Annotated in this window: 60 protein-coding genes, 2 rRNA genes, 1 other RNA gene and 1 pseudogene (1 of these 64 running past the window's edge); 44 read left to right on the top strand and 20 right to left on the bottom strand. The window is 71.4% G+C overall.

Annotated features, from left to right (window positions below):
• The 3 genes from Q5762_RS13705 to Q5762_RS13695 all read left to right on the top strand — a co-directional run.
• Nucleotides 1-76: ribosomal RNA gene (locus Q5762_RS13705) — 23S ribosomal RNA — on the top strand; the annotation flags it as partial.
• A 73-nt stretch (nt 77-149) separates the two neighbouring features.
• Nucleotides 150-266: ribosomal RNA gene (gene rrf, locus Q5762_RS13700) — 5S ribosomal RNA — on the top strand.
• A 196-nt stretch (nt 267-462) separates the two neighbouring features.
• Nucleotides 463-966: a hypothetical protein gene (locus Q5762_RS13695; RefSeq protein WP_315892318.1), complete on the top strand. Its 504-nt coding sequence runs from the start codon at nt 463-465 to the stop codon at nt 964-966.
• Between the two features lie 69 nt (nt 967-1,035).
• Here Q5762_RS13695 and Q5762_RS13690 read toward each other — a convergent pair whose 3' ends face one another.
• Genes Q5762_RS13690 through Q5762_RS13670 form a run of 5 tightly spaced genes read right to left on the bottom strand, consistent with a single transcriptional unit; the run spans nt 1,036 to nt 6,473 of the window.
• Nucleotides 1,036-2,346: a DUF58 domain-containing protein gene (locus Q5762_RS13690; RefSeq protein ID WP_315892317.1), complete on the bottom strand. Its 1,311-nt coding sequence runs from the start codon at nt 2,344-2,346 to the stop codon at nt 1,036-1,038.
• Nucleotides 2,347-2,358: 12 nt separating this feature from the next.
• Nucleotides 2,359-3,342 carry a MoxR family ATPase gene (locus Q5762_RS13685; protein WP_315892316.1) on the bottom strand — a complete coding sequence of 328 codons (984 nt, stop codon included), beginning with the start codon at nt 3,340-3,342 and terminating at the stop codon, nt 2,359-2,361.
• Nucleotides 3,339-4,550 (bottom strand): DUF4350 domain-containing protein, encoded by a 1,212-nt coding sequence (locus tag Q5762_RS13680; RefSeq protein ID WP_315892315.1) that lies wholly within the window; start codon nt 4,548-4,550, stop codon nt 3,339-3,341. The genes Q5762_RS13685 and Q5762_RS13680 overlap by 4 nt, the downstream gene beginning before the upstream one ends.
• Nucleotides 4,547-5,236 carry a DUF4129 domain-containing protein gene (locus Q5762_RS13675; protein WP_315892314.1) on the bottom strand — a complete coding sequence of 230 codons (690 nt, stop codon included), beginning with the start codon at nt 5,234-5,236 and terminating at the stop codon, nt 4,547-4,549. The genes Q5762_RS13680 and Q5762_RS13675 overlap by 4 nt, the downstream gene beginning before the upstream one ends.
• 4 nt (nt 5,237-5,240) lie before the next feature.
• On the bottom strand, nt 5,241-6,473 hold the full coding sequence (locus Q5762_RS13670) for a hypothetical protein (protein WP_315892313.1): 1,233 nt from the start codon (nt 6,471-6,473) through the stop codon (nt 5,241-5,243).
• Nucleotides 6,474-6,892: 419 nt separating this feature from the next.
• Here Q5762_RS13670 and mtrA point away from each other — a divergent pair, with 419 nt between their 5' ends.
• The 6 genes from mtrA (at nt 6,893) to Q5762_RS13640 (ending at nt 14,412) form a co-directional block, all read left to right on the top strand.
• Nucleotides 6,893-7,570 (top strand): two-component system response regulator MtrA, encoded by a 678-nt coding sequence (mtrA, locus tag Q5762_RS13665; protein WP_315892312.1) that lies wholly within the window; start codon nt 6,893-6,895, stop codon nt 7,568-7,570.
• Nucleotide 7,571: 1 nt separating this feature from the next.
• The gene (gene mtrB, locus Q5762_RS13660) at nt 7,572-9,593 is read left to right on the top strand and encodes an MtrAB system histidine kinase MtrB (protein ID WP_315892311.1); all 2,022 of its coding nucleotides are present in this window, start codon (nt 7,572-7,574) and stop codon (nt 9,591-9,593) included.
• A 202-nt stretch (nt 9,594-9,795) separates the two neighbouring features.
• Complete coding sequence (locus tag Q5762_RS13655) at nt 9,796-11,568, top strand: LpqB family beta-propeller domain-containing protein (protein ID WP_315892310.1); 1,773 nt, start codon at nt 9,796-9,798, stop codon at nt 11,566-11,568.
• Nucleotides 11,569-11,675: 107 nt separating this feature from the next.
• Entirely contained in the window at nt 11,676-12,431 is a 756-nt protein-coding gene (locus Q5762_RS13650; RefSeq protein WP_315892309.1) for a ComF family protein, read from the top strand.
• A 330-nt stretch (nt 12,432-12,761) separates the two neighbouring features.
• Complete coding sequence (gene hpf, locus Q5762_RS13645; RefSeq protein WP_315892308.1) at nt 12,762-13,442, top strand: ribosome hibernation-promoting factor, HPF/YfiA family; 681 nt, start codon at nt 12,762-12,764, stop codon at nt 13,440-13,442.
• 214 nt (nt 13,443-13,656) lie between these two features.
• Nucleotides 13,657-14,412, top strand: coding sequence for a response regulator transcription factor (locus tag Q5762_RS13640; RefSeq protein WP_315892307.1), 756 nt, complete (start codon nt 13,657-13,659; stop codon nt 14,410-14,412).
• On the opposite strand, the gene Q5762_RS13635 is transcribed toward Q5762_RS13640, so the two are convergent.
• Nucleotides 14,405-15,568: a DNA glycosylase AlkZ-like family protein gene (locus Q5762_RS13635; RefSeq protein WP_315892306.1), complete on the bottom strand. Its 1,164-nt coding sequence runs from the start codon at nt 15,566-15,568 to the stop codon at nt 14,405-14,407. The two genes, Q5762_RS13640 and Q5762_RS13635, sit on opposite strands and share 8 nt — an antisense overlap.
• A 30-nt stretch (nt 15,569-15,598) precedes the next feature.
• Entirely contained in the window at nt 15,599-16,180 is a 582-nt protein-coding gene (locus Q5762_RS13630) for a GNAT family N-acetyltransferase (protein ID WP_315892305.1), read from the bottom strand.
• A 294-nt stretch (nt 16,181-16,474) separates the two neighbouring features.
• Between Q5762_RS13630 and secA the strand changes: the two genes are divergently transcribed.
• A complete protein-coding gene (gene secA / locus Q5762_RS13625; RefSeq protein ID WP_315892304.1) occupies nt 16,475-19,285 on the top strand; it encodes a preprotein translocase subunit SecA in 2,811 nt (936 codons plus the stop codon).
• Between the two features lie 71 nt (nt 19,286-19,356).
• Here the strand turns inward: secA and Q5762_RS13620 are convergent, their stop codons facing one another.
• Nucleotides 19,357-19,929 carry an Rv3235 family protein gene (locus tag Q5762_RS13620; protein WP_315892303.1) on the bottom strand — a complete coding sequence of 191 codons (573 nt, stop codon included), beginning with the start codon at nt 19,927-19,929 and terminating at the stop codon, nt 19,357-19,359.
• Between the two features lie 276 nt (nt 19,930-20,205).
• On the opposite strand from Q5762_RS13620, the gene Q5762_RS13615 reads away from it, so the two are divergent.
• The 3 genes from Q5762_RS13615 to Q5762_RS13605 all read left to right on the top strand — a co-directional run bounded on the left by Q5762_RS13615 (nt 20,206) and on the right by Q5762_RS13605 (nt 22,031).
• Nucleotides 20,206-20,712, top strand: a complete 507-nt coding sequence (locus tag Q5762_RS13615) for a DUF6912 family protein (protein WP_315892302.1) — start codon at nt 20,206-20,208, stop codon at nt 20,710-20,712.
• A 49-nt stretch (nt 20,713-20,761) separates the two neighbouring features.
• Nucleotides 20,762-21,424 (top strand): HAD family hydrolase, encoded by a 663-nt coding sequence (locus Q5762_RS13610; RefSeq protein ID WP_315892301.1) that lies wholly within the window; start codon nt 20,762-20,764, stop codon nt 21,422-21,424.
• A gap of 400 nt (nt 21,425-21,824) precedes the next feature.
• Entirely contained in the window at nt 21,825-22,031 is a 207-nt protein-coding gene (locus tag Q5762_RS13605) for a hypothetical protein (RefSeq protein ID WP_315892300.1), read from the top strand.
• A 175-nt stretch (nt 22,032-22,206) separates the two neighbouring features.
• Here the strand turns inward: Q5762_RS13605 and Q5762_RS13600 are convergent, their stop codons facing one another.
• Nucleotides 22,207-22,761 (bottom strand): DJ-1/PfpI family protein, encoded by a 555-nt coding sequence (locus Q5762_RS13600; RefSeq protein WP_315892299.1) that lies wholly within the window; start codon nt 22,759-22,761, stop codon nt 22,207-22,209.
• A 384-nt stretch (nt 22,762-23,145) separates the two neighbouring features.
• On the opposite strand from Q5762_RS13600, the gene Q5762_RS13595 reads away from it, so the two are divergent.
• Nucleotides 23,146-28,137, top strand: a complete 4,992-nt coding sequence (locus tag Q5762_RS13595) for an NAD-glutamate dehydrogenase (protein WP_315892298.1) — start codon at nt 23,146-23,148, stop codon at nt 28,135-28,137.
• Between the two features lie 54 nt (nt 28,138-28,191).
• Here the strand turns inward: Q5762_RS13595 and Q5762_RS13590 are convergent, their stop codons facing one another.
• The 3 genes and pseudogenes from Q5762_RS13590 to Q5762_RS13580 all read right to left on the bottom strand — a co-directional run bounded on the left by Q5762_RS13590 (nt 28,192) and on the right by Q5762_RS13580 (nt 31,316).
• Nucleotides 28,192-29,550 (bottom strand): glycosyltransferase 87 family protein, encoded by a 1,359-nt coding sequence (locus tag Q5762_RS13590; protein ID WP_399495081.1) that lies wholly within the window; start codon nt 29,548-29,550, stop codon nt 28,192-28,194.
• Between the two features lie 45 nt (nt 29,551-29,595).
• Nucleotides 29,596-30,411 (bottom strand): ABC transporter ATP-binding protein, encoded by an 816-nt coding sequence (locus Q5762_RS13585; RefSeq protein ID WP_315892297.1) that lies wholly within the window; start codon nt 30,409-30,411, stop codon nt 29,596-29,598.
• Nucleotides 30,404-31,316 (bottom strand): annotated as a pseudogene (locus Q5762_RS13580) (ABC transporter permease). The gene Q5762_RS13585 and the pseudogene Q5762_RS13580 overlap by 8 nt, the downstream one beginning before the upstream one ends.
• A gap of 167 nt (nt 31,317-31,483) precedes the next feature.
• Here Q5762_RS13580 and Q5762_RS13575 point away from each other — a divergent pair.
• Nucleotides 31,484-32,089 (top strand): TetR/AcrR family transcriptional regulator, encoded by a 606-nt coding sequence (locus tag Q5762_RS13575; RefSeq protein WP_315892296.1) that lies wholly within the window; start codon nt 31,484-31,486, stop codon nt 32,087-32,089.
• Nucleotides 32,090-32,132: 43 nt separating this feature from the next.
• Here the strand turns inward: Q5762_RS13575 and Q5762_RS13570 are convergent, their stop codons facing one another.
• The 4 genes from Q5762_RS13570 to Q5762_RS13555 all read right to left on the bottom strand — a co-directional run bounded on the left by Q5762_RS13570 (nt 32,133) and on the right by Q5762_RS13555 (nt 39,611).
• Entirely contained in the window at nt 32,133-32,936 is an 804-nt protein-coding gene (locus Q5762_RS13570; protein WP_315892334.1) for a carbohydrate ABC transporter permease, read from the bottom strand.
• A gap of 179 nt (nt 32,937-33,115) precedes the next feature.
• A complete protein-coding gene (locus tag Q5762_RS13565; protein WP_315892295.1) occupies nt 33,116-34,450 on the bottom strand; it encodes a sugar ABC transporter permease in 1,335 nt (444 codons plus the stop codon).
• Between the two features lie 4 nt (nt 34,451-34,454).
• Nucleotides 34,455-35,825: an ABC transporter substrate-binding protein gene (locus tag Q5762_RS13560; RefSeq protein ID WP_315892294.1), complete on the bottom strand. Its 1,371-nt coding sequence runs from the start codon at nt 35,823-35,825 to the stop codon at nt 34,455-34,457.
• 144 nt (nt 35,826-35,969) lie between these two features.
• Nucleotides 35,970-39,611 (bottom strand): FHA domain-containing protein, encoded by a 3,642-nt coding sequence (locus tag Q5762_RS13555; RefSeq protein WP_315892293.1) that lies wholly within the window; start codon nt 39,609-39,611, stop codon nt 35,970-35,972.
• Between the two features lie 429 nt (nt 39,612-40,040).
• Between Q5762_RS13555 and Q5762_RS13550 the strand changes: the two genes are divergently transcribed.
• From Q5762_RS13550 to prfB, 3 genes are all read left to right on the top strand, one after another.
• A complete protein-coding gene (locus tag Q5762_RS13550; RefSeq protein WP_315892292.1) occupies nt 40,041-41,711 on the top strand; it encodes a serine/threonine-protein kinase in 1,671 nt (556 codons plus the stop codon).
• A gap of 106 nt (nt 41,712-41,817) precedes the next feature.
• A complete protein-coding gene (locus tag Q5762_RS13545) occupies nt 41,818-43,080 on the top strand; it encodes a serine/threonine-protein kinase (RefSeq protein ID WP_315892291.1) in 1,263 nt (420 codons plus the stop codon).
• 78 nt (nt 43,081-43,158) lie between these two features.
• Complete coding sequence (gene prfB / locus Q5762_RS13540) at nt 43,159-44,262, top strand: peptide chain release factor 2 (RefSeq protein WP_315892290.1); 1,104 nt, start codon at nt 43,159-43,161, stop codon at nt 44,260-44,262.
• A gap of 104 nt (nt 44,263-44,366) precedes the next feature.
• On the opposite strand, the gene Q5762_RS13535 is transcribed toward prfB, so the two are convergent.
• Both Q5762_RS13535 and Q5762_RS13530 read right to left on the bottom strand, forming a co-directional pair.
• Nucleotides 44,367-44,936: a hypothetical protein gene (locus Q5762_RS13535; protein ID WP_315892289.1), complete on the bottom strand. Its 570-nt coding sequence runs from the start codon at nt 44,934-44,936 to the stop codon at nt 44,367-44,369.
• 115 nt (nt 44,937-45,051) lie between these two features.
• On the bottom strand, nt 45,052-51,321 hold the full coding sequence (locus Q5762_RS13530; RefSeq protein WP_315892288.1) for a DNRLRE domain-containing protein: 6,270 nt from the start codon (nt 51,319-51,321) through the stop codon (nt 45,052-45,054).
• Nucleotides 51,322-52,037: 716 nt separating this feature from the next.
• Here Q5762_RS13530 and Q5762_RS13525 point away from each other — a divergent pair.
• Nucleotides 52,038-52,733 (top strand): LPXTG cell wall anchor domain-containing protein, encoded by a 696-nt coding sequence (locus Q5762_RS13525; RefSeq protein WP_315892287.1) that lies wholly within the window; start codon nt 52,038-52,040, stop codon nt 52,731-52,733.
• Between the two features lie 125 nt (nt 52,734-52,858).
• Here Q5762_RS13525 and Q5762_RS13520 read toward each other — a convergent pair whose 3' ends face one another.
• A complete protein-coding gene (locus Q5762_RS13520; protein ID WP_315892286.1) occupies nt 52,859-53,044 on the bottom strand; it encodes a hypothetical protein in 186 nt (61 codons plus the stop codon).
• Between the two features lie 258 nt (nt 53,045-53,302).
• Here Q5762_RS13520 and ftsE point away from each other — a divergent pair, with 258 nt between their 5' ends.
• The 14 genes from ftsE (at nt 53,303) to Q5762_RS13450 (ending at nt 67,770) form a co-directional block, all read left to right on the top strand.
• Nucleotides 53,303-53,992, top strand: a complete 690-nt coding sequence (gene ftsE, locus Q5762_RS13515; RefSeq protein ID WP_315892285.1) for a cell division ATP-binding protein FtsE — start codon at nt 53,303-53,305, stop codon at nt 53,990-53,992.
• 21 nt (nt 53,993-54,013) lie between these two features.
• The gene (gene ftsX, locus Q5762_RS13510) at nt 54,014-54,931 is read left to right on the top strand and encodes a permease-like cell division protein FtsX (protein WP_315892284.1); all 918 of its coding nucleotides are present in this window, start codon (nt 54,014-54,016) and stop codon (nt 54,929-54,931) included.
• A 78-nt stretch (nt 54,932-55,009) separates the two neighbouring features.
• Complete coding sequence (locus Q5762_RS13505) at nt 55,010-56,200, top strand: S41 family peptidase (protein ID WP_315892283.1); 1,191 nt, start codon at nt 55,010-55,012, stop codon at nt 56,198-56,200.
• Between the two features lie 18 nt (nt 56,201-56,218).
• A complete protein-coding gene (gene smpB / locus Q5762_RS13500; protein WP_315892282.1) occupies nt 56,219-56,761 on the top strand; it encodes an SsrA-binding protein SmpB in 543 nt (180 codons plus the stop codon).
• Between the two features lie 115 nt (nt 56,762-56,876).
• Nucleotides 56,877-57,246: a transfer-messenger RNA gene (ssrA, locus tag Q5762_RS13495) on the top strand.
• A 211-nt stretch (nt 57,247-57,457) separates the two neighbouring features.
• Nucleotides 57,458-58,822: a nitrate/nitrite transporter gene (locus Q5762_RS13490; RefSeq protein WP_315892281.1), complete on the top strand. Its 1,365-nt coding sequence runs from the start codon at nt 57,458-57,460 to the stop codon at nt 58,820-58,822.
• A gap of 75 nt (nt 58,823-58,897) precedes the next feature.
• Nucleotides 58,898-60,037, top strand: coding sequence for a uroporphyrinogen-III synthase (locus tag Q5762_RS13485; RefSeq protein WP_315892280.1), 1,140 nt, complete (start codon nt 58,898-58,900; stop codon nt 60,035-60,037).
• A gap of 98 nt (nt 60,038-60,135) precedes the next feature.
• The gene (locus Q5762_RS13480; protein WP_315892279.1) at nt 60,136-60,645 is read left to right on the top strand and encodes a GNAT family protein; all 510 of its coding nucleotides are present in this window, start codon (nt 60,136-60,138) and stop codon (nt 60,643-60,645) included.
• Between the two features lie 68 nt (nt 60,646-60,713).
• Nucleotides 60,714-61,265 carry a CGNR zinc finger domain-containing protein gene (locus tag Q5762_RS13475; RefSeq protein ID WP_315892278.1) on the top strand — a complete coding sequence of 184 codons (552 nt, stop codon included), beginning with the start codon at nt 60,714-60,716 and terminating at the stop codon, nt 61,263-61,265.
• 92 nt (nt 61,266-61,357) lie between these two features.
• Nucleotides 61,358-61,954: a sigma-70 family RNA polymerase sigma factor gene (locus Q5762_RS13470; protein ID WP_315892277.1), complete on the top strand. Its 597-nt coding sequence runs from the start codon at nt 61,358-61,360 to the stop codon at nt 61,952-61,954.
• A complete protein-coding gene (locus Q5762_RS13465) occupies nt 61,951-62,862 on the top strand; it encodes an RNA polymerase subunit sigma (protein ID WP_315892276.1) in 912 nt (303 codons plus the stop codon). The genes Q5762_RS13470 and Q5762_RS13465 overlap by 4 nt, the downstream gene beginning before the upstream one ends.
• Before the next feature lie 101 nt (nt 62,863-62,963).
• Complete coding sequence (locus tag Q5762_RS13460) at nt 62,964-65,312, top strand: HelD family protein (protein WP_399495099.1); 2,349 nt, start codon at nt 62,964-62,966, stop codon at nt 65,310-65,312.
• 365 nt (nt 65,313-65,677) lie between these two features.
• Nucleotides 65,678-67,114, top strand: coding sequence for an NAD-dependent malic enzyme (locus Q5762_RS13455; protein ID WP_315892275.1), 1,437 nt, complete (start codon nt 65,678-65,680; stop codon nt 67,112-67,114).
• Between the two features lie 374 nt (nt 67,115-67,488).
• Nucleotides 67,489-67,770: an HU family DNA-binding protein gene (locus Q5762_RS13450; RefSeq protein WP_003968811.1), complete on the top strand. Its 282-nt coding sequence runs from the start codon at nt 67,489-67,491 to the stop codon at nt 67,768-67,770.
• A 189-nt stretch (nt 67,771-67,959) separates the two neighbouring features.
• On the opposite strand, the gene murA is transcribed toward Q5762_RS13450, so the two are convergent.
• Nucleotides 67,960-69,300 (bottom strand): UDP-N-acetylglucosamine 1-carboxyvinyltransferase, encoded by a 1,341-nt coding sequence (gene murA / locus Q5762_RS13445; RefSeq protein WP_315892274.1) that lies wholly within the window; start codon nt 69,298-69,300, stop codon nt 67,960-67,962.
• 264 nt (nt 69,301-69,564) lie between these two features.
• Between murA and Q5762_RS13440 the strand changes: the two genes are divergently transcribed.
• The 11 genes from Q5762_RS13440 to Q5762_RS13390 form a co-directional block, all read left to right on the top strand.
• The gene (locus Q5762_RS13440) at nt 69,565-70,125 is read left to right on the top strand and encodes a YqgE/AlgH family protein (protein ID WP_315892273.1); all 561 of its coding nucleotides are present in this window, start codon (nt 69,565-69,567) and stop codon (nt 70,123-70,125) included.
• Nucleotides 70,126-70,155: 30 nt separating this feature from the next.
• Nucleotides 70,156-70,452: a DUF3039 domain-containing protein gene (locus Q5762_RS13435; RefSeq protein WP_315892272.1), complete on the top strand. Its 297-nt coding sequence runs from the start codon at nt 70,156-70,158 to the stop codon at nt 70,450-70,452.
• A gap of 218 nt (nt 70,453-70,670) precedes the next feature.
• Entirely contained in the window at nt 70,671-72,014 is a 1,344-nt protein-coding gene (locus Q5762_RS13430) for an extracellular solute-binding protein (RefSeq protein ID WP_315892271.1), read from the top strand.
• A 5-nt stretch (nt 72,015-72,019) separates the two neighbouring features.
• A complete protein-coding gene (locus Q5762_RS13425) occupies nt 72,020-72,979 on the top strand; it encodes a sugar ABC transporter permease (protein WP_315892270.1) in 960 nt (319 codons plus the stop codon).
• A complete protein-coding gene (locus Q5762_RS13420) occupies nt 72,976-73,827 on the top strand; it encodes a carbohydrate ABC transporter permease (RefSeq protein WP_315892269.1) in 852 nt (283 codons plus the stop codon). The genes Q5762_RS13425 and Q5762_RS13420 overlap by 4 nt, the downstream gene beginning before the upstream one ends.
• Nucleotides 73,828-73,831: 4 nt before the next feature.
• Nucleotides 73,832-75,478 carry a beta-N-acetylhexosaminidase gene (locus Q5762_RS13415; RefSeq protein ID WP_399495070.1) on the top strand — a complete coding sequence of 549 codons (1,647 nt, stop codon included), beginning with the start codon at nt 73,832-73,834 and terminating at the stop codon, nt 75,476-75,478.
• Nucleotides 75,479-75,714: 236 nt separating this feature from the next.
• Nucleotides 75,715-76,590 (top strand): FAD binding domain-containing protein, encoded by an 876-nt coding sequence (locus tag Q5762_RS13410; RefSeq protein WP_315892268.1) that lies wholly within the window; start codon nt 75,715-75,717, stop codon nt 76,588-76,590.
• A complete protein-coding gene (locus Q5762_RS13405; protein WP_315892267.1) occupies nt 76,587-77,921 on the top strand; it encodes a 2Fe-2S iron-sulfur cluster-binding protein in 1,335 nt (444 codons plus the stop codon). Before Q5762_RS13410 ends, Q5762_RS13405 begins: the two co-directional genes overlap by 4 nt.
• Nucleotides 77,918-80,236, top strand: a complete 2,319-nt coding sequence (locus Q5762_RS13400; protein WP_315892266.1) for a molybdopterin cofactor-binding domain-containing protein — start codon at nt 77,918-77,920, stop codon at nt 80,234-80,236. The genes Q5762_RS13405 and Q5762_RS13400 overlap by 4 nt, the downstream gene beginning before the upstream one ends.
• A 209-nt stretch (nt 80,237-80,445) precedes the next feature.
• Nucleotides 80,446-80,910, top strand: coding sequence for a hypothetical protein (locus tag Q5762_RS13395; protein ID WP_315892265.1), 465 nt, complete (start codon nt 80,446-80,448; stop codon nt 80,908-80,910).
• Between the two features lie 24 nt (nt 80,911-80,934).
• On the top strand, nt 80,935-82,524 hold the 5' portion of the coding sequence (locus Q5762_RS13390) for a DUF6571 family protein (RefSeq protein ID WP_315892264.1). Its footprint extends 753 nt past the window's final position; only the first 1,590 of its 2,343 coding nucleotides appear in the window; its start codon is at nt 80,935-80,937; the stop codon falls past the right edge of the window.

The raw sequence follows: 82,524 nt of genomic DNA, 5'->3' as shown, positions 1-82,524 counted from the left end.
TGGGTTGATAGGCCGGATGTGGAAGCCCAGTAATGGGTGGAGCTGACCGGTACTAATAGGCCGAGGGCTTGTCCTCAGTTGCTCGCGTCCACTGTGTTAGTTCTGAAGTAACGACCGTGTTGTCATCCGGTTGGTCAACTTCATAGTGTTTCGGTGGTCATAGCGTTAGGGAAACGCCCGGTTACATTCCGAACCCGGAAGCTAAGCCTTTCAGCGCCGATGGTACTGCAGGGGGGACCCTGTGGGAGAGTAGGACGCCGCCGAACAATCTTTAGCCTCAACCCCTGGACCATGTCCGGGGGTTGAGGCATTTTTGCGTTCGGCTACTTTCAGCCAAAAATTGAAGTGGGCATGACATGTCAAGCTGGTTGTGACACCCTTCGTGCGCACTCCGAATCCGGGCGGCCCCGCCAAGCGGCTTGGATTCCCCCCACCCACAACGCTGTGGCAAGGAGGAGCGACATGAAGTACACCCCCACACTGACTGGATTGATCGCGCTGGTGATCGCGGCCGGCATCGGTGTCCCCACGTCGGCTTATGCGGCCGACACCGCCGCCGAGGGCAAGGTCGACGGCGTGATCGTCGTTTCGGGGAACACCTGTAGCTGGACCAATGCCAGCGCCAGTGCCAATCCGCCGAGCGCGCTCACCGTGGACCGGGCCACGATCAACAAGCCCGGTGGCAATCTCACCTGCGGCGGGGGCATCACGGCCTCGCTCAACAACAACCCGGCCTTCACCTTCGACGACGCCGCCGGTACCGCGACGACCGATGCCATCGACATCACCGGGCAGCAGTCGTTCGTCTCCTGCCGCTACAAGGTGACGAACATCGTCTGGAATCGCGATGGGGAGACCAGGAAGTATCTGAACAGGCCGTTCACGGCGAACAAGGTCTCGGGCTCGTTCCTGTGCCCGGGTTCCTTCAGTGCGGCGGCCGGGGAGGCCTCCGTCGTGTTCCGTTGATCGGGTGAGAAGCATGGTCGGTGGCCGGTGCGGGCTGTTCTCCGCGCCGGCCACCGGTCGCTGTGGGGGCTACAGGCGGCCGGCGGCCTTCAGGGCGAGGTAGGCGTCGGCCAGCGCCGGGGCGAGGTTCTCCGGGGTGGCGTCGACAACCGTGACGCCGTGGCGGCGGAGCTGGTCCGCTGTGCGGTGGCGTTGGGTCTGGGCCTGAGTGGCGGCGGCGGCCTCGTAGACGGCGTCGATCGTGGAGCGGCGGGCTGCCATGTCGTCGGTGTGCGGGTCCGCGACCGAGGCCAGGAGGACGGTGTGGCGCTGCGTCAGCTGGGGGAGGACCGGGAGGAGGCCCTCTTCGATGGGGGCGGCGTCGAGGCTGGTCAGGAGGACCAGGAGTGAGCGGCGGGGGGCTCGGGACAGGGCGGTGGCGGCGAGGCCGCGGGCGTCCGTCTCGACGAGTTCCGGTTCCAGCGGGGCCAGGGCGTTCACGACCGCGGGCAGGACGTCGCCGGCTGAGCGGCCCTGGACCTGGGCGCGGAGGCGGCGGTCGTAGGCCAGGAGGTCGACGCGGTCGCCGGCGCGGGAGGCGAGGGCGGTCAGCAGGAGGGCCGCGTCCATCGAGGCGTCGAGGCGGGGGACGTCTCCGACACGGCCGGCCGAGGTGCGGCCGCTGTCGAGGACGATCAGGATGTGGCGGTCGCGCTCGGGGCGCCAGGTGCGGACGGCGACGGTGGTCTGGCGTGCCGTGGCCCGCCAGTCGATGGAGCGGGTGTCGTCGCCTGGGACGTACTCGCGCAGGCTGTCGAACTCGGTTCCCTCGCCGCGGGTGAGGACGCTGGTGCGGCCGTCGAGCTCGCGGAGGCGGGCCAGCCGGGACGGCAGGTGCTTGCGGCTGGTGAACGGCGGCAGGACGCGGAGCGTCCACGGCACGGTGTGGTTGCCCTGACGGGCGGCCAGGCCGAGGGGGCCGTAGGAGCGGACGGTGACGCGGGCGGCGTGGCGGTCGCCTCGGCGGGTGGAGCGGAGGGATGTCGTGATGCGGCGGCGTTCGCCCGCCGGGACCGTCAGTTTCTGGCGGGAGGCGGTCTGTTCGGTGCCGGGGAGCCAGCTGCTGGGCGGCCAGGCGTCGCGGAGCTGGGCGCGGAGGCGGCGGCCTGTGGGGTTGGTGACGGTGAGCTGGACCGCTGCCTCGTCACCCAGTCGAACTGTTGTGTCACCACTTCGGGTGAACCGGAGCGTTCGCACTGGCGCGGCCATCATGTAGTCGCACAGAATTGCGAGTGAGAGGGGCGCGTTCACGGCGAGCATCCCCGTCCAACTGGGGGCGAGGATGCCGACGGGGAGCGATCCGAGGGCGGCGAGCAGCGCGGTTCGTCCGGTGAGGGCCATGGGGCGCCGTTCTCAGCGGGGTACGGGGACGTGGGCGAGGATCGAGTTGATGACGGAGTCGGCGGTGACGCCCTCCATCTCGGCCTCGGGCCGCAGTTGGACGCGGTGGCGGAGGGTGGGCAGTGCCAGGGCCTTCACATCGTCCGGGGTGACGTAGTCCCGGCCGGTGAGCCAGGCCCAGGCGCGGGCGGTGGAGAGCAGGGCGGTGGCGCCTCGTGGGGAGGCGCCGAGGGTGAGTGAGGGGGATTCACGCGTGGCACGACAGATATCGACGACATAGCCGGCGATCTCGGGGGAGACCGAGGTCTTGGCGACGGCATCGCGGGCGGCTTCGAGTTCGGCGGGGCCGGCGACGGGGCGGAGTCCGGCGGCCTGGAGGTCGCGGGGGTCGAAGCCGTTCGCGTGTCGGGTCAGGACGTTGATCTCGTCCTCGCGGGAGGGCAGCGGGACCGTCAGCTTCAGTAGGAAGCGGTCGAGTTGGGCCTCGGGGAGGGGGTACGTGCCCTCGTACTCGACCGGGTTCTGGGTCGCGGCGACGAGGAACGGGTCGGGGAGCGGACGGGGGGTTCCGTCGACGGTGACCTGACGTTCCTCCATGGCCTCAAGGAGGGAGGACTGGGTCTTGGGAGGCGTGCGGTTGATCTCGTCGGCGAGCAGCAGATTGGTGAAGACCGGGCCGGGCTGGAAGGAGAACTCCGCGGTGCGGGCGTCGTAGACGAGTGAGCCCGTGACGTCGCTCGGCATCAGGTCTGGGGTGAACTGGACGCGCTTGGTGTCGAGTTCGAGGGTGGCCGCGAGCGCGCGGACCAGGAGCGTCTTGGCGACGCCGGGGACTCCTTCGAGGAGGACGTGGCCCCGGCAGAGGAGGGCGACGACGAGTCCGGTGACGGCGGGGTCCTGTCCGACCACGGCCTTCGCGATCTCGGTGCGCAGGGCCTCCAGGGAGGAGCGGGCGCTGTCCGAGTTCGTAGCGGTCTCGGGGGTCGGGGCGCTCATGAGGTGCGTACCTCTCTTTCGAGGGCGTCGAGTTGGTCCGCCAGGCGGATGAGTGCGGCGTCGTCGGCGGGAGCCGGGCCGAAGAGAAGGTCCCGTGGGTCCGCGGCGGTCCCGGGGAGACGGGCGGAGAGTGCGGGGAGGAGGGTTTCGGGGGAGTGGGCGTCCTGGGCGGCGACGCCGAGTAGCGGGGCGATCCGGGTGCGGGTCGCGGTGCGCAGGACGGTGGCGGCGCGGTCGCGGGCGTCGACCTTGCGGTAGAGGCGGGCGCGGCCCTCGGTGGCTTCGGAGGCGCGGATGGCTACCGGGAGGGGTTCGGTCACCAGCGGGCCGAGGCGGCGGGCTCGCCAGACGGCGGCGAGGACGGCGGCGAGGGCGAGTTGGAGCGTGCCCCACAGCCAGCCCGAGGGGACGAGCGAGAGGAAGCTGTCGGTGGTGCCGTCGGGGGTCTCGCCCTCTGGGGTGCCCTCGGCGACGGATGTATCGGTGAGGGAGGGGAGGTACCAGACGAGATGGGGGCGGGAGCCGAGGAGTTGCAGGGCGAGCGAGGCGTTGCCCTGCTGGTCGAGGTGTTCGTTCGTCAGGAGGTCGGCGGAGCCGAGGAGGACGGTGTCGCCGCCGGCGGAGGTGGGGAGGGCGACGAGGGTCGGCTGCCCGTCGGCGGGGTAGCAGGTGGCCGCGCCGTCGAGGGTGGTGGTGTAGCGCTTGCCGCCGAGGTCGGCGCTGCCGGCGCGGACGGCGGCCGGGAGGGAGCACTTCGGTTCGCGGGCCTTCACCGGGGTGCTGGTGGCCGTGGTGACGCCCGGGGTCAGGGTGCTGACCGAGGCGGCGCCGGCGCCGAGGAGGACGGTGCGGCCGTCGGACGCGGCCATGGTCCGGCGGAGGGTGGACTGTTGATGGCCGGTCAGCAGATCAGGGGTCGTGACCAGGAGGGTGGTGTCGGCTCCGGCGGCGGTGGTGACCTCGTCGAGGGTGGTGGCCATCTGGACGGTGACGCCCTGGGCCTTGAGGATCTCGGCGACGGCGCGGCTGCCGTCGGGGTCGGCGGAGCGGGGGTCGAGACGGCCGTGGTGGTCGGTGGAGCGCACGGCAGCCAGGGCGACGCCGCCGATGATGATCAGGGCGAGGACGAGGAGCACGCCTCGGGCCCGGGTCCAGAGCCGGCGCGGGGGGAGCGAGGTCGAGGTGGCGCTGGTGCGCGGCCGGCTCACTCGGGCGCCCCCGCGGTGACGGTGTCCAGGCTCGGCCTGGTGCGTTCCAGGGACGTGTCCAGGTCCTCGATGCGGCGGTACGCGGGCTCGTCGGCGGTGCGGCCGCCGTATGTGACGTCGTCGAAGGAGCGGGCGGCGGCGCGGAGTTCGTCTCTGTGCGCGGGCAGGGTGCGGGCGGCCTCGGCGGCCGCCTCGTCGGCGGTGCGGCCCGGGCGGGGGTCGAGCAGGGTGCGCTCCTCCAGGGAGCGGACGATGGCGCGCATCCGTTCCTGGACGGCCTGGTTCCAGTGGCCGGCGGCCGCGTGCCGGGCGGCGGCGGCCCGGTGTGCGTCGGCGGTGCGGGGGCCGTCCTCGAAGAGGGAGTCCCCGGTGGCGGGGGTGCGCGTGGGGGTGCCGAGCCGCCACCAGAGCACGCCGACGAGGGCGAGCACGACCACGACGATCACGAGAAGTCCGAGCAGCCCGCCGGGGGTTGCCCCGGACGCGGCCTGGAAGAGGTCGCCGACCCATTCCCAGAAGCGGTCGAGGCCGCGTTCGAGCAGGCTGGGCTCGCTCTCCTGGTACATCGGCTTGGACAGTTCCCGCTCCGCCGCCTCCCGGGCGGCGACGCGGGGAACGTCCACCGGTACGTCGTCGGCGCCCAGGATCGGCCGCCGCGCCGTGACCGTGCCCCCCGTGTCGATCACCCCATCAGCTCCCGGCGGCCGGGTCGTCCGGAGCGGGGCCGTAGCCGGGGACACCGGCGGCGCGGGCCAGTTCGAGGTCGAGGGCCTCGCGGCGGATGCGCTGGTCGATGTAGAGGAGCACGGTCACGCCGGCCGAGATCGGGTACGTGATCGCGTTGGCGATGACTCCGCCGATACCGGTGATGATCAGGAACGACCAGCCGAACTCCGGGGTGGAGCCGGAGAGGAGCCCGCTGAAGCCGTCGCCGTCGACGGCGATCGCGATGATCGCGAACGGGAGGGTGATGATCACCGCGACGAACAAGAGGATCAGCTGGGTGAGCAGCGTGATGCCGAAGATCCGCCACCAGGCGCCCTGGACGAGCTTGGCGGAGCGCTTCAGCGACGGGACGATGCCCTGTCGCTCCAGCATCAGGGCGGGGGAGGCGAGGCTGAAGCGGACCATCAGCCAGATGACGACCAGCAGGCCGCCGAGGGCGCCGAGGCCGACGAGCGCGCCGCCGGCCGCGGAGCCGACGAGGAGGCCGGGCAGCAGGGCGACCAGCATGATGCCCGCGCTCATCAGCGGCAGCAGGAGGGTCAGCCCGACGAGCCGGGGCAGCCGGGGGCGGGCCTCCTGCCAGGCGGCGCCGAGCGACACCGGGCGGCCGAGGACGGCGCGGCTGATGACGACGGTGAGCAGGGCCGCGCTGACCAGCGTGGCCATGATGAGGATGAGGATCGCCGGGATCGAGGCGACGAGACTCGTCTGCAGGGAGTCGCCGAGCTGGGCCAGGGCCTCTTCGGGCGTCGGGTCCGGGTTGAGCTTGGGCGGCGTCGGCATGAGGAAGCGCTGGACGAGGATGTCGGCGATCTGGGAGACCACCGCGACGGTGACCGTGATCGGGAGGACGGTGCGCCAGTAGGTACGCATCGTCGACACCGCGCCGTCGAGGATCTCGCCCATGCCCAGGGGGCGCAGCGGGATCACGCCGGGCTTGGCGGCCGGGGGCCTGCCCCAGTTCCCGTACCCCTGCGGCGGCGGGCCGCCCCAGCCGGGGCCGGGCTGGGGGCCGGGCGCCTGGCCGGGGACCGGGGCGGTCGGCGGGGACCACTGTCCGGCGGGCGGCTGGTCCTTGGACCACTGGGGGGCGGAGCCGTTCACGTCACCGGGCGTCGAGGGCCGGGGGACCCCGGAACCGTCCTGGCCGTCGGAGGGAGCAGATCCGGGCGAGGTCCAGCCCGGAGTGTCGTTCACGGTGGTCCACCTCGTGGAATGGTCGCGGGGCCGGCTCGGCGAGCCGGCGCGGTCACAGTGGCCGATCCCCTGTCGGGGCGGCGGGCCGGGAGCCATCGTGCCACGAGGGGCCCGCCATTGGGCCGGGGCCGGGAACTCCTTCGCGCCTTCCTGGCGGGAGCTTCGGGGGGCGGAGTGGGGCGGATGCCCCATCAGGGCGCGTAAACCGTGGCGAGGCGTTCCGATCCGTGGGCCGTGGGAGGGCGCTCGGGGTACGGTTCAGGGCGGCCGACGGGGGCCAACGGGGGTGACATCCATGCCTGGCATCGGCACCCACAGAAACCGACAGGTAACGGCGGGCGATCACGGACGTCACCGCAGGTCAGTGAGGTATCTCACCAGCCGCCTTGAGACTGATACGGAAATGGGATGATGTCGATATGAAGGGACGCGTTCTTGTCGTCGACGACGACACCGCACTGGCCGAGATGCTCGGCATCGTGCTGCGGGGTGAAGGGTTCGAGCCGTCGTTCGTCGCGGACGGCGACAAGGCGCTCGCGGTATTCCGCGAGGTAAAGCCGGACCTGGTGCTGCTGGACCTGATGCTGCCCGGAAGGGACGGCATCGAGGTGTGCCGGCTCATCAGGGCCGAGTCCGGTGTGCCCATCGTCATGCTCACGGCCAAGAGCGACACCGTCGACGTCGTGGTGGGTCTGGAGTCCGGGGCCGACGACTACATCGTCAAGCCGTTCAAGCCGAAGGAGCTCGTCGCCCGCATCCGGGCGCGGCTGCGGAGGTCGGAGGAACCCGCGCCGGAACAGCTCGCCATCGGCGATCTCGTCATCGACGTGGCCGGTCACTCGGTGAAGCGGGAGGGGCAGTCCATCGCCCTGACGCCGCTCGAGTTCGACCTGCTCGTGGCGCTGGCCCGCAAGCCGTGGCAGGTGTTCACCCGTGAGGTCCTGCTGGAGCAGGTCTGGGGCTACCGGCACGCGGCCGACACCCGGCTGGTGAACGTGCACGTCCAGCGGCTGCGTTCGAAGGTCGAGAAGGACCCCGAGCGCCCGGAGATCGTGGTGACCGTCCGCGGTGTCGGCTACAAGGCGGGGCCGAGCTGACATGAGTGTGGGCAGTGCTGCTCCGAAGGCCGGGGACCACGGAGTCCGGTCGGGGCGGGCTGCCGGACCGGGGCGGGGGGGCTCGCGATTCGGCCGTCTGCTCCAGGACGGGGCGCCGGGTGGATCGGCGCTCCGGCTTCTCGCGCGCTGGGTGCGTCGTCCGCTGCTTCCCGGCGTACGGCTGTGGCGGCGGAACATCCAGCTGCGGGTGGTCGCCGGCACGCTGCTGATGTCGCTCGGTGTGGTGCTGCTGCTCGGTCTGGTCGTCATCGGCCAGGTCCGCAACGGTCTCCTCGACGCCAAGGAGAAGGCCGCCCAGAGCCAGGCCGCCGGTGGGTTCTCCGCCGCACAGGACAAGGCGGCGACCACGCCGTCGGGCCCGGGCGGGCAGGACGGCGGGCGGGCCGGTTCCTCGCTCACCTGGCGATCCACGCTGGTCGAGCAGCTCGCCAGTGGTGGCCAGAGCGCGTTCAACGTGGTCGCGCTCTCCCTGGAGGACTCCGACGGGCCGGCCAGCCGCGGCGCCCGCGCCTCCGGTGAGGTCGATCCCGCCACGAGCATCCCCGAGGGGCTGCGGCACTCCGTCGGCCAGGGCGCCGGCACCTTCCAGACGTACACCCGGATCCACTACACCAACGGCAAGGACGCCGAGCCGGGCCTCGTGGTCGGTAAGCGGCTCAACGACGCCGAGGGCACCCAGTACGTTCTGTACTACCTCTTTCCGCTGACGCAGGAGGAGGACTCCCTCACCCTGGTCAAGGGCACGCTGGCGACCGCCGGGCTGTTCGTGGTCGTCCTGCTCGGCGCCATCGCCTGGCTCGTGGTGCGCCAGATCGTCACCCCCGTGCGGATGGCCGCCGGAGTGGCCGAGCGGCTGTCGGCGGGGCGCCTGCAGGAGCGGATGAAGGTCACCGGCGAGGACGACATCGCCCGGCTCGGTGAGGCCTTCAACAAGATGGCGCAGAACCTCCAGCTCAAGATCCAGCAGCTGGAGGAGCTCTCGCGGATGCAGCGGCGGTTCGTCTCGGACGTGTCGCACGAGCTGCGCACCCCGCTGACGACGGTACGGATGGCGGCCGACGTCATCCACGAGGCGCGCGTCGACTTCGATCCGGTGACGGCGCGCTCCGCCGAGCTGCTCGGGGACCAGCTCGACCGCTTCGAGTCGCTGCTCTCCGACCTGCTGGAGATCAGCCGCTTCGACGCGGGCGCGGCGGCCCTGGAGGCCGAGCCGATAGACCTGCGCCAGGTCGTACGGCGGGTGATCGGCGGTGCCGAGCCGCTCGCCGAGCGCAAAGGCGGCCGGATCGTCGTCGTCGGCGACGAGCAGCCGGTCGTGGCCGAGGCGGACGCCCGCCGGGTCGAGCGGGTGCTGCGGAACCTGGTGGTCAACGCGGTCGAGCACGGCGAGGGCCGGGACGTGGTCGTCAAGCTGGCCGCCGCCGGCGGGGCCGTCGCGATCGCCGTACGGGACTACGGAGTGGGCCTCAAGCCGGGCGAGGCGACCCGGGTCTTCAACCGGTTCTGGCGGGCCGACCCGGCACGCGCGCGTACCACCGGCGGGACGGGCCTGGGCCTGTCCATCGCGGTCGAGGACGCGCGGCTGCACGGCGGCTGGCTGCAGGCCTGGGGCGAGCCCGGCGGCGGTTCGCAGTTCCGGCTCACCCTGCCGCGCACCGCCGACGAGCCGCTGCGCGGATCCCCGATCCCGCTGGAGCCCGAGGACTCGCGGTGCAACCGGGAGCAGGCCAAGAGCCCCGCGGCCGTGGGCCAGGGGCGGACGTCCGGGGAGACGCGGGAGCACGGGGTGAGCCAGGTGTCCCTGCCGGCGCAGCCGGTGGGAGACCGGCCGGCCCTGTCCGTACCGCCGCGGATGCCGCCCATGCCGCGGGCCACGGTGGACCCGACGGCGCTGCCGGGCAGTGGCGCACGGGTGGTCGCGCGGGCGGCGAGCGAGTCGGACGGCGGCGGAGCGATGGCGTCGACGCACGCCGAGGGGGAGGACGGGACACGTGGGCGCTGACTTCCGAGGAGAGCGGAAGGCGGCCGGCGGCGACGGGGGATCAGCCCCGGTCGCGCGCTCGTCGGCACGCGGCGGCGTCGAGGATGGAGCGGCTGCGGTCACGCGCACCCCCGCCGGTACGTCCGGCAGGTCGTCGGCGCGCACTGTGCGGTCGAGCGTCGTGCTCGCGTGTGGCGGGCTGCTGGTGGCCGGGTGCGCGACGATGCCGGACAGCGGGGACGTACGGCAGGTGAAGGCGTCCAACCCGGGCGACTCGCAGGTCCGGGTCTACGCCGTGCAGCCGCGGCAGAACGCGGAGCCCGACGAGATCGTCGACGGCTTCCTGGAGGCCATGACCAGTGACGATCCCGGTTTCGCGACGGCCAAGAAGTACCTGACGAATCAGGCCGCGCGGTCCTGGAAGCCGGAGCAGAGCATCACCGTGCTCACCACGGCCCCGGACCGGGAGCAGGCCGACCGGCTGCCCGACCCCGAGACCCAGGGACGGTCCTATCCGATCCGCGGCCGCCAGATCGCGACCGTGGACGCCCGGCACGCCTACCAGCCGGGGAAGCCGGCCGACTACGGGGACTCCATCCACGTCGTGCAGCAGCCGGCCGCGGACGGCAAGGGCAAGGAGTGGCGCATCGACCACCTGCCGCCCGGGCTCGTGCTCAGCGAGGCCGACTTCCAGCGCAACTACCGCTCCGTCAACACCTACTACTTCGCCTCGGGCGAGGACTGGGTCGTCGCCGATCCGGTCTACATCCGGCAGCGGCAGGACCCGGTGACGAAGATGGATCCGGTGACGCAGACCGTCCGGGCGCTCCTGGACGGGCCGACGAACTGGCTGAAGCCGGCCGTCGATTCACGTTTCCCGTCCGGTACGCAGCTGAAGGAGGGCGTCACCACGCTCGCGACGGACGACCAGTCCACGCTGAAGGTGCCGCTCAACGCCAAGGCCGACCGGGTGGGCGGGGACGTGTGCCGGCGGATGGCGGCTCAGCTGCTGTTCACGCTGGGCGATCTGACGTCCGTACGGGTCGAGCAGGTCGAGCTCCAGCGGGGTTCCGACGGCGGACGGCTGTGCGCGCTGTCCAAGGCGCAGGCCGAGGAGTTCGCCCCGGTGCGCGACTCGGGCCGGGCGGAGAACCCGTTCTTCGTCGACGAGCACGGCACGTTGAAGACGCTGCCGGTCGGCGGCAAGGAGGACGCGCAGGCGGACGCGACGCTGGGGCCGTTCGGCAAGGGCGCGACGCCGCTGCGGTCGGTCGCGATCGACCGGGACGAGAGCCGCGCGGCCGGGGTCAGCAAGGACGGGCGGGAGCTGCGCGTGGCGTCGATCCTCTCCGACCACGAGCTGCGCCCCGCGCTGCTGACGAGCACCGCGGCGCGGCCCGAGGACCGGTTGTCCACGCCCAGCTGGGACGGCCGCGGGGATCTGTGGGTCGCCGACCGCAACCCGGCCGAGCCGCGGCTGTGGACCGTTCCGGACGGCGAGGGCACGCCCGTGGAGGTACGGGCGCCCTGGCTGACGGACGGCGCGCGCGTCGAGTCGCTGCGGGTCTCCGCGGACGGTGTACGGATCGCCCTGCTGCTGAAGGAGAAGGACGGCCGCACGACCCTGAAGATCGGGCGCGTGCAGCGCGACGGTGACGCGGCGCGGCCGACGGTGTCGGTCGAGGCCCTGCAGCCCGTGGCACCGCGGATGGAGACCGTCACGGCCGTGTCCTGGGCGGGTCCGAGCCGGCTCGTGGTGGTCGGCAAGGAGGCCGGGGGCGTGCAGCAGGTCCGGTACGTCCAGACCGACGGCGCGACGTCCGCGAGCTCGGTGCTGCCGGGCCTCAACGGGGTGACGGCGGTGGCCGCGCCCAACGACGACAAGGCGCCGGTGGTCGCCGACTCCGGCAACGACGGGATCGTGCGGCTGGTGCCCGGCACGAACTGGCAGCGGCTGGTCAAGATCGCGGGCACCTCTCCCGTCTATCCGGGATAGCCGCCGCGTCCGTCCCGCCCTGCCCCGGCTGCCTGTCCTGCTGTCCTGCCGTCCGGGCGTTGTCCACAGGGGTGGCCGGGGCTGTCGGGCAGGAGGACAGTGGAGCCATGCGGGGGTGGTGGCGCGAGATCGCCGGGCTGGTGCTGCCGGTCGCCTGCGGAGGCTGCGGCAGGCCTCGTACGGAGTTGTGCCCGCCGTGCCGGGCCCAGCTGACGGGCCCGGAGCCGCGCCGGGTCAGGCCGTTCCCCGAGCCGGCCGGGCTGCCGGTGGTCCATGCCGCCGCGCCCTACGCCGACGCGGTGCGCTCGGTGCTGCTCGCCCACAAGGAACGCGGTGCGCTCTGGCTGGCCCGACCCCTCGGGTCCGCGCTCGCGGGCGCCGTGGAGGCGGCTGCCGGTCGCTCTGACGGCCCGGGGGCCGGCCCCCTTCTCCTTGTACCCGTCCCCTCGTCCCGGCGCTCGGTGCGGGCACGTGGCCACGATCCGACCCGGCGCGTCGCACTGGCCGCCGCGGGCCGGTTGCGCCGTCGGGGGCGGGCCGCACGGGTGATTCCGGTGCTGCGGCAGCGCCGTGCGGTCGCGGACCAGTCGGGGCTCGGCGCCTCCGGGCGGTTCGCCAACGTGGCCGGGGCGCTGGAGATCGTGGCCGGCGGGGCACGGCTCCTGGAGCGCGGCCGGGTGGTGCTCGTGGACGACCTGATGACCACGGGCGCCTCTCTGACCGAGGCGGCGCGGGCACTGAGTGCCGTACACCCGACGTTCACTCCGGGGTTGATCGGAGGCGCTGCGGAAAGAGGATTCGTACGGCCGACGGCGGCGGTGGTCGCCTGTTCTCCGTCGTCGTTCGACATAAACCGGAACTGACCGGCGACTTGCATCGTTGCAGGTGGTGAGAGGTGAAAACACCCGTCCGGAGGTATGTGACCGCAGCGGGTGCCGACACCCGACCGAACGAGCTATGTTCGGTTGTGAGGAATGGCGAAGGCCACGCCTCACCGAATGCACGGGTGCGCCTACAGGACAGGAGTTCAGGGCGAATTAACCTCAGGTTGGTGGGGTGGGGATCTTGCCGACTGGGGAGGAGGAGGTGAAAGTCGCCAAGTCCGAGGCTCCGGCATTCACCGGAGTCTGGTGCAAAGGGAGATGCTCAGTGGCGTAGGAGCCGATCTGAGCGATCCGGGAACGGAGTTCTGCGTGGACATCGTCGTCAAGGGCCGCAAGACCGAGGTGCCCGAGCGGTTCCGCAAGCACGTGGCCGAGAAGCTGAAGCTGGAGAAGATCCAGAAGCTCGACGGCAAGGTGATCAGCCTCGACGTCGAGGTGTCCAAGGAGCCCAACCCGAGGCAGGCCGACCGGTCCGACCGGGTTGAGATCACCGTCCATTCCCGAGGCCCGGTGATCCGGGCGGAGGCGGCAGCAGGCGACCCGTACGCAGCGCTCGACCTCGCGCACGGCAAGCTCGAGGCCCGACTGCGCAAGCAGCACGACAAGAGGTACACCCGCCGTGGCAACGGCCGTCTTTCGGCCGCAGAGGTCGCCGACGTTGTGCCGGGTGTCGCCCAGCTCAACGGAAACGGCGAACTCATCGCCGACGAGTCCGCTGCCGTGCCCACCACGATGATGGGCTCGATCGAAGTCCAGGGCGAAGGCCCCCTGGTGGTCCGCGAGAAGACGCACAGGGCTGCCCCGATGACCCTCGACCAGGCGCTCTACGAGATGGAGCTCGTCGGTCACGACTTCTATCTCTTCGTCGACTCCGACACGAAGCAGCCGAGTGTCGTCTACCGGCGACACGCCTATGACTACGGCGTCATCCACCTGGAGAGCGACCCGCTCGCCGAGGGCGGCGGCGCCGGCGGTGCCCTCGGCGGCTGACCCGCGGCCCCAGGCACCCCCACACACCCACAACCGTCCGTTTCGGTGCCCCTGGAGCGCCCCTTGCGCCCCCAGGGGCACCCCCGTGCGACCACGGGAACACCGCGTTGTCGTCCGGGCATGAAATCATGGCGTGCACGCCAACCGGTGCTCCAAGAGCAGCGGTTGGAGGACCGAACACGAATTCAGGCCACGGCCTTCAGGGGGAGGAACGATGGCGGACAGCTTCGGGCCGGTGCACAGCGGGCGTGAGTCCCTTGGCGCGGCCATCCCCGAGGGATCGGATTCGGACAGCGGGGACTCCCGCAAAGAGCCGATCCGGGTCCTTGTGGTGGACGATCACGCCCTCTTTCGCCGGGGACTGGAGATCGTTCTCGCCCAGGAAGAGGACATCCAGGTCGTCGGAGAGGCGGGTGACGGGGCCGAGGCGGTCGACAAGGCGGCGGATTTGTTGCCCGACATCGTCCTGATGGATGTGCGCATGCCGAAACGGGGCGGCATCGAGGCGTGTACCTCCATCAAGGAGGTGGCCCCGAGCGCGAAGATCATCATGCTCACGATCAGCGACGAGGAAGCCGATCTCTACGACGCGATCAAGGCGGGCGCGACCGGCTATCTCCTGAAGGAGATCTCCACCGACGAGGTCGCCACCGCGATTCGCGCGGTGGCCGACGGGCAGTCGCAGATCAGCCCTTCCATGGCGTCCAAGCTGCTCACCGAGTTCAAGTCGATGATCCAGCGGACGGACGAGCGCCGGCTCGTCCCGGCGCCCCGGCTGACCGACCGCGAGCTGGAGGTGCTGAAGCTCGTCGCGACCGGGATGAACAACCGGGACATCGCCAAGGAACTCTTCATCTCCGAGAACACGGTGAAGAACCACGTCCGGAACATCCTGGAGAAGCTGCAGCTGCACTCCAGGATGGAGGCCGTCGTCTACGCGATGCGGGAGAAGATCCTCGAGATCAGGTGAGGGCCGATGTCAGGGCCTCGGTCAGGGACGGGGTGTCCGTGCGCTCGATGCGTACCGTGTCGCAGCCCACCCACTCCGCGGCCTCGCGCAGCGCCTGGGCCATCGGGGCCACCGCCTTGGCGGAGTCCAGGGACACCTGCCGGGCCACCAGCGTGCGGCCCTCGCGGGCCGGGTCGACCCGGCCAAGGAGTTTTCCGCCCGCGAGCAGCGGCATCGCGAAGTAGCCGTGGACGCGCTTCTGCTTCGGCACGTACGCCTCCAGGCGGTGCGTGAAGCCGAAGATCCGCTCCGTCCGGGGCCGCTCCCAGATCAGCGAGTCGAACGGCGACAGCAGCGTCGTACGGTGCCGGCCGCGCGGTTCGCTCGCCAGCGCCGCCGGGTCCGCCCAGGCCGGCTTGGACCAGCCCGCCACCGTGACCGGGACCAGGCCCGAGGCCTCCACGACCGCGTCGAACTGCTCGTTCTTCAGCCGGTGGTAGTCGGCGATGTCCGTGCGCGTGCCCACCCCCAGCGCCTCGCCCGCCTGCCGTACCAGTCGGCGGAGGCACTCGGTGTCGTCCAGGTCGTCATGGAGCAGGGCGTCCGGGATGGCCCGCTCGGCCAGGTCGTAGACCCGCTTCCAGCCGCGCCGCTCGGTGCACACCACCTCGCCGTACATCAGCGCCCGCTCGACGGCGATCTTCGACTCGGACCAGTCCCACCACTCGCCCTTGTTCTTCGCGCCGCCGAGCTCGGTCGCCGTCTGCGGACCCTCGGCCCGCAGCTGCTTGATCACCGCGTCGTACGCGCCGTCCGGGAGGTTGTGGTGCCACTGCGGACGGGAGCGGTAGGCACGGCGGCGGAACGCGAAGTGCGGCCACTCCTCGACGGGCAGGATGCAGGCCGCGTGCGACCAGTACTCGAAGGCGTGGCCATCGGTCCAGTACGCCTCCTCGACCGTCGTACGGCCCACGGCGCCCAGGCGCGCGTACGGGATCAGCTCGTGCGAGCGGGCCAGGACGGAGATCGTGTCCAGCTGGACGGCCCCGAGCCGGCGCAGCGTGCCCCGGACGCCCGCGCGGCGGTCGGGCGCGCCCAGGAATCCCTGGGCGCGCAGGGCGATCCGGCGGGCTTCGTCCGCGGACAGTTCGGCGACGGGCGGCGGCACAGTGGTCATGGTCCGCACCCTAAGCGGCGGCACTGACACTCAGGCGGGGGTCTGTGGAGCCGGGAGGTACGGGAGCGGGCCGGGCAGGCCCAGGTCCGACGGGAGCAGCGCGCCCACCCAGGAGTCCCGCAGGACGCCCTTGTTCGGCAGCGCGGCCCGCAGCACGCCCTCCAGCCGGAATCCGGCTTTCTCCGCCGTCGCCAGCGAGCCCACGTTGCCGACCTCGGCCCGCCACTCCAGGCGCGCACAGGCCAGGTCGGTGAAGGCCCAGCGGGCCAGGCCGAGGACGGTCTCCGTCATGTAGCCGCGGCCGCGGTGCTCCTTGGCCGTCCAGAAGCCGACCTCCCAGCTGCCCGAGCGGGGGTGGTGGAGCGCGGCGGCGGCGAGGATCGGGCCGCCCGCCCGGGGCCGTACCGCGAAGGAGTACTCGGTGTCGGTCCGCCAGCCGTCCGGGACGACGCGGTTCAGGAAGAACTCGGCGTCCTGCCGCCCGTAGGGCGAGGGCACCGTCGTCCAGCGCTGGATGTCGGGGTCCTGGCAGTGGGCGAGGACCTCGTCGACGTCCTCGGGCCTGAACGTGCCGAGGGTCAGTCGTTCCGTGGTCAGTGTCGTCGGTTCCATGACGGAATTCTGGTCAGCGGACCGACGGGAGGCGAACACTTTTCGCTGTGCGGGTCCGAATTCCGGCGATCGGTCCGGTCACGGAAGCGAACACTTTTCGGGTGCCGCGGCACCTTCCGCGCGTCTCGAGCGTTCTCATTCCGGGCAGCGGTGACGCTCCCACCCCTCGGGCCTCCCGGCGCGGCGGCGGTCTCGCTTACGATGGCCGTTGCGGTGGGGACCACCTGCCGTGCCCGCGCCCGAGTCCATCACACGACCCAGTGCCAGGCCCGACCGGCAAGGAGACCAGCCTCAGTGTCCGTCTTCAACAAGCTCATGCGTGCAGGCGAAGGCAAGATCCTGCGCAAACTGCACCGCATCGCGGACCAGGTCAACTCCATCGAAGAGGACTTCGTCAACCTCTCCGACGCCGAGTTGCGGGCGCTCACCGATGAGTACAAGCAGCGGTACGCCGACGGTGAGAGCCTCGACGACCTGCTCCCGGAAGCCTTCGCGACCGTCCGCGAGGGCGCCAAGCGCGTCCTCGGCCAGCGTCACTACGACGTGCAGCTGATGGGCGGCGCCGCCCTCCACCTCGGCTATGTCGCCGAGATGAAGACCGGTGAGGGCAAGACCCTCGTCGGTACGCTCCCCGCGTATCTGAACGCGCTGTCCGGCAAGGGCGTGCACCTGATCACGGTGAACGACTACCTGGCCGAGCGTGACTCCGAGATGATGGGGCGCGTCCACAAGTTCCTGGGCCTCGAGGTCGGCTGCATCCTGGCCAACATGACCCCGGCCCAGCGCCGTGAGCAGTACGCCTGTGACATCACGTACGGCACGAACAACGAGTTCGGCTTCGACTACCTGCGCGACAACATGGCGTGGTCGAAGGAGGAGCTCGTCCAGCGCGGCCACAACTTCGCGTGTGTCGACGAGGTCGACTCGATCCTGGTCGACGAGGCCCGTACGCCGCTGATCATCTCCGGCCCGGCCGACCAGGCCACCAAGTGGTACGGCGACTTCGCCAAGCTGGTCACCCGCCTCACCAGGGGTGAGGCCGGTAACCCGCTGAAGGGCATCGAGGAGACCGGCGACTACGAGGTCGACGAGAAGAAGCGGACCGTCGGCATCCACGAGTCCGGCGTCGCCAAGGTCGAGGACTGGCTGGGCATCGACAACCTCTACGAGTCGGTGAACACCCCGCTCGTCGGGTACCTGAACAACGCCATCAAGGCCAAGGAACTGTTCAAGAACGACAAGGACTACGTCGTCATGGACGGCGAGGTCATGATCGTCGACGAGCACACCGGCCGTATCCTCGCCGGCCGCCGCTACAACGAGGGCATGCACCAGGCGATCGAGGCGAAGGAAGGGGTGGACATCAAGGACGAGAACCAGACGCTCGCCACGATCACCCTGCAGAACTTCTTCCGCCTCTACGACAAGCTCTCCGGCATGACCGGTACGGCCATGACCGAGGCCGCCGAGTTCCACCAGATCTACAAGCTGGGCGTCGTCCCGATCCCGACGAACAGGCCGATGATCCGTATGGACCAGTCGGACCTGATCTACCGGACCGAGGTCGCCAAGTTCGCCGCCGTCGTCGACGACATCGCGGAGAAGCACGAGAAGGGCCAGCCGATCCTCGTCGGCACGACGTCGGTCGAGAAGTCCGAGTACCTCTCGCAGCAGCTCTCCAAGCGCGGCATCCAGCACGAGGTGCTGAACGCCAAGCAGCACGACCGTGAGGCCACGATCGTCGCCCAGGCGGGCCGTAAGGGCGCCGTCACGGTCGCCACGAACATGGCCGGCCGAGGCACCGACATCAAGCTCGGCGGCAACCCGGACGACCTCGCCGAGGCCGAGCTGCGTCAGCAGGGCCTGGACCCGGTCGAGCACGTCGAGGAGTGGGCCGCGGCCCTTCCCGCCGCCCTGGAGCGCGCCGAGAAGGCCGTGAAGGCGGAGTTCGAGGAGGTCAAGGACCTCGGCGGGCTGTACGTGCTGGGCACGGAGCGTCACGAGTCGCGCCGTATCGACAACCAGCTGCGCGGTCGTTCCGGCCGTCAGGGCGACCCGGGCGAGTCCCGGTTCTACCTGTCCCTCGGTGACGACCTGATGCGTCTGTTCAAGGCCCAGATGGTCGAGCGCGTCATGGCCATGGCCAACGTGCCGGACGACGTGCCGATCGAGAACAAGATGGTCACGCGCGCCATCGCCTCCGCGCAGTCGCAGGTCGAGACCCAGAACTTCGAGACGCGTAAGAACGTCCTGAAGTACGACGAGGTCCTGAACCGGCAGCGTGAGGTCATCTACGGCGAGCGCCGCCGCGTCCTGGAGGGCGAGGACCTGCACGAGCAGATCCAGCACTTCATGGACGACACGATCGACGACTACATCCGCCAGGAGACCGCCGAGGGCTTCGCGGAGGAGTGGGACCTCGACCGGCTCTGGAACGCGTTCAAGCAGCTCTACCCGGTGAAGGCGACCGTGGACGAGCTGGAGGACGCGGCGGGGGACCGTGCGGGCATCACGGCGGAGTTCATCGGCGAGTCCGTCAAGGACGACATCCACGAGCAGTACGAGGCCCGTGAGAAGTCGCTCGGCTCGGACATCATGCGTGAGCTGGAGCGCCGCGTGGTCCTTTCGGTGCTCGACCGGAAGTGGCGCGAGCACCTCTACGAGATGGACTACCTGCAGGAGGGCATCGGCCTCCGCGCGATGGCGCAGAAGGACCCGCTGGTCGAGTACCAGCGAGAGGGCTTCGACATGTTCACCGCGATGATGGAGGGCATCAAGGAGGAGTCCGTCGGCTACCTGTTCAACCTGGAGGTCCAGGTCGAGCAGCAGGTCGAGGAGGTCCCGGTGCAGGACGCGGCGCCGTCGCTCACCAAGCAGGACGCGGTGCCGGCGGGCAACGGTCGCCCGGAGATCCGCGCGAAGGGCCTGGAGGCCCCGCAGCGTCCGGACCGGCTGCACTTCACCGCGCCGAAGGTGGACGGCGACGGCAGTGTCGTCGAGGGCGACTTCGTGAGCGGGGACGCTTCGGCCGGCGGTGACGGCCTGACGCGGGCGGAGCGGCGCAAGGCGCAGAAGACCGCGGGCGGGCGTCGCCGTAAGAAGTAGCCCCTGGGTTTTCCTTGGGGAGGAGGGGCCGGACACCTGGGTGTCCGGCCCCTTCGTCATGGGCGCGTTCGTCATGGGCGCGCCTGAGCGGGCACGCGCGCGTGGAGGCCGTCCAGCTCCACGGCGGCGCAGCGCCAGCGGCGGTCGGCGCCCAGTTCGAGGCGGAAGGCCATGGCCCGTACGCCCGTGGCCGTCGCGATGCAGGCGAAGGCCTCGAGCGCGCCGGGGGCGGGCTGTGCGTAGCAGCTGCGGACGACGGGCCGGATGCCGTGGCCCCCGAAAGGGGTCGTCGGGGCGAGCTGCACCAGCTGCTCGTACGCCTCGCCCACGGTCTGGCCGAGCATCCAGTGAACGGGCCGCCGGCCGCTCAGGACGAGCAGCAGGCGCTCGGCGAAGTGGGCATGGGTGGCGAGGGCGCGCGGAGCCGTACGGACGGCTGCCGCCGCTCCCGGGCGGGTCCCGGCGGAGCCGCGGGGACCGGTGCCGGCGGGGCCGCGTGGCGCGGAGCACGGGCGTGGGGTCCGGGGGCGGGTCGTCGCCACGGGTGCGGTGCGCGGTGTGGCGTTCTGGGGCGCGCGCGGTGCTGCGTGAGGGGTGGCGGCGTGCGTGGTCATGGGCCCCGTCGTCGTGGCGGTGGTGTCCATCGTGGTCCCCGATCCCTGGTCGGCCGGTGGTCTACCCGGCGGTAACTTCTGTTGGGGATCTTGTACGGGGGTGGTTCGTGGCGTCGCAAGGTGGCGTGGAGGGGTGGGCGGGGGGTCCGGAGGTTCACCTATCCGGGTGACGGGGGTGGTTTCCGGGTCTGTGCGGGTGGGGTGGGGGGATCCCTCGGGTGGACCGGCGAGACGGTCGCCCGGGGGCCCCGAAGGGGTACTCCGCACGTATCCTGAGGGCGTTTCCGACTACGAAAGCGGCCAGCCATGCGCGTCTACGTCCCCCTGACCCTCCCCGGTCTCGCACAGGCGCACAAGGCGGGCGAAGTCGGGCCCGGCCCGCTGACCGCCTACGCCGTCACCCCCGCGCTGCGCGAGTGGTACGTCTCCGACGACATCGAGGAGCTCGAGTACGCCGCCCTCAACCGCGCCGCCGCCGCCTCCCTGCGGCTGCTCGCCGGGGATCCTTCGGCCGCGCGGCGCCGGATCGTCGTCGCCCTGGACGTGCCCGACAAGGAGGCCGTCGCCGACCCCGACCGCGGCCTCGACGCCGGCTCGCTGGGCGAGGTCCGGATCGCCGCCGCCGTACCGCTGGCCAAGGCCGCGGCCGTGCACGCCGACGCGGACGACGCCGAGGCGGACGTCTCGGCGGCCGCGGACGCGCTGGGCGCGGCGGACCAGGGCGATGACGACGCCCAGTTCACGGTGGACGGCGCGGAGGACCACGAGCTGCTGTGGTTCGGGGTGCAGGAGATTCCCGGCCTGCTGGGCTGACGACGGCCGCTCTCGGGGTGCTGTCAGCCCGGCCCGGTACCGTCTCTCCATGGGGAAGAACGGGAAGCACCTGGTCTGGGACTGGAACGGCACGCTGCTCGACGACATCGAGGCGGTCATCGGCGCGACGAACGCCGCCTTCGCCGAGCTGGGGCTCGAGCCGATCACGCTCGCGCGGTACCGGGAGCTGTACACGGTGCCGGTGCCGAAGTTCTACGAGCGGTTGATGGGGCGGCTGCCGACGGACGCCGAGTGGGTCGTGATGGACGGGGCCTTCCATCGTCACTACTGGCAGCGGGCCGAGGCGTGCGGGCTGACCGCCGGGGCGGCGGAGCTGCTGGCCGCGCGGCAGGAGTCCGGGTTCACGCAGTCGCTGCTCTCGCTCGCCCCGCACGCGGAGCTGGTGCCGCTCGTGCGGCGGCACGGGATCACGGAGCGGTTCGTACGGGTGGACGGGCGGATCGGTTCGTCGACGGAGGGGAAGTCGGCGCACATGGTCCGTCATCTGGAGGCGCTGGGGGACGGGGTCCCGGCCGCCCGGATCGTCGTCATCGGGGACGCCGCCGACGACGCGCGGGCGGCGGCGCACGTGGGGGCGCGGGCCGTGTTGTACACCGGCGGCTCGCACAGCCGGGCGTCACTGGAGGCGGTCGGGGTCCCGGTCGTCGACTCGCTCGTGGAGGCCGTGGCCGTGGCGGAGGAGCTGGTCTAGCGGAGGAGCTCGTCCAGGCGGGAGTTCGGGTGGGGGTCCGGACCGCGAACCCTCGACCCGCTTCGCGGTCCTCTCGTCAAGTCCCAGGTTCTGCCAAACAGGCCCGTGGCGCTGTCCATAACGTCAAAGTTCGATACCGGGTTTTGTACACATACAGCTCATGACGGCAGGGTGTGGGCTGCCGGTAGGCTCGGTACTGCTGACGGAAGGTCAAGTGCCTCAACGGCCGTACGCCCAAGGCGGGTTGATCCGAAGTCGCGGATGCGGAGCGCATCCGACGGGCCCCTGAACGTGACGAAGGGAGACCCGGAAGGGGCCCAAGCTTGCCGGCCGGCCTCTCCTGCGGATCTCCCCTCGCGCGCCAACCGGGGCATCCCCTGTTGCGAGGAGAGTGGTTCCCTTGGCGTCTCACGACGGTATCCCAGACAGGCCCCGGCGCGGCAGCCGTGCTCTGCCCTGGTTCACGGCCTGCGTGGGCCTGCTGGCGCTGGTCGTCGCGGCGGTCCTGGCCCTGATCGGTCATGCCGAGGTCGCTGTCGCCGTGGGCGCGGTCGGAGTGGCTGTCGCCGGCGGCGGGCTGCGGGTGACGGTGAACGTCCGTCGGTGAGCGAGGGGGCGGAGCGGGCGCGTGGGCGAAGCCTGAGGCGGCCCGTCCGCGCGTTCGCCCGCCCCGTCCCGTCGCCCCGCCCGTCCGCGCGTTCGCCCGCCCCGTCCCGTCGCCCCGCCCGTCCACCGCGCCCTCGTCGACCCGCCCGTCCGCCCCGCCCCGTCACCGGCCCTTTTCAGGCCGTGGCGCGCAGGACCTTCAGGAACTCGCGCATCCAGGTGGGGTGGTCCGGCCAGGCCCGGGAGGAGACCAGGGTGCCGTCCACCACCGCCTCCGTGTCCTGGTAGGTCGCGCCCGCCGCCTGCATGTCCAGTTCCAGGGCCGGGTACGACGTGACCCGGCGGCCCTCCAGGCCGCCGATCGCCGCCGTCAGGAGCGGGCCGTGGCAGATCTGGGCCACCGGCTTGTCCGCGTCGAAGAAGGACTTCAGGATCTTGCGGAGCTCCGGGTCGTTGCGGAGGTACTCCGGGGCGCGGCCGCCCGGGATCACCACCGCCACGTAGTCGCCCGGGTCCACCTCGGAGAACGCCAGGTCGGCGGGCCAGGAGTAGCCCGGCTTCTCCGTGTACGTGTCGTAGCCCGGCTCGAAGTCGTGCACGACGAAGCGCAGCTGTTTGCGTGCGGGGGCCGCGATATGGACTTCGTAGCCCTCCTCCAGGAGGCGCTGGTAGGGGTACATGACCTCCAGCGACTCCGCCGCGTCCCCGGTCACGATCAAGATTTTCGTCATGGTGACTCCCCGATCTCGGGTCTCGGTCCCTGCCCCCAGGACACTGCGCCCCTGTCCATATCGTCAAACTTCCACCCCTGCTTTTGTACACATACGGACCATGACGGCCGGGGGGTGGGGAGCGATAGGCTCTTCCTGTGATCAGCGCGATACGCCGAGGGGGCAGCGAAGCCCCCGGCCATCGCCCGGAGCGCCTATGCGGCCGGGCCGACAAGGCGTTCGCTGAATCTTCCGTCCGGAGGCCCGCGCCAGAAATGGCTGATAACGGCTCGGACATCTCTCATCGCGGCATAACGTCGACTTCGACCGGTACCACCGCGTCGTGGCGTTGTGTCCTTTCTTCCACCGACGTCACGCAACGGCGCGCGACAGGAGCCAGAGGACATGCAGACCAAGCTGGACGAAGCCAAGGCCGAGCTGCTCGCACGGGCCGCCCGGGTAGCTGAGACCGGCCCGGTCGGGGGGCAACTTCCGACGGGGCCCGAGAACGGGAAGCGCCCGGACAGGGACACCGTGCTCGACTACCTCCAGCGCTACTACCTGCACACCGCGCCCGAGGACCTCACCGACCGTGACCCGGTGGACGTCTTCGGCGCCGCTCTCTCGCACTACCGGCTGGCGGAGAACCGCCCGCAGGGCACCGCGAACGTCCGCGTCCACACCCCGACGGTCGAGGAGAACGGCTGGACCTGCAGCCACTCCGTCGTCGAGGTCGTCACCGACGACATGCCCTTCCTCGTCGACTCCGTGACCAACGAGCTGTCGCGCCAGGGGCGCGGCATCCACGTCGTCATCCACCCGCAGGTCCTCGTCCGCCGTGACGTGACCGGCAAGCTCATCGAGGTCCTGACCGCCGAGCCCAAGGGCGCCCTGCCCCACGACGCGCTCATCGAGTCCTGGATCCACGTCGAGGTCGACCGCGAGACCGACCGCGCCGACCTCAAGCAGATCACCACCGACCTGCTCCGCGTCCTCTCCGACGTCCGCGAGACCGTCGAGGACTGGGAGAAGATGCGCGAGGCGGCGCTGCGCATCGCCGACGAGCTGCCCGGCGAGCCCACCGCCGACGATCTGCGCCCCACCGAGGTCGAGGAGGCCTGCGAGCTGCTGCGCTGGCTCGCCGCCGATCACTTCACCTTCCTCGGCTACCGCGAGTACGAGCTGGTCAACGGGGACGCGCTGGCCGCCGTCCCGGGCACCGGTCTCGGCATCCTGCGCTCCGACCCGCACCACAGCGGCGACGACGAGCACCACGCCCACCCCGTCTCGCCGTCCTTCAGCCGGCTGCCCGCGGACGCCCGCGCCAAGGCGCGCGAGCACAAGCTGCTGATCCTCACGAAGGCGAACAGCCGCTCCACCGTGCACCGGCCGTCCTACCTCGACTACGTCGGCGTGAAGAAGTTCGACGCCCAGGGGAACGTCGTCGGTGAGCGCCGGTTCCTCGGACTGTTCTCCTCCGCCGCCTACACCGAGTCCGTCCGCCGCGTTCCGGTCATCAGCCGCAAGGTCCAGGAGGTCCTGGACGGCGCCGGCTTCTCGCCGGACAGCCACGACGGCCGCGACCTGCTCCAGATCCTGGAGACGTACCCCCGCGACGAGCTCTTCCAGACCCCGCCGGACCAGCTGCGCGAGATCGTCACCAGCGTCCTGTACCTCCAGGAACGCCGCCGGCTGCGGCTCTACCTGCGCCAGGAGGAGTACGGCCGCTTCTACTCGGCCCTCGTCTACCTGCCGCGCGACCGCTTCAACACCACCGTCCGTGAGCGGCTCACCGACATCCTCAAGGAAGAGCTCGACGGTACGAGCGTCGACTTCACGCTCATGAGCACCGAGTCGGTGCTCACCCGGCTCCACTTCGTCGTGCGCGTCGCCCCCGGCACCGAGCTGACCCACCTCACCGACGCCGACAGGGACCGCCTCGAAGCCCGGCTCGTCGAGGCCGCCCGCTCCTGGGCCGACGGCTTCGCCGAGGCCCTCAACGCCGAGATGGGCGAGGAGCGCGCCGCCGAGCTGCTGCGCAAGTACGGCAACGCCTTCCCCGAGGGCTACAAGGCCGACCACTCGCCGCGCGCCGCCGTCGCCGACCTGGTCCACCTGGAGCAGCTCAGCCGTACCGGCAAGGAGTTCGCGCTCTCGCTGTACGAGCCGGTCGGCTCCGGCCCCGGCGAGCGCCGCTTCAAGATCTACAAGTCCGGCGACCAGATCTCGCTGTCCGCCGTGCTCCCGGTGCTCAACCGGCTGGGTGTCGAGGTCATCGACGAGCGTCCGTACGAGCTGCGCTGCGCCGACCGTACGCACGCCTGGGTCTACGACTTCGGCATGCGGATGCCCGCCCCGACCGCCAACGGCCAGTCCTTCTCCGACGACGCCCGTGAGCGGTTCCAGGAGGCGTTCGCCGCGACCTGGACCGGCGCGGCCGAGAACGACGGCTTCAACTCGCTGGTGCTCTCCGCCGGGCTGTCCTGGCGGCAGGCCATGGTGCTGCGCGCCTACGCGAAGTACCTGCGCCAGGCCGGTTCGACCTTCAGCCAGGACTACATGGAGGACACCCTCCGTAACAACGTCCACACCACCCGGCTGCTGGTCTCCCTCTTCGAGGCCCGGATGGCACCGGAGCGCCAGCGCGCCGGCGTCGAGCTGATCGAGGCGCTGCTCGAAGAGCTTGACGCCGCTCTCGACCAGGTCGCCAGCCTGGACGAGGACCGCATCCTGCGCTCCTTCCTCACCGTCATCAAGGCGACCCTGCGGACCAATTTCTTCCAGAGCGCCAGCGAGGGAAGCGAAGGAAGGGGTCAGAACAACGGCGACGGCGGGCCGCACTCGTACGTCTCCATGAAGTTCGACCCGCAGGCCATCCCGGACCTCCCGGCGCCCCGCCCGGCGTTCGAGATCTGGGTGTACTCGCCGCGCGTCGAGGGCGTCCACCTGCGCTTCGGCAAGGTCGCCCGAGGCGGCCTGCGCTGGTCCGACCGGCGGGAGGACTTCCGTACCGAGATCCTCGGCCTGGTCAAGGCGCAGATGGTGAAGAACACCGTCATCGTGCCCGTCGGCGCCAAGGGCGGCTTCGTCGCCAAGCAGCTCCCGGACCCGTCCGTGGACCGGGACGCCTGGCTGGCCGAGGGCATCGCCAGCTACAGGACCTTCATCTCGGCGCTGCTCGACATCACCGACAACATGGTCGCGGGCGAGGTCGTCCCGCCGGTCGACGTGGTCCGTCACGACGAGGACGACACCTACCTCGTCGTCGCCGCCGACAAGGGCACCGCGACCTTCTCCGACATCGCCAACGAGGTCGCCGTCTCCTACGGCTTCTGGCTCGGCGACGCCTTCGCCTCCGGCGGCTCGGCCGGCTACGACCACAAGGGCATGGGCATCACCGCCCGCGGCGCCTGGGAGTCCGTCAAGCGGCACTTCCGCGAGCTCGGCCACGACACCCAGACCGAGGACTTCACCGTCGTCGGCGTCGGTGACATGTCCGGTGACGTCTTCGGCAACGGCATGCTGCTCTCCGAGCACATCCGCCTCGTCGCCGCCTTCGACCACCGGCACATCTTCATCGACCCGAACCCGGACGCGGCCGTCTCGTACGCCGAGCGTCGCCGCCTCTTCGAACTGCCCCGCAGCTCCTGGGCCGACTACGACACCGGGCTGCTCTCGGCGGGCGGCGGCATCCACCCCCGTACCGCCAAGTCGATCCCGGTCAACGCGCAGACGCGCGCGGCCCTCGGCATCGAGGCCGGCGTCACCAAGATGACCCCGGCCGAGCTCATGCAGGCGATCCTCCACTCGCCCGTCGACCTGCTGTGGAACGGCGGCATCGGTACGTACGTCAAGGCGTCCACCGAGTCGAACGCGGACGTCGGCGACAAGGCGAACGACGCCATCCGCGTCAACGGCGAGGCCCTGCGCGTCAAGGTCGTCGGCGAGGGCGGCAACCTCGGTCTGACCCAGCTCGGCCGCATCGAGTTCGCCCGCAAGGGCGGCCCCGAGGGCACGGGCGGCAAGGTGAACACCGACGCCATCGACAACAGCGCCGGTGTGGACACCTCCGACCACGAGGTCAACATCAAGATCCTGCTCAACGGGCTCGTCACCGAGGGCGACATGACCGTCAAGCAGCGCAACAGGATCCTCGCCGAGATGACCGACGAGGTCGGCGCGCTCGTGCTGCGCAACAACTACGCGCAGAACGTCGCCCTGGGCAACGCCGTCGCCCAGTCGCCGTCGCTGCTCCACGCCCACCAGCGGTTCATGCGCCGCCTGGGCCGCGACGGGGCCCTGGACCGCTCGCTGGAGTTCCTGCCCAACGACCGGCAGATCCGCGAGCTGCTCAACAACGGCAAGGGCCTGAGCCAGCCGGAGCTCGCCGTCCTCCTCGCGTACACCAAGATCACGGTGGCCGACGAGCTGATCCACACCGAGCTGCCGGACGACCCGTACCTGCGCGGGCTGCTGCACGCGTACTTCCCGACGCAGCTGCGCGAGAAGTTCGCCGACGCGGTCGACGGCCACGCGCTGCGCCGCGAGATCATCACCACGGTCCTGGTCAACGACACCGTCAACACCGGTGGCTCGACCTTCCTGCACCGCCTCCGCGAGGAGACCGGCGCGTCGATCGAGGAGATCGTCCGCGCCCAGACCGCCGCCCGCGTCATCTTCCGGCTCGGCGAGGTCTGGGACGCCGTCGAGGCGCTCGACAACAAGGTCCCGGCCGACGTCCAGACCCGGATGCGGCTGCACTCCCGCCGACTGGTCGAGCGCGGTACGCGCTGGCTGCTCGGCAACCGCCCGCAGCCGCTCCAGCTCGCCGAGACCATCGAGTTCTTCGGTGAGCGGGTCGAGGAGGTCTGGGACAAGCTGCCGCAGTTGCTCCGCGGCGCGGACCTGGAGTGGTACCAGTCGATCAAGGACGAGCTGACCGAGGTCGGCGTGCCGGAGGAGCTCGCCCTGCGGGTCGCCGGCTTCTCCTCCGCCTTCCCGACGCTCGACATCGTCGCGATCGCGGACCGTACGGCCAAGGACCCGATGGCGGTCGCCGAGGTCTACTACGACCTGGCCGACCGGCTCCGGATCACCCAGCTCATGGACCGCATCATCGAACTGCCGCGCGCCGACCGGTGGCAGTCGATGGCCCGCGCCGCCATCCGCGAGGACCTCTTCGCCGCGCACTCCGCCCTCACGGCGGACGTGCTCTCGGCGGGCAACGGGACCTCGACGCCGGAGGAGCGGTTCAAGGCCTGGGAGCAGAAGAACGCGGCGATCCTCGGCCGGGCGCGCACCACGCTGGAGGAGATCCAGGGCTCGGAGACCTTCGACCTGGCGAACCTGTCGGTGGCGATGCGGACGATGCGGCAGCTGCTGCGGGCGCACAGCTGACAGCTCGGTAGGTACGTGAGTGGGCCCCGTCGGTTTCCGGCGGGGCCCACTCCTTTACGCCTTCGTCGCCGTCGCCGTCCACAGGCGGCGCGCCGCGAGCAGGGCCGCCGCGAGCAGCAGGGTGTTGCGGACCGCCATGACCGTCACGCCCTGCCAGGTGCCGGCCACCACCTCGTCGTAGAGGACCGGGTACGCCAGCGAGCTCAGCGCGGCGGCCGGCAGGATCAGCAGGGCGACCGGGCGCATCACGGTCCTGCGTGAGGTCAGACAGACGGCGGCGAGGCCCAGCAGCCAGATCATGTACTGCGGGCTGATCACCCGGCTGGTGACGGTGAAGAGCAGTACGGCGGCGAAGGCCGCGTCCAGCGGGGTCGCCTCGGTCCAGGTGCGGGCCCGCAGCCTCCAGATCAGCAGCCAGACGAAGGCGAGGGCGGTCAGGAGCAGGGCCAGCCGGCCGACGCTGGAGACGTACGGGCCGACGTACTCGTAGGCGCCGTAGCGGAACTGGACCGTGCCCGGCCAGAGGTCGGCCGCCCGCGCGAGCGAGAGCACGGTGCCGCCCAGGGACTCGATCTGGATGCCCCGGCTGCCCTGCTGGCGCAGGAAGCCGAGCGAGTTCGAGAAGCAGAGCGCGAGGATCGCGAGGAGCGCGGCGACGGTGGTGGCGGCGGCGATCCAGGCGTCGCGGGTGGTACGGCCCCGGGGCGTGCCGATCAGGGTGAGCACCGGCCACACCTTGACGAGCGCGCCGAGCCCGGCGAGGGCGCCGCCGATCAGGTGTCCGGCGGCCCGGCGGGAGGTCACGGCGAGCAGGCCGAGCACGGCGAGGGCGGTGACCTGGACGTCGTACCGGGCGAGCGGGATGTGCAGGAGGAGGGGGAGTCCGGCGACCCAGACCCAGGCGCCGTGCGTGACGCGGTCGCTGTCGGCGCGGGCGAGGGCCAGGGCGACGGCGGCGTCGGCGAGGAGGGTGAGGGCGACGAAGGCCTGGAAGTACGTGAGCCAGGGCAGCACCCCGGGCGACATGATCACCAGGCCGGCGCCGGGCGGGTACTGCCAGGTGACGTCGTCCACGGGGAAGGTGCCCTGGGCGAACTGGCGGTACCAGAGCTGGTAGAGCACGTACACCTCGCGGCCGACGCCGCCGACGCCCAGGCTGTCGCGCAGCAGGAGCAGCAGCATGCCCGCGCGGGTGACGGCCCAGACGACGGTGAGGGCGAGGGCGGGGCCGCGGCCGACGTTGACGAAGGTCGCGGAGGTGAAGGTGTCCGATTCGAAGGGCGAGCCCGTGAGGCTGGGGGGCGCGGGGGCGCAGGCGGACGTGCCGGGGGCGCCCGCGGCTCCCGGGTCGGCTCCTGGGTCGGCGTCCGGGTCGGGCTGCGGCTGAGGGGTGCGGTCGCGATGCGTCGTCATCGAAACCGCACTCTATTGCGGTTTGGTGGTATTTCGGATCTTTTGTCAGGCCTTCTTGGTGAACGCCTCGTACGCCGCCACCACCTCCTTCGCCGGACCGTCCATCCGCAGCGTGCCCGCCTCCAGCCACAGCGCCCGGTCGCAGGTCTGGGTGATGGTGGAGTTGGAGTGCGACACGAGGAAGACCGTGCCCGCCTCCGCCCGCAGCTCGTCGATCCGCTCCTGGCTGCGGCGGCGGAAGCGGGCGTCGCCCGTCGACAGCGCCTCGTCGATCAGCAGGACGTCGTGGCTCTTGGCCGCCGCGATGGAGAAACGGAGGCGGGCGCCCATGCCGGAGGAGTACGTCCGCATCGGCAGCGAGATGAAGTCGCCCTTCTCGTTGATCCCGGAGAAGTCCACGATGTCGTCGTAGCGCGCGTCGATCTCGCCGCGCGTCATGCCCATCGCGAGCCCGCCGAGGATCACGTTCCGCTCGCCGGTCAGATCGTTCATCAGCGCCGCGTTCACGCCGAGCAGGGAGGGCTGGCCCCGGGTGTAGATCCGGCCCTGGTCGACGGGCAGCAGGCCGGCCACGGCCTTCAGGAGCGTGGACTTTCCCGAGCCGTTCGAACCGATCAGGCCGATCGCCTCACCCCGGTACGCGGCGAAGCTGACGCCCTTGACCGCGTGGACCTTACGGGCGCCGGGCGCGGCGCGGCCGGCACGGCGGGCGAAGATCCGGTTGAGCGCGGCGGTGGCGCTGCCCTTGCCGGTGCGGCCGCCGTTGACCGTGTACGTGATGTGGACGCCGTCGGCGACGACGGTGGGGGTCCGTTCGCCCGCCGGTTCGGCGGCGCGGGTCAGGGTGCTCTGTTCAGCCACGGCCGTACGTCTCCTCTGCCTTCCAGAAGTAGATGAACCCGCCCACGAAGGCCACCAGCGCCCAGCCGGCGGCGAGCGCCCAGACGTGGGGCGGCAGCCGGCCGGCGGTGAAGCTCTCGATCAGGGCGAAGCGCATGAGGTCGATGTAGACGCTCGCCGGGTTGGCCTGGAGGGCCCGTGTCCGGCAGCCGGCCGCTCTCCGCCAGGTGCTGGAGGGACCACATGACTCCGGAGGCGTACATCCAGGTCCGCAGCAGGAAGGGCATCAGCTGGGCGATGTCCGGTGTACGGGCGGCCAGCCGGGCCACGACGAGCGCGACGCCCGCGTTGAAGAGCGCCTGGAGGAGCAGTGCGGGGACGGCGAGCAGCCAGCTCGGGCGGGGGAACTCGCCGAAGCAGAACAGGATCCCGGCCAGCGCGGCGAGCGAGAGCATCAGCTGCTGGAGCTGTTGCAGCGCCAGGGCGAGCGGGAGGCTCGCGCGCGGGAAGTGCAGGGCGCGGACGAGTCCGAGGTTTCCGCTGATGGCGCGGGTGCCGGTCATGATCGACTGGGAGGTGAAGGTCCAGACGAAGACGCCGGTGATCAGGAACGGGACGTAGTCCGGGATGCCCTCCTGGACGTTCATCAGGACGCCGAAGATCAGGTAGTAGACCGCCGCGTTGAGCAGCGGGGTCATCAGCTGCCAGAGCTGGCCGAGCTTCGCGTTGCTGTACTGGGCCGTGAGCCGGGCGGTCGCGAAGGTGGCGATGAAGGCGCGGCGGGACCAGAGCTGTCGGACGTACGCGGGGAGGCCCGGGCGGGCGCCGCTCACCGACAGGCCGTGGCGCAGGGCGAGCGCGCGCAGGTCCTCCGGGGCTTTCGTGGCGGCCCCGGGGGCGGGTTTCGTGAGTGTCTCGGTCGTCACGAGGTCGCTTTCGACGAGGGTGCGGGGGAGCGTGCGAGGGTGCTTGCAGGGATGCGTCGACGACGGAACGGGTCCGTATCGTCGCTACGGTGAGAGTAGGGCGGTCGTACGTCGCAACGCAACCGTTTCGTCGTGACGTCCAGACGGCGGTTGGCTAGGATCCGCTCATGACGCCACCTCCCGGAACCCCCCGCCGCGCCCCCGCGGGAGCCGCCGTGCTCCGGGAGGACGTGACCGAGGCCATCCGCGCCGCCGTCTTCGAGGAGCTGGCCGCGGTCGGCTTCGCCCGGATGTCCATCGAGGGCATCGCGCGCCGCGCGGGGGTCGGCAAGACCGCCGTCTACCGCCGCTGGAAGTCCAAGCTCTCGCTCGTCCTCGACCTGCTCGGCGCCTTCGCCGCGCAGGGGCTGCCGGCGCCGGCGACCGGTTCGCTGTACGGGGACGTCCGCGCGCTCCTCGAAGTCGCCTCGCACGCCCTGCGCCACCCGGTGGCCTCCCAGGTCATCCCGGACCTGCTGGTGGAGGCCGCCCGGCAGCCGGAGATCGCCCAGGCGATCAAGGCCGCGCTGCTCGACGGCCAGCAGGGCGTCGTGGCACGGATCGTCCGCGAGGCGGTGGAGCGCGGCGAACTCGCGGAGGGCGCGGACCCGGACCGCGCCCTCGACCTGGTCGTGGGCCCGCTCTACTGGCGGCTCGTGGTGGTGCGCGGCGAGCTGCCGAAGGGGTACGTGGACGACCTCGCCCGCTCGGCGGTGGCGGCGCTCAAGGCGTAGCCCCCCACCGCCCCGGTACGGCTACTTCACCGCGCCGGTACGGCTACTTCACCGCGCCCGCCATCACCCCCGAGACGAACTGCCGCTGGAAGGCGAAGAAGACCACCAGCGGGATCAGCATCGACAGGAACGCGCCGGGCGCGAGCACGTCGATGTTGTTCCCGAACTGCCGGACCTGCTGCTGCAGCGCCACCGTGATCGGCGGCGACTCCGAGTCCGCGAAGATCAGCGCGACCAGCATGTCGTTCCACACCCACAGGAACTGGAAGATGCCGAGCGAGGCGATCGCCGGTCCGCCGAGCGGCATGACGACCCGGGTGAAGAGCCGGATCTCGCCCGCCCCGTCGAGCCGGGCCGCCTCAAGCAGCTCCTTGGGGATCTCCGCGAAGAAGTTCCGTAGCAGGAAGATCGCGAAGGGCAGCCCGAAGGCGGTGTGGAAGAGCACGACCCCGAGCGTCGTCTCGAAGATGCCGATCGTCCCGAACAGTTTCGACACCGGAATGAGCGCGACCTGCACCGGGACCACCAGCAGCCCCACGACCACCAGGAACCACCAGTCGCGGCCGGGGAAGTCCAGCCAGGCGAAGGCGTATCCGGCCAGGGAGCCGATGACGAGGACCAGGAGTGTGGCCGGGACGGTGATGAGGATGGTGGAGAAGAGAGAGCCGGTGATGGTCTCGTTGGAGAGGATCGCGGAGTAGTTCTCGACGGTCAGCTGGGCGGGCGAGGTGAAGACCTGCCACCAGCCGCTCTCGCTGATGTCCGTGGGGCTGCGGAGGGAGGAGAGCAGCAGCCCGACCGTCGGCATCAGCCAGAAGAGGCCGACGAGGACGAGGAAGACCCGCATCCCACCCCCGGCGGCACGGGCGGCAAGCCGGGAGCCGAGCCCGGTGGGCGGCCGTGCGGCGGCCGGCTGCGCGGCCGGTCGCCCGGCCGGCGGATCGGCGGGTGACCCGGCCGGCTGCCCGGTGGGCGACCCGCCGGGTGGTACGTCCGGTCGTGCGGCGGGTCCGAAGTCAGCGGCTGTCATCCGCGGGCCTCCCTTCGCATCCGGCGGATGTTGAACGCCATCACCGGGATCACCAGCAGAAGCAGCACCACGGCGATGGCGGAGCCCACCCCGAGATCCGCGTCCGTCCCGAACGACGAGCGGTACAACTGGAGCGCGAGCACGTTCGCGTCGTCCTGCGCCGAACCCGGCGCGATGATGAAGACCAGGTCGAAGACCTTGAGCACATTGATCATCAGGGTCACCAGGACGACGGCGAGCACCGGCGCCAGGAGCGGGACGGTGATCCGGCGGAACACCTGCCACTCGTTCGCCCCGTCGACCCGGGCCGCCTCCATCAGCTCCCGTGGCACGCTCGCCAGGCCGGCCGCGATCAGGACCATCGCGAACCCGGCCCACATCCACACGTAACTGCCGATGATCGCCGGAGTGACGAGCGAGGGGCCCAGCCACTCGACCCCGTTGTACTGCTCGCGGAAGTTGCTCGCGGGCAGCCGCAGCAGGGCGCCGTCGGCGGCGGCCGGGAGGGTGAACGAGCCGTCGGCCGCCGCCCGTGTCGTGGCCACCACCGTGCCGTCCTTCACCGCCTCGATCCGCAGCCCCTTGAGGCCGACCTCCTTGGGGTCGACGGCGTTCGGTCTCCCGCCGCCGCCCCGGGTGAAGTCCAGCCAGGCCGTACCGGTGATCCCGCCGCCCTCCCCGGACGCCGCCGCCGGCTCGTTCGCGGGCCGGGCGTCCTTCGGCATCTGCGCGGGCGGTACGCCGATCAGCGGGAGCCGGGCCGCCTCTCCCGTACGGACCGGGGTCTTCGTGACGTACGCACCGCCGCCCGCCGCCTCCAGCGGGTGGACCGGCAGCGGGCGCGCCCGGGGGAAGCCGGAGGACTCGGCGAAGGTGTCGTGGACGCCGACCCAGACCGCGTTGGCCACACCGCGGTCCGGATCCTGCTCGTACACCAGCCGGAAGATGATCCCGGCCGCCAGCATCGAGATCGCCATGGGCATGAAGACGATCAGCTTGAACGCCGTACCCCAGCGCACCCGTTCGGTGAGCACCGCGAAGATCAGGCCGAGAGCGGTCGCGACGGCCGGGGCGACCACCGCCCAGACCGCGTTGTTGCGGACGGCGGTGAGGATCGTGTCGTCCGTGAAGAGGGCGATGTAGTTGTCGAGGCCCGCGAAGGAGTCCCCGGACTTGTCGAAGAACGAACGCTGGACGGAGTACCCGATGGGGTAGACCACGAGCGCGCCGAGCAGGACCAGGGCGGGGAGGAGGAACCCCGCCGCCACCGTTTTGCGCCTTCCGGTGACCCTGGAAGGGCCCCCGCGAGTGACCTTCGGAGCGGTCGCCACGGCGTCAGCTCTTGTACGCCTTGGCCGCGTCGGCCTCCAGGCGTGCCTGGGTCCCCGCGATGTCCTTCGGGTTCTTCAGGAAGTCCTGGAGCGCCTTCCACTCGCCCTTGCCGGGCGTGCCGCCGAAGGACTGCGGCATCTGGTCCGACATGTCGAAGCGGAAGTCGTCCCCGGACTCCAGGAGCGCCTTGGCGATCTCGCGCTGGACGTCGTTCGGGTACGCGGTCAGGTCCAGGTTCTTGTTGGGGGAGAGGAAGCCGCCCGCGCCCGCCCAGATCGCGGCCGCGTCGGGGGAGGCGAGGAAGGTCAGCAGGGCCTGGGCGCCCTTGGTGTCCTTCAGGGCCACCGCCGCGTCGCCCGCCGTGACGACCGGGGAGGCCGCGCCCACCGCCGGGAACGGGAACACCTTCGCGTCCGTACCGATCTTCGCGCTGGTCTGCGCGATGTTGATGGCCGAGAAGTCGCCCTCGAAGACCATCGCGCCCTTGGGCTGGTCGCCGCCGGTGAAGGTCTGGGTGACCGAGACCGGGAACTCCGTCTGCAGCGCGCCGTCCGCGCCGCCCGCGATCAGCTCCGGCTTGCCGAACAGCTCGGCGAGGGTGGTGAGGGCCTGCTTGACGGACGCGTCGGTCCACGGGATCTGGTGCTTGGCCAGCTGGTCGTACTTCTCCGGGCCCGCCTGGGAGAGGTAGATGTTCTCGAACCAGTCGGTCAGCGTCCAGCCGTCCGCGCCGCCGACGGAGACCGGGGTGACGCCGGAGGCGGAGATCGTCTCGGCGGTCGCCAGGAACTCCTTCCAGGTCTTCGGCTCGGTGGCGCCCGCGTTCTCGAAGGCCGCGTTGTTGTACCAGATCAGGGACTTGTTGGCGGCCTTGAAGTACACGCCGTACTGCTTGCCGTCGACCGCGCCGAGGTCCCGCCAGCCCTGGGAGTAGTTCTTGGCGAGCTGCGCCTCGGTCTCGGGGCCGACCGGCTTGAGCCACTTCTGGGCGGCGGCCTGCTGGATCGCGCCGACCTGGGGGAGCATCGCGATGTCGGGCGGGGAGCCGCCGGCGATCTTCGTGCCGAGGAAGTTCACGATCGGGTCCTGGGCGGGCACGAAGGTGACGGTGGCGCCGGTGCGCTTCTCGAACTCCTCCAGGACCTTGGTGAAGTTCTCCTGCTCCGGGCCGGTCCAGACGGCGGCGACCTCGATCTTCTGGCCCTTGAGGTCGGGCAGGGTGAGGGCGCTCGCGGAGCTCGCCGGCGGGCCGGGCTCCTTCGTGCCGGTGTCCTTGTCCCCGCCGCCGCAGCCCGCGAGGGCGAGGCCGAGGGTGAGTGCGGTGACCGTGGCGGTGGTCCGTGCGGCTCTGCGTGTACGAAGAGTTGTACGCATTTCTGCCCCGTCTCTCCTGTGCGCGGTGCGTGTCCCGTGCGCTCAGGTCTACGCCCGGGGCTCCGGCCCCGCAATACCGCCTTCCGTGTCAACTGGGGGATCGTGATGGGCTCGTGACGTGGTGTCAGGCCTTGGGGCGAGCTGTCAGGTGCGGGTCGCGGGGGTGAGGGGGGAGATCGGGGTGGCGTCGAGGGAGCGGGCGGCACGGTCGAGCGCGCTGGCGAGGAGCGCCAGGTCGGTCGGGCCGTTGCCGAGCTCGCGGACGGGTCTGCGGGTGGGCGGGTCGCCCATCCGCTCCCACTCCAGCGGCACGACGGTCGGCCGGAGCGTCGCCGTGCGCGGGATGCGGCCGGTGACCCGGCCGGCCTGGAACGGCGTGACCCGCCCGTCCGGGTGCCCGAGCCGGCCGCGGCCGGGCGCGGGGTCGTCGGGACCGGCCGCGACGGGGGGCGCGTCGAGCACGATGCGCAGCCGGGCGCCGTGGGCCAGCTCGGTGTCCGCCGTGCGGTCGGGGCGCGCGGAGGTCGCGACCAGGTGCACCCCGAGCCGCGCGCCGCCGCGCGCGACGGCTTCCAGGGCCCGTACGACGGACCCTGCGGCGGGCCGCCCGGGGGAGCCGAGCGCGGGCGCGACGAGCGCGTCGTAGTCGTCGACCAGCACGACGAGCCGGGGCAACGCGGCCGCCTCGTCCCGGGCATCGGCCCAGGTGCGGGCGTCGGAGGCTCGCCGGCCGTCCGCTGTGCGGTGGCCGTCGGGAGTCCGGTGCGCCTCCGCCGTCCGGTGCGGGTCCGGCGTTCGCGGCGCGTCCGGCTCACCGCCGGACCGCGTCACCCGCCCGGAGCCCCGCTCCACGAGATCCTCGGCACCGCCGAGCCGCTGAACGCGCCCGCTGGGGTGGTCGGCGAGGTCGCCGACGTCGGTGCGGTGCGTCCGTGCGCTGGGGAGGTACGTGAGGTCGTCCCCGCCCGGGCGGGCGGATCGACCGCCAGAGCCGTCGCCCGTGCGGGGCGTTCGGCCACTGGGCTGGTGCGTCACGTCGTCGGCGCCCGTACGCCCGGTCATGCCGGCATCCGCGCCGCCGCGCGCGGTGCGGCCGCTCGGGAGGTAGGTGAGGTCCTCGGCGCCCGTGCGGGTGCTCCGGCCGTCGCCGGCCGAGCCGTCGGCCGTGCGCGCGGTGCGGCCGCTCGGGCCGTACGTGAGGTCGTCGGCGCCCGTGCCGGAGCGGAGCGGGCGGTCTTCGGGGCCGCCCGGGCGGTCGCCGACGAGGCCGTCGCCCGTGCGGAGGGTGCGGCCGCTCTGGCGGTCGGACGGTTCGCCCGTGCGGGCGTCGGGGATCCGGGCCGTCGCGCGGGCGCCCGGGGGGACGGACTCCGCCGCGCTCGGCGGGCGCTGGCCGATCATGCGCGCCGCGGCCTGGCGGTCCGCGAAGTGCCCGTCGCCCAGGATCTCCGCCCGGCGCTTCAGCTCCGCGCCCAGCGCCTGCGCGAACTCCCGCATCCGTACCGGGTCGGAGGCCACCAGGTGCTCGGTGACGTGCGGCAGCTCCGTACACGCCGCGAGCCCCTCGCCGCGCTCACCGCCCGTGCCGTCCACCAGGAGCAGCCCCAGCCGGTCCGGGCGCCCACCGGCCGCCAGGGAGGCCGCGATCGAGCGCAGCAGCTCCGTGCGCCCGCTGCCCGCGGGCCCCTCGATCAGCAGATGGGGCCCTTCCTCCGTCAGGTCGACGGCGACCGGCCCGCGCGGCCCGGCGCCCAGGACGGCCGTGCCGTCCCCGGCCGCCGCCCACCGCGCCAGCAGCGAGGCGGGCGTGGCCCGGGCCAGACCGAGCTCGTCGAGCAGTCGCGCCGACCGGGGCAGCGCCGTCGCGGCCGTCCGTCCCCGCGCGGCGGGCGCGTCCGTACGCAGCGGGGCGAGCGCCCGGCCGAAACGCTCCGCCCAGGCCACCGACACCGCGTCCACCACACCGACGGTCCCGTGCCCCGCGGCCCGGCCGCCCGCCGTACGCAGCAGCCGCAGCGCCGTCGCCACGTCGCCGCTCAGCAGGGCGACCGCCCCGCACTCGCGGAAGGCGAGCGAGGCCGCGCAGGCGCTCTCGTACGTCGCCGCGACCGGCGAGACCGGGGACGCGGCCGGCGCCTCGGCCAGGCAGAGCAGGTGGATGCCGGCGGCCGCCCCCGCTCCGGCCAGCCGCGCGGTGGTCTCGCGCAGCGCCGCCGAACCGGGATCGCCGTCCACGATCACGACCGTGACCGGCCCTTCGTACCGCGCCGCGGCCTCCGCGACGGTCGCGCGGTCGGCGCTCGGCCAGCAGGGCCCGAGCGGCCCGTCGTCGAGCCGCCGGGTGAGCTCCGCCGTACGGGCATGGGCCTGATCGCGGTCGTACGCGAGGAGCAGCCGGCAGTCCTGGCCGTGCGCCGGGCGCAGGTGCGGGAGCCAGCCGAGCCAGCCCCAGGCCCGCCGCCGCTCCTCCAGGGAACGCCCGCGGTCCGCGCTGATCAGCACGATCTCCAGGTCGGAGGGGGAGTGCAGGGCGGCGAGCTGGGCCACCACGGAGCGCGCCAGACCGGCAAGGCGTGCGCCGGGGCCCGCGAGCCCGAGCGACCCTGCCTCGCGCAGCCCGACGGTGACGGGCACCCCGGACAGCTCGGCCCGGTCGGTCGTGCCGAGCCGGACGACGAGGGCCTCGGGATGATCCGCCCCGCGCTCCCAGAGCCGGGGGCCGGGGCCGAGCGCCGTGAGTAGCACGGCGGCCGGGTCGGGCCAGGTCGCGGCGGTCGGCGCGGCGGGACCGGCGGCCGGGTGGCCGCCGTGCCCCCGGGCATTCGTGTCCGTACCGCCGCCGCCGAGGCCCGGGTCCCGCACGTCCTCCCGGGCGCCGGCGAAGCGGCGGGCCCACGCTCCTATCCCGCGCCTGCCGCGCGGCCCCTGGGCTGCCTGGCGCTCGGCCGGCCGGATCCTGCTGTGCGCCTCGCCCGAACCCTCGCCGTGCGTGCCCGAGTCCGTCAGGTCGGCCACGCGCGCGTGCGTGGGCGAGCCGTCGTGGGCCGCGTCCTGCGGGCCCCGCCCGTACGGGCTGTCGCCGTCCAGGGCAGTGCCTGCCCCCGTACCCGTGTCCGCCCCCGCGTCAGGACCGGTCGCGAGCTCCACCCGGAGGTGGCCCTCGCCGTCCGGGGCCGTCGGCAGGGCGTCCGGGCCGCCGTCCTCCGGGCCCGTCAGGCGGAGGGCGGACTCGCCGAGGCGCAGCAGGGCGCCGGGCGCCAGTGGGACGGGCCGGTCGCCGACCGGCGTGCCGTCCAGCGTCGTGCCGTTCGTGGAGCCGAGGTCCGCGACCGTGACCCGGCCGTCGTCCCCGACCGTGACCGTGCAGTGCACCCGGGACACGTCCGGGTCGTCGAGCGGCACGTCCGCGTCCAGCGAGCGACCGATTCTGATCGGGCCCGGGTGCAGCAGGTGCACCCCGCCGGCGTCCGGCCCCGCGACCACGTGCAGCCGGGCCGAGGGGTCCTCGCCCGGGAGCTCGTCCTCGCCGGGTCCGTGCAGGGTGAGGATCGCGCCGTCGACCAGCGGGGGCTCGCCGAGCGAGCAGCGGCGCGCGTCGAGCCGCTCCCGGCCCGCGTACAGCACGGTGGAACCGGACAGGGACGTGTCGGGGCCGGAGACGGCCGCGGCCAGACCGGAGGCGACGGCGGCCAGGGCCGTCCCGGCCGGGGCGGTGAGAAGCACGTCGCAGGCGCGCCCAGCGCCGTGGCCGGCATGCGGCGCGAGGACGGTCAGCCGGATCTGCATCGCCGTCAGCGGTCCCTTCTGCGCGTGTGCCCGGCAGGGGAACCGCCCGGTGCCTCCCCCCACCCGGCACGGACGCGTCGTCCGGTACAGGTCGGCACGGCGCGGGGCTCCCGACCCCGACGCGACGTGCTGTGTGCATCCTCGCACCTGCCACTGACAACCCGCCCGCGGGTCGCCTCCAAGTGATCTTGAATGGTCGGCTGTGGACCTAAAAGTGCCTGGTTGAGTACGTGTTCCGACGTCGGTGGCAACCACCGGTACCCCACACGCGTCTTGTTTTCGGACAAGTGGGCTGACGGAATCAGCCGTCCTGTGGTCGACCGTTGACCTGTTCGGCGGCACTAAAGTGGGTCGGACACCCGGGCGGGTCACAAAAGACGACAGGAACCCCGGGAAACCCAGGACCACGATCAGCAGGGAGCGCGTGACGTGCGGCCAATCGGCAGCAAGTACCTGCTCGAGGAGCCGCTCGGCCGCGGCGCCACGGGCACCGTCTGGCGAGCCCGCCAGCGTGAGGCGGCCGGCTCCGAGGCGGCGGTCCAGGGCCAGCCCGGCGAGACCGTGGCGATCAAGGTCCTCAAGGAGGAGCTGGCCAACGACGCGGACATCGTGATGCGCTTCCTGCGCGAGCGGTCCGTGCTCCTCCGGCTCACCCACCCGAACATCGTGCGCACCCGCGACCTGGTCGTCGAGGGTGATGTCCTGGCCCTGGTCATGGACCTCGTCGAGGGCCCGGACCTGCACCGGTACATCCGCGAGAGCGGCCCGCTCACCCCGGTCGCCGCCGCGCTCCTCACCGCGCAGATCGCCGACGCGCTGGCCGCCAGCCACGCCGACGGCGTCGTCCACCGCGACCTCAAGCCCGCCAACGTGCTGCTCGCCGAGCAGGACGGCCAGATGCACCCGATGCTGACCGACTTCGGCATCGCGCGGCTCGCCGACTCCCCTGGCCTGACCCGTACGCACGAGTTCGTCGGCACGCCCGCGTACGTCGCGCCCGAGTCCGCCGAGGGCCGCCCGCAGACCTCCGCCGTCGACATCTACGGCGCCGGCATCCTGCTCTACGAGCTGGTCACCGGCCGTCCCCCGTTCGCCGGCGGCACCGCCCTCGAAGTGCTGCACCGGCACCTCAGCGAGGAGCCGCGGCGCCCCTCGACCGTGCCCGGCCCGCTGTGGACGGTCATAGAGCGCTGCCTGAGCAAGGACCCCGACCGGCGGCCCAGCGCCGAGAACCTGGCCCGTGGGCTGCGTACGGTCGCCGCCGGCATCGGCGTGCACTCCACGCCCGCGCAGATCGAGGCCGCCGACGGCGTCGGCGCGCTGCTCGCCCCCGACCCGGCGCCCGCGCCGGTCCCGCAGACCCCCGGCGCTGCCGACCCGACCCAGGTGCTGCCGAGCAACGCCGGGCAGTACGACCCCGCCGCGGCGACGAGCGTCATGCCGACCAGCGGCCCGGCGGGCGCCGATCCGACCGCCGTCCTGCCGCCCGTACCGCCGCAGCCGCCGCACGTCGCGGGGAACGAGGAGCAGCCGCACCCCTGGCAGAGCCAGCTGGCCGCCGCCCGCGACCGCAACGAGCAGACGCAGATCCAGTACCTCGACCCGAGCGAGGACCCGCTGCGCCGCCGTCCGCAGCGCCAGCCGCAGCCTCCGCAGCACCAGCAGCGACCGCCGCAGCATCAGCCGCAGCAGTACCAGCAGCCTCAGCAGCAGCCCCGGTACCAGCAGCAGCCTCCGCCGCAGCAGTACGCGCCCCAGCACCAGCCGCAGCAGTACGCGCCGCCCCCGCAGGCGTACAACCCGCCGCAGCAGCCCGCCCCGCAGCCGCCGGCTCCCCGCGAGCCGCGTCCGCCGCGCCAGCGCGGCGCCAACCCGATGCGGATCCCGGGGCTCGGCTGCCTGAAGGGCTGTCTGTTCTCGATCGTGCTGTTCGTGGTCGCGGGCTGGCTCATCTGGGAGCTGACCCCGCTCCAGAGCTGGATCGCCGAGGGCAAGAGCTACTGGCAGGCCATCGGTGACGGGATCTCGACCTTCACCGACTGGGTCTCCGAGCTGACGAACTCGGAGACTGGTACTACTACCGGCGGTACGGGGCAGTAGTACTGCCGATTTATCGACTTCCGAGGGTGATTTCGCTTCGGAAGTGACGACCAGCGGCTGCGGACGCGTAACTTTGACGCGTCCGCCAGCCGCTGAGGGAGCAGTCTTGGCACGCAATATCGGCAGCCGCTACACGGCCCACCAGATCCTCGGCCGGGGCAGCGCCGGCACGGTGTGGCTCGGTGAGGGTCCCGAGGGCCCCGTCGCCATCAAGCTGCTGCGCGAGGACCTGGCCTCGGACCAGGAGCTCGTCGGCCGCTTCGTCCAGGAACGCACCGCCCTGCTCGGTCTCGACCACCCGCGGGTGGTCGCCGTCCGCGACCTCGTCGTCGACGGCAACGACCTCGCGCTCGTCATGGACCTGGTCCGCGGCACCGACCTGCGCACCCGGCTCGACCGCGAGCGCCGGCTCGCCCCCGAGGCGGCCGTCGCGATCATCGCCGACGTCGCCGACGGGCTCGCCGCCGCGCACCGGGCCGGAGTCGTCCACCGGGACGTGAAGCCCGAGAACATCCTGCTCGACATGGAGGGCCCGCTCGGCCCCGGCGGCGCGCACCCGGCGCTCCTCACCGACTTCGGCGTCGCCAAGCTCATCGACACCCCGGGCCGCACCAAGGCGACCCGGATCATCGGCACGCCGGACTACCTCGCCCCGGAGATCGTCGAGGGCCTGCCGCCGCGCGCCGCCGTCGACATCTACGCCCTCGCGACCGTCCTGTACGAGCTCCTGGCCGGCTTCACGCCCTTCGGCGGCGGCCACCCGGGCGCGGTGCTGCGCCGCCACGTCACGGAGACGGTCGTTCCGCTGCCGGGCATCCCCGAGGAGCTGTGGCAGCTGATCGTCCAGTGCCTGGCCAAGGCCCCGGCCTCCCGGCTGCGCGCCTCGGAGCTCGCGACCCGGCTACGGGAGTGCCTGCCGCTGCTGGCGGGGATGCCGCCGCTGGACGTGGACGAGCCGGACGACGCGGAGCAGCAGGCCCAGGAGCCGCGTGAGGAGGACCCGTACGCGACGGGCGGGCGTACGGGTGCCGATTCCGGCGCCGGTGCGGGCGCCCCGCGCCGGGCCGCGGTGCCGCTGGTCCCCGGCGCGTCCCCGGACTCCAACCGGGACACCCACACCTCGATGCGCGTCCCCGCCCCGGACGAGCTCGCGGGCGGCCCCCTCGGCACGGCCCGCGCCCCCCGCCCGTCGGGCGCCCGCCGCCCGGGCTCGGCCCGGCACAAGGCGGAGCAGGTCCGCAAGCGCCGGATCACCCTCTCGGTCGCGGCGGTCCTGGTCGCGGCCGCGCTGGGAGTCGGCGGCTACCTGGCGACGGCGGAGGAGTCGGACGTACCGCCGCAGGACTCGAAGACGTCGACGCAGCCGTAGCGGCCGCAGAGGCCACCCGCGCCTCAAGGCGAGGTGTGCGAGGGACTCGCATTCGCGGCGAGCCGTTACGCTGGACGCGTGGCAGTCGTCGATGTATCCGAAGAGCTGAAGTCCCTCTCCTCGACCATGGGGTCGATCGAGGCCGTCCTGGACCTCGAAAAGCTGAGGGCCGACATCGCCGTGCTCGAAGAGCAGGCCGCGGCCCCGTCCCTCTGGGACGACCCGGAGGCGGCGCAGAAGATCACCAGCAAGCTTTCGCACCTCCAGGCCGAGGTCCGCAAGGCCGAGGCCCTGCGTGGCCGGATCGACGACCTCGGGGTGCTCTTCGAGCTCGCCGAGGAGATGGACGACCCGGACACCCGCGTCGAGGCGGAGACCGAGCTCGTCTCGGTCCGCAAGGCGCTGGACGAGATGGAAGTCCGTACGCTCCTGTCCGGCGAGTACGACGAGCGCGAGGCGCTGGTCAACATCCGCGCCGAGGCGGGCGGCGTCGACGCCGCCGACTTCGCGGAGCAGCTCCAGCGCATGTACCTGCGCTGGGCCGAGCGGCACGGCTACGGCACCGAGGTCTACGAGACCTCGTACGCGGAAGAGGCCGGCATCAAGTCGACCACCTTCGTGGTCAAGGCCCCCTACGCGTACGGCACGCTCTCCGTCGAGCAGGGCACGCACCGCCTGGTCCGTATCTCCCCGTTCGACAACCAGGGCCGCCGCCAGACGTCGTTCGCCGGCGTCGAGATCCTGCCGGTCGTCGAGTCCTCCGACCACGTCGAGATCGACGAGTCCGAGCTGCGCGTGGACGTCTACCGCGCGTCCGGCCCCGGCGGTCAGGGCGTCAACACGACGGACTCCGCGGTGCGCATCACGCACCTCCCGACCGGCATCGTCGTCTCCTGTCAGAACGAGCGCTCCCAGATCCAGAACAAGGCGAGCGCCATGAACGTCCTCCAGGCCAAGCTCCTCGAGCGCCAGCGCCAGGAGGAGCGCGCCAGGATGGACGCCCTGAAGGACAGCGGCAGCTCCTGGGGCAACCAGATGCGCTCGTACGTCCTGCACCCGTACCAGATGGTCAAGGACCTCCGTACGGACTTCGAGGTCGGCAACCCGCAGTCGGTCCTCGACGGCGAGATCGACGGCTTCCTGGAGGCCGGCATCCGCTGGCGCAAGCAGACGGAGAAGTAGCACCCAGCAGCACCCAGCAGCACCAACGCCGTCGGGCCCCCGCGATCACGCGGGGGCCCGACGGCGTTCGGTGGACGGTGCGCTCGGTCGTGGCGGTGGACCGGTCACAGGCTCGCGCCCATGCGGACCGCCACCTCCCGCACGCCGGCCCGGCCCTGGCCCGCGTCGAAGGGAGTCAGCCGGAACCGCGGCCGGCTCGCGACCGTGACGGCCGATCCGGCCGGGTCCGCGGCGACCTGGACGGTGAGCACCAGGTCCCGGTGGGCGGGGTGCCAGACGGCCTTCAGGCGGCCCTCGGCCGGTTCGTACGCGACCACCTTGGCGTCCTCCTCCAGGTTCCGGGCCGCGCCGCGGGCGAGCCGCAGCGCCTCCTCGGGCGGGACCGGCAGGGTGAACGCGAGCCGGTAGGGCACCGTGGCCTCGGCCGGGGTCAGCGGGACACCGGCCTTGCGCAGCTTGACCAGGTGCTCGACGCCCAGGCACAGCGAGCCGAGCAGGATCCCGACGGTCAGGATCCCGGCCACCAGGAGCGTGACCTCGACGGCCTCGGCCGTCTCGCGCTCCGGCGCCTGCCCGGTCCATTCCATCTGGGTGACCACCAGCACCGTCGCGATCAGCCCGTAGGGCAGCGCGTACAGCAGCGAGCGCCCGGCCACCAGCAGAAACATCCTCATCACATGCTCCGTATATCAACACCGCTCCGGGGAGCGGACAGGGGTCCCCCGCGGTGCGGGGGACCCCCATGGTCATCCGTCGGACATGGTCATCCGTCGATGCGGTCGTGGACGGCTACAGGGCCGCGTCCAGCGCCCGCCGTACCCAGACCCAGTACCTGGCACCCAGGTACCTGACGATCGGCCTGCGCAGCCGGCCGACAGCCCGCCGGATCTGCCGGCCCCACCTGCGCCGGATGGTCTGCATACCGTATTCGACCCCCGCGCCGCTGATGAAGCCGCGCAGGAACTTCTTCGCGGCCGTGGACGTCGACCAGCACCGCTTGTAGCACTGGTAGGCGTACTTCGCGACGGCGACCACACCGCCCACGGCGCCCGAGCAGGCGACCGCGCCGAGGCCCGCGCCCTTGCAGAGGATCTTGCCGACCGCGAAGTCGAGCGCCTCGAAGGCGAGCTCGCAGATCCAGCCGCACTTGCGCGGCTTCTTCTTGTGGCCGTCCAGGTCGGAGGAGTTGATCGGGTCGCCCGGGTAGGCGTACGCGTTCTCGTTGCCGCCGTAGACCGGGTCCGGCTGGAGGAAGCGCCCGGTGCCCGGGTTGTAGAGCCGCGAGCCCATCAGCATGAGGCCGGTGAGGGTCTCGCCGGAGCGCTGCTTGCCGCCGAGCCAGCTGTAGCGGGTGCCGGGCGATCCGGCGCGCGCGTTGCCGTACTCGTCGTTGTCGAGCACCAGCGGCGCCGCCTCCGGGTCCAGCGGGAGCTGGAGGGCCACGTCACCGTGGATGTTGTTCAGCTGGAGCACGACGTCGCCCTGGGCGCTGGTGGTCGCCCCGAGGTCGCCGTCGGCGGTGGTCACGTTGCGGGTGACCTCGCCGGTCGCCTGGTCCTCGGTGATCCAGCGCGGCACGTCGGAGTCGTCACCGTAGTGGTTGATCTTCGACTGCTGCTGGGTCCAGGTGCCGGCCAGGTCCTCCTCGACCGTCCAGGAGCGGACGCGCTGGACGGCGTCGAGCTGCCAGGTCTGCCGCTTGCCGCCGGCCGTCTGCTGGTGCATCAGGTCGTTGGCGTAGTAGCCGAGGCTGGTGCCCGGCAGGGCGGTGGTGCGGCCGAAGGCGTCGTAGACGTAACCGCTGTCGACGAGCCGGTCGGCGCTGTCGTAGCTGTGCGTCGTGGTGGTGCCGCCGGTGGTGGGGCAGGCGGCTTCCTCGGCGCCCGTGGCCGTCGTCAGGCTCGTGCGGTTGCCCCGGTTGTCGAAGGCGTACGCACGGGTGGTGCAGACGCCGCCGACGGTGTCCGCCACATCGGTCAGGCGGCCCGCCTGGTCGTACCGGTAGTTCTGGACCGACCAGCCGGAGTGGTTGACGACCTGGCCGTGCGCGGACTCCGTGACGGTGTCCGAGTAGACCAGCAGGGAGTCGCTGTCACGGGTGTAGGTCCGCGTCAGCGTGGACCCGGTCGGGTCCTGACGCTGCGTCATGGTGTATCCGCCGGGCAGCTTCTGGCTGGCGAGCTCGCCGTCGGCGTCGTACGTGGCGGCGAACGTGCCGGCCACCGAGTCCGTGGTGGAGGTCGGTATGCCGCGGGGATCGGCGTTGAGGTCGTAGACGTAGCCGGTGGTCGTGCCCGTGCCGTCGGTGACCTTCACCGGGCGGCCGAGCAGGTCGTACTCGGTCTTGGTCTCGCCGCCGTCGGCGTCCACGTACGAGACGAGGCGGCCGAGCTTGTCGTAGCCCTTGTAGATGGTGCCGCCGGTCGGCGAACTGGTCTTGACGACCAGACCCGTCTCACCGTCGTACTCGGTGGTGGTCTCGGGGACCGCCTGGCCGGTGCCGCCGGTCATCACGGACTTGACGATGCGACCCGAGCCGTCGGAGTCGGTGGTGGTGGTCCGGGTCACGCCGTTGGCGGTCTCGGTCACCTTGGCCGGGTTGCCCCACCAGTTGTACTCGGTGGTGGTGACGGGCAGCTGGCCCGGGTTGGAGCCGCCGCCGGTGATGGCGCCCGCGGGTCCGGTGGAGCAGAGCAGGTCGGCCCACTCGGGGCGGCCCTGGCAGGTGCCGGTGCCGGTCGCGGACCAGTAGGTGGTGATCCGGGTGGCGGCGTCGGTCCCGGTGGAGCCGGGGCGGCTCTCCTTGACGATCCGGCCCTGCGCGTCGCGCTCGACGACGCTGGTGATGGCCTTGCCCGCCGGGTCCTCGACGGACCGGAGCGGAACGCCCTTGACCCAGTCGTAGACGGTCTGGACGACCCGCGGGTCGGCCTGGACCGTCGGGTGCTGGAGCACCTGGGCACCCGTGCTGATCTTCGTCAGCTGGTCCTGGACGGTCGCCGTGCCGTCGGTGGGCCGGCCACCGTCGTACTCGTTGACGATCCAGGAGCGGGCCGGCGCCGAGGCACCGGACGGCAGGAGGGTGGTGGAACCGGACTTCAGGTCGCTGGTGAGCGTGATCCGGTGCAGCGGACCGAGGCTCTCCAGCTCCCGGGTGCCGTTCTCGTCGTAGTGCGTCCGCGCCGAGAGCAGTTCGGCCCGCTCGGCGGTCGTCATGCCGCTGATGCCGAGGTCGGCCAGGGTGGCGTTGTCGGCGGGGGAGAGACCCAGGGCGGTGGCCCGGTTGCCGGCGGTCAGCTCGCGGACGACGTTGCCGAAGCGGTCGTACTCGGTGGTGGAGATGTGCCCGCCGGGGGAGGCGGTGTTGACCTGGCGGCCCGAGGCGTTGACGTAGGTGATCCGCGCCCGCTTGTAGGCGTCGGCGGCGAGGCCGGTGCCCGCGTGGGCGGACGGTACGGAGTCCTCGGGGAAGACCGCGGTCGCGTCGGTGGGGGCGTCCTGCTGGCCCCACGCCTGCACGTCCGCGGCGCCCATCTTGTACGGCGCGGCCGTGCCGGTCAGCGGCACGTCGTAGACGACGCTGATGGCACCCTCGCCCTCGACGACGTCACGGGTGCCCTGCTTCAGGCCCTTGCGACGGACCTTGAGCAGCATGCCCTCGCCGGCGGTGGCGGAGTTGCCCGCCTTGCCGTAGTCGAAGTCCCAGCCGAGCAGCGACTTCTCCTGCAGCCAGGTGACGCGGCCCGCGCTGTCGTACGAGTACTGGGTCTGGGTGGCCTGCGACAGCGTGGGGTTCCACTGCTGGCGCAGCTTGCCGCCCAGGTCGTAGCGGTAGGTGGCGACGGCCTTGGAGGTGGCCGCGGCGGCGCCCGGCTCGGTGGACCAGGCCCGGATCTCCTTCACCCGGCCGGTGAAGTCGCCGAACTCGGCGCCGCTGGACCAGCCGGTGGCGGTGGTGGAGGTGGCGTACACGAACTCCAGGACGCGGCAGCCCTTGGTGGACGGCGTGGCGGCACAGGTGTCGGCGGCCACGGCCGAGGTCGGGGCGACGATCCGCTTCGGGCGGGCCAGCGTCTTGCCGCCCTCGGTGACGGTCTCGGAGACCACCGAGGTGGTGGTGTTCGACAGACCGTTGAGAGTGGTGCTGGAGACCTGCCACGCGCTCGCCCCGGTACCGGGCTTGGTGAAGACGGTGGCGGCACCCTCGGTGTCCTTGAGGGTGAACGTGCCGGTCAGCGAGCCGGTGAGGGTCAGCTCCTCGGAGCCGGGCTCGGCCTCCCAGCCGCCGCCGGTGGTGGCGGTGAAGCCGGTCTCGCCGCCCTCGTTGTCCACCACGACGACCGAGGTGGCGGAGGACTGCTTGAGGTAGGCCCACTCGGACTTGGTGACCTCGGCGACGGTGTTGGCGCTCCACTCACCGCCGAAGATCGGAGCCTGGCCGTCCGCCTCGGGGGCGGCGGCCGGGCGGGACTCGGCGGTACGGCTCACCGAGACGCCGAACAGCGAGGCGTCGGTGGCCCCCAGCGCGAAGTTGCCGGTGAGCAGGTTGACCGAGCCCGGGCCGGCCTCGGCCGACGGGGCGGTGCCCGCGTTCCGGTCGACGGTGACCGTGTTGGCCGGGGAGTACGCCGTCGAGGTGCCGTTCGTGAACGCGGCGCGGACCTCGACGGGGCCGTCGGTCGTGAGGGTCTCGGTGATGCTCCAGGTCAGACCGGCGGGGATGCCGCCGGGGGAGGCCACCGGCCAGGCGGAGACGGCGGACCCGTCGGACGCCTTGGTCACATGGGCGACCGGGACGTCCTTCCAGGTGTCGGTCTCGCCGCGCCGGTACTGGTACGTCACACCGGTGTACGTGTCCTTGGCCTGCGCCGAAAGACCGACCCGGCGGGCCGAGCGCTCACCGTCGCCCGGGGTGATCAGGGCGGCGGCCGAACCGGCGTAGAAGACGTGGTCCGTGGCGGCCGAGGTGTTGCCCGCCGCGTCCAGCGTGCGGACCGACAGGGTGTGCTGGCCCGCGGGGAAGGTCAGCGTCGCGGTGACCGGGGCGCCGGTGGTGGCGGTGGTCGTCCAGGCGCCGCCGTCGAGGGCGTACTGGATGTTCTTCACGTCGCTCGTGGGCGGCGTGAAGGTGAAGGCGCCGGAGAAGTTGCCGTCCTGGTCGGGGGTGCCGGACCAGACGTTGGCGGGGAAGTCCGTCGAGCCGATCCCCGTGGTGCCCGGGGCGGTGGTGTCGACGGTGAAGTTCTGCCAGGCCGACCAGGTGCCGTTCCACACCGAGCCGTCGTAGACCGCGGCGCGCCACTTGTAGGCGCCCGGGGCGAGCGCGCTGGTGGGCGTCCAGGGGGCGTTGGCGCCGGAACCCACGAAGGCGGACTTGCCGCTCTGCAGCGCGGCGGTGCCGTCGGAGGCCCAGATCTCGTAGCTGAGCTGGACGGTGTTGCCGTCGGCGTCGGTGGCCTTGCCGGTGATGGTCGGCGTGGTGTCGTTGGTGGCCGAGCCGCTCAGCGGGGAGATCGGGGTGGCCGCACCGGGCTTGGTGTTGTACGTGACCGACATGTACGGGGTGTTGGAGGCGGCGTTTCCGGAGTTGAAACGCTTCCAGCCGTACGGGTCGGTCTCGTCGGTGGCCCGGATGCCGAGGTGGTTGCTGCCGTTGCCGTTGTTGGCCCAGCTCTGCGCCATCGAGGTCACGTCGGCGTTGACCCAGCCGTCGGCGCAGGCGGAGGAGAAGCCCTTGGTCTGTGTGCTGGTGGCCTGTTTGGTGGACCAGGTGGGCTGGGCGGTCCAGCGGCTGGCGGTGCTCGCCGCGCTGGTCGTCCACACCTCCCACGACTTGGCCGTGCAGGACCAGGAGTGGGTGGCCCACAGGTTCAGCTTGGCGGACTGGATGACCTTGCCCGTGATTTTGGCCATCGGGAAGGAGAGGAAGGAGCGGGCCTTCTGACCGGAGCCGTTGTTGCCGAGCTTCAGCTCGGTGGCGGCCGACTGGTCGGTGCCGTAGCCCTCCTGGACGAAGGTGTCGAAGCTGGTGCCGAGGTTGACGGCCGGGTCGACGGTGACCGGGAAGACGGTCTCCGGGTCGGCCAGGAACTTCGCGTCGGGCGTCAGGGTCAGGTCGACCCGGTCACCGGTCTGCGTGACCTTCAGGCCCACGTCGGCGCGGTGGGTGTTGTCGCCGGACTTCTTGTCGACGCGGGCGTCCCACATGACGGGGGCGGGCAGCAGGCCGACCTGCTTGCCGGTCTTGGCGTCGAGGAACGACACCGAACGGTCGGCGTTCGCACGGGCCTTGAGGCCCTTGGCCTCCAGCGAGAGCGTGACCGAGTCGTTGGCGGCGACCGCCTCGCGGCTCTTGAGCTCCAGGAACTGCTCGAAGCCGGTACGCGTCGACTCGACGATGAGGTCGGTGGCCGGCAGCGCGTCGGCGTAGCGCGCGGTGGTGCCCGAGAGGGTGGGTTCGGGGAGCGCGCCGCGCCAGGACACGGTCATGCCGCGACCCTTGGCGTCGCCGAGGGTGACCAGCGGGACCGAGGGGGTCTTCGGGTCACCGGCCTCGGAGCGGGCGGCCTGGATCTTCGCCTTGGCGGCGGCCGGGGTGCGCCCGGCGAGCTTGAGACCGAGCGGGTGGGAGCGGGTGCCCACCGTGCCGTCGGACTTCTTGACCAGGTCGACGTCGACGTTCTGCCACTCGCCGTCGGCGCCCCGGAACCGTATGGGGCCGCTGGCCGCCTCGACGGTCACGGTGCCGTCGGGGTTGGCGTAGCTGGACGTGGTCTCGGTGCGCTCGGACAGCGCCTCGACCCGGCGGCCGGAGAGCTTCGCGGCGACCTGCGCCGAGGCGAGGTCCTCGGCCTCCTTGGCGTACTGGACCGGCGGCTTGGCGGCCTGCTCGGCGGCGGAGGACGGGCGGGTCATGGCGACGGCCTGTCCGGTGTCGGCCACGGTGAGCGCGGCCTCGATGCCCAGCGCCGCGACGACGGTGACGGCCACCGTCGGCAGCATGCGGCGACGACGCTGCATGGCGACGCTTGCCCCGTCCCAGGGGGATCGACCCGGCATGGAGCCTGATCTTTCCGAAGGCGAATCGTGCTTCAACGTTTCTCCCTCGCAGGGCTGTCAGCACCCCTCGCGCACCCTCTGGCACCGCAGCGGCCTGCATGTTCCTTCACGAACGATGGATGACAGCCGGGCGCGAGACCGCTGCGGCAGGGAGACTGCCGCATGGACATGACCATGGTCAAAGGTCCAAGTCCAGATTTGAGGAAGAGCTGAGCCTTGCCCCGTCGCGTACCGGACGGAGTCGCTCCAACCGGGCGGAGAAACGGCGAACGAGCCTGAAGAGCGGCGATTCCAGACATGCCGGCCGCTGCGGGCCGAGGCGTGAAGGGCTGTCGTACCGACGCCGCCTGACTCTCCGTCGTCCGGGCTCGCGCCCGTCGGAGCGGGCGGCCGGAGCGGGCGGAGGGATTCGCGGGCGCAAGGGGGAAGGGGGCGTTCCTGACGCTTTGTCGACATGGGAACTGGCCTTGGAGGGCTGGTAGTTCCACGTTTACGTCACAGTTGCATCCCCGCATGGCGGGCAAGTAGTGATCTTTCGGGCATCGCACGCGCAACGACCTTGACGCGTATGCGGAAACTCGGAAGGGTGGCACGCGGCATGCGTATCTCTGGGGCGTGTGTGAACGGGGGCTGGCTGAGTGACACGCCGTTCCCGGTGCCCGAAGGCCCCCGAGCGCTGCTCCAATGACGAGATAGCTACTGGGGGTAGCAGCCAGATGACCAAGAAGACGCGGATCCGTGTAGCGCGTATAGCGGCCGGCGCGGTGATCGCGGCCGGTGCGTCGCTCACCGCGGCGGGTGCGGCTTCGGCCGTGGGTGTCGACATCAACATCGGCATCGAGGCCGACCTGCCGATCGCGGACCCGACCTGCATCCCGGGCGAGCCCGGTTGCGAGACGGACCCGACGACGGACCCGACCACGGACCCGACGACCGACCCGACGACGGATCCCACCACGGACCCGACGACCGACCCGACGACGGACCCCACCACGGACCCGACCACGGACCCGACGACGGATCCCACCACGGACCCGACGACGGACCCGACCACGGACCCGACGACGGATCCCACCACGGACCCGACGACGAACCCGACCACGCCGCCCACCACGACCCCGACGACGCCGGGTGAGACGCCCTCGCCGACCGCGCCGGGCGACTCCGGTGACGGTGACGACGCCGGTACCTGCATCGTCGATGTCGACGGCGCCGAGTGCGTGAGCAACAACCCCGACACCGACAACGCCGGCTCCCAGCCGGTCGAGCAGGGCAAGGCCAAGGAGGAGCTGGCCGAGACCGGCGCCGCCGAGACCTCGTTCCTGATCATCGGCGCCGCCACCATGATCGCCGGTGGCATCGGCTTCCGGATGCTGCCGCGTCTGGCCGGCGGCGGGCGTGCCGCCGTCTGAGCTGAGCGGTAGCGCACAGCGCGACTGAAAAGGCCGGGGGCACGCCCCCGGCCGACAGAGAGGGCCGGGGGCGTCCCCCGGCCCTCTCTTCCGTTCCGGCTCGTATGCGGAGCGCTACGCGGGTCCTACGCGGTCTGCAGAGCCACGAGCAGTGCCGTCATCGCCACCAGGGCGATGACCAGCGCCAGCACCATCGCCGGCGTCAGGCCCGTCGACGGGCCCAGTCGTTCCCGGTTCGCGCGGCAGACGGGGCAGCGGCCCTCCGCGACGGGGGCCGCGCAGTTGGCGCACACCAGTCGGTCATACGTCATGCGCTCTCCTCCTCCCGCACAGGGGTCCACACGGGGCTCACACCAAGGACAACGCCCGGTGGCACCCGAGCGTTCCCCCTACCACTGTGCCAGCTCCGGGGCGTTTCGGCGCGCCCCGTCCGATGACACCAGGATCGCAGTCCTTCCGCCCCGAAGGGCGAAAAGGATAAAGCACGCATGCCGGGAGCGCGACTGCGCGGCCCGTCTTCGGTCGCGTAAGGTCGCGCACACCTACTCCCGGCCGACCGTGGTGCATCCGTGATCCGATTCGACAACGTCTCCAAGTCCTATCCGAAGCAGAGCCACCCCGCGCTCCGGGATGTCTCCCTGGAGATCGAGAAGGGGGAGTTCGTCTTCCTCGTCGGTTCCTCCGGCTCCGGAAAGTCGACTTTCCTCCGGCTGATCCTGCGCGAGGAGCGCTGCAGCCACGGCCAGGTGCACGTCCTCGGCAAGGACCTCGCCCGGCTGTCCAACTGGAAGGTGCCCCAGATGCGGCGCCAGCTCGGGACCGTCTTCCAGGACTTCCGGCTGCTGCCCAACAAGACCGTCGCCGAGAACGTCGCCTTCGCCCAGGAGGTCATCGGCAAGCCGCGCGGCGAGATCCGCAAGGCCGTGCCGCAGGTCCTCGACCTCGTCGGCCTCGGCGGCAAGGAGGACCGGATGCCCGGCGAGCTCTCCGGTGGTGAGCAGCAGCGCGTCGCCATCGCCCGGGCCTTCGTCAACCGGCCCATGCTGCTGATCGCGGACGAGCCCACCGGCAACCTCGACCCGCAGACCTCCGTCGGCATCATGAAGCTGCTCGACCGCATCAACAGGACAGGGACCACCGTCGTCATGGCGACCCACGACCAGAACATCGTCGACCAGATGCGCAAGCGCGTCATCGAGCTCGAAAAGGGCCGCCTCGTCCGCGACCAGGCGCGCGGCGTCTACGGATACCAGCACTGAGCAGGTAGGGGATAGAACACCATGCGCGCTCAGTTCGTGCTCTCCGAGATCGGTGTCGGTCTCCGGCGCAATCTCACGATGACCTTCGCCGTCATCGTCTCCGTGGCCCTCTCGCTCGCCCTCTTCGGCGGTGCGCTGCTCATGCGCGAGCAGGTCAGCACGATGAAGGACTACTGGTACGACAAGGTCAACGTCTCCATCTTCCTCTGCAACAAGAACGACGCGGCCACCTCCACCAAGTGCGCCAAGGGCGCGGTGACCGCGCAGCAGAAGGAGCAGATCGAGGCCGATCTGAAGAAGATGGACATTGTCGACACCGTCCAGCGCGAGACGACCGACGAGGCGTACAAGCGCTACAAGGAGCAGTACGGCGACACCGCCATCGCCTCGGTCATCACGCCCGACCAGATGCAGGAGTCGTTCCGGGTCAAGCTGCACGACCCGGAGAAGTACAAGGTCGTCGCCACCGCCTTCGCCGGCCGGGACGGCGTGGAGTCCGTGCAGGACCAGCGCAACATCCTGCAGAACCTCTTCGACCTCATGAACGGCATGAACATCGCCGCCCTCGGCATCATGGGGCTGATGCTGGTCATCGCGCTGATGCTGATCGTCAACACGGTGCGCGTCTCCGCCTTCAGTCGACGGCGTGAGACCGGCATCATGCGACTGGTCGGCGCCTCCAGCTTCTACATCCAGATGCCGTTCATCATGGAGGCCGCCTTCGCCGGACTCCTCGGCGGCGCCGTCGCCTGCGTCATGCTCCTGGTCGGCCGGTACTTCCTGATCGACCACGGCATCGCGCTCGCCGACAAGATGCAGCTCGTCAACTTCATCGGCTGGGACGCCGTCCTCGCGAAGCTGCCGCTCGTCATCGCCATCGGCCTGCTCATGCCGGCCCTTGCCGCCTTCGTGGCGCTGCGCAAGTACCTCAAGGTGTGACAAGGACCCCTCTGTCACCGCTGGCGCCGTACGGTCAACCACCGTACGGCGCCATTGCTTTGTCCTAGAGTGAGCGCCATGCCTACCGGCCCGGACCTCTGTCCACGGCCCCGCGGAATGGTCCGCGGGGCCGCCTTGACGCTGGTCTTCGCCGGGGTCCTCGCGACCGCCGCGGCCACCGGGGCCCTGCCACGGCAGGAGCCCGCCACCGAGAAGCGCGCGCAGCAGGCCGCGCCCGCCCGCGACACCGTCGATCCCGCCGACCTCTCCCGCGCCGCCGCCGAGGCGATGGCCGACGGGAAGTCCGGCCAGCAGGCCGCCGAGGAGTTCGTCAGCCGCAGCGGCGACCGTTGGGGCGCGGTGTACGGCAAGGCCGAGTACGAGGAGTTCGAGCAGGCCCTCGACGGCTCGTACACCGGCGTCGGGCTCTCCGCCCGAAGATCGGGCGCCGACCGGATCCTGATCTCCCGGGTTCAGGCCGGTGGCCCCGCCGCGAAGGCCGGGCTGCGGGCCGGTGACCGGCTCGTCACCGTCGACGGGCGTCCCCTGGCCGGACTCTCCGTCTCCGAGGTCGTCGCCCTGCTGCGCGGCGACGGCGCCGCCGAGGAGGCCGGCTCCACCATCGCCCTCGGCGTCGAGCGCGGCCGCTCCGCCTGGACCCAGCCCCTGACCCGGGCCCGGCTCACCACCGAGGACGTCACCGTGCGGCGCCTCGACGACGGCACGTTACTGATCAAGGTGACCGCCTTCACCAAGGGCGCGGGCGAGCGGGTACGGGACGCGGTACGGTCCGCCCCGGCCGGCGCCGGGGTCCTGCTCGACCTGCGGGGCAACGCCGGCGGCCTGGTCGCCGAGGCCACCGTGGCCGCCTCCGCCTTCCTCGACGGCGGCCTGGTCGCCACGTACGACGTCGACGGCGAGCAGCGCGCGCTGTACGCGCAGAGCGGCGGCGACACCGCCCGGCCCGTGGTGGCCCTGGTCGACGGCGGCACCATGAGCGCGGCCGAGCTGCTCACCGGAGCCCTGCAGGACCGCGGCCGCGCCGTCACCGTCGGCTCGCGCACCTTCGGCAAGGGCTCGGTGCAGATGCCGAGCACGCTGCCCGACGGTTCCGTCGCCGAGCTGACCGTCGGCCACTACCGCACCCCCGCGGGCCGCGGCGTCGACGGCCAGGGCATCACACCCGACCTCGTCGTCAGCGACAGCACGGGCGAGCGGGCCGAGGAGCGGGCCAGAACAGTATTGAGTGGCCTCGGAGGGGGCTCGTAGTGCGAAAATGGCTGCACTATGGCAAAGGGACTCGTGAACGTGCAGGGCAAGCCTGCCAAGAAGAAGGACCCGGACAAGGGTCCTGAGCGCAAGATCATCGCGCAGAACAAGAAGGCGCGCCACGACTACCACATCATCGACACCTACGAGTGCGGTGTGGTGCTCATGGGCACCGAGGTGAAGTCGCTCCGGATGGGCCGGGCGTCGCTGTCCGACGGCTTCGTCCAGATCGACCGGCACGAGGCGTGGCTGCACAACATCCACGTACCGGAGTACGTCCAGGGCAGCTGGACCAACCACTCGGCGAAGCGGAAGCGCAAGCTGCTCCTGCACCGCGCCGAGATCGACAAGCTGGAGGCGAAGTCCCAGGAGACGGGTCACACGATCGTTCCCCTGGCGCTGTACTTCCTGAACGGCCGGGTCAAGGTCGAGATCGCCCTCGCCAAGGGCAAGAAGGAGTACGACAAGCGGCAGACGCTGCGGGAGCAGCAGGACACCCGCGAGACGAGCCGGGCGATCGCGGCGGCGAAGCGGCGCCAGCGGGCGGCCCAGCTCGCGTAGGGCCGCAGTGCCCCGTTAAGTCGCTGGCAACCGTACGCGGTCGTCACGTACGATGGGTCACGCACCTCACAGCGGGTGCACGCATTGAACTGTTGTAAATTAAACACAGCAACATGGGGATGATCGGTTTCGACAGCGGATGTCGAAGCAGGGGAAGCGTGTCGAGGAAGCGGCAATGATCTCGTTAACCATATGTCGCAACCAATAATCGCCAACACCAAGCGCGATTCCTTCGCCCTCGCTGCCTAAGTAGCGACTTGCGAAGTGTCAGCCCGGGGGTGATCCCGACCCGGATCCTGGCATCATCAAGGGATCTAAACTTCTAGACCCGGTCACGGGGCCTAGAAGGAAATCAAACAGTGGCTGAGCCCGTCGGAGACTTGTTCGCGTGATCTCCGGGGCCGAGAAAATCGCAGCGAACTGCACACGGAGAAGCCCTGATTCTGCACCGTTGGACGCGGGTTCGATTCCCGCCATCTCCACTCATCCCATGTGGGCACAGGCCCGGCAGTCGTCACGACGACCGCCGGGCCTTTGTCATGCCGGGGCACTCACATCGGGTGTGTGGGTCCGGTGAGAGCGAGGTTCCGTACCCGTCACTTCCCGCCACCGGCCCGAAACGCGGGCACCCTAGGGTCTTGCCCCAGAGGTCCAGAGCATCTGGACGCTCGTGACCCGACACCGTGGAGGTACGTGATGGGCGGCCGGTGGATCGAACGCTGGGAACCGGAGGACGAGACCTTCTGGCGTGAACAGGGCGAGAAGATAGCCCGGCGCAACCTGCTCTTCTCCGTGCTCTCCGAGCACATCGGGTTCTCCATCTGGAGCCTGTGGTCCGTGATGGTCCTCTTCATGGGGCCGCAGTACGGGGTCGACCCGGCGGGCAAGTTCTTCCTGATCGCGACCGCCACCTTCGTGGGCGCGCTGATCCGTGTCCCGTACACCTTCGCCGTCGCCCGCTTCGGTGGCCGGAACTGGACGATCGTCAGCGCGCTGCTGCTCCTCCTGCCGACGGGCGTCGCCTACGCGGTGATGGAGCCGGGCACCTCGTACGGCACCTTCCTGCTGGTCGCCGCGCTCACCGGGGTCGGCGGCGGCAACTTCGCCTCCTCCATGACCAACATCAACGCCTTCTTCCCGCTCCGTAAGAAGGGCTGGGCGCTCGGCCTCAACGCGGGCGGCGGCAACATCGGCGTCCCCGTCGTCCAGCTCGTCGGCCTCCTGGTCATCGGCACCGCCGGCGCCCTGCACCCGCGGATCGTCCTCGGCGTCTACATCCCGTTCATCGTCGTCGCCGCGCTGTGCGCCGCGCTCTTCATGGACAACCTCGCCCCGGTGAAGAACGACACCGGCGCCGCGAAGGAGGCCGTCCGGGCCGGCCACACCTGGATCATGGCCTTCCTCTACATCGGCACCTTCGGCTCCTTCATCGGCTACAGCTTCGCCTTCGGGCTCGTCCTGCAGACCCAGTTCGGGCGCACCCCGCTCCAGGCCGCCGCGCTCACCTTCATCGGCCCGCTGCTCGGCTCGCTGATCCGGCCCGTCGGCGGCTCGCTCGCCGACCGGTACGGCGGCGCCCGCATCACGCTGTGGACGTTCGGTGCGATGGCCGTGTCGACCGGTGTCGTCGTCTACGCCTCGGTCGTCGAGTCGCTCACCGTCTTCCTGGTCGGCTTCATCGGGCTCTTCGTCCTCAGCGGCCTCGGCAACGGCTCCACGTACAAGATGATCCCCGCGATCTTCCTGACGCAGGGGCACCGCAAGGGGCTGTCCGGCGAGGCGGCGGAGTCGTACGGCCGCAGGCTCTCCGGGGCCTCCATGGGCCTCATCGGGGCCGTGGGCGCACTCGGCGGGCTCGGCATCAACCTGGCCTTCCGGCAGTCCTTCCAGACCTCCGGGACCGGTACCGCGGCCTTCGTCGCCTTCCTGGCCTTCTACGCCGCCTGCATGGTCGTGACCTGGGCGGTATACCTTCGCCGGCCGGTCGTCGTACCGGACACGGCGGAGGGCGTGGAGGGTGCTGAGGCGAGGACCCGGCAGCCCGGTTACGCCAAGGTGTGATCCCCAGTGGTCCGTAACGGGCAGGAAATGCGGGTGAACCGCATCCGTCACGCATCCCCGGCAGGCTCGGACGTCATGTACGAGCAAGAGCAGGGGCCCCTCGCGGGGTTCACCGTGGGGGTCACCGCGGCACGCCGCGCGGACGAGCTGGGCACGTTGCTGCGCCGCCGTGGAGCGGTCGTGGTGCACGGACCGGCGCTGCGGATCGTGCCGCTCGCGGACGACACGGAACTGCTCGCCGCGACGAAGGAACTCATCGACCACGCCCCGGACGTCGTCGTCGCCACGACGGCGATCGGCTTCCGGGGCTGGGTCGAGGCGGCGGATGGCTGGGGATACGGCGAGGAACTCCTCGACCGGCTGCGGGGCGTGGAGCTCCTCGCGCGCGGCCCCAAGGTCAAGGGGGCGGTCCGGGCGGCCGGGCTGACCGAGTCGTGGTCGCCGTCGTCGGAGTCCATGGCCGAGGTGCTCGACCGGCTGCTCGCCGAGGGGGTGGCCGGGCGGCGGATCGCGCTCCAGCTGCACGGGGAGCCGCTGCCCGGGTTCGTGGAGGCGCTGACGGCGGGCGGGGCGGAGGTCGTCGGCGTACCGGTCTACCGGTGGATGCCGCCCGAGGACATCGGCCCGCTCGACCGGCTCCTGGACGGGGTCCTGGCGGGCGGCCTCGACGCGGTGACCTTCACCAGCGCGCCGGCCGCCGCCTCGCTGCTGTCACGGGCGGCGGAGAAGGGAGCCCTGGCCGAACTCCTCGAAGCGCTGCGGCACGACGTACTGGCGCTGTGCGTGGGGCCGGTGACCGCGCTGCCGCTCCAGGCGCACGGCATCGACACCCTCCAGCCCCAGCGCTTCCGGCTCGGCCCGCTGGTGCAACTGCTCTGCCAGGAACTGCCGGCCCGGGCGCGCAGCCTGCCGGTGGCCGGTCACCGCATCGAGATCCGCGGCCACGCGGTCCTCGTGGACGACCTGCTGCGCCCGGTCCCGCCGGCCGGGATGGCGCTGCTCGCCACCCTGGCCCGGCGCCCCGGCTGGGTCGTCTCCCGCGCCGACCTGCTGCGCGCCCTGCCGGGCGCGGGCCGGGACGAACACGCCGTGGAGACGGCGATGGCCCGGCTCCGGACGGCCCTCGGCACGCCGAAGCTGATCCAGACGGTGGTGAAGCGCGGCTACCGGCTGGCCCTGGACCCGGTGGCGGACACGAAGTACGGGGACGGGTAGGGGCCGGGCAGGGACCGGCTCCGCAGTCGAACGGCCGGGCCCGGACCGATTCACGGACGCGCGGCCGGCTTGCATGCGTGAGCGTCTACGGTGGCGGGATGATCCGGATACGCCCCGCCGGGCCCGCCGACGCCCCCGCCCTCGCCGCCGCGGTGCTGCGCAACCGCGAGCACATGCGGGCCCGGGAGCCGTACCGGAGCGAGGACCACTACACCGTCGAGGGGCAGGCGGCGCGGCTCGCGGACGGCGGGAAGCGGTGGTTCGCCGTCGACGGGGAGGAGCTCGTCGCCGTCGCCACCCTCTCCGGGATCGTCCTCGGCCCCTCCCACAGCGCCTCCCTCGGCTACTGGGTCGATGCCCGGTACACCGGGCAGGGCCTCGCCACCCGGCTCGCCGACGAGGTCTGCCGGGCCGCCCGCGAGGAGCTCGGCCTGCACCGGATCGACGCCTGCACCACGTTCGACAACCACGCCTCCCAACGCGTCCTCGCCAAGAGCGGGTTCGAGCGGATCGGCACCGCGCCCCGCTATCTCCACATCAACGGCGCCTGGCGCGACTACCACCTCTTCCAGCGAATCCTCCACGACGACCCGCCGCCGCAGGGCTAGCCGGACCCGCCCGGGGTCGGCACTCTGGTCGGGACGACTGCTTCCGATCGCGAGGTGGTGACAGGGGCATGACCGTACGGTTCGAGTCCGGTCGGATCTGTCTGGACCTGGCCGCCCAACCGCTCGGCGACACAGGGGCGCTCGACCACTTCCTGCACGCCGCCGGACTCGTCCCCGCCGCCACGCCGCTGCGGGCGCTCGACCCTGCCTGGGTCGTCCGCTTCCGCGAACTGCGCGACTGCGTAGGCGAACTGGTCCACGCCCAGCTCGACGGCCGTCGCGCCGACCGCGCCCTGGAGCGGATCAACGCCCTCGCCGCCGCCTCCGCTCCGCCCGCGCCCCGCGCCGTACGCACCGAAACCGGTCGGCTCGTACGGGCGTTGGACACCGAACCCGACTGCCGCGCCCTGCTCGCCGCCGTCGCGCGCGACGCCGTCGACCTGCTCACCGACCCCACCGCCCGCGCCCAGTTGCGCCGTTGCGAGCGCGACGACTGCCGCCGCTGCTATCTCGACACCTCGCGCGGGCGCCGCCGCCGCTGGTGCTCCAGCGAGGCGTGCGGCAACCGCGCCCGCGTTGCCCGCCATCGGGCAGCCCGGAGGGCGGACGCGGCCGTGTGAAGTCCCGTAAAAATGTTCGCGCGCCGTTGAGTCGAATCCGCACCCCGCTCCGTACCTCTGCACGACGACAGGGACTCGACCGGGAGGTTCAGGTGCGCAAGGATGCGGCCGTGGCCGATGAGCGTCCGCCTGGGGCTGCCCGGCACCGGCACCGCAGAGAGGCGTCGCGCGTCCGCGCCGACGTTCCCGACGAGGAGTTGATGCGTGCTCTCTACCGTGAACACGCCGGGCCCCTGCTCGCCTACGTACTCCGCCTCGTCGCCGGCGACCGCCAGCGCGCCGAGGACGTCGTGCAGGAGACGCTCATCCGTGCCTGGAAGAACGCCGGCGCGCTCAACCGGGCGACCGGCTCCGTCCGACCTTGGCTGGTGACGGTTGCCCGGCGCATCGTCATCGACGGCCACCGAAGCCGGCAGGCCCGGCCGCAGGAGGTCGATCCGTCACCGCTCGAGGTCCTGCCCGCGGAGGACGAGATCGACAAGGCGCTCTGGCTGATGACGCTCTCTGACGCGCTCGAGGATTTGACCCCCGCCCACCGGGAAGTTCTGGTCGAGACCTACTTCAAGGGGCGTACGGTCAACGAGGCGGCCGAGACCCTCGGCATACCCTCCGGGACCGTGCGTTCCCGGGTTTTCTACGCACTTCGTTCGATGAAGCTCGCGCTGGAGGAGAGGGGGGTATCGGCATGAGCAGCGGCATGAACAGTGGGATGACACCGCCGCACGACGCCGCGGGCGCGTACGTGCTGGGCATCCTGGACGACGCCGACGCCGCCGCCTTCGAGGCGCATGTGGTGGACTGCGAGCTCTGCGCCGCGCACGTGGAGGAGTTCGCGGGGATGGAGCCGATGCTCGCCCTGCTGGCGGAGGCGGGCGCGGACGCGGGGGCTCAGGGCGCGCCCCGCCCGGCGGGGCTCGATCCGTACGCCGGGCCGCGCTCCGATGCGCGCTCCGATCCGTACGCCGACGAGGCCTTCGACGCCTTCGCGCCCCGGCCACCCGCACCTCCCGCCCCGCGCCGCGCTCCGGGCGAACCCGTCGTCGCCCCGCCCGGGCCCGAGCTCCTCGACCGGCTCGTCGACGAGGTGGGCGCGAGGCGCGCCCGTACGCGCCGCCGCTCGTTCTACCTCGTCGCGGCCGCCGCCGTCCTCCTCGTCGGCGGGCCGGCCGTCGCCGTCGTCGCCACCTCCGGCGGCGACAAGGACAACCGCGCGATCGAACCCCACCCCACCAGCCCGGCCGAGGACGCCTTCTTCAACCACATGGACGAGAAGATCCAGGCCACCGACCCGACGACCAAGGTCAGCGCCACCGTCGGCATGGAGAAGAAGGGCTGGGGCACCCACACCGTCCTGGAGCTCAAGAACGTCAAGGGCCCCCTCAAGTGCCGGCTCGTCGCCGTCTCCAAGACCGGCGAGGAGGAGATCGTGACCTCCTGGGCCGTGCCGAAGTGGGGGTACGGCATCCCCGGCGCCAGCCAGGAGTCCGCCAAGAACCCGCTGTACGTGCACGGCGGAGCGGCCATGGACCGTAACGACATCGACCACTTCGAAGTACGGACCTTCGACGGCGAACGCCTCGTGGAGGTAGAGGCCTGACATTTCGGCCCCCTGTGGCGTACTCTCGACGGCTGCCCAGTGCACGTCAGAAGGGGGCCTCAGTGGCCGCGCAGGAAGCCGTGGAATCCATGGACGCCGCCATGGACGCCATGGACGCCACCGACACGGTCCGCGACCGTGAGATCGGTGTCGAGCAGGAACATCTGGACCGCGTCTACCACCGCCTCGAGGAGAAGATCCACGAGGCGGAGTTCCTGATGAACGACGCCGCCAAACGCGGCCAGGTCGGCACCCCCGGCGCGCTCGCGGAGCGGGACGCCCAGGTGTTCCGGGCCGGTGTGCACCTCAACCGGCTCAACAACGAGTTCGAGGATTTCCTCTTCGGCCGGATCGACCTGCTGTACGGCAAGGACGGCAAGAAGGGCCCCGACGGCGCGTACACCTCCGTCGAGCCCGCCGAGGACGCCGTACGGGCCGACAACACGGCCGACATCGGCGAGACCCTCCACATCGGCCGGATCGGCGTCCTGGACTCCGACTACGCGCCGCTCGTCATCGACTGGCGGGCCCCCGCGGCCGCGCCCTTCTACCGCTCCACGCCGGTCGACCCCGGCCGTGTGGTGCGGCGCCGGGTGATCCGTTCCAAGGGCCGCAAGGTCCTCGGCGTCGAGGACGACCTGATGCGTCCGGAGCTGACGGCGACCCTCGACGGGCGCACGCTCCCGGTGATCGGCGACGGCGCCCTGATGGCCGCCCTCGGCCAGGCCCGCAGCCACACCATGCGGGACATCGTGTCCAGCATCCAGGCCGAGCAGGACCTGGTCATCCGCGCGCCCGCCGCCTCCGTCACGTACGTCGAGGGCGGCCCGGGCACCGGAAAGACGGCGGTCGCCCTGCACCGGGCGGCCTACCTGCTCTACCAGGACCGGCGCCGGTACGCGGGCGGGATCCTGATCGTCTCCCCGACGCCGCTGCTCGTCTCGTACACCGAGGGCGTGCTGCCCGCGCTGGGCGAGGAGGGGCAGGTCGCGATCCGCGCGCTCGGGTCGCTCGTGGACGGCGTGGAGGCCACCACGTACGACGAACCGGCCGTGGCCCGCGTCAAGGGCTCCTCCCGCATGCTCGCGGTGCTCCGCAAGGCGGCCCGTGGCGCGCTGGAGACCCCCGCGCCCAGGGCCCAGGCGCAGTCGCAGCTGTCGTTCGGCGAGGAGGAGGAGGCCGCCCCGGCCCCTGCCACCACCCCCACCCGCCTCCGGGTCGTCGCCTTCGGCCGCCGCCTGGAGCTGGAGGGCGACGAGCTCCAGCGCATCCGGCACAACGTCCTCGGCGGCTCCGCGCCCGTCAACCTGCTGCGCCCGCGCGCCCGCCGGCTGCTGCTCGACGCGCTGTACGCCAAGTCCGGCGCCGTCGGGCGGCACAGCGACCCCGAGCTCGCCGCCGAGCTGCGCTCCTCCTTCGACGAGGACGTCTCCACCGAGGACTCGTTCCTGGGCTTCCTCGACGCCTGGTGGCCCGAGCTCACCCCCCGCCAGGTCCTCACCGCGATGGCCGACGAGCGGCGCCTCGGCCGCTGGGCCCGGCGCATCCTCAATCCGGGCGAGGTCCGCCGGCTCGCCCGCTCGCTGCGCCGCGACGGCCTCTCCGTGCACGACGTGGCCCTCCTGGACGAGCTGCACACCCTCCTGGGCGCCCCGGTCAGGCAGCGCAGGAAGCGGGAGTACGACCCGCTGGACCAGCTGACGGGCCTGGAGGAGCTGATGCCCGTACGGGAGGAGACGCAGCGCGAGCGGGCCGAACGGCTCGCGGCGGAGCGCACCGAGTACGCGCACGTCATCGTGGACGAGGCGCAGGACCTCACGCCCATGCAGTGGCGGATGGTCGGGCGGCGCGGCCGGACCGCGACCTGGACGGTCGTCGGCGACCCGGCGCAGTCCTCCTGGTCGAGCCCGGACGAGGCCGCCGAGGCGCGCGACGAGGCGCTGGGCAGCCGCCCGCGCCGCCGCTTCGAGCTGACCGTGAACTACCGCAACCCCGCCGAGATCGCCCAACTGGCCGCCAAGGTGCTCGCCCTCGCCATGCCCGGCAAGGAGTCGCCGCGCGCGGTCCGCTCGACGGGCGTGGAGCCGCGTTTCGTGGCCGTGGCGGCGAAGGACGATCTGGCCGGAACCGTACGGGCGGAGGCGCGTCGGCTGCTCGAACGGGTGGACGGCACGGTGGGTGTCGTGGTCGCCATGAACCGCCGCGAACAGGCCGCCGACTGGCTGGCCGAGCTCGGCGACCGGGTGGTGGCGCTCGGCTCCCTGGAGGCCAAGGGACTTGAGTACGACGCCACGGTGGTGGTCTCGCCGGCGGAGATCGCGGACGAGTCCCCGGCGGGCCTGCGGGTCCTGTACGTGGCGCTGACCCGGGCCACCCAGCAGCTGACGGTGGTCTCGGGCGCCCGCGACGTACCGGACGAGGCGGGGGTCCCGGACCTGCTGAGGGACTGATTTCCAGTCAACCTGCGTCGCAGGAATCACTTACCAGGGTGGTTTGTTAGCCTGTCTATGGCACCGGCTCGATCCAAGCCCCCGGGCCCAACCTTCGTCCCTTAGAGGGACCACTTGCCGCGAGGCGAGCATGGCGGGTCGGTGCCGCTAGGTCATAGCTACGAAGTTGAGGTCCCTGTCACCCCTGGTGACGGGGACCTCTTCTGTTTCCCGACAGCTTCTCGTATGGTGGAAACTACTTTCCGAAAACAAAATGACCGCATTACCTGCTACCGGCGGGTAGGTGCGACGATCGGAGGGCGCTGCCAGGCAACCAGCCGGGGCGGCGTAGCAACGAAGCTCAGGGAAAGCAGAGGAAGTCGGCCATGGCAACGGCGCCCAGCGTCTCGTACTCGATGACGGTCCGGCTGGAGGTTCCCGCCAGCGGGACCGCGGTCTCCCAGCTCACCACGGCGGTGGAGTCCCACGGCGGTTCCGTCACCGGCCTCGACGTGACCGCCTCCGGCCACGAGAAGCTCCGGATCGACGTCACCATCGCCGCGACCTCCACGGCGCACGCCGACGAGATCGTCGCGCAGCTGCGGACCATCGAGGGCGTCGTCCTCGGCAAGGTCTCCGACCGTACGTTCCTGATGCACCTCGGCGGCAAGATCGAGATGGCGTCCAAGCACCCCATCCGCAACCGTGACGACCTCTCCATGATCTACACCCCTGGCGTGGCCCGGGTGTGCATGGCGATCGCCGAGAACCCCGAGGACGCCCGCCGCCTCACCATCAAGCGCAACACCGTCGCGGTCGTGACCGACGGCTCCGCCGTCCTCGGCCTCGGCAACATCGGCCCGATGGCCGCGATGCCGGTCATGGAGGGCAAGGCGGCCCTGTTCAAGCGCTTCGCCGACATCGATGCCTGGCCGATCTGCCTGGACACCCAGGACACCGACGAGATCGTCGCGATCGTCAAGGCGATCGCCCCCGGCTTCGCCGGCATCAACCTGGAGGACATCTCCGCCCCCCGCTGCTTCGAGATCGAGGCCCGGCTGCGCGAGGCCCTCGACATCCCGGTCTTCCACGACGACCAGCACGGCACGGCGATCGTGGTCCTGGCCGCGCTCACCAACGCGCTGCGCGTGGTGGGCAAGGGCATCGGGGACGTACGGGTCGTCATGTCCGGCGCGGGCGCGGCCGGTACGGCCATCCTGAAGCTGCTCATCGCGGCGGGCGTCAAGCACGCCGTCGTCGCCGACATCCACGGTGTCGTGCACGCGGGCCGCGAGGACCTGGTCGAGGCGGCGCCGGGCACCCCGCTGCGCTGGATCGCCGACAACACCAACCCCGAGGGCGTCACCGGCACCCTCAAGCAGGCCGTGGTCGGCGCGGACGTCTTCATCGGCGTCTCGGCCCCGAACCTGCTCGGCGCGGACGACGTGGCCGCCATGGCGGACGACTCGATCGTGTTCGCGCTCGCGAATCCGGACCCCGAGGTGGACCCGGCGATCGCCCGTCAGACGGCGGCCGTCGTGGCCACCGGCCGCTCGGACTTCCCGAACCAGATCAACAACGTGCTGGTCTTCCCGGGTGTCTTCCGCGGTCTGCTGGACGCTCAGTCCCGCACGGTCAACACGGAGATGATGCTGGCGGCCGCGACGGCGCTCGCCGACGTCGTCAGCGAGGGTGAGCTGAACCCGAACTACATCATCCCGTCGGTCTTCAACGACAAGGTCGCCGGCGCCGTCGCGGGCGCCGTCCGCACCGCGGCGAAGGCGGCCGGTGCGGGTGTCGACAACGGGACGAACGGGCTCTGACGGGGCCTCCAGGGGGCGTCGTGGGGCTGTGAGCGGCCCCACGTCCGCCCCACCTCCGCCGCACGTCCGCGCCAGGTCCGCCCGGCGAACGGCGCGTCGCGGGTCGCCGAGCCCCAAACCCGCCTCTAGGGTGGCCCTTCGGCTCCAAAGAGTTTCCGCGGAGTCGACGGAACGTCACCATGCCAGTGGCCGTGGCGCTTTTCGTGTGACCCCAGAGGGTGCCGGATTGGCGTTCCCGCCGCTGGTGGGGGCAGGATGCCTATTCGGGCGCGAGGGTCTGTCAGCAGACCCGGGTCCGGGGACTGTCCGAGGGCCCTGGCAGCATCGGCATCGATCTCACGCCTCACAGGCAAGAAGAACACGGGAGTAACAACATGAACCGCAGTGAGCTGGTGGCCGCCCTGGCCGACCGCGCCGAGGTGACCCGCAAGGACGCCGACGCCGTGCTGGCCGCTCTCGCCGAGACCGTCGGCGAGATCGTCGCCAAGGGCGACGAGAAGGTCACCATCCCCGGCTTCCTGACCTTCGAGCGCACCCACCGTGCCGCTCGCACCGCTCGTAACCCGCAGACCGGCGACCCGATCAACATCCCGGCCGGCTACAGCGTGAAGGTCTCCGCGGGCTCGAAGCTCAAGGAAGCCGCCAAGGGCAAGTAAGCCTGTAGACACAGGCGCCGAGGGCCTGGGAACGGGCCTGAAGCGACGGAAGGGCGGCCACCCTGTCAGGGGGTGGCCGCCCTTCTGTTTGCCCGTGTGCGGGCGCTACAGCGAAGCGCTGCGAACGCGCGCCGACTCGCACCGGCGCGCATTCGGCTCAGACCAGCGCGCTGCTCGTGTCGTTCCGTGTCAGACGAGCGCGCTGCCCGGGAGCTCGACCTTCGCGCCCAGCTCGACGAGCTTCTCCATGAAGTTCTCGTAGCCGCGGTTGATCAGGTCGATGCCGTGGACCCGGGACGTGCCCTGCGCCGCCAGCGCCGCGATCAGGTACGAGAAGCCGCCGCGGAGGTCCGGGATGACCAGGTCGGCGCCCTGGAGCTTCGTCGGGCCCGACACGACCGCCGAGTGGAGGAAGTTGCGCTGGCCGAAGCGGCAGTCCGAGCCGCCCAGGCACTCGCGGTACAGCTGGATGTGCGCGCCCATCTGGTTCAGCGCGGAGGTGAAGCCGAGCCGGGACTCGTAGACCGTCTCGTGGACGATCGAGAGGCCCGCGGCCTGCGTCAGGGCGACGACCAGTGGCTGCTGCCAGTCGGTCTGGAAACCGGGGTGCACGTCCGTCTCCAGGGCGATCGCGTTGAGCGAGCCGCCCGGGTGCCAGAAGCGGATGCCCTCGTCGTCGATCTCGAAGGCGCCACCCACCTTCCGGTACGTGTTGAGGAAGGTCATCATCGACCGCTGCTGCGCGCCGCGGACGTAGATGTTGCCCTCGGTCGCCAGCGCCGCCGATGCCCAGGACGCCGCCTCCAGGCGGTCCGGGAGCGCCCGGTGGGTGTAGCCGTCGAGCTTGTCGACACCGGTGATGCGGATGGTGCGGTCGGTGTCCACGGAGATCATCGCGCCCATTTTCTGCAGTACGCAGATAAGGTCCTCGATCTCCGGCTCCACGGCCGCGTTGGAGAGCTCGGTGACGCCCTCCGCGAGCACGGCCGTCAGCAGCACCTGTTCGGTCGAGCCGACCGAGGGGTACGGCAGCCGGATCTTCGTGCCGCGCAGCCGCTGCGGGGCCTCCAGGTACTGGCCGTCGTCCCGCTTCTCGATGGTCGCGCCGAACTGGCGGAGCACGTCGAAGTGGAAGTCGATCGGCCGGCCGCCGATGTCGCAGCCGCCCAGGCCCGGGATGAAGGCGTGGCCGAGGCGGTGCAGCAGCGGGCCGCAGAAGAGGATCGGGATGCGCGACGAACCGGCGTGGGCATCGATGTCGGCCACGTTGGCGGACTCGACGTGCGTCGGGTCGAGGACCAGCTCGCCCGGCTCCTCGCCGGGGCGGACGGTCACCCCGTGCAGCTGGAGGAGTCCGCGGACGACGCGCACGTCACGGATGTCGGGCACATTGCGCAGTCGGCTCGGCCCGCTGCCGAGGAGGGCGGCGACCATCGCCTTGGGCACGAGGTTCTTCGCGCCGCGGACGCGGATCTCGCCCTCCAGCGGGGTTCCGCCGTGGACAAGCAGTACATCGTCTGTGCCGGTCATGAATCTCGCGTTCCGGAGAGGTCGGGCAGGGGGCCAGGGAAAAGGGTAAGGCTCGTCTACCCCCGCCTCGGAAGTCCAACGGGGCCTCTCAGATGTAATGAATTCGGCACAACACCCTCTGTTCACACGATCTTGCGGAGCGTCACCGTCCGTTTGTGTCCGTACGAGCCCGTCACGGCCGCTCTGAACTGCGCGGCTCGCCGGTCTGTCCGCACTCCGTCCTTCGGGCCCCGCGAACCCGGAAGATGCGGGATCATGTGTCGCATGACCGAGGTGTCCTCGCTCACAGGACGGCTGCTCGTCGCCACGCCCGCGTTGGCCGACCCCAATTTCGACCGCGCGGTGGTGCTGCTCCTCGACCACGACGACGAGGGCTCCCTCGGCGTGGTCCTGAACCGGCCGACGCCCGTCACGGTCGGCGACATCCTCGCGCCGTGGGCCGATCTGGCGGGCGAGCCGGGGGTGGTCTTCCAGGGCGGCCCGGTCTCCCTGGACGCGGCGCTCGGCGTGGCGGTGATCCCGGGGGACGAGGGTCCGCTGGGCTGGCGCCGGGTGTTCGGCGCGATCGGCCTGGTCGACCTGGAGACCCCGCCCGAACTGCTCGGCCCGGCGCTCGGCTCCCTCCGTATCTTCGCCGGCTACGCGGGCTGGGGCCCGGGTCAGCTGGAGACGGAACTGGGCGACGGCGCCTGGTACGTGGTCGAGTCCGAACCGGGCGACGTCTCCTCCCCCCGCCCGGAAACCCTCTGGCGCGAAGTCCTCCGCCGCCAGCGAAGCGACCTCGCGATGGTCGCCACATACCCGGACGACCCGTCGCTCAACTGACCCGTGCGGTCCCCAGTACCCTTGGTTCCCATGAGCACTCTCGAGCCCGAGCGCGGGTCAGGTACGGGAACCCTCGTCGAGCCGACGCCGCAGGTGTCCAGTGGTGACGGTGACCACGAGCGCTACGCCCATTACGTCCAGAAGGACAAGATCATGGCGAGCGCCCTCGACGGCACTCCCGTGGTCGCACTGTGCGGGAAGGTCTGGGTTCCGGGGCGTGACCCCAAGAAGTACCCGGTCTGCCCGATGTGCAAGGAGATCTACGAGTCCATGGGCGCCGGTGGCGGGGACAAGGACAAGGGCAAGGGCGGCAAGGACAAGAAGTAGGACGGTCCTGGCGGTCCTCACGGCCCCCGGTGCGCGCACTTCGGTGCGCGTGCCGGGGGCCGTTCGCGTTGCGCGGGCCCGTTGCACGGGGTGCATCCGGCGGTCACAGAGTGGTTGAGACCACTTGTCCGTGAGTTGGTCCGCCCCTAACCTCACGCGTGTTGTGCAGCACGAAACGCCCGTTGCGTATGTTGCAACATCCTCGGAGGGGATCCGCCATGAAGCTTCCTGCCCTCCCCCAAGCTCTCGGCTTCGCTCGAGCAGGGGGGACCCCCATCGCCGCCACCGTCACCGCCCTCGTCCTCGCCGGCCTCACCGCCACCGCCTGCGCCCCGCAGACCTCCGACGGCAAGGCCGCGACGGACGAGAAGAGCGGCACCCTGCGCGTCTGGCTCTTCCAAGAAGTCGACAACGCGCCCAAGAAGAAGGTGGTCGACGAGGCCATCGCCGCCTTCGAGGCGCGCAACAAGGGCGCCGAGGTCGAGGTCGAGTACATCCCCGTCGAGACCCGCGCCCAGCGCGTCAAGGCCGCCTTCAACGACCCGAAGTCCGCGCCCGACGTCATCGAGTACGGCAACACCGACACCGCCGGCTACGTGAAGGACGGCGGACTCGCCGACATCAGCGCCGAGTTCGGCGCCTGGGCCGACACCAAGGACACCGACGCCACCGCCGAGGCCTCCGTCACCGTGGACGGCAAGGTCTACGGCGCGCCCCTCTTCGTCGGCGTCCGCGCGCTCTACTACCGCACCGACGTCTTCAGGGACCTCGGCCTCACCGCGCCCAAGACCCAGGCCGAGCTGATCTCCACCGCGAAGAAGATCCACAAGGAGCGGCCCGAGCTCTACGGCATCGCCGTCGGCGGCGCCAACACCTACGGCGCGATGCCGTTCATCTGGGCCAACGGCGGCGAACTCGCCACCCAGGACGGCGCTTCGTACCAGGCCGCCGTCAACACCGAGGCCGCCCGCGCCGGCATCAGCTCGTACACCTCGCTCTTCGGCGACGAGAACTGCCCCGCCGCCAAGTGCGCCCAGATGGGCGGCAACGCGACCGTCACCGCCTTCGCGGGCGGCAAGGCCGCGATGGTCATCGGCGGCGACTTCGTCCGCGCCGCCGTCGACGCGGGCGAGGCGAAGGGCAAGTACGCCGTCGTCCCGCTGCCCGGCCTGACACCCGGCTCCATCGCCCCCGCCTTCGCGGGCGGCAACAACATCGGCGTGATGAAGAGCAGTTCGCACCGCACCCTCGCCGTCGACCTGATGAAGTCCCTCGCCGGCAAGGAGACGCAGGGCAAGCTCTTCGACGCCATGGGCTTCCTGCCGACCTTCACCGACGTGCGCGCCGCGACGGCGCAGAAGGAGCCCTTCGTGAAGCCCTTCATCGACACGCTCGGCGCCGGCACCAAGTTCGTCCCCGCGTCCCCCGGCTGGGGCCAGATCGACGCCTCGCTCGTGCTGCCGACGATGTTCCAGGAGGTCGTCAGCGGCCGTAAGGACGTGAAGACGGCCTCCGACGAGGCCGCGAAGAAGATGGACGCGGCGTTCGCGGCCGCGGGCTGACCGGCATGACCCTGACCACCGCCACGAAGACGCCCGGGGCGGAGACGGTGCCCGCCGCCCGCCGGCCCCGCCGCCCCAAGGGCCCTCGGAGCCGGGCCGGCTGGACGCCCTGGCTCTACCTGCTCCCCGCCCTCGTCGTCCTCGGCGGCCTCCTCGTCTACCCCATCTACCAGCTCGGGCTCATCTCCTTCCTGGAGTACACCCAGGCCCAGGTCAGCGGCGGCGAGCCGACCTCCTTCCGGGGCTTCGGCAACTACGCCACCCTCTTCTCCGACCCGCAGTTCTGGCAGGTCCTCCTCGCCACCGTCCTCTTCGCCGCCGCCTGCGTCGTCACCACGCTCGCCGTCGGCTGCGCGCTGGCGGTGCTCCTGACCCGCGTACGGGCCCTGCCCCGCCTCGCGCTCATGCTCGCCGCGCTCGGCGCCTGGGCCACCCCAGCCGTCACCGGCTCCACGGTCTGGGTCTTCCTCTTCGACCCCGACTTCGGCCCGGTCAACCGGCTGCTCGGGCTCGGCGACTTCTCCTGGACGTACGGGCGCTACAGCGCCTTCGCCCTGGTCCTCTTCGAGGTCGTCTGGTGCTCGTTCCCGTTCGTGATGGTCACCGTCTACGCGGGCATCAGGGCCATCCCCGGCGAGGTCCTGGAGGCCGCGGCGCTCGACGGCGCCTCGCAGTGGCGGATCTGGCGCTCGGTCACGGCGCCGATGCTCCGGCCGATCCTGGTCGTCGTCACGATCCAGTCGATCATCTGGGACTTCAAGGTCTTCACGCAGATCTACGTGATGACCAACGGCGGCGGCATCGCCGGGCAGAACCTCGTCCTCAACGTGTACGCGTACCAGAAGGCCTTCGCCTCCTCCCAGTACAGCCTGGGGTCGGCGATCGGCGTCGTCATGCTGCTGATCCTGCTTGCGGTGACGCTGGTGTACCTCCGTCTGCTGCGCCGCCAGGGAGAAGAACTGTGACCGCATTCCGCATCCGGAACCCGATCCGGCGGCCCGGGCGCCTCGCCGCCGAGGCAGGCGCCCTCCTCGTCGCGGCCGTGGTCGCCTTCCCGCTGTACTGGATGGTCCTCTCGGCCTTCAAGCCGGCCGGCGAGATCCAGTCGGCCGAGCCGCGGCCGTGGACCCTGTCCCCGTCCCTCGACTCGTTCCGGCGCGTCTTCGAACAGCAGGAGTTCGGCCGGTACTTCCTCAACTCGCTGATCGTCGCCTGCACGGTGGTCCTCGCCTCCGCGCTGATCGCCTTCCTGGCGGCCACGGCGGTCACCCGGTTCCGGTTCCGCTTCCGGACGACCCTGCTGATCATGTTCCTGGTCGCCCAGATGGTGCCGATCGAGGCGCTGACGATCCCGCTCTTCTTCCTGATGCGGGACGTCGGCCAGCTCAACACGCTGGGCTCGCTGATCCTGCCGCACATCGCCTTCTCGCTGCCGTTCGCGATCTGGATGCTGCGCGGCTTCGTCAAGGCGGTGCCGGAGGCGCTGGCGGAGCAGGCGTCGATCGACGGCGCGAGCCGCACCCGCTTCCTGTGGCAGATCCTCTTCCCGCTGGTCTTCCCGGGCCTTGTCGCGACGAGCGTCTTCTCGTTCATCTCGACCTGGAACGACTTCCTGTTCGCGAAGTCGTTCATCATCAGCGACACCTCGCAGTCGACCCTCCCGATGGCGCTGCTGGTCTTCTTCAAGCCGGACGAGAACGACTGGGGAGGAATCATGGCCGGGTCGACCGTGATGACGATCCCGGTGCTCGTCTTCTTCGTACTCGTACAGCGCCGCCTGGTCTCGGGACTGGGCGGGGCGGTGAAGGACTGACGTCATGCCCGACAAGGACCTCATCTCCATGCCCGACAAGCTCCTCATTCCCGCGCCTTCGATCATCGAGGGCCCGTACAGCGACAACTTCCTCCTCGACGGCCGTACGTCCCTCACGGCGGCGCCCGGCACCGAATCCACCGAGCGCTGGCTGCGCGCCACGCTCGGGGCCGCCTTCGGGCTGCCGCTGCCGCCCGCTCCGGAGGGCACGGCGCACTGCCTGTCCCTGCGCGTGGACGACACGCTGGGGCCGGAGGCGTACCGGCTGACCGTGCGCGCGGACGGCGTCGGGATCGTGGGCGGCGACGCGGCCGGTGTCTTCTGGGGAGCCCAGACGCTCCGTCAGCTCCTCGGCCCGGAGTCGTACCGCGAGGCGCCCGTCGCGGGACCGGCCCCCGCCGTACCCGCCCAGGTCGTCACCGACGCCCCCCGGTTCCGCTGGCGCGGGCTCATGCTCGACGTGGCACGGCACTTCATGCCCAAGGGCGACGTCCTGCGCCAGCTCGACCTGCTCGCCGCGCACAAGCTCAACGTCTTCCACTTCCACCTCACCGACGACCAGGGCTGGCGCGTGGAGATCACCCGCCACCCGCGGCTCACCGAGGTCGGCGCCTGGCGGGCCCGTACGAAGTGGGGGCACCGGGCCTCGCCGCTCTGGAACGAGACGCCGCACGGCGGGTTCTACACCCAGGACGACATCCGCGAGATCGTCGCGTACGCCGCCGAGCGGCACATCACCGTCATCCCCGAGATCGACGTCCCCGGCCACTCGCAGGCCGCCATCGCCGCGTACCCCGAACTCGGCAACACCGACGTCGTCGACACGAGCGCGCTCACGGTCTGGGACACCTGGGGCGTCAACCCGAACGTCCTCGCCCCCACCGAGGCCACCCTCCGCTTCTACGAGGGCGTCTTCGAGGAGATCCTGGACCTCTTCCCGTCCACCTTCGTGCACGTCGGCGGCGACGAGTGCCCCAAGGACCAGTGGAAGGAGTCGCCGACCGCCCAGGCCCGCATCAAGGAGCTGGGCCTCGCCGACGAGCACGAGCTCCAGTCCTGGTTCATCCGCCACTTCGACCGCTGGCTCGCCGACCGGGGCCGCCGCCTCATCGGCTGGGACGAGATCCTGGAGGGCGGCCTGGCGCCCGGGGCCGCCGTGTCGTCCTGGCGGGGGTACGCGGGCGGCATCACCGCCGCCGAGGCAGGCCACGACGTCGTCATGTGCCCCGAGCAGCAGGTGTATCTGGACCACCGTCAGGCGCCGGGCGAGGACGAGCCGATGCCCATCGGATACGTACGGACCCTGGAGGACGTCTACCGCTTCGAGCCCGTGCCGCCGGGCCTGAGCCCCGAGGCCGCCGCCCACGTCCTCGGCACCCAGGCCAACGTGTGGACCGAGGTCATGGAGAACCGCTCCCGCGTCGACTACCAGGTCTTCCCGCGCCTCGCCGCCTTCGCCGAGGTCGCCTGGTCCGCCCTCCCCGCACCGGGGGAGCGGGACTTCGCCGGCTTCGAGCGCCGGATGACCGCCCACTACGCCCGCCTGGACGCCCTCGGCGTCGACTACCGGCCGCCCGCCGGCCCGCACCCCTGGCAGCAGCGCCCCGGGGTCGCCGGCCGGCCCATCGAGGGGGCGCCCCCGATCGTGTGAGGCACCTCGCTTCCCCACGTCACCCAAGAGCGGCAAAACGGAAGTTAACGTCTCCGGTGGGGCTTCCTGGACGGAACCGTCCTTCGCGGACCCTCGCGTCGGACGGCTCGGAAGATGTGCCAGAGTTGCCACGTCCAGGCTGTGAGCACGTACGGTACGGCCACACAGGCGCGACAGCCGGGGACGAGTCGGGTACGAGTCGGGGACCGCCGGGGACACCGGGAAGGGGCAGCGGGTTGACCACGCACGCACCACAGACGGCGCAGTCCGTGACGCTGCCGGCCTCGCTCGACGAGGCCGTGGCGGCACTCACCGCCATGCCCGCCGCCGTACCGGTCGCGGGTGGCACGGACCTGATGGCCGCCGTCAACAAGGGCCAGCTCAGGCCCGCCGGACTGGTCGGCCTCGGCCGGATCAACGAGATCCGCGGCTGGCAGTACCAGGACGGCCACGCGCTCCTCGGCGCCGGCCTCACCCACGCCCGGATGGGCCGCCCCGACTTCGCGGCCCTCATCCCCGCCCTCGCCGCCGCCGCGCGCGCCGCCGGACCGCCCCAGATCCGTAACGCGGGCACGCTCGGCGGCAACGTCGTCTCCGCCGCCCCCACGGGCGACTCGCTGCCCGTCCTGGCGGCCCTGGAGGCCGACCTCGTCGTCATGGGCCCGCTCGGTACGCGCGAGATCCCGGTCTCCCATCTACTGGCGGGCCGCGACCTGCTGGCCCCCGGCGAACTGGTCGCGTTCGTCCGCGTACCCCTCCTGCACGCCCCGCAGGTCTTCCTCAAGGCCACCGGCCGCACCGGCCCGGCCCGCGCCTCCGCCTCCGTCGCGGTCGTCCTCGACCCGGCGCGGCGCGGGGTGCGCTGCGCGGTCGGCGCGATCGCGCCGATGCCGCTGCGGCCGCTGGAGGCCGAGCACTGGATCGCGTCCCTGGTGGACTGGGACGGGGACCGGGGGCTCGCCCCGGAGGCGCTGACGGCCTTCGGCGAGTACGTGGCGGCCGCCTGCATCCCGGACCCGCCGGGCGACGAGCAGCTGCCACCGGCCGTACTGCACCTGCGGCGCACGGTCGCCGCGCTGGCTCGACGGGCACTGGGGAGGGCGCTGTCGTGAGCAACGAACCGAACGGGAGCGGGAGTGCGGGCGGCTGGGAGCCGATCCCGCAGAGCGAGGGGTACGACGGCGACGCGACGGCGTTCGTGCACCTGCCGCCGGAGTTCATGCTCGACGGCGTACCGCTGGAGGCCCCGGGCCACGGCTACGTACCGCCGATGATCGTGCCGCTGACGCCGCTCACCCCGGCGGCGGGGACGGACCCGGCGGCGACGGGGCAGTGGGTCGTCCAGGTGCCTACGGCGGCGGAGGCGACGCCCGTAGAGCCGGTGGAGCAGGTGGCGCCGGGGGCGCCGGTGGGCGAGCCGGACCCGTACGCGACGGGTGAGTGGACGTTCCCGGAGGCGGCGGCGCCCGTGGACTCCGACCCGCACGCGACCGGTCAGTGGGACTTCGCCGGGACGACGCAGACGGCCGACCCCGCGGCGACCGGGCAGTGGACGATCCCGGTGGTGACGGAGGGCGCCGACGCGTCCGAGGACTCGGGCGAATACACGACGTCGATGCTGGCGCAGTACGCGAGCAGCGCCCCGGCGACCCTGCCGGGCGGCGCGCCGGCGCCGTGGGCGGTCGAGGAGCCGGAGGCACCGGCGGCTTCGGAGTCGGAGGAGGCTCCCGAGGCGGCGGCTCCCGAGGTGGCCCCGGTTCTTGAGGAGGTACCTGACGAGGCCCGCGCAGAGGTCCCCGAAGCAGCTCCGGAAGAGGTCCTCGCCCCCTCCACGGGCAACAGCGCGGACAGCGACGAGCATCCGCACATCTCGTACGTCCTGCGTGTGAACGGTGCCGACCGGCCCGTGACGGACTCCTGGATCGGCGAGTCGCTGCTCTACGTCCTGCGCGAGCGGCTCGGCCTGGCGGGCGCCAAGGACGGCTGCTCGCAGGGCGAGTGCGGCGCGTGCAACGTCCAGGTCGACGGGCGGCTCGTCGCCTCCTGCCTGGTGCCGGCGGCGACGGCGGCCGGCAGTGAGGTGCGTACGGTCGAGGGCCTGGCCACCGACGGCGAACCGTCGGACGTGCAGCGCGCCCTGGCCCGCTGCGGGGCCGTCCAGTGCGGATACTGCGTGCCGGGCATGGCCATGACCGTGCACGACCTGCTGGAGGGGAACCACGCTCCGACCGAGCTGGAGACCCGGCAGGCGCTCTGCGGCAACCTCTGCCGGTGCTCCGGCTACCGGGGCGTGCTCGACGCCGTGCGCGAGGTGGTCGCCGAGCGCGAGGCGCACACGGCGGCGTCGGCGGCATCGGCCGCTTCCGCCGCTTCGGCCGCTTCGGCCGGCGAGGCGCGCATCCCGCACCAGATTCCGCACCCGCACGACGGAGGCATGGCGTGAGCAGCGACGCGACCACCGCCACCCCCACTCCCACGGCGCTCGACACCCTGGAACCGGAGGAGGCGCCCCACGGCATCGGCACCTCCCTCCCGTCGGCCGACGCCCGGGCGAAGGCCGAGGGCACGTTCCCGTACGCCTCCGACCTGTGGGCCGAGGGCCTCCTGTGGGCGGCGATCCTGCGCTCGCCGCACCCGCACGCCCGGATCGTCTCGATCGACACGAGCGCGGCGGCGGACATGCCCGGCGTACGGGCCGTGGTGACGCACGCCGACGTGCCGGGGGAGGCGACGTACGGCAGGACCGTCGCCGACCGTCCGGTCTTCGCCTCCGAGCTGGTCCGCCACCACGGTGAGGCGATCGCGGCGGTGGCCGCGGACCACCCGGACACGGCACGGCTCGCGGCGGCGGCGATCGCGGTCGAGTACGAGGTCCTTGAGCCGGTCACGGACCCGGAGAAGGCGTTCGCGGCGGAGGCGCTGCACCCGGACGGGAACCTGATCCGGCACATCCCGCTGCGGTTCGGTGACGCGGAGGCGGCGGGCGAGGTCGTCGTCGAGGGCCTGTACCGGATCGGGCGGCAGGACCCGGCCCCGATCGGCGCGGAGGCCGGCCTCGCCGTGCCGCGACCCGACGGCGGGGTCGAGCTCTACACGGCCTCCACCGACCCGCACACCGACCGGGACCTGGCGGCGGCCTGCTTCGGCCTGTCGCCCGAGCAGGTCAAGGTGGTCGTGACGGGCGTGCCGGGGGCGACCGGCGACCGTGAGGACCCGGGCTTCCAGATCCCGCTGGGCCTGCTGGCCCTCCGTACCGGCTGCCCGGTCAAGCTCACCGCGACCCGCGAGGAGTCCTTCCTCGGCCACGCCCACCGCCACCCGACGCTGCTGCGCTACCGCCACCACGCGGACGCGGAGGGCCGCTTGGTGAAGGTGGAGGCCCAGATCCTCCTCGACGCCGGCGCCTACGCGGACGCGTCCTCGGAGTCGCTGGCGGCCGCCGTAGCCTTCGCGTGTGGTCCGTATATCGTGCCCCACGCCTTCATCGAAGGCTGGGCGGTCCGTACGAACAACCCGCCGTCCGGCCATGTGCGGGGCGAGGGCGCGATGCAGGTGTGCGCGGCGTACGAGGCGCAGATGGACAAGCTGGCGGCGAAACTGGGCATGGACCCGGTGGACGTACGGCTGCGGAACGTCCTGGCGACGGGCGACATCCTCCCGACGGGCCAGACGGTGACATGCCCGGCCCCGGTGGCGGAACTGCTGGCGGCGGTAAGGGACTTCCCCCTCCCATCTCTCCCGATGGACACTCCGGAGGAGGACTGGCTGCTGCCGGGCGGACCGGAGGGCGCGGGCGAACCGGGCGCGGTGCGCCGGGGCGTCGGCTACGCGATCGGCATGGTGCACATGCTGGGCGCGGAGGGCGCGGACGAGGTCTCGACGGCGACGGTGAAGGTCCAGGACGGGGTGGCGACGGTCATCTGCGCGGCCGTGGACACCGGTTCGGGCTTCTCGACGCTGGCGCGGCAGATCGTGCAGGAGACGCTGGGCCTGGAGGAGGTCCACATCGCGTCGGTGGACACGGACCAGCCCCCGGCGGGCCCGGCGACGCACGGCCGGCACACGTGGGTGTCGGGCGGGGCGGTGGAGCGAGCGGCAAAAATGGTCCGCACCCAACTCCTCCAACCCCTGGCCCACAAGTTCGGCATGTCGACGGAGCTGCTCCAGATCACGGACGGCAAGATCACGTCGTACGACGGTGTCCTGTCGACCACGGTCATGGAGGCGATGGACGGCAAGGAGCTCTGGGCCACGGCCCAGTGCCGCCCGCACCCGACGGAGCCGCTGGACGAATCGGGCCAGGGCGACGCGTTCGTGGGCCTGGCGTTCTGCGCGATCCGCGCGGTGGTGGACGTGGACATCGAGTTGGGCTCGATCCGGGTCGTGGAGATGGCGGTAGCGCAAGACGTGGGCCGCATCCTGAACCCGGCCCAGCTGTCGGCCCGCATCGAAGCGGGCGTGACCCAGGGCGTGGGCGCGGCGCTGACGGAGAACCTCCGCACGACCCGAGGCCTCCTCCGCCACCCGGACTTCACGGGCTACGCCCTGCCGACCGCCCTGGACGCCCCGGACATCCGCGTCGTCAAACTCGTCGAGGAACGCGACGTGGTGGCCCCCTTCGGCGCCAAACCAGCAAGCGCGGTCCCGGTGGTCACCTCCCCGGCAGCAGTAGCCTCAGCAGTCCGCGCGGCCACGGGCCGCCCGATCAACCGCCTCCCGATCAGACCCCAGGCGGCGGTGGGCGCACCGACGGCGTGACGCGGTGACGGCGCGACATCCCACGGCATGATGACCGACGGCGTGGCGACGACGCGGGCCGCCTTGCGGGAGCGAACCCGCGGGGCGCCCGCTCCGAGCGCACCGATCCGGCCATGATCACCCCCAACCCAAGGCAGAGCTGGATCACCCGCCACTAGGCTGTCTCCTCCGCTCCGAGCGAACTTGCTCGGGCGAACTCGGGAATCCCGATGAACATCGAGGAACACGGGGGAATCGTGTCGTTCGACGAGGAATGGGCTCAGGCCCGTAGCGCGGCAGCAGCCCGGCAGCAGGCGGTGGCCGAGACGCGCCTCAACAGCGTCCCCGTCGAGCGCTCCGGGGGAGGTGGTGCAGCCGACTACAAGGTGACATCACCCGACCTCAAGGCGATCGGGAACGAGGCCCAGGAACTCTTTCACTGGTTCGAACGAGACGCCTTCCACGCCGGGGCCAAGACCGACGTGGCGGCCAAGAGCCTCGACGCGGACGGTTTTCAGACGGGTTCGGCGCTCTGGACCGTGTGGGACACCTGGTGTTCCCAGGCGGAGACCCTCCTCAGCGCGTGCGCGCACATCCACAACCATCTCGAAGACACGGTCATCACCCACGCCAACCACGAGGAAATCCTGGCGACGAACTTCTCGATTTCCTTGATCGACAAGCACTTCAACTGAGCCGCGAGCTGACGGGGAACGCAGATGCTGAAGTTCGACCAAGTGCTTCATGCCCAGCTCGGGAGTCTCAAGGAAGCCGCCACGGACTGGTCGGAGACTGTGGCCAAACTGGAGAAGGCCAAGGAGAAGGCCGAGAACGGCCTGCGGCGGAAGGCGGAGAAGGCCGACTGGGCCGGCGAGAACGCCGGAGTCACGCAGGCCTTCGTGAAGAAGACGGCCAAGGAGTTCGGTGACGCTCTGACCGAGGCGACCAGTGTCCGCAACGTCCTGCGGGACGCGCATACCGAGTTCTCGGCTGCGAAGAGCGAGCTGCAGAGGCTGGTCGCGGAGGCGCCCGGGAAGGGCATCCGCATCGACCAGAGCGGCGTGGTGAGTTATCTGATCCACCCCGACCGGCGATCGAAGGACTCCGACGGGCCGAAACCCGCGCAAGCCGATTTCGAGGCGACGCGTGCCGCGATCAAACGGGCCCTCGACCGGGCGAACGACGCCGATGACGTCGCCGCCCGTGCACTGCGCTCCCTCATCGGCAAGGACAAGAACAACTTCTCCGGGACCAGCTACGAGTCGCTCAAGGCCGCGTCGAAGGCACAGGACGCGGAGGACGCGAGGGCCGCGTACGAGCTGTACAAGAAGGGCGACGACGCCTCGCCCGCGGAGATCGACAGACTCAACGCGCTCTTCAAGGCCAACCAGGACGACCCGTACTTCGCCGAGCGCTTCGCACTGGACATCGGTGCGAAGGGCAGCATGCAGTACTGGGCCGACATGGGTGACCCGAGCGACGGTTCGCGCCTCGGAGTCGACCACGGGGACAAGCTGAAGGAGCTCCAGAAGAACTGGAGCCTGACGATCGCCGCCGCCACCCACTCCCAAAGCCCCGAGATGGAGCAGTGGAAGGCCGACGTCATCAAGGCGGGCGGCGAACCCGTCCAGACGCGCGGCACCAACCCGTACGGCTTCCAGGTCATGAGCAACCTGATGCGCGTCGGGGACTTCGACGACAAGTTCCTGCGTGACTACGGGAACGGGCTGATCGTCACCGAGCGGAAGATGACCCACGACGGCAGGGTGGGGCCGGACCGCGTGTGGTCGCAGTCGCTCGGGATGCCGAACCATCTGAACTGGCAAGGCGGCGGCGCCGGCCAGGACCCGATGGTCGGCTTCATGGAGGCCCTCGGCCACAACCCCAAGGCCTCGACGGACTTCTTCAACAGCGACATCGACGTGACGCCCGGGGACACCAAGGACGACAAGAAACTCAACGCCTTCGACTACTTCTCCAAGGACCGCCGGTGGCCCGATGAACTGAACGACAAGGGCGACATGTCCAAGGAGCCGGGCTACAACGCCCTCGGCCACGCCCTCGAGTCGGCAACGACGGGCCATCCGTACGACGCTGACCCCGGCGGCCTCAAGGACGTACGCACCGTTGAGAACGCGGAAGTCATGCAGAAGGTCGTCGAGCGGTACGGCGAGGACCCGAAGTACATGCACCAACAGCCGGGGATCGACGACAGCTTGGGGAAGATGGGGGCGGCCTATATCGACGAGTTCAACCGCTCCTTGGAGCAGGAAAACGAGACCTCGTTGGAGGAGATGCCGAACTCTCCG

Origin of the sequence: Streptomyces sp. P9(2023) (genome assembly GCF_032436795.1) — a bacterium.
Lineage (GTDB): Bacteria > Actinomycetota > Actinomycetes > Streptomycetales > Streptomycetaceae > Streptomyces.
The sequence above is the reverse complement of the archived record's forward strand: the minus strand, read 5'-3'. Positions and strand labels throughout refer to the sequence as shown.

What these genes read in the sequence shown, in the direction of transcription:
- Q5762_RS13685 (WP_315892316.1), bottom strand. Translation starts at nt 3,342, where the DNA reads ATGAGCGCCCCGACCCCCGAGACCGCTACGAACTCGGACAGCGCCCGC.
- Q5762_RS13435 (WP_315892272.1), top strand. Translation starts at nt 70,156, where the DNA reads ATGAGCACTCTCGAGCCCGAGCGCGGGTCAGGTACGGGAACCCTCGTC.
- Q5762_RS13630 (WP_315892305.1), bottom strand. Translation starts at nt 16,180, where the DNA reads ATGGAACCGACGACACTGACCACGGAACGACTGACCCTCGGCACGTTC.
- Q5762_RS13430 (WP_315892271.1), top strand. Translation starts at nt 70,671, where the DNA reads ATGAAGCTTCCTGCCCTCCCCCAAGCTCTCGGCTTCGCTCGAGCAGGG.
- Q5762_RS13620 (WP_315892303.1), bottom strand. Translation starts at nt 19,929, where the DNA reads ATGGACACCACCGCCACGACGACGGGGCCCATGACCACGCACGCCGCC.
- Q5762_RS13505 (WP_315892283.1), top strand. Translation starts at nt 55,010, where the DNA reads ATGCCTACCGGCCCGGACCTCTGTCCACGGCCCCGCGGAATGGTCCGC.
- Q5762_RS13575 (WP_315892296.1), top strand. Translation starts at nt 31,484, where the DNA reads ATGACGCCACCTCCCGGAACCCCCCGCCGCGCCCCCGCGGGAGCCGCC.
- Q5762_RS13480 (WP_315892279.1), top strand. Translation starts at nt 60,136, where the DNA reads ATGATCCGGATACGCCCCGCCGGGCCCGCCGACGCCCCCGCCCTCGCC.
- Q5762_RS13610 (WP_315892301.1), top strand. Translation starts at nt 20,762, where the DNA reads ATGGGGAAGAACGGGAAGCACCTGGTCTGGGACTGGAACGGCACGCTG.
- Q5762_RS13690 (WP_315892317.1), bottom strand. Translation starts at nt 2,346, where the DNA reads ATGGCCCTCACCGGACGAACCGCGCTGCTCGCCGCCCTCGGATCGCTC.
- Q5762_RS13600 (WP_315892299.1), bottom strand. Translation starts at nt 22,761, where the DNA reads ATGACGAAAATCTTGATCGTGACCGGGGACGCGGCGGAGTCGCTGGAG.
- Q5762_RS13415 (WP_399495070.1), top strand. Translation starts at nt 73,832, where the DNA reads ATGCCCGACAAGGACCTCATCTCCATGCCCGACAAGCTCCTCATTCCC.
- Q5762_RS13485 (WP_315892280.1), top strand. Translation starts at nt 58,898, where the DNA reads ATGTACGAGCAAGAGCAGGGGCCCCTCGCGGGGTTCACCGTGGGGGTC.
- Q5762_RS13590 (WP_399495081.1), bottom strand. Translation starts at nt 29,550, where the DNA reads ATGACGACGCATCGCGACCGCACCCCTCAGCCGCAGCCCGACCCGGAC.
- Q5762_RS13530 (WP_315892288.1), bottom strand. Translation starts at nt 51,321, where the DNA reads ATGCCGGGTCGATCCCCCTGGGACGGGGCAAGCGTCGCCATGCAGCGT.
- Q5762_RS13635 (WP_315892306.1), bottom strand. Translation starts at nt 15,568, where the DNA reads ATGACCACTGTGCCGCCGCCCGTCGCCGAACTGTCCGCGGACGAAGCC.
- Q5762_RS13425 (WP_315892270.1), top strand. Translation starts at nt 72,020, where the DNA reads ATGACCCTGACCACCGCCACGAAGACGCCCGGGGCGGAGACGGTGCCC.
- mtrB (WP_315892311.1), top strand. Translation starts at nt 7,572, where the DNA reads ATGAGTGTGGGCAGTGCTGCTCCGAAGGCCGGGGACCACGGAGTCCGG.
- Q5762_RS13440 (WP_315892273.1), top strand. Translation starts at nt 69,565, where the DNA reads ATGACCGAGGTGTCCTCGCTCACAGGACGGCTGCTCGTCGCCACGCCC.
- Q5762_RS13525 (WP_315892287.1), top strand. Translation starts at nt 52,038, where the DNA reads ATGACCAAGAAGACGCGGATCCGTGTAGCGCGTATAGCGGCCGGCGCG.
- Q5762_RS13560 (WP_315892294.1), bottom strand. Translation starts at nt 35,825, where the DNA reads ATGCGTACAACTCTTCGTACACGCAGAGCCGCACGGACCACCGCCACG.
- Q5762_RS13650 (WP_315892309.1), top strand. Translation starts at nt 11,676, where the DNA reads ATGCGGGGGTGGTGGCGCGAGATCGCCGGGCTGGTGCTGCCGGTCGCC.
- Q5762_RS13490 (WP_315892281.1), top strand. Translation starts at nt 57,458, where the DNA reads ATGGGCGGCCGGTGGATCGAACGCTGGGAACCGGAGGACGAGACCTTC.
- Q5762_RS13475 (WP_315892278.1), top strand. Translation starts at nt 60,714, where the DNA reads ATGACCGTACGGTTCGAGTCCGGTCGGATCTGTCTGGACCTGGCCGCC.
- mtrA (WP_315892312.1), top strand. Translation starts at nt 6,893, where the DNA reads ATGAAGGGACGCGTTCTTGTCGTCGACGACGACACCGCACTGGCCGAG.
- Q5762_RS13655 (WP_315892310.1), top strand. Translation starts at nt 9,796, where the DNA reads ATGCCGGACAGCGGGGACGTACGGCAGGTGAAGGCGTCCAACCCGGGC.
- Q5762_RS13535 (WP_315892289.1), bottom strand. Translation starts at nt 44,936, where the DNA reads ATGAGGATGTTTCTGCTGGTGGCCGGGCGCTCGCTGCTGTACGCGCTG.
- Q5762_RS13615 (WP_315892302.1), top strand. Translation starts at nt 20,206, where the DNA reads ATGCGCGTCTACGTCCCCCTGACCCTCCCCGGTCTCGCACAGGCGCAC.
- Q5762_RS13695 (WP_315892318.1), top strand. Translation starts at nt 463, where the DNA reads ATGAAGTACACCCCCACACTGACTGGATTGATCGCGCTGGTGATCGCG.
- Q5762_RS13595 (WP_315892298.1), top strand. Translation starts at nt 23,146, where the DNA reads ATGCAGACCAAGCTGGACGAAGCCAAGGCCGAGCTGCTCGCACGGGCC.
- Q5762_RS13520 (WP_315892286.1), bottom strand. Translation starts at nt 53,044, where the DNA reads ATGACGTATGACCGACTGGTGTGCGCCAACTGCGCGGCCCCCGTCGCG.
- Q5762_RS13395 (WP_315892265.1), top strand. Translation starts at nt 80,446, where the DNA reads ATGAACATCGAGGAACACGGGGGAATCGTGTCGTTCGACGAGGAATGG.
- murA (WP_315892274.1), bottom strand. Translation starts at nt 69,300, where the DNA reads ATGACCGGCACAGACGATGTACTGCTTGTCCACGGCGGAACCCCGCTG.
- Q5762_RS13455 (WP_315892275.1), top strand. Translation starts at nt 65,678, where the DNA reads ATGGCAACGGCGCCCAGCGTCTCGTACTCGATGACGGTCCGGCTGGAG.
- Q5762_RS13460 (WP_399495099.1), top strand. Translation starts at nt 62,964, where the DNA reads ATGGACGCCATGGACGCCACCGACACGGTCCGCGACCGTGAGATCGGT.
- ftsX (WP_315892284.1), top strand. Translation starts at nt 54,014, where the DNA reads ATGCGCGCTCAGTTCGTGCTCTCCGAGATCGGTGTCGGTCTCCGGCGC.
- Q5762_RS13570 (WP_315892334.1), bottom strand. Translation starts at nt 32,936, where the DNA reads ATGCGGGTCTTCCTCGTCCTCGTCGGCCTCTTCTGGCTGATGCCGACG.
- Q5762_RS13640 (WP_315892307.1), top strand. Translation starts at nt 13,657, where the DNA reads ATGGCGGACAGCTTCGGGCCGGTGCACAGCGGGCGTGAGTCCCTTGGC.
- smpB (WP_315892282.1), top strand. Translation starts at nt 56,219, where the DNA reads ATGGCAAAGGGACTCGTGAACGTGCAGGGCAAGCCTGCCAAGAAGAAG.
- Q5762_RS13555 (WP_315892293.1), bottom strand. Translation starts at nt 39,611, where the DNA reads ATGCAGATCCGGCTGACCGTCCTCGCGCCGCATGCCGGCCACGGCGCT.
- Q5762_RS13465 (WP_315892276.1), top strand. Translation starts at nt 61,951, where the DNA reads ATGAGCAGCGGCATGAACAGTGGGATGACACCGCCGCACGACGCCGCG.
- Q5762_RS13450 (WP_003968811.1), top strand. Translation starts at nt 67,489, where the DNA reads ATGAACCGCAGTGAGCTGGTGGCCGCCCTGGCCGACCGCGCCGAGGTG.